Raw genomic sequence first — 115,343 nt, 5'->3', positions numbered from 1 at the left:
GTCGACGACGAGGCCCACGAGCGGGTGGTTGACGGCCCTCATCTCCTCGATCCAGGCCGCGGTGAGCGGGTGGTCGAAGCTCATGCCGGCGTGGACCTCGACGGCCAGGGCGACGTCGAGCTGCTCCGCCAGGGGCAGCATGCGGCGGATGACGCCCGGGTCCGTCTGGGAGACGATGCGCACGAGCGGGAAGCCGAGGCGGTGGGTCAGCCGCAGGTCCGCGGCCAGCAGCTCGCACTGCTCCTCGAGGGTGAGCCAGCGGTTCTTGTACAGCGAGGAGTTGATGAAGATGTCGTTGGCGACGCGCGTCAGGCCCGAGCGGTCGAGCGAGGCGTTGAAGGCGTCGATGGTCTCGTCGGTGGCGCGGGCGGCGCCGCGCACCATCTGGTCGGAGAGGATCTCCACGCCCTGCGTGCCGGTGGAGACGACGGCGTCGAGCACGCCGTCCACCCCGAGGCCTCCGCGGCCGTAGGCGTCCTGGAGCGAGTACAGCGACACGCCCGTCTTGATAGCCATGAACCACTCCCTTCGTCGGAGCTCCCCCGTCCTTGGGGGATCGTGCGGCCGGCAGACCCACGGGCAGGATGGCCCGTGCGCGGTAGCCGCGGCTCCCGGGTGAGCTCCCGGGCTGCGTCGAGGTTATGGCGACGGCGACGGGCCGGACCAGGGTGGGAGGTCCAGCTTTTGCTCACGGAGTGCAGATCTGAGGCGCCGGCCCCCACCCGCTGAGCCCTGAGCACTCACGTCGAGCCCTGACGTCTGCGGTCAGGTCTCAGTGTGAGAGCCCAGGGCTCAGCGGAGGGAGCAAGAGGGCACTCAGACAGTGACCGTCCGGGTCATCTCGCCGCCGATCGGGACCGGGATGTAGGCGACGCGCACGCGGATGTAGAGCGTCACCTCGTGCTCGCCCCTCGGCAGGCCGCCGTCCATGAGCACGCGGACCGTCGCCTCGTTCCTGTACTCCCAGCGCATGGAGGCGACCGTCCACATCTCCTCCAGGGTGAACCAGTGCGCCCCGCCGTCGGCGCTGAAGCGGATGGAGGACGGGTCCACGGCCTCGCCGTCGACGAGGACGCGCACCTCGTCCACCATCGACAGCGGGATGCCCCGGTAGTAGGGGATGCGTGTGTCGACCTCGAAGCCGGCGGTGACGCCGTCCTCGACGTAGGGGCGGAAGGAGTCGGGTGTGAAGATGTAGCCGTCGAACATGGGTCAGCTCACTTTCCGTTGATGAGGGTCTCGAGCATCTTCTGGTGCTGGGTGAGCTGCTCGACGTCGGGGATGGGGTTGCCGGGGACGATGAAGCGCTGGCCCTCGTACTCGCTGCAGAGGTAGCCGTCGTAACCGAGCCTCGTGAGGCGCTCGATGATCGCCGGGTAGTTGATGGAGGCCTCCTCGTAGCCGCCCTTGCCGTCCGGGACCATCTGCCAGAACTTGGCGTGGAAGGACGTGATCCAGGGCAGGTACTCGTCGAGGGTGTCCAGGCTCGTGTTCTCGTAGCCCGAGGCGTTGGCCGCGTAGACCTCGTCCACCGGGGACTTGAAGAGGCGCCTCAGGTCCTCCGGGAACTCGTAGACGTCCCGGTCCTGGACGTGCCTGGCACGGGGGAAGGCCCGGCGTCCGTCGGAGCCGGAGGCGTAGATGTCGGCGATGTAGGCGACGACGTCCTCGCTCAGGCCCTGGGCGCGGAAGTAGTCGGTGGCGATCTCCGGGTAGCGCTGGCAGTAGATGCCGAAGTCGACGACGAGGCCCACGTGGGGGTTGTCGAGCTCCTTCATCTGGTCGATCCAGGCGGCGGTCTCCGGGTGGTCGAAGCTCATGCCGGCGTGGACCTCGACGGCCATGGTGACGCCCAGCTGCTCGGCGAGCGGCAGGGCCAGCGGCACGACGGCGGGGTTGGTGCGGGACACGAGGCGCACGAGCGGGAAGCCGAGGCGGTGGGCCAGGCGCAGGTCCTTCCTCAGGGACTCGGCCTGCTCCTCGATCGTGAGCCAGCGGTTCCGGTAGAGGCAGGAGTTGATGAAGATGTCGTTGGAGACGCGCGTCAGGCCGGAGGCGTCGAACAGGGCGTTCGCCTCGGCGATGGCGTCGTCGGTGGCGTCCTGGGCGTCCTCGAGCATCTGGTCGCTGAGGAGCTCGATGCCCTGGGCGCCCATGTTCTTGACGAGGTCGAGGCAGCCCTCGAGGCCGAGGCCACCGCGGCCGTAGGCGTCCTGGAGGGCGTACAGGGTCACTCCACGCTTGAGAGTCATGGGGATCCGTCCTTTCTTCTGGGTGAAGGAAGGCGGTCGGTCCGGGCCCACGAAGCTGCGAGCGCGGAGGACCGCACAGCTCCGGGGGAATAACCCTTTGAACCCCGGCACCCACCGACCGTCGTCGGGCGGTGAGCGGCCCGGTCCCCGCAGCACTGACGGGTGCTGGCGCCTGCGGCTGGCGGGCCGGTGGGCCTGCTGGTCCCAGTGCCTCCTCAGTGCTGCGACGTCCGGACAAGAAGAACGGTAGGGGCCCGCCGGGGCGGCGGGAAGCGGGCTCCGTCGGACTTGTGCACGATCACCGCCGAAGCCCGCCGTCTCCGGCCCTACAATCGAGCCGGCTCCCACCCGCCGCCTCATCCACCGCACGACTGGCACTGACATGACGCACACGGACCCTGCAACCACCCCGGCCAACCCTCTGGCGGGCGTCTCCCCCGACGTCCTGACGGTCACCAACCTCATCCGCACGGGCCGCGCCGTCACCCGGCAGACCATCGCGGAGGCCACCGGCATGGGCCGCAACACCGTCTCCGCGCTCATCAACGACGCCGTGGACGCGGGCCTGCTCGCCCCCGACGGCTCCGCCCCCTCCACCGGCGGCCGCGCCCCGGCGACCTGGCGCTTCCGGGCGGAGGCCGGCCTGGCCCTGTCCATCGGCGTGCACACCACGACCCTGCGCCTGTCGGTCGCGGACCTGTCGGGCACCACCATCGTCTCCGAGGTCGTGGACTGGCCCATCACGCGCGGCCCCGAGGCCACCCTCGCCGAGGCCGCCACCCGTCTGGCGGCGCTCCTGGCCCGCGCCGAGCAGGCCCGGCCCGGGCACGGCCCGGTGCGGGTCGCCGGCATCTCCCTCACCGGCCCGGTCGACCGCCACTCCGGCCGCCCCATCGCCCCGCCGATCATGCCCGGCTGGGACGGCTTCGACGTCGTCGGGACCGCCCAGGCGCTGCTGGACATGCCCGTCGTCGTCGACAACGACGTCAACGTCATGCTCGTGGGCTTCCTCGCGGGGGCCACCGAGCGCCAGGAGCAGGTCGAGGACCTGCTCTACGTGCAGGTCGGCACCGGCATCGGTGCGGGCCTGCTCGCCTCCGGCCGTGTCCACCACGGGGCCGACGGCGCCGCCGGGGACATCGGGCACGTGCGGGTGACGACGGGCGACCAGGTGATCTGCCGCTGCGGGCGCACGGGCTGTCTGGAGGCGGTCGCGGGCGGCTGGGCGGTGCTGCGCGACGCGCGGCGCGCCGCCACCGAGGGCGTGACCCCCTTCCTGCGCTCCCGCCTCGAGCAGACCGGAGAGCTGAGCATCGAGGACGTCATCGCGGGTGTCGCCGCCGGGGACACGGAGTGCCTCACGCTCACGGTCCGCTCGGCGACGGCGGTGGGTAACGCGCTGGCGATGCTCGTCTCCCTGCTCAACCCGGCCCGGGTGGTGCTGGCCGGGCACATGCCGCAGGCCTGCCCGATCTTCCTCGAGGTCGCGCAGCGGATCGTCGAGGAGCGGGCCCTGGGCCTGGCGACGAGGAACCTCAGGATCTCCGTCACCAGCGAGGGGCTTGAGGACGAGCGCCGCGGGGCGGCCGTCCTGGCCGTCTCGGCGCTCTTCGACGGCGAGCGCCGCTGAGCCGGCTCGCCTCCCGGACCCGTCCGGGCCGGGTCGCCCCGTAACCCTGCCGGACCGACTGCCGGGCCCCTCGCCGTCGGGCCCCGTCTTGCCCGCGACGGGCACAAGTGCGCCCCACCGCCCTGCCCACCGGCACGTGACCCGTGACACCCTGGCGGCGAGCACGTCCACCGCCCGCGACGGGCACGCCCGAGGAGCCACCATGAGCATCAGCCTCCAGCTGTACAGGCTGCGCGACACCTTCTTCACCGACATGGCGGGCACACTCGCCACCGTCCGCGAGATCGGCCTGGAGCAGGTCGAGGCCTTCGCCTTCGACCGGGTGCCCACCGAGTACCGCGCCGCGCTCGACGCCGCGGGCCTGAGCGCCGCCTCGGGCCACGCCGGCCTGGTGGACGCCGAGGACGTCGCCCGCACGCTCGACGCCGCCGCCGAGGTCGGCATCGGCCTGCTCATCGACCCGATGGTGCCGGCGGCCCGCTGGGCCCGGGCCGAGGATGTGGCGCGCACCGCCGAGCGGCTCAACGAGGTCGCCGCCCTGGCCGCCCCGATGGGGATCGAGGTCGGCTACCACAACCACTCCTGGGAGACCTCGACCCTCCTCGACGGCCGTCACGCCCTGGAGGTGCTGGCCGACTCCCTCGCCCCGCAGGTGCGCCTCGAGGTGGATGCGTACTGGGCCAGCGTCGGCGGGGCGGACACGCCCGCGCTGCTGCGGCGTCTGGGCGAGCGGGTCGCGGCCCTGCACATCAAGAACGGCGTGGTCCCGGCCGAGCCGCCGGTCATCCCGGAGGCGATGGAGGAGGTCATGGCGGTCATCGGCCCGATCACGAGGGCGCAGAAGCCGGCCGGCGAGGGCGACATCGACCTCGAGGCCGTCCTGGCGGCAGCCCCGCAGGACACGATCAAGGTCATCGAGCTCGACGACTACGACGGCGACGTCCTCGACGCGGTGAGGGCCTCCTACGCCTGGTTGTCCGAGCGCGGCGCCTGAGGGTGTCCTGAGGGACCGGCGCCCGCCGGCACACTCCCCTCAGGCAGCCCCGCTCAGGCGACGGTGACGATGACGCGGGCGTAGCGCGTGAAGGGTGGGCGCCCCTCGGCGGGCCGGTCGGTGACTTCGGCGATGAGGTGGACCTGGGTGCCCGGCTCCGCGTCCGCGGGCACAGTGAGGGTGCAGGCGCCGTCGCCGTCGTCGGACAGCGCCAGGGGCGTGCCCTCGGGCAGCGGGTGCCGCCCGGCCTCCGGGTAGGCCCACCAGCGCAGGTCGACGCCGTCGCCGTCGGGGTCCGTGGCCGTGGCCCTCAGGGTCAGGCTCTCGCCGGGGGCGGCGCTGCGGGTCAGGCCCCCGGCCACCTCCACGAGGGGCGGGTGGTTGGCGTCCTCGAAGCGCTCGGCGACGGACCAGGCGAGGCGGCCGGCGAGCTCGTTCTGGATGGCGCGCCAGAAGCGGGCCACCATGTACTCGAAGGGCGGCTCGGCGTCGGCCGGGGCTCCGGGGACGCGGTCGCGCTCGCGCACCGCGGGCACGTGGCCGGGCTCGGGGGCCCCGGTGAGCACCATGCCGGTGGAGTAGGTGGCGCGGGCGCCAGGGTCGAGGCTCTGGCGCCCGCCCCAGCCGCCGAAGGTCGCGTCCTCCCAGGAGCGCAGCCCGTTGTCGAAGAGGAGGGCGGCGTTGGAGGAGTCCCCCTCGGAGATCCAGGCGCCGGGCTCCTCGAGGGTGGAGAAGAGCATGTAGCCCTGGGCGCGCAGCTCCTCCTCGCTCACGTCCCTGAGCCCGAAGTAGTCCTCGGCGTCGAACCCGGCGGCCATCTGCTTGCCGTCGCCCCACACGCGGTAGGCGGCTCCCATGGGGCCGACGGCGCTCACGTGCTCGCGCATCCAGCCGGGTGACAGGGTCTCGGCGTCCTCGGGCAGGACGGACAGGCGGGCGGCGTAGCCCCAGATGAGCGTGGCGACCTGGCGGAGCTCGACGTCGGGCCACACGCGCTCGATGTAGGTGCGCCAGGTGGCGTCCTGCTCCCCGAAGGCGGTGATGACCAGGCGCTCGCCCAGGCGGGCGCGCCCGCCCTCGGCCTCTGTGGACGGGAGGGAGGACAGGGCGGCGTCGGTGTCAAGCAGGGCGCGGGCGATGGTGTTGAGGCCGCCCCAGGCGGAGACGAAGAGCGGGCGGGCGGCGTCCTCGCCGTCGGCGGCCGTGGCGCAGTCGAGCAGGGCGTCGGTGATGAGCCGGGAGCCGGGGGTGGTCTCGCGCATGTCCCCGACCTCGTCCACGTTGCCCAGCGCGGTGATGGAGCGCAGGTACGCGGCCGTGGGGTAGCGGGGGTCGTGCAGGCGCAGGGTGTCCTCAACCTGGGCGTAGGCGTTGACGGCCTGGTCGATGTGGAGGATGTCGCCGGGGGCGGGCCAGCGGAAGGGGGCCACGCCCCTGGCGGCGCAGCCGCGGTGGTGGGGGCCGGAGGCGGAGTAGACGAGGCCGATGAGGTCGAGCTCGTTGGCGTGCAGCAGGAGGCGGAGCATCGAGTTGAGGTCGTCGAGCTCGGGGTCGGTGGTGACGATGACTCGGGGCGCGTCGGTGCGCGGGTAGGGCTGTCGCAGCATCCACCCATGCTGCCGGAGGGGGCCCGGCGCGTCCAGGCACGAGGACGCCCCTTCCGTCCTGGCGGACCGGAAGGGGCGCGTGCGGAGGAACCGCGGTGAGCCGGAGGGCCGGGTGTCAGCGCCTCCTGCGGTGCTTACCGTCACACCATCGCGACCGTCGTCGTCGCCGTCCTCGATCTTGTTTGCGAAGGAGCAGTGTCATGCCCAGGAACATCAACCTCTTCACCGGCCAGTGGGTGGACCTGCCCTTTGAGCAGGTGTGCACCCTGGCCCAGGGCTGGGGCTTCGACGGCCTGGAGGTGCCCGTGGCCGGCGACCACCTCGACGTCTACCGCGCCGCCGAGGACGACGCCTACTGCCGCCAGTGGAAGGACAACCTCGCCCGCCACGACCTCGACGTCTACGCCATCTCCAACCACTCCACCGGCCAGGCCGTCTGCGACGACCCCATCGACTTCCGCCACCGCGCCCTGCTGCACCAGCGCGTCTGGGGCCCCGGCGAGTCCGACGCCGAGGGAGTGCGCCAGCGGGCCGCCGACGAGCTCAAGCTCACCGCCAAGGTCGCCGCCAAGCTCGGCGCCAAGGTCGTCACCGGCTTCACCGGATCCAAGATCTGGAAGTACATCGCCATGTACCCACCCGTCGGCTCCGACGTCATCGCCGACGGCTACGAGGACTTCGCCCGCCGCTTCAACCCCATCATGGACGTCTTCGACTCCGAGGGCGTCACCTTCGCCCTCGAGGTCCACCCCAGCGAGATCGCCTACGACTACTGGACCACCAAGACCACCCTCGAGGCCATCGACCACCGCCAGGCCTTCGGCATCAACTGGGACCCCTCCCACATGATCTGGCAGGGCATCGACCCCGCCGTCTTCCTGGCCGACTTCGCCGACCGCATCTACCACGTGCACTGCAAGGACACCAAGACCCACTTCGACGGACGCAACGGACGCCTCTCCAGCCACCTGCCCTGGCACGACGCCCGCCGCGGCTGGACCTTCGTCTCCGCCGGCCTGGGCGACGCCGACCTCGACGGCTACTTCCGCACCCTCAACCAGATCGGCTACACCGGCCCCATCTCCATCGAGTGGGAGGACTCCGGCATGGACCGCCTCACCGGCGCCCCCCTCGCCCTGGCCTACGCCCGCAACCACGTCTACGACCTGCCCGACGCCGCCTTCGACTCCCACTTCGACAACCGCTAAACACACACCCCACAACCAACCGCCACACCCCACACCCCCAGATCCTCGGTTCGCGCTCGAGCACCACCCCAACCCCCAGGAACCCCGAACACAAACCGAGGACCTCGACAGGCGATAGGAGGAACGCCGCGCACCGATCCGCGTCCTCTCGGCTACCCGGTCACGGGCGCAGCGCGTCCAGAGGGAAGGTCAGCGTGCCGTCGGGCAGCGTGGCCGTGAAGCCGGTTCCGGTGATCACCGCTCTGAACGCCGGCGGTGGTGCATCGAGTTGCGCGACCGCTTGCACCAGCCGCGCTGCTCCCGCAGACACCTGGCCTCCGCCGAGTTTGACCTCCACTGCAGCCCATGCGCCATCCGGCATGGTGATCACGGCATCGATCTCGTGCCCGTTCGAGTCGCGGTAGCGGTACACGCGGCCACCCGCCGCCTCTGCGTACACGAGCAGATCGTGGACGACGGCGGACTCGAACAGGAAGCCGAGAGTCTCCAGGTCGCGCTTCAGCCGGGCGGCACCGGCGCCCAGCGCAGCAGCAGCCAGAGCCGGGTCGGCGAGATGGTAGGCGCTGCTGCGGCGCAGCCTCGCCTTGGAGCGTAGCGCGGTTGTCCACGGCGGCACGGCCTCGACTACGAACACACGTTGCAGCAGCTCAAGCAGCTTGGCGACCGTGGCCTCGGACGGCGCAGGCAGCACACGGGCAATATCCCGGCGCAGCGTCGCCTGCGAGACATCGGTCGCCGTGGAGCGGGCCAGCGCCGCCAACATCTGCTCTACGAGGACGGGTTCAGAGCGCAGCATGGCAAGTCTTCCCAAGTCGGTGGTGGCCGTGTCCCGCAGATAGCCGGTCAGGGCGCGCGTGCGCACCGCGGCGGTGGCGTTGCGCAAGGCCGGAAAGCCCGGAATCAGCAGGTTGTCGACAACGTCGGCGAGCGAGCTGGCGTGCATTGACGAGGTCAGGTCCGAGCCGGCGAAGAGGTCGCACAGCCTGACGCCTGGGCTTGTCAACTCACCGGTCTTCTCCGCCCACGTCATGGTGCGCTGGCGTATGCGAACGAATCGGCTCGCCCCGGTGTGCCTGATGGAGTCGGCGGTGGGCACAGCCGAGCCGGTGAGGATGAAGCGCCCGGGCTGGTTCGAGAAGTCGACTGCGCGGCGAGCCAGGTTCCAGACCTGCGGGACGGTTTGCCACTCGTCGAGCAACCGCGGAGCCTCACCTTCAAGCAGCATGCGGGGGTCGACGTCGGCGGCAGCCTGCGCCTCGGGGGTGTCGAGCAAGACATACGAGCCAGCGTGGTGCAGGCCGGTCATGGTCTTACCGCACCCACGAGGCCCCTCCAGCACGACGGCGCCGACCGACTTGAGGGTCTCGGCGACCGTCACGTCGACGGCGCGCGGAAGGTACGCGATGCCCGCCTCCTGTTCTGTTTCCATGCCCACAACATAGACGAAGATGGGGATTTGCAGGGTCTTTAAGTAGGGGTTTGCTGGACTCGAAGGTAGGAGATTGCAAACGGCATTGGACGCGCCGACCGGCATGGCTCACACCAAGGGCTCGGCGGGCAGGGGTGCCGTCGACTGGCCGCCACCGAGCGGACCACACTGCGCCATCAGCACGCACTCCCCCGCCCGAGATCCTCGGTTCGCGCTCGAGCACCACCCCAACCCCCAGGGACCTCGAACGCAAACCGAGGACCTCGACAGGTGAGACAGGGGCGGGGAAGCGCGACAATCACCGCATGACAATCGTTCGCACCCTCGCGCGCAGCGTCCGCGAGTACCGCCGGGCCTCCCTCATGGCTCCCCTGTACATGGTGGGCGAGGTGGTCCTCGAGTGCCTGCTGCCCTTCCTCATGGCGGCGCTCATCGACACGCTCACCGGGCAGAGCATGGGGCCGGTCCTGAGGATCGGCCTCCTCCTCGTCCTCATGGCCATGGCCTCGCTCGCCTGCGGCACGCTCAGCGCCGTGCGCGCCGCCACCGCCTCCGCGGGCCTGGCGCGCAACCTGCGCGAGGACCTGTTCGCCCGAGTCCAGGAGCTGTCCTTCGCGGACATCGACCACTTCTCGACGTCCTCGCTCGTCACCCGCATGACCACGGACATCACCAATGTCCAGATGGCCTACCAGATGATCATCCGGGTCGCCGTGCGCGTGCCCCTCATGGTCCTGTTCTCCGTGGTCATGACCCTGACGATCAACGCGCGCCTGGCCCTCATCTTCCTCATCATGCTGCCCCTGCTCGGCGGGGCGCTCATCGGCCTGGCCGCCTACGTCTTCCCCATCTTCCGCAGGATCTTCAAGAAGTACGACGCCCTCAACAACTCCGTCCAGGAGAACGTCTCCGCGATCCGGGTGGTCAAGTCCTTCGTCACCGAGGAGCACGAGAAGACGCGCTTCCGGGCCGCCTCGCAGGAGGTCCGCGCCGACTTCACCTACGCGGAGAAGGTCCTGGCACTCAACAACCCGGTCATGATCCTGTTCATCTACGTGGCCCTCATGCTGGTGAACTACCTGGGTGCGAGCGTCGTCGTCTCCTCGGGCGCCACCGAGCTCACCACCGGCGAGCTCTCCTCCCTCATGACCTACGGCGTGCAGATCCTCGCCTCCATGATGATGCTGGCCTTCATCTTCGTCATGGTCTCGATGTCGGCGGAGTCCGCCACCCGCATCGCCGAGGTCCTCGACCGCGCCCCGTCACTGACCTCCCCGACCGGCGGGCTCACTCAGGTGGCCGACGGCGAGGTCCGCTTCGAGGGGGTGTCCTTCCGCTACTCCGAGGACGCCGAGTCCGACGCCCTGTCCGGCATCGACCTCACGGTCCCGGCGGGCTCCACCCTCGGAGTCGTCGGCGGCACCGGCAGCGCCAAGACGACGCTCATCCAGCTCATCTCCCGCCTGTACGACGTCACCGAGGGGCGGGTGAGCGTCGGGGGCGTGGACGTGCGCGACTACGACCTCGAGGCCCTGCGCGACCAGGTCGCCGTCGTCCTGCAGAAGAACGTCCTGTTCGCGGGGACGGTCAAGGAGAACCTGCGCTGGGGCGACCCCGGGGCCACCGACGACGAGCTCGTGCGCGCCTGCCGCCTCGCCCAGGCGGACGAGTTCGTCCGACAGCTGCCCGACGGCTACGACACCCGGACCGAGCAGGGCGGCACGAACGTCTCCGGCGGCCAGAAGCAGCGCCTGTGCCTGGCCCGGGCCCTGCTCAAGCGCCCCAAGGTGCTCATCCTGGACGACTCCACCTCCGCCGTCGACACCCGCACGGACGCCCTCATCCGCCGGGCCCTGAGCGAGGAGGCCCCGGAGACGACGACGATCATCATCGCCCAGCGCCTGGCCTCCGTGGAGCACGCGGACCACATCATCGTCCTGGACGACGGGCGGGTCCTCGAGCAGGGCACTCACGACGAGCTCATGGCCCTGGGGGGCGAGTACCAGCAGATCTACGCCTCCCAGAACCGCTCCGACGACGAGGAGGCCGCCTGACCATGGCGCGCACCGATGCCACCGCGCGCCCCGCCCCGGGCGCCGACACCCAGGACGTCTCCCAGACCGGCCGCCGGGCCGGGACCGCCTCGGGCACCGCCACCGCCGGGCGGCTGCTGCGCTACGTGCTGCGCCACTACCGCTGGCGGGTCGCCGTCGTCGTCGTCTGCGTCGTCATCGCCTCGGTGGCCTCGACGGTCGCCGCGGTCTTCATGCAGCGCGTCGTCGACGAGGTCATCACCCCGGGCCTGGCCGCCGGCGGCCTCGCGCCGGTCGCGGGCACGCTCACCTCGATCATCACGATGATGGGCGTCGTCTACGCCCTCGGGATCATCTGCACCTTCGTGTACTCGCGCCTCATGGCCGTGGTGACCCAGGGCACGCTCAAGCACATGCGCGACGACATGTTCAACCGGATGCAGTCCCTGCCGATCCGGTACTTCGACACGCACGCCCACGGCTCGGTGATGTCGACCTACACCAACGACACCGACGCCGTGCGCCAGCTCATCGGCCAGTCGGCGCCCACGCTCATCCAGTCGCTGCTCACGCTCGTGGCGATGCTCGCGATGATGCTCTACTACAGCCTCTGGCTCACGGTCCTCGTGGTGCTCGCGACCGTGGTCATGGTGGTGGCGACCCAGCGGATCGGCGGCGCCTCCTCGCGCTTCATGGTGGCCCAGCAGGAGTCGCTGGCGACCGTCGAGGGCTTCATCGAGGAGATGATGGACGGGCAGAAGGTGGTGCAGGTCTTCAACCACCAGGAGGCCGCCAAGGCGGACTTCCACGTGCTCAACAAGCGGCTCTTCGAGGACTCCTCGCGGGCGAACGCCTACGGCAACGTCCTGGGCCCGGTGATGGGCAACCTGGGCAACCTCCTGTACGTGCTCGTCGCCGTCGTCGGGGGCCTGCTCATCCAGCTCGAGGTCACCAACATCGGCTTCTCCGGCATGGGGACCGTCACCGTGGGCATCATCGTGTCCTACCTCAGCATGGTCCGCCAGCTGTCCCAGACAATCGGCAACGCCGCCCAGCAGGTCGCCTTCATCGCCATGGGCATGGCGGGCGCGGGCCGCGTCTTCGCGCTCATCGACGAGGAGCCGGAGCAGGACGAGGGCTACGTGGGGCTCGTCAACGCGCGGGTGACGGCCGACGGCGAGGTCACGGAGAGCGCCGAGCGCACGGAGGAGTGGGCCTGGCGCCACCCGCACCGGGCCGACGGCACGGTGACGTACACGCGCCTGCGCGGGGAGATCGTCATGGAGCACGTGAGCTTCTCCTACGACGGCGTCACGCAGGTCCTGCACGACGTGAGCCTGTACGCCAGGCCCGGCCAGAAGATCGCCTTCGTCGGCGCCACGGGCGCGGGCAAGACGACGATCACGAACCTCATCAACCGCTTCTACGAGATCGACGACGGCAAGATCCGCTACGACGGCATCAACATCACGAAGATCGCCAAGGGGGACCTGCGCCGCTCGCTGGGCGTCGTCCTGCAGGACGTCAAGCTGTTCACGGGCACCGTCATGGACAACATCCGCTACGGGCGCCTGGACGCCACGGACGAGGAGTGCGTGGCGGCGGCGCGGCTGGCGAACGCGGACGGCTTCATCCGCCGCCTGCCGCACGGCTACCAGACGGTGCTGGCGGCCAACGGCTCGAGCCTGTCCCAGGGGCAGGCCCAGCTGCTGTCGATCGCGCGCGCGGCGGTCGCGGACCCGCCGGTGATGATCCTGGACGAGGCGACGAGCTCGATCGACACGCGCACGGAGGCGCTGGTGCAGGCCGGCATGGACAACCTCATGGCGGGGCGCACGGTCTTCGTCATCGCCCACCGCCTGTCCACGGTGCGCAACTCGGACGCCATCATGGTGCTCGACCACGGGCGCATCATCGAGCGCGGCAGCCACGACGAGCTCATCGCCGCCCGGGGCACGTACTACCGGCTGTACACGGGGGCCTTCGAGCTGGAGTGAGGGTCTCCCTCCCGCCCTCCCGCCACGAGCTCGAGGGCTGCGTCGCGAGCTCGAGGGTTGCGGGCTCGAACTCGCGACCGAACCCTCGAGCTCGCGATAGCGGGCGGGGAGGGAGCAGGCGGGGAGAGGCCGGCTCAGCGCTGCCAGACGGAGGGCGCCCACAGCGCCCGCCGGCGCGGGTCGACGGCGGCCGTCGCGCTCACCCGGAAGAAGGCCTCGGCGCGCACGTCCGCGCTGGAGGAGCCCACGCGCAGGTCGATGTCGCCGGCCTCGACCACCCACCGCATGTCCCCGTCGAGCAGGGCGAGCAGGTCCGGCGTCACGGTGAAGGCGACCTGGCTGCTCTGCCCGGGCTCGAGCTCGACGCGCTGGAAGCCGAGGAGCTCCTGGACGGGGCGGACCGTGGAGGCGTACCGGTCCGAGCCGTAGAGCTGGACGACCTCCGTGCCCGCCCGTGCCCCGGTGTTCGTCACGGTGACGCGGGCGGTGAGAGCGCCGTCGGGCGCGACCTCGGCCGCGCTCAGCTCGAGCGCCCCGTACTCGAAGCTCGTGTAGCCCAGCCCGTGGCCGAAGGGGTAGCGGGGCGTGTGAGGCATGTCGACGTACTCGGGGAAGCCGACGCTGCCCGCCTGGTGCCACTGGGAGCCGTGGGGGTGGTTGTGGTACACGGGGACCTGCCCGGCGCTGCGGGCCACGCTCACAGGCAGGCGTCCCGACGGCGAGATCTCGCCCACGAGCAACTCGGCCACCGCCTGCCCGCCGGCCTCGGCCGGGTTCCAGGCCTCGACGAGGGCGCCCAGCCGGTCGGCTGCGTCGGAGGAGACGGGGCGCCCGTCCATGTGGACGCCGACGGCGGGCACACCGAGCTCGACGACCTGGCGCAGCAGCCCCTCCTGGGTGTGCGGCAGGCCGATGCCGGTGGCGTCCACCCCCTCCCCCATGGTGGCGATGGAGGCGGTGCCGTTCTTGCCGCCGAGCATGAGGACAACGAGGTCGGCGCGCCGCGCCTCGCGCAGGGCCTCAGCCCAGTGCTCCTCGCTGGCGCCGGCAACCTCGTAGCCGCGCACCCACCTCACCTCACTGCGGGGCAGGCGCTCGCGCAGCTCGTCGAGGACGCTGCGCGCACCGGGGTGGAAGGCGGCCAGGACGGCGTCGAACTCGGGGGCGTCGTCGGACTGGACGGGTGTCCCGGGGATGGTCGGGTAGGTGGCCTGCTCGCCGGCGGCGGCCGCCTGGACATCGATGGTGCCGGCCATGGAGCTGCGGGCGGCGAGCAGCCCCTCGGCCATGGACTGGTGGGAGTAGCCGGCGAAGTGGAAGCGCGGCTGGATCGCCTGGGGGCCGACGACGAGGACCCGCCGGGGCGCGTCGGGCCCGGTGGGGATGGGCAGGGTGCCGTCGTTGGTGAGCAGGACGAGGGACTCGCGGGCGCTGCGCAGGGTGACGGCGCGTGCGGCCCGGCGGGCCTCGCCCTCGAAGGCGGCGGCCAGGCGCGTGCCGTCCCAGGCGAAGGGGTCCTCGAACAGGCCCATGCGGAACTTGGCGGTGAGGACGCGGGTGACGGCCCGGTCGAGCAGGGCCGTGTCCGCCTCGCCGCTCTCGAAGCGCTCGACGAGCTCGTCGTTGTAGCACTGGGGCACCGGCCACTCGACGTCGAGGCCGGCCGCCAGGGCCTGGTGCCCGGCGTCGGTGAGGGACTCGGCGGCGCGCTGGTAGGCGTGCATGTTGCCGATGGCCCCGTAGTCGGCGACGACGGTGCCCTCGAAGCCCATCTGCTCGCGCAGGAGCCCGGTGAGCAGGCGCCGTGAGCCGGAGACGACCTCGCCGTTGACGGCGTTGTAGCAGGGCATGACGCCCTTGAGGCCGGCGTTGATGGCGGCCTGGAAGGGCTTGGCGTAGACCTCTCCCAGGAGCCGGTCGGTGACGGGGGCGTGGGCGCCGTGGATGCCGCCCTCGGAGGCGTGGAAGCCGAGGAAGTGCTTGGCGACGGCGTCGGTGCGCCGTCCTGCGCCGTCCTCGGACTGCAGGCCGCGGATGAGGGCGGCGCCCAGGGCGCCGCCGAGGGTGGGGTCCTCGCCGTAGGACTCGCCGTAGCGGCCCATGCGGGGGTCGCGGGTGACGTCGAGGACAGGGGCCAAGGAGTAGGTGATGCCGAGCGCCCGCTCCTGGGAGGCGACGACGCGGCCGATCTCCTCCTCGAGCCCGGGGTCGAAGGAGGCGCCGCGGCCGATGGCGTTGGGGAAGGAGGTGGCGCCGGGCAGGTAGGCGCCGCACAGGGCCTCCATGTGGAAGACCGCTGGCACCCGGTGGGGCTGGAGCGCCATGACCCGCTTCTGGAGGTCGCGCTGGTAGGCGATGGCCTCGGCCATGTCCGTGACCTGGCGCAGGGACAGCGTGGAGACGTGCCCGGTGCCCAGCGGCATGAGGGCGCCCAGGGCGTCGCTGTGGACGTCGTCGCTGGTGCGGGTCATGACGCACTGGAGCTGGGCCATCTTCTCGGCGGTGGACATGCCGGCGAGCAGGGCGGCGGCGCGCTCCTGCGGCGTGAGCCGGGTGTCCATCCAGGGCTGGGTCATGCGAGGGTCCTAGTCTGTCGTGGTCCGGCCCGGGTCGGGCCGTGGCCTGTGGGTGGGCGTGGGTGTCCGTGGCCTGTGGGTGTGTCCGGCTGCGGCTCAGGCGTCCGGGTAGTCGTCGGGCGACCACTCGTCGTGCCAGTCGATGAGGGCCCGCTCTCCGTCGAAGCGCAGGGGCAGCCACACGTAGTCCGCGACGGCGGTGTCGGCGCCGTCGAGCTCGTACAGGGAGGCCCGGACCTCAGGGGTCTGGGGCTGCTGCGTGAGGCGGCGGGCGTCGATGACCTGCCCGCCCATGGGCCTGAAGCGCTGGGCGAAGCCCTCCTGGACCATGGCGGCGTCGCCGTCCCAGGCGGGCAGCCAGCGGTCCGCAAGCGCGATGTAGAGGTCCTTCTTGCCGGGGACCTTGAGGACGCTGGAGACCTGGGAGTGGTAGGAGGTGCGGGTGGGGTCGTCCGGGTGCGGGTCGCCCTGGACGCTCCAGGGGCCGTGGTAGGTGGGGGCGGTGGCGACCATGGAGGCGTTGGGCAGGTAGCCGGTGGTGCCGGAGGTGATGAGGTAGTGCAGCCCGCCGCGCTCGAAGTGGACGGGGGCCTCGCGCACGTAGGGCGGCTGGGCGAGGGGGAAGTGGGTGGAGTAGTAGCCGGTGACGTCCTGGTAGTCGGCGATGAGGTCGGCGCAGATGAGCTCTGAGTGCACGCGCTCGAAGTAGTAGTAGCCCTTGGCGTCGGTGGGGTCGATAACGAGGTCGAAGTCGCCGGCGTTCATGCCCAGAGGCCTGAGGTCGCGGCGCACCATCCGGTAGGGGCCGAGCACGTGCTCGCTCACCAGGACGGTGGAGCGCTGTCCGCGCGCTCTCATGACCTTGACCCAGCAGACGTAGAGCCCGCTCTCCTCGTGGTGGACGATGTGGGGACGGTCGAGGCAGGCGCTGGGGTGCAGCGGGGAGGTGGGGTCCTCGAGGTCGGGCGGGATGATGGTGCCGCAGTCCTGCCAGCTCATGAGGTCGGTGGAGCGGTAGGCGCGCACGCCCCAGTGCCAGACGCGCCCGTCGGGGGTGGTGCGCTCCTTGTTCTCGCCGTACCAGTAGTAGACGCCGTCGACGACGATGACGCAGCCGCCGTGGGCCTGGATGCGCTTGCCCTCGGTGTCGTACCAGGGACGGCCCGGGGTGATGGAGCTGCGGTGGCCGGCCCGTTCGGGGTGGGGCAGGCTGTCGGGGTGGATCGGGGGGAGGTCGGGGGTGCTCATACGGTGGTGCCCCCTTCACGCTCCGTGGCGCGGACGATGACGGCTTCGATGCGCTCACGCAGGCCTTTCGGAGCGAAGCGCGGGTCGGGCGTGAGCTCCCAGGCGATGGCGGAGGCCGGGGAGTCGAGGAGCGGCTTCATGCGGCGCGCGAGCTCGGCCGAGCCGATGGCGAGGTTATCGGCGTCGGCCATGACGGCGACGAGCTCGCCCCAGGTGTCGGCGTCGTCGATGAGGTCGCGGACGGTGAGGACCGGACCGCAGCCGGCGTCGGGCAGCGGAGCGCTCAGCTCGTGGTGGCCGTGGGCGACCTCGACGGCCTCGGCTCCGGGCAGGCGGATGGTCCCCGTCATGCCCACGGGCAGGTCGGCCTCAAGGTGGAGGTCGCCGTCGGACACCTGCCAGGAGACGCTGACCTCACCGTAGGGGCTCAGGTGGCTGGCGGCCGCGGAGGTGATGCCCGCCAGCGGGACGGGGGCGAGGCTGACGCGGCGCCAGCCGGGGGCGGCCGGGGCGAGGCCCGCCAGGCCGCGGTGCAGCCAGTCGGCGACGGCGCCCAGCGCGTAGTGGTTGAAGGAGGTCATCTCACCGGGGTTGACGGAGCCGTCGGGGAGCATCGAGTCCCAGCGCTCCCAGATCGTCGTCGCCCCCATCGTCACCGGGTAGAGCCAGGAGGGGCACTCGGTCTGGGTGAGCAGGCGGCCGGCGACGTCGACGTGACCGGTGGCGACGAGGGCGGGCAGGACGAGGGGCGTGCCCACGAAGCCTGTGGCGATGCGGAAGCCGGACAGGCGTACGAGGTCCGCCAGGCGCTGCCCGGCGAAGTCGCGCTGCGCGGGGGTCTCGAGCAGGTCCCAGACGATGGCCTGGGCGTAGACGGTCTGGGCGTCGGAGTGGATGCGGCCGGCGGGCGTGACGAAGGCGCGGTTGTAGGCGGCGCGCACGTCCTGGGCGAGGCGGGAGCAGCGCTCGGCTGCCGCCTCCTCGCCCAGGAGGGCGGCGGCCCGGGCGACGAGGTGGGCGGAGCGGGCGAGGTAGGCGGTGGCGACGACGTCGGGGTCCGCCTTGGCGTCGGCGGGGCGCTCCGGTGGGGCGGTGGGGTCGAGCCAGTCGCCGAACTGGAAGCCGCCGGACCACACGAGGTCCTCGCCGGCGAGGGCGGCCTCGCGCTCCACCCAGGCGGTCATGGAGGGCAGCTGGGCGCGCAGGACCTCGAGGTCCCCGCTGGCCTCGTACAGGTCCACCGGGACGGTGGTGGCGGCGTCCCCCCAGGCGGCCGCCGACGGCTCCTGCGTGGAGGAGGGCATGAACATGGGCACGACGTGCGGGACGGAGCCGTTCTCGTGCTGCTCGGCGCGCAGGTCGGTGAGCCAGGAGGCGAGGAAGGAGATGGTGTCGAAGAGGAAGGAGGCGGTGGGGGCGAAGGCCTGGATGTCGCCGGTCCAGCCCAGGCGCTCGTCACGCTGGGGGCAGTCGGTGGGGATGGAGACGAAGTTGCCGCGCGTGGACCACACGGTGTTCGCGTGCAGCCGGTTGAGCAGGTCGTCCGAGCAGGTGAAGGAGCCGGTGGGCTGCATGTCGGAGCCGATGACGACGAGGCTGACGTCCTCGGGGGCGAGGTGGGGCACGCCGGTGACCTCGGCGTAGCGCAGGCCGTGAAGGGTGAGGGTGGGCTCGAGGACCCGCTCGGCGGGGCCGTCGAGGACCCAGGTGTCGGTGGCGCGGGCGGCGCGCAGGGGGCGGGTGGCGAGCTCGCCGTCCTCCAGGACCTCCGCGTGGCGCAGGGTCACCTCGGTGCCGGCCTCCAGCCCACGCACGGTCAGGCGCACGACGCCGACGGCGTTCTGGCCGAAGTCGACGAGGGTGCGCCCGCTCGGAGAGGTCCAGACCCTCCGGGCGGGCAGCAGGCCGGTGGGGCGGACGAGGGGGGCGGACTGCGGGACGAGGGCGATGGTGGCGGACTCGTCCTCACGGGTGGCGGCGGGGACCACCTCCACAGGGTGGGTGGAGGCCCCGTCGTCGGCCGGCCCGGTGAGGTCGGGCGCCAGCCGGAGGTCGGTGCTCTGGCCGTCGTAGAGGTCGTCGGCCGTGACCGCGGACTCGTGGGCCGTCCAGGTCCCGTCGTCGGCGGTGGCGATGACGGTGAGGGCGCCGTCGGGCCCGGTGAGCTCGAGCTGGGCGGCGAGCGCCAGGCGGGTGCCGAAGCGCTGCGTCATGCCGAAGTAGCCGACGTGGCCGCGCCACCAGCCGTTGCCCAGCAGCACGTCGAGGGTGTGGGTGCCGGGGGTGAGGAGGTCGGTGACGTCCCAGGTGACGACCTGCAGGCGGTGGGCGTAGGAGGTCCAGCCGGGGTTGAGCACGGAGTCGTCCACGCGCGTGCCGTTGACCCTGGGCTCGATGAGGCCGTGGCCGGTGGCGCGCAGGCGGGCGCGGACGGTGCCGTTGGGGACCTCGAGCGTCCGGGAGATGACGGGGGCTCGGCCGCCGGGCTCACCGATGCCGACGGGGGCGATGAAGTCCGCCTGCCACTCGGAGGGGTCGAGCAGGGCGGCCTCGACCTCGACGGGCCGGGACCAGCCGGTGAGGGCGCCGTCGGTCCCGCGCAGGCGCACGCGCAGGGTGGCGCTCTCGCGGGAGGCGAGCGGCGCCGTCGGCCAGGGGACGAGGACCTGCTCGCAGGAGTCGACGGTGAGGGTCTGGACGGCGGTCGGCTGGGCGGTGCCCGTCCCGGCCGCGCCGCGGCTCACCTCGACCTCGTAGCCGGACTGCTCCCACCCGGCGGGGGCGCCGACGACGCACCAGGACAGGCGGGGCGTGGCGGTCTCGACGGCCAGGAGGCGGTCGGTGGGGCGGTGGTGCTCGAGGCGCAGGTCGGTGACCTGGATGGTGCTCAACTCGGACTCCTGTGCGGGTGGTGCTGGTCGGTGGGTGTGACGGTGCCGGGCTCAGGCGCCGGCCGCGAGCGCGAGGCGGGTCTCACGGCGCTCCCGCTGCCTCACCGGGTCGGCCAGAGGAGCGGCCATCTGCAGGCGGCGGGTGTACTCGTGGGCGGGGCGGGTGGCGACCTGGTGGGCAGGGCCCACCTCGACGACGCGCCCCTGGTAGAGGACGGCGATCCGGTCGCTCACGCGGTTGACGACGCCGAGGTCGTGGCTGATGAAGAGGTAGGCGACGCCCGTCTCCTTCTGGATGTCGTCGAGGAGGGCGAGCACCCGGGCCTGGGTCGTCACGTCGAGGGCGGAGGTGGGCTCGTCGCAGATGATGACGGCCGGCTCCAGGGCGAGGGCGCGGGCGATGGCGATGCGCTGTCGCTGCCCGCCGGAGAACTCGCGGGCGTAGCGGCCCACCGTGTCTCCTGGCATGGACACGGCGTCGAGGAGCTCGAGGACGCGCCGGCGCGCGTGGGACACGCCGGCCGCCTCAAGCGGCTCGGTGAGGATGTCCCCGATGCGCATCGCCGGGTTGAGGGAGGTGTAGGGGTCCTGGAAGACCACCTGGATGTCGGTGGCGATGGCCCGGCGCTCGGCGCGCGAGACGTTCGAGATGCGTCTGCCGCGGAAGCGGATCTCGCCGCCGGAGACGGGGGCCAGGCCGAGGACGGCGCGCCCGATGGTGGTCTTGCCGGAGCCGGACTCGCCGACGACGGACAGGGTCTCGCCGGCGCTCAGGTCGAGGCTGACGCCGTGGATGACGGTGGTGCCCTGCCCTCGGCGGGGGCCGGGGAAGGTGACGACGAGGTCGTCGATCTCGAGCAGCGGGGTGCTCTGGCCGTCGGCGGGTGACGTGGTCATGACTCGGTCTCCATGAGCTCGACGCTGAGGGAGGAGGCCAGCAGCTCGCGGGTGTACTCCTCACGGGGGTGGGCGAAGAGGGACTCGACGTCCTGGGTCTCCACGATGTGGCCGTCCCTCATCACCGAGACGGTGTCGCACAGGTCCGCGACGACACCGAGGTTGTGGGTGACGAAGAGGACGGCGAGGCCGGCCTCGCGGGCGAGGTCGCGCAGGAGGTCCAGGATCTCGGCCTGGACGGTGACGTCGAGGGCCGTGGTGGGCTCGTCCGCGACGATGACCTCGGGGTCGCTGGCCAGGGCGCCGCAGATGAGGACGCGCTGGGCCATCCCGCCGGAGACCTCGTGCGGGTAGAGGCCCATGACCCGCTCGGCGTCGGCGATGCCGACCGAGTGCAGCAGGGTGACGGTCCGCTCCCGGATCTCCTGGCGGGACAGGGTGGTGGCGGCGCGCATGCCGTGCTCGAGCTGCTTGCCGATGGTGAAGGAGGGGTCCAGGTTGCTCATCGGCTCCTGGGGGACGTAGGCGACCTTGCGTCCGCGGGCGGCGCGCATGGCGCGGGCGTCGGCGAGCACGTCGACGCCGTCGATGTGGATGGAGCCGCCGAGCCTCAGGGCCTCCTTGGGCAGGATGCCGAGGACGGAGAAGGCGATCTGGGACTTGCCGGACCCGGACTCGCCCACGAGGCCGTGGATCTCGCCCTGGCGGATGTCGAGGTCAATGCCGTGGACGACCTCGCGGAAGCCGTCGTCGTGGGTGTAGCCGACTCTCAGGCCCCGGATGGAGACCGCGGCCCCGGGGTCCGGGGGCCTGGGCTCGCTGTCGGCGTGCTGGGCGGTGGTGGCTGCCAGGGCGTCCCTGCGCTGGCGGGAGGTGACGGTGCGGGCTCGGGCGGAGGCCTGCAGGACGTCGGACAGGGCGTTGCCCAGGAGGATGAGCGCCAGGATGGTCACGGAGATGACGGCGGCGGGCCAGACGACGGCGACCGGGTTGTTGTAGATGCCGTTGAAGGAGACCTGCAGCATGACGCCCCAGGAGACGCCTGCGGGGTTGCCGAGCCCGAGGAAGGACATGCCGGCCTCGATCCCGATGCCTGAGGCGAGGATGAAGGCGCCCTGGATGACGACGGGGGCACGCACCGCCCACAGGACGTGCCGGCCGATGATACGGGCGTCGGACAGGCCGACGACGCGGGCGGCGTCGACGTAGAGCTCGTTGCGCACGGAGACGACGACGGAGCGCACGAGGCGGTAGTAGGTGGGGGCTGTCAGCAGGCCGAAGACGGCCATCATGACGGGGATGTTCGGTCCGGTCACCGCGTACAGGGCGATGAGCAGGATGATGGAGGGCAGGGACATGAGGACGTCGGTGACGAAGCCGGCGACGGTCTCGAGGCGGCCGCGGTAGAAGCCGGCGAGGAGGCCGGTGCTCACTCCGGCTGTGAGGGAGACGGCCAGCATGATGAGACAGGAGACGACGGTCTGCCGTGAGCCCCAGATGAGCCGGGACAGGATGTCCCTGCCGGAGGAGTCGCCGCCGAGCGGGTGGCCGGGTGTGCCCGGGGGCGCGTTGGTGGCGGCGAGGTCCGTCGTCTGCGGTCCCAGTGGGGCCAGGACCGGGGCGAGGAGGGCGGTGAGGAGGACGGCCAGGACGATCAGCAGGCAGATGACCGCGAGGGGGTTGCGCAGGAGCCGGAGCAGCACGCTCGTCCCCCTCCTCTCACGGCCCGTCCTCGTGCTGGTGGTGGTCTCGGTGGTGGGGGCGCTCATCGCTTCCTCGCCTTCGGGTTGAGCAGGGTGATCGCGAGGTCTCCCAGGAAGTTGACGACCAGGACGATGACGGCGGTGACGAGGACGGTGCCCATGACCATGGGGACGTCGAAGATCTGTGCCGAGGAGTTGGCGAGCTGGCCCAGGCCAGGCAGGGCGAAGACCTGCTCGATGAAGACGGCGCCACCCAGCAGGGAGAAGACGGTGAGCGAGAGGACGGTGAGCCCGGGCGCGGCGGCGTTGCGCAGCACGTGGCGGAAGATGACGGCCCGCTCGGACACGCCGCGGGCGCGCAGCGTGCGCACGTAGTCCTTGCCGAGCTGGTCGAGGGTGGCGGTGCGGAACTGCTGGGCGGCGCTGGAGACGGCGCCGATGAGCAGGGCGGTGACCGGCAGCGTGATGGAGGCGATCCACCCGGTGAGCGACCTGTCGGGTGAGACGTAGCCGGTGGCGGGCAGGACCCGCCAGAGGATCGCGAAGAGGAAGACGAGGGCGATGGAGGTGATGAAGCTGGGCACGGCGGTGCCGAGGATGGAGGACAGCTGCAGCAGCCGGTCGGCCCAGCCACCCCTGACCGCCGCGGTGACCCCCAGCAGGACGCTGAGCAGCGCTGTGAGGACGAGGGCCACCATGACGACGGCAAGGGTGACGGGCACGCGGGTGACAAGCGCCTCGGTGACGCGCTGCCCCGTGTAGAAGGACCTGCCGAGGTCGCCGGTCAGGGCGCCGCGGCCCCAGTCCAGGTACTGGGTGAGCAGGGGGCGGTCGAGGCCGAGCTCGACCATCTTGGCGGTGACGTTGTCCTCGGTGACCTCGGCCTGGAGGCCGAGGACGGCGCGGGCGATACCGGGGCCGTTGCCGTACATGAGGGAGAAGACCACGAAGGTGACGACGACGAGGACCACCCCCGATCTCAGGAGGTTCTTCCACACGGAGGCGAGCATGAGAGGCCTTTCCTCGGTCAGTGGGCGCTCAGGCGCGGGTCACTGGAAGTCGCGGAGCTTGGGGGCCAGGCCCTCGAGGTCCGAGACGTGGGTGATGGTGACGTCGGCCGTGTGGGCGTAGAAGGCGGTCGGGTTGACCATGGGGGCGAACCATGCCTGCTCGATGATGTACTGGTTGATCTCCTTCTGGGCGGCCGCGGACTCCTCCTCGGTGCCGGTGCAGATGACGTCCCACCTGTCGTTGACGAAGTCGTCCGGCTGGTGCTCGAGGTTCCAGTAGCCGGTGTGGCGCACGACGATGTCGATGTCCTGGGCGGAGTTGCCGATGTTGCCGAGCTGCCACAGGACCACCGGGTAGGTGCCTGACAGGAGGTCCCCGATGGCGTTGGCGCCGGTGAGCGGCACCTGGGTCACGGTGATGTTGAGCTCGGCGAGCTGCTGGGTGACGTAGGGCATGAGGACGTCGTGGTTCTGGCCGTCCATGGTGGGCAGCTCGATGGCGAAGCCATCGGCGTAGCCGGCCTCGGCCATGAGGGCCTTGGCCGTCTCGACGTCGAAGGGGTAGGGGTCGGCGAGGTCGTCGATGTAGGCGGCGGAGCCGGGTCGGAAGATCTGGTGGGAGACCTCGCCGTGCCCGGAGTAGAGGGCGTCGACCATGGCCTGCTTGTCGAAGACCATGTTGATGGCCCGGCGCACGCGCACGTCCCCCAGGGCCGGGATGATCTCGCCCTTGTGGTCGGTGAGCAGCAGGCGGGTGGTCTGGCCGTTCATCTCAGCGACCTCGAAGCCGGAGCCGGTCACCTCGTCGTGGGACTGGGCGTTGACGAGGGTGCCGTCGATCTGGCCGGTCTTGAGGGCGTTGAGGGCGGCGGTCTCGGAGTCGAAGACCTTGCACACGAGGGTGGTGTAGGGGTAGCGGTCCGCGTCCCAGTGGTCCGGGTTCTTGGTGAAGGTGTAGACGGAGGAGCGGGTGGTGCCGGCCTCGTCGAGGAGGTAGGGGCCGAAGCCGACGGGCTTGTCGTTGAGGTTGCCCGAGGCGATGAGGGTCGGGGAGGTGAGCTTGACCCTGCCGACGCGGTCGGCCATGAGGGGCTGGGGCTCGGGCCAGGTGATGGTGATGGTGTGGGCGTCGGGGATGTCGAAGGTGATGCCCTGGTACATGCTGGAGGTGGCCTCGTTGGCGGCGGCGAGCTCGAAGTTGGCCTTGACGGCGTCGGCGTCGGCGACGTCGCCGTCGGAGAAGGTGACGCCCCGGCGCAGGTGGGCGGTGAAGGAGTGGTTGCCGTCGCCGACCTCCCAGGACTCGGCCAGGCCGGGCTCCATCTCCCCGACCTCGTTGACGTAGACGAGCGCGCCCCAGATGGCCTCGCCGGGCCAGCCCTGGTAGCCGGGCTGGTTGGTGGGGTCCCAGCCCTCGATGTCCGCGGTCATGCCGAGGGTGAGGGTGTCCTTGGTGGTGCTGCCGGAGCCGCCGGTGCCTGCGCTCGTGCAGGCGGACAGGGTGGCGGCGACGGCGAGGAGGCTGGTGCCTCCGAGAAAGACTCGACGGGAGACAGGGTGCATGGGTGTCCTCCTTTGGACGGCGGCCCCGGGGAGCTCCGGTGCTCCGCGACGGGGCGCGGCAGGGGAACGTTCCTTCAGGACGATGTGAAACGTTCTACACACAAGATAGAGAACGCGGCCACACCCTGTCAAGGCTCTTCTGAAAGCATTCACATGTACTCACGGGGGCCTCACCTACGAAAAGAACCCTTATTTTCTGAGCCATCCGCGCCCACGAGTGCATCCTGGCCGGCGGGCGCGCCACATGGACAGGACCTGGCGAACAGTCAGGTACGGCACCGTTCTTGTAGAACGGTCTCCTACCTTTACCATGTCCCTATGACCACCACCCGAGCCGCCGGCGCCCCCCGGCGCGCGACGATCAAGGACGTCGCCGCGGAGGCCGGCGTCTCCGTCGCCGCCGTCTCGAAGGTCATACGCAACGCCTACGGGGTCTCCGAGCAGATGCGCGAGAGGGTCAACGCCGCCATCGACACCCTCGGCTACCGCCCTCGCACCGGCGCCCGCACCATGCGCGGCTCCTCGCACACGATCGGCGTCCTGCTCACCGACTTCCAGTCTCCCTTCCAGTTCGAGGTCGCGAGCGCCATCGCCGAGCGCCTGGCGGGCACGGGCTACCAGGACCTGCTCTCCGTCGCCGGGGTCACGGCCGAGGCCTACGGCAGGCGGGTGGACGCCATGCTCGACCTCCAGGTCGACGGCCTCGTCCTCATCTCCCCGCGCATGCGCACCGAGCAGCTGCACTGGCTGGCCCGCCAGCTGCCGGTCACCACCATCGCCCTGCACGGGGAGCCCGAGGACTTCGACACGGTGGTCACCGACGAGGCGCTTGGCGCCGAGCTCATGGTGGACCACCTCACCCGCCTCGGGCACGAGCGCATCACGTACAACGAGATCCCCCGCGACCCCATCGAGATCGACCACCCTCTGTCGCAGACCGTGCGCCGCGACGGCTTCGCGGCCGCGATGGAGCGCCGGGGCCTGGTCCCCGACGTCATCGCGGCGGAGTCCTCCGAGGCGGGCGGGCACGAGCTCGCCGAGCGCTCCCTGTCCCGCAGGCACCGGCCGACGGCGGTCTTCGCCAGCACGGACCACACGGCCTTCGGCGTGCTCGAGCACCTGGAGGCCGCCGGCCTGGCCGTGCCCGGGGACGTCTCGGTGGCGGGCTACGACAACGTCCACACCTCCTCGCTCAGCCGCGTCTCGCTCACCACCGTCGACCAGTCCGGCGAGCAGACGGGCTCCGCCGCCATCAGCCTCCTGCTCGAACGGATCGGCGGGCGCGCCGACGCCCGCCATCACGTCGTCGAGCCGACCCTGGTGGTGCGCAGCACCACCGGCCCCGCCGCCGACGCCTGACGGAGCCCCGTCGCCCATCGCGAGCTCGAGGGTTGCGTCGCGACCTCGAGGGTTGCAGGCTCGAACTCGCAACCAACCCCTCGAGCTCGCGATAGCGGGCGGGGAGGGGGCGGGGAGAGGCCGGCTCAGCGGCGTCAGGCCTTGCCGACGGTCGACTCGCGCACGACGAGCTCGGGTGGGAAGACGACGTGCGCCACTGAGCCGCCGTCGGCGAGCAGGAGGTCGGCGGCCGCCCGCCCGATCTCCGCCAGCGGCTGGCGCACGCTGGTCAGCGGGGTGATGAGCTCGGCGGCCACGGAGACGTCGTCGTAGCCGACGATGGCGACGTCCCCCGGGATGCTCAGCCCCCTCTCGCGCAGGACCCGCATGGCCCCGATGGCGATCTGGTCGTTGGCGCAGAAGAGGGCCGACGGCGGCCGCGCGTCCCCCAGCAGCACCCAGGCTCCGGCCGCACCGGCGGCAGCGGTGTACCCGGCGCCGTCGGCGACGGCCTCCACCTCGAGGAGGCAGTCGGCCGGGTCGAGCCCGGCCTCCGTCAGGGCCCGGATGACACCGTCGCGCCGGTCGACCGACTGGCGCACGGTGAGCGGGCCGTTGACGAATCCGATGCGCCGGTGGCCGAGCGAGAGCAGGTGCTCGACGGCGGCCCGGGCCCCCGCGACGTCGTCGCCGGAGACGGTGGACAGCTCGGCGGAGATCGGCGGGTGGTCCATGAGGACGACGCGGATGCCGCGTCCGGCGAGGACGGCGAGGTTGTCAAGGGTGGAGGCCGACGGGGTGACGATGACGCCGCGCACGTCCATGGAGGCGAGCAGGGCCATGAGCTCGCGCTCACGCTCGGGGTCGGAGTCCGTGGAGGCGACCATGGGCAGGCGCCCGTCCTCGCGCAGGCGGTCCTCGATGCCGCGGGCGGCCTCGGTGAAGAAGGGGTTGGAGATGTCGTGGACGAGGACGCCGACGAGGGAGGAGCCGCCGTGGCGCAGGCGTCGGGCGGCCTCGGAGCGGACGAAGCCGAGCTCGGCGATGGCGCTCTCGACGCGCTCGCGGGTGGCGCCGGCGACGCGCTCGGGGTGGTTGAGCACGTGGGAGACCGTGCCGACGGAGACGCCCGCGAGGGCGGCGACGTCCTTGACGGAGGGGCGGGCACCGGCGTGGGGCGCTGACGACGTGGTCACGGGGGTCTCCAGGAACGGGGTGAGGACGCGGCCATGCTACGGCCTTGAACGTTTCATGTCGCCGCCCGCACCCGGCAGCGTCAGTGCGCACCGCCGAGCCCCGAGCCGCCGCCCGCGGGCGGGTGCGACGCGGGATGACCGCCGTCGGGAGCACACGCAACCCGGCCCCGGGGCCGACCAGCACCGGTCGTACCGCACCGTCGAGGTGGACCCCTGGCCACAGCAGACGAGGACCACCTCTTGTGAATCGGTTCATGGGGCGCTACAGTCCATCCTGAAACGGTTCAACGCCGCACCGCCGCCGTCGACAGCCGGCCGCCCTCCCACGAACGGAGCAGCACATGCCCACCCCCACCCTCGCCGACCTCAGTCCCGAGGCCCTCAGCCTCCTGAGGACCCAGTCCATCGAGCTGCCCAGCTGGGCCTTCGGCAACTCCGGCACGCGCTTCCGCGTCTTCACCACCGCGGGTGTGCCCCGCGACCCCTTCGAGAAGATCGACGATGTCGCCGAGGTCCACCGCCTCACCGGCATCACGCCCCGCGTCTCCCTGCACATCCCGTGGGACAAGGTCGACGACTACGACCGGCTGCGCCGCCACGCCGAGGACCAGGGCATCACCATCGGCACGATCAACTCCAACGTCTTCCAGGACGAGGACTACAAGCTCGGCTCTCTCACCAACGCCGACGAGCGGATCCGCGCCAAGGCCGTCGCCCACCACGTCGAGTGCATCGACATCATGCGCGCCACCGGCGCCCCCGCCCTCAAGATCTGGCTCGCCGACGGCACGAACTACCCGGGCCAGGACTCCATCCGCGAGCGCCAGGACCGCCTGGCCGACTCCCTCGCGCAGATCTACGCCCACCTGGGCGAGGACCAGCAGCTGGTCCTGGAGTACAAGTTCTTCGAGCCGGCCTTCTACCACACCGACGTGCCGGACTGGGGCACCTCCCTCGTGCACTGCCTCGCGCTGGGCGAGCGGGCCAAGGTCGTCCTCGACACCGGCCACCACGCCCCGGGCACGAACATCGAGTTCATCGTCGCCCAGCTGCTGCGCCTGGGCCGCCTGGGCGCCTTCGACTTCAACTCCCGCTTCTACGCCGACGACGACCTCATCGTCGGCTCGGCGGACCCGTACCAGCTCTTCCGCATCATGAACGAGATCGTCTCCGCCGGGGCCCTCGCCCCCGACTCGGGCGTCAACTTCATGCTCGACCAGTGCCACAACCTCGAGGAGAAGATCCCCGGAGAGATCCGCTCGGCGACCAACGTCCAGGAGTCCACCGCGAAGGCGCTGCTCGTGGACCGCGAGGCCCTCGCGGCCGCGCAGAGGGCCGGTGACGTCCTGGGCGCCAACGACGTCCTCACCGCGGCCTTCAGCACGGACGTGCGCCCGCTGCTCGCCGAGCTGCGCGAGTCCCAGGGCCTGCCCGTGGACCCGATGAAGACCTTCCTGGCCTCCGGCTACCTCGAGCGGGTACGCGCCGAGCGCGTGGGCGGCGACGCCGCCGGCTGGGGCGCCTGACCCGCCCTCGAGTGACGGGCCGACGGCGGCCGGTGCACCCCGCAGCCGCCGTCGGCCCCACCCGGCCCGCGGACCCCGCCCGGCCCGCGGACCCCGCCCGGCCTCACCGCCCACCCGGCCCCCGCCGTCGGCCCCCCATCACCGCCCCGCCAGCCGCACCCAGCCCCAGAAGGACCACCTCATGACCACCCCCCTCCACGTCGCCGCCGTCGACCTCGGCGCGTCCTCCGGCCGGGTCATGGTCGGCACCCTCGACGCCGGCAGGATCACCCTGACCGAGACGCGCCGCTTCGCCAACGGGGCCGTCCCCCTGCCCACCGGGCAGGGCGAGCGCCTGTACTGGGACGTGCTGCACCTGTGGAACGAGGTCCGCGAGGGCCTGCTCGCCGCCGTGCGCGACGTCGGGCCCCTGTCCGCCATCGGGGTGGACACGTGGGCGGTCGACTACGGCCTCGTGAGGGAGACGGGCGTGCTCGCCGGGCAGGTGGCCGCCTACCGCTCCGAGCGCACCAGGGGCGTGCCCGAGGAGGTCTTCGCACGCATCCCCGCCCCGGAGCTCTACGCCGTCAACGGCCTGCAGGTGCAGGAGTTCAACACGCTCTTCCAGCTGGTCGCCGAGGCTCGCGACGGCGGCCTGCCGGCCGGCGCCACCGACCGCCGCATGCTCCTGCTGCCCGACCTGCTGTGCTCCTGGCTCACCGGGCGCCAGGTCGCCGAGGTCACCAACGCCTCCACCACCGGCCTGGTCGACGCGCGCACCCGCACCTGGTCCCGGAGCCTCATCACCCGCCTGCGTGAGGAGATGGGGGTGGACGTCTCCGGGATCCTGCCCGGGCTCGTCGAGCCGGGCACGCCCATCGGCACGGTCCGCCCGGAGGTCCTGGACCTCTTCGGCCCGGACGGACGGCCGACGCCGGTCATCGCCGTCGGCAGCCACGACACGGCCTCCGCCGTGGCGGCCGTGCCCGCCGAGGGCCGCGACTTCGCCTACGTCTCCTGCGGGACCTGGTCGCTGGTGGGCCTCGAGCTCGACGAGCCGGTGCTCACCGAGGCCTCGCGGGCCGCCAACTTCACCAACGAGCTGGGCGTGGACGGCACGGTCCGCTACCTCAAGAACGTCATGGGCCTGTGGGTCCTCAACGAGGCCGTGCGCACCTGGAGGCAGCAGGGCCTTCAGCTGTCCTGGGCCCAGATCGACGCCGACGCCGCGGCCGCCGAGCCGCTGCGCACGGTGGTGGACATCAACGACGACGCCTTCTACGCGCCCGGGGACATGGCCACCCGCATCGACGCCTGGGCGCGCGCCACCGGCCAGCCGCAGCCGGCCAGCACCGGGCAGTACGTGCGCTGCGTCAACGAGTCCCTGGCCCTGGCCTACCGCCGGGCGGTGCGAGAGGCGGCGGCGCTGTCCGGGCGCGAGGTGCGGGTCCTGCACATGGTCGGCGGGGGCATCGCCAACGCGCTCCTGTGCCAGATGGCGGCCGACGCCACCGGGCTGACGGTCCTGGCCGGCCCGAAGGAGGGCACGGCCCTGGGCAACATGGTCGTCGCCGCCCGTGGCGCGGGGCTCATCGAGGGCGACCTGGCCGACCTGCGCCGCCTCGTGCGCGCCTCCAGCGAGATCACCACCTACACGCCCGACCCGAGCGCGGCCGCCGCCTGGGACGCGGCCGAGCGCCGCCTCTTCGGCTGAGACCGGAAGGAACCCGTCATGACCGCACCCGAGAACCCGCAGCCCGCCGCCACGCGCGACGGCGTCGCCCTGGCGCCCCTGGCCGGCGGCTTCCTGAGCCCCTACCGCGAGCGCCTGCACCTCATCGAGCGCTTCGCGGCCCCCACCGCCGAGGACCTGGCCGCCGCCCAGGCCGCGGACGAGGCCACGGCCCAGGAGGGCAACGGCGCCCCGCGCGCCACGGGCCCCTTCAGCGGTGAGGTGCTGGCCGCCATGGACGCGTGGAGCGCCCCCTTCGGTGAGCCGGAGCAGACCCACGCCGTCACCGAGGACCGTGAGATCGCCGGCCCGCACGGGCCGGTGCCGGTGCGCGTCTACCGCCCCGAGCCCGGTTGGGAGCCCACCGCTCCGGCCGTGCCCGACGGCGAGGGCCGCCTGCCGGGGCTCGTGTGGCTCCACGGCGGGGCCTTCGTCGGCGGGGACCTCGACATGCCGGAGGCCGACCTCGTGGCGCGCGGGATCACCACCCGCACGGGCGTCACGGTCGTCTCGGTCTTCTACCGGCTGTGCCACGGGGGCGTCCACCACCCGGTGCCGCACGACGACGGCTACGCGGTCTTCCGCTGGACCGTGGACAACGCCGCGTCGCTGGGGATCGACCCGGGGCGCGTGGCCGTGGGCGGGGCGAGCGCCGGCGGGAACCTGGCCGCCGGGGTGGCCCTGCACGCGCGCGACGACGCCCGCGCGGGCCTGGTCCCGGCGTGGCAGGCCCTGCTCGCCTACCCGGTGGCGCACGCCGGCCGCTGGCCCGAGGCAAGCGCTGAGCTGGCCGAGCGCCTGGTGCGGATGCCTCAGATCCTGCGCTTCCCGGCGGACGTCATGGCGGGCATGAACTCCAGCTACCTCGGGGGAGCGCTGGACGCGGCGCCGGCCTACGCCTCCGTGGGTGACGCGCAGGGCACGGCCGCCGACCTGGCCGGCTACCCCTCCACCTACATCGAGAACTGCGAGAACGACGACCTGCGCGCCTCGGGCGAGGGCCTCGCCCGCCAGCTGGCGGACGCGGGGGTCGACGTCGAGTGCGTCACCTGCGCGGGCGTGCCGCACGGGCACCTCAACGCCGTCGGCTCACCGCTGACCTCCCTGTCCCTCGACCGCTTCGCGGCCCGACTGCGCCGCAGGGCCTGACCCACGACCTTCACCACCCGATCAAGGAGCCAATCACCCATGAGCACTGCCCTCAGCCTCAATGAGATCCTCAGCCAGATGGGCGCCGCCGGGCGCCGTCTGGACCACATGGGCGCCGTCGAGGCCGGCGCCGGCAACATCTCCGTCTGCGTCGCCAAGGGCGCCGAGGAGCTGGGGCTGGCCGACCGCCTCCCGCAGGTCCACCCGTCCACCGACCTGCCGCTGCCGGCCCCGGCGCTGGCGGGCCGCACCGTGCTGGTGACGGGCTCGGGCTGCCGCCTGCGCGACGTGGCCGAGTCCCCCGAGGCGAACGTGTCCGCCTTCGTGGTGGACGAGGGCGGCCTCACGGGCACCTGGTACACGCACCCGACCAAGGCCTACGCGCGCCCCACGAGCGAGTTCAACTCGCACCTGGCGGTCCACGACGACCAGGTGTCCCAGCGGGGCGTGGGCTTCCAGGCGGTCATCCACGCGCAGCCGCCGTACCTCGTCCAGCTGAGCCACATCAAGGAGATCCGCAACACGCGGGACCTCAACCGGCGGATCCTGCGCTGGGAGCCGGAGACGATCGTCCAGCTGCCCCAGGGCATCGAGGTCCTGGACTTCATGGTCCCCGGCGGCCAGGAGCTCATGGAGAACAACGTGCGTGCCCTGCGCGACCACGTCATCGTCCTGTGGTCGAAGCACGGCATCATGGTGCGCTCGGACGTGTCCCCGCTGGCGGCGGTGGACAAGGTGGAGTACGCGGAGACGGGCGCCATGTACGAGGTGCGCAACATCCAGTCCGGGAACCTGGGCGAGGGCGTGACCGACGACGAGCTGCGGGCGGTCATCGCGGCCTTCAACGTCCCGACCGACCTGTTCTGAGCGGGCTCTCCCTCCCACACCTGTCACTCAGCCCTGGTCAGGGCCTGTCCCGGTCTCCGTGGAGGTCGCGGGAACGGCGGATTTCCGCGGATCCTTCTCCGGGTGGGGATCTCTGACTAGGGCTGAGTGACACCCGCCTCAGCGTCGCACCATTGATTACCTACCGTCCGGTCATTACTCTGGGCGTGCCGGTAGGACCAAGGGCTCAACCTCAACCTGCCGGCGCAGACAGGACACCGCACCACGAGAGGAGGGACACCGCATGATCTTCGACGTCGACCTCATGATCCGCGCCGCCGCCGCGCGCGAGCTCGAGGCTGAGAAGGCCTTCGAGGCCGAGCAGCAGAACTGAGCTCCCGCACACCCGAACCAACCACCTTCGACGCCCCCGCCGAGCTCGCTCTCGCGACAGACAAGGACAGGCGGGCTGACCGGCACCCCGGGAACCACCCCGGACGCTCTCAGGGCGAGGACAAGGATGTCCTCGCCCTTCTTGCTGTCCCACCTCATCGGGCACTGGCGTCCAGAGCGTCGACACGGCAAGCGCGCCTCCGTGCGCGAGCACGGGCTCGTCGACCCAGCCCCCTTGGCCTCGGCCGGCCGCGCCGTCCCGGGAGCCCCGCGATTCCGGACCGCAGGGCTCCCGTACGTCACGCACGGGTGCGCCCCGGCTCCGCGTCAACCTCCTCACGGCGGGCGGCACCCGGGAGCGGGCCGACCGTCCCCTCCGGGAGGTCACACCGGTAGACTCCCCACAGGTCCTGAATCGATTCACGACTGGGCCGACGCACTCGCGACACATGCCGGAGGCTCCCGTGACCGCAGCACCCGCCCACCTCACCGTCGACCACCTCAGCGCGCCCACCGGGGTCGCCGTCGAGCGGCCCGTGCTGGCCTGGCAGCCGGCGCCCGACGACACCTGCGCCCCCACCCACTACGAGCTCGAGGTCCGCCGCCTGTCCCCCGCCGGGCAGCCGCTGGAGCCGCCCGTCTGGGCCACCGGCCGCAGGCCGCAGAGCACCCCGTGGGTGACCTACGACGGCGAGCCCCTGGCCTCCGACGCCGACTACGTCTGGCGGGTGCGCACCTGGGCGGCGGCCCCCAGCGCGTCCGACGGCGGGGCCGGGCGGGACGAGGCCCGGCCGCACGGGGCCACCCCGGGCCCCTGGGTCGAGGCCGCCTTCTCCACCTCCCTGCTCCGCCCGGCCGAGGACGTGCGCACGGCCTGGGTCGAGCCCGAGCAGACGCCGGCGACCCCGGAGCCGCCCATCGACTTCGCCGCCGTCTTCGGCGAGGGCGCGGGCGACGGCGGTCCCGCCTGGGATCCGGGCGGGGCGCGCCTGCACCCCGTCAAGCTCATCCGCCAGGAGCTCGCCCTGCCCGTGCCGGCCGACCCTACCGCCCGTCTCCTGCGCGCCCGGCTCTTCACCAGCGCCCAGGGGGTCCTCGACCTCAGCCTCGACGGCGCGCCGGTGGGCGACAGCGTCCTGGCTCCCGGCTGGACCACCTACTCCCAGTACGCCGAGCTCGACGTCCACGACGTCACCGCCGCCCTGACCGGCCCGGTCCGGCCCGGCGGCACCACCGCCCCTGCCGGAGAGCAGGCCCGGCACGTCCTGGGCATCCGCCTCGCCGACGGCTGGTACGCCGGCCGCACCGGTGCGCTGGGCGAGGCGGTCCAGTACGGCGACACCCTGCGCGCCTGGTGGCAGCTGAGCCTCACCTACTCCGACGGCACCACCGCCGTCCTCGGCCCGGACGCGAGCGCCCGCACCACCGAGGACGGGCCGCTGCGCTACTCCGACATCCTCGTCGGGGAGAGGCGCGACGACCGCCGGGCGGCCGCCGTCGAGGGCTGGGACCGTCCCGGCTTCGACGAGGCCGCGAGCGCCGCCGCCGGCGCGACCTGGCGCGGGGTGCGCCTGCTCGCCCCGGTGGAGCGGCCGGACCTCACGGCCGGCCCAGCCGGCCCAGCCGGCCCGGAGACCCCGGGCACCGGCCCCCTGCCGCACCTGTCCCCCGCCACCCGCCTCGAGCCCTTCCGGGGCGCACCCGCCCGCCGGGTCCTCGAGCTGGAGGTGGCCGAGGTGCTGACGACGCCGGCCGGGGAGACGGTCCTCGACCTCGGCCAGGTCATCGCCGGGCGCGTGCGCCTGGCCGCCGTCGGCCCCGCCGGCACCGAGATCGTCCTGGAGCACTCCGAGCACCTGGCGAAGGACGGCACCTTCTTCTCCAACGTCGTCGGCCCGAACAAGGACCAGCGCGACGTGTGGGTCCTGGCCGGCACCGGCACGCCCGAGCACCCGGAGGTCTTCGAGCCGGCCTTCACCTTCCACGGCTTCCGCTACGTCCGCGTCACCGGCTACCCGGGCGCGCTCGACGCGGGGGCGGCGACCGGCGTCGTCATCGCCTCGGACCTCGAGGCGGCCGGCTCCTTCGCCTGCTCGGACGCGCGCCTGACGCGCCTGCACGAGAACGTCGTGTGGTCCCAGCGGGCGAACTTCCTGTGGATCCCTACGGACTGCCCTCAGCGCGAGCGCACCGGTTGGACGGGTGACGCCCAGGTCTTTGCCCCGGCGGCGACGAACAACGCGGACGTGCTCACCTTCCTGGCCCGGTGGTTGCGCAACGTGCGCGCGGACCAGCGCCCGGACGGCTCGGTGATGAACATGAGCCCGTGGCCACCCCTGACGGATCTCATGGAGGGGATCCCGGGCCCGGGCGGCATCACCGTCTCCGCCGGGTGGGGCGACGCGGTCATCCGCGTCCCGCTGGCCCTGTACGAGCGTTACGGGGACACCACCGTCCTGGCCGAGAACCTGGGGGCGATGCGCGCCTGGGTGGCCAAGCAGTCCCGCGAGGCGGCCTCCGAGCTGCCCGAGCGGCTGCGGGCCGACGGCGAGGGGCCGCTCTCACCCTCGGGCTGGGCGGCGCTGGACCCGGCTGAGCGCGCCCGGCAGCGGCTGCTGTGGAACGCGGGCACGCACTTCGGCGACTGGCTCACCCCCTCGACACTGGTGGTCGAGGTGCCGCTGCCGGTCATGGAGGCGCCCAGGCGCACGGGCGAGCTGGTGGCGAGCGCCTACCACGCCGAGGCGCTGCGGACGCTGGCGCGCGTCGAGCGGGCGCTGGGGCACGAGGCGGAGGCGGCCGCGCTGCGCGAGCGCTGGGAGGCAGTGCGCGAGGCCGTTGCCGCCGAGTACGTGGCGGCGGACGGGAGGGCCGGCTCGGGGCTGCAGGGCGAGCAGGTGCTCGTCCTCGCCTTCGAGCTCGTGGCGGACCCGGTGCTGCGCGGGCGGGTGGCCGACCGGCTGGCGTCGCTCGTGCGCGAGGCGGGCGACCACCTGGACACGGGGTTCCTGTCCACGCCCTTCCTGCTGGACGTGCTGCTGGACACCGGCCACGAGGAGAGCGCCTGGGCGGTGCTCATGCAGGACACGCTGCCGTCGTGGCTCTACGAGGTCGAGGAGGGGGCGACGACCATCTGGGAGTCCTGGGCGGCGGTGCTGCCGGACGGCACGGTGGGGACGATGTCCTTCAACCACTACTCGCTGGGGGCGGTCGATGACGTCCTGTTCCGTCGGGTGGCGGGCCTGGCCCCGGCCGCGCCGGGCTTCTCCCACGTGCGCGTCGCGCCACTGACGCAGGGCCCGCTCAGCTGGGCCGAGGCGACGCGCCGGACCCCGTACGGCGAGGTGCGTGTGCGCTGGGAGCGCGAGGCGGACGGTGCCGTCTCCTACGACGTCACGCTGCCGGCGGGTATCACGGGCGAGGTCGTCCTGGCCGACGGTTCGGTGCACGGGCTCCCCTCCGGCCGGACGCTGCTGACCGTCTGACCGGCTGGGCCTGGCACCGGTGAACCGGGCTGCAGCGGACGGGCGGGGCGGCCGGTTCGGGAGGTGGCACGCTCATAGCGCTCACGTGATCTCAACGACCCGGGTTTTTCGCCGGCATCCCGGGCTTCTGCTCTCACCTCGAGAACAGCCGCCCCGGCTCCCGTGTGCGTGAGTGACACGCACGCACACGGGAGCCGGAGGGTGCCACACCCCCGAGCCGGGAAACCGCGGGATCATGCGGATCGTACGAGCTTCCCCCTCGCACGAGCGTGCAACCCGCAGTGGCGGGCGGAGAGCCAACAGCCTCGGTGCCGGTCGCGGGCCGCCCAGGCCGGGCGGGGCGGGGGCTCCCGAGGCGTGGCGGACCTGGCGGGAGCAGCCCGAGGAACGAGGGCTGCGGATGGTAGCCGAGCGGCGTCCTACCCCGCCCAGCCCACGAGGGCCGGCCCCGCAGCACGACGGCGGCCGGCCACCTCCTCGAGGGAGGCGACCGGCCGTTGCCCGTGCCGTGGGCTGGGGGAGGTCGCCCCCGGTCCCGACCACCACCGCTGTCGGCTCAGGCGAGCACTGCCCCGTTGGTGCGGGCGATCTCGCCGAGCAGGTACGCGGACTCCTTGGGGGTGCGCTCCTGGGTGGCGCGGTCCACGGCGATGATCCCGAACTTGGGGCCGTAGCCGAAGATCCACTCGAAGTTGTCCATGGCGGACCAGCACATGTAGCCGGAGACGGGGATGCCGTCGGCGATGCAGCGGCCGACCTCCGCGATGGCCTTGCGCAGGAAGTCGACGCGCTGGGTGTCGTCCTCGGTGTTGAGGCCGTTCTCGGTGACGATGATCGGCACCTTGACGGTGTCCCAGGCCTGGCGGATGACCGCGCCGATGGCCCAGGGCCAGATCTCCTCGCCCTGGGGGTTGAGGACGGAGCCCTCGGGGGCGGGGGCGGGCCCGTCGGCGCCGAGGAGGGTGCGGTTGTAGGTCTGGATGCCGACGAAGTCGTCGCCCTCGCTCACCCGCAGGTAGCGCAGGTTGTTCTCCTCGATCATCCTCGCCACGCGCTCCTCGCCGCCGGGGGCGGCGTGGAAGTCGGAGTTGGCCAGGGTCCAGCCGACCCTCATCGAGGGCTTGACGGCCTTGATGGCGGCGACGGCGGCCTTGTGGGCCGCGCACTTGACCTCGAAGGACTTCTCGGTGGCGGTGAGCTGGAAGCCGGCGACCTGCTCGGCGGGGATGCCGAGCGCGCGGCCGGCGCCAACCCACGTGGGGTTCTTGACGCGGTCGGCGGGGTCCTTCTCGGCCAGACCGAGCTCGCCCAGGAGGATGGCGAGGTTGGGCTCGTTCATCGTGCAGGCGGTCTCGAAGAGGTCGCCGAGCTCCTGGGTGACCTTGGTGGCGAAGCGGGCGAAGAGGGCGGGGGTCTCGTCGGACTCCCAGCCGCCCTTGGCGATGAGCCACTGGGGCGAGGTGAAGTGGTGGTAGGTGACCACCGGGGTCAGGCCGTGCTCGTGGCAGGCGCGCAGCATGTCGCGGTAGTGCTCGATGGCGACGTCGGAGAACTCGCCCTCGGCGGGCTCGATGCGGCTCCACTCCAGGGAGAAGCGGTAGGCGTTAAGACCCAGCGAGGAGAGCAGGGCGATGTCCTCGCGGTAGCGGTTGTAGTGGTCGCAGGCGTCCGCGGAGGACTCCTTGTACATGGTGGGCGTCACGTGCTCGTAGAGCCAGACGTCGTTGCCCACGTTGCCGCCCTCGACCTGGTGGGAGGCGGTGGCCGTGCCCCAGAGGAAGCCCTCGGGGAAGGTGACGGGGACGTCGGCGGTGCCCAGGGGGTCGGTGACCTCGGTGTTGGACAGGACCTGTGCTGTGGTCATGGGGTGGTTCCTTACTTGACGCCGCGCACGAGCGGCATGAGGAGGGCGCCGACGAAGACGAGGGCGGCGGCGGTGCCCCACAAGAGCGGGTAGTTGTTGGAGGCCGGGCCGAGCAGGGTCGGGGCGATGGCGGGCACGAGGACGTTGCCGAGGTTGAGGGCGAGTCCGAAGACGGCCATGTCCTTGCCGGCGTCCGCCTCGTTGGGCAGGACCTTGGCGCACAGGGCGAGGTCGACGGTGAGGTACATGGGCTGGCCGACGGCGAAGACCAGCCAGGCGATGGTGAAGCCGGTGATGGTGGTGGAGGTGGCGGCGATGATGAGGCCGGCGGCCATGATGATGGCGGCGAGGGCGACGAGGGGACGGAGCATGCCGAGCTTGTCGGAGACCCAGCCGGAGCCGATGAAGACGATGATGGAGACGGGGGCGCTCATGAGGGACAGACGCCCGGCCATGGCGCCAGCCTCGGCGGGGCTCATGTGCAGGCCGATGATGAGGTAGAGGACGAAGAAGCCGAGAAAGGCGGCCATGCCGGCGCCGGCGAGGAAGCGGGAGAGCCAGACGATGCCGAAGTTGGGGTGCTTGACCGGGTTGACGAACATGTGGGCGAACATGTCGAGGGTGCCGCCCTGGGGGATCTCCTCGCGGCCGTGGCGGGGGTCCTTGTAGAGGACGAGCAGCGGCAGGGCGCAGATGATGGCGAGGACCGGGGGCACGGTCATGAGCAGGACGGTGGAGATGTCGACGAGGGCTCCGGCGATGTAGGCGCCGGCGCTCATGGCCAGCGCGCCGCACAGGCCCATGAAGCCCATGATGCGCCCACGCATGTTGCCGGGCACGCCCTCGACGGGGATGACGGAGTAGGCGTTGAAGCCGGCCTGGGCGGAGGTGATGCCGATGATGTAGGCGGCGATGATGACGACGGAGCTCGTCGAGGTGCCGATGATGAAGAAGCTCGTGAGGGCGACGAGGTAGCCGCCGATGATCCAGGGGCGGCGGCGGCCGAAGCGCGAGAGGGTGCGGTCGCTCAGGGCGCCGACGATGGGGACGACGGCGAGCATGAGGAGGGCGGACAGGGAGGTGGCACGGGAGTAGACGAGGGTGGCGAGCTCCTCGTCGATGACGCTCAGGCGCAGCTGGAGGGCCGTGCCCATGCCCATCATCATGATGTAGCCGCCGATGGCGGCGATGAGGACGAGCCAGATAGTTGTGCGGGGGTTGCCGAACTTGCGGGTGACGGCCTCGAGCTCGGCGGCGTCGAGGGCGGCCTGATCGGGCTCGGTCCCGGTGGTGGTCTCAGTGGGGTTGCTCATCGTTCGTCCTTGAGATGAGGGGCCGACGGCGGCGTCGGCGTGGGCGGGGCACGGTGAGGTCCGTGCGTGGTGGTGCCACCATAAACTGAAGTTGCACCACATTGTATGAGATCTACATCTCACCCATAGTGGGGCACTTTGCCAGCGCTAGGCTGCCCCCGAAGGAGGGGCCATGACCACCACCCCCGTCCCCCCGCCGGACGGCCGCACCCGCTACGCCAACGGGGAGCGCCGTCGCGCCGAGATCGTCGAGGCCGCCTCCACCGTCTTCGCCGAGCAGGGCTTCCAGAACCTCTCACTGCGCCAGATCGCCGACGCCATCGGTGTCAGCCACACGCTCCTGCGCCACCACTTCGGGCGCAAGGAGGCGATCCTCGAGGCCGTCCTCGCCCGCCGCGAGGAGAGGGACAAGGGCTGGCGCACCGCGCTGTTCGAGGAGCACGGCGTGCTCGACGCCATCCCCCTCACCATGGCGCGCAACGCCACGACCCCCGGCCTCATCCAGCTCGACACCCTCATGCACGCCGAGGCCGTCAACCCCGAGCACCCGGCCCACGAGTACGTCGTCGGACTCGCCCACCGCTTCCGCGCCCAGCTGACCGCGGACCTGCGCGCCGAGCAGGAGGCCGGGCGCGTGCGCGCCGACGTCAACATCGAGATGGCAGCCCTGTGCCTGGCCTCCCTCATCGAGGGGGTCCAGGTCGAGTGGCTGCTCGACCGATCGGTGGACATGGCGGCCGTCGTCGGGTCCTTCGTCGAGCAGCTGCGGGCCTGAGCCCGGGCGCGACGCCGGGGCCCAGTCCCGGCCCCTGAGCCCTCGCGCTGAGACCTGACGAGAAGCATCAGGCCCCAGCGCGAGGGCTCAGGGCCGACGGGAGGCGCATGAGGGCACCGCCCACCGACGGAGCCTCAGGGCATTCTCAGGCGCACCGTTGACGTGAGCCCGCCCATGGCCGTAGCGTCACCCGCACACCGCCACTGAATCGGTTCAACGACGACCCGGAGACCCCATGACCAGCCAGCCCACCACCCTGCTCACCGAGCCCGCACCCCAGCCGCACGACGCCGTCGGCCCCCTGGCCGCCCCCGTGCGCCTGCGCGCCGACCACCACCGTGCCGGCTCCACCGTCCTCGGCGGCACCGGCGCCACCCCCGCCCTGTCCTGGGAGGTGCCCACGGCGCCCGCCGGCTGGGCGCAGACCTGCGCCGAGGTCGAGGTGACCCGCGGACCCGTCGGCGGCCCCACCACCACCGAGACCGTCACCCTCGACGGACCCTCCGCCCTCTTCCGCCCCTGGCCGCTGGCCCCCCTCAGCTCCCGCGAGCGCGCCGTCTGGCGGGTGCGCGTCACCGGGACCTCCACCAGCTCCACCACAACCACCTCCGGCTGGTCCGAGCCCGCCGTCGTCGAGACCGGCCTGCTCGAGCGCTCCGACTGGAGCGCGCGCCCCGTCACCGCCCCCGGCAACACCCGCACCGACGCCGCCCCCGTCCTCGTGCGCCGCCTCACGGTCCCCGAGGGCACCACCACCGCCCGCCTGCACCTGACGGCCGGCGGCACCTACGAGGTCTTCATCGACGGCGTCAAGGTCGGCACCGACGAGCTCGCCCCCGGCTGGACCGAGTACCGCGACCGCTTCCTCGTCCAGACCCACGACGTCACCGCCCCCCTGTCCCCGGGCGAGCACGAGGTCGCCGTCGTCCTCGGCAACGGCTGGTACCGCGGCCACCTCACCTGGGCCAAGCGCGAGGCCGTCTACGGCGACCGCCTCTGGCTCCTCGCCCAGCTCGAGCTCACCGGACCCGACGGCACCACCACCGTCGGCACCGACGACCAGTGGGCCTGGCGCCCCTCGAACGTCACCGCCAACGACCTCTACGACGGCCAGGACGTGGACCTGCGCCTGCCCACGCTCGGCTCCCGCACCGACGAGGCACCCGTGGAGGTCCTGCCCCTGCCCGAGCAAGCGCTCGAGCCCACCACCCTCGAGATGCCGACCGTCATCGGCGAGGTCGCCCCGGTCGAGGTCATCACCACCCCCTCGGGCCGCAAGGTCCTCGACCTGGGCCAGAACCTCACCGGCCACGTGCGCCTGACGGTCACCGGTGAGGCCGGCAGCGTCCTCACGCTGCGCCACGCCGAGGTCCTCGAGCACGGCGAGATGGGCATGCGCCCGCTGCGCGGGGCCGCCTGCACGGACCGGGTGACGCTCTCGGGCGGTCACGACGTCGTCGCCCTCACCCTCACCCAGCACGGCTTCCGCTACGTCGAGGTGGACGGCTTCGACGGCGACGACGAGGCCCTGGAAGCGGCCGTCACCGCCCGGGTCGTCTCCTCCGGCATGGAGCGCTCGGCCTGGTTCGACTCCTCCCACGAGCTCGTCAACAGGCTCGTGGAGAACACGCGCTGGTCCACGATCGACAACTTCATCACGGTGCCCACGGACTGCCCGCAGCGCGACGAGCGCCTGGGGTGGACCGGCGACATCGGCGCCTTCGCGCCCACGGCCCTGTCCCTGTACGACGCCGCCGGCTTCCTCGCCTCCTGGACGAAGGACCTCGCCTGGGCGCAGACGCCCGACGGCGCCATGCCCGTCGTCTCCCCGGACATCCTGGACGGCACCAAGCTCACCTGCGCCTGGGGCGACGCCATCACGCTGGTGCCGTGGGCCGCCTACGAGGCCACCGGCGACCCGGCGCTGCTCGAGGCGACGGTCGAGGCCATGGCCCGCTTCGTCGACGGGGTGGCCGAGGTGGCCGGCAGCTCGCGCCTGTGGCGCGGCGGCTTCCAGTTCGGCGACTGGCTCGACCCGGACGCCGCGCCCGACAACCCGGCCGACGCCAAGGCGGACCCGGACGTCGTCGCCACCGCCTACTTCGCACGCAGCGCGGCGATCACCGCCCGGGCCTACGCGGTCCTGGGTGACGAGGAGCGCTCGGCCCACTACGAGGCGCTGGCCGCCGAGGTGCGCCGGGCCTACCTGGACGCCTACGTCACGGCGGACGGGCTCATGCTCTCCGACTGCGCGACCGTGTACGCCCAGGCCCTGGCCTGGGACCTGCTCGACACGCCGCGGCGCGTGGCCGGGGCGGGTCTGCGCCTGGCGGACCTCGTGCGCCTGCGCTCCTTCCGCATCTCGACGGGATTCGTCGGCACGCCCCTGGTGCCGGCCGCCCTCGTCAAGGGCGGCCAGGCGGCGACGGCCGTGCGCCTCGTGCTCGAGAGGCAGTGCCCGAGCTGGCTGTACCCGGTGACGATGGGGGCGACGACGATCTGGGAGCGCTGGGACTCCATGCTGCCCAACGGGGACATCAACCCCGGTGAGATGACCTCCTTCAACCACTACGCGCTCGGCGCCGTCACCCAGTGGCTCATCACGGACCTGGCGGGCCTGGACGTGAGCGCGCCGGGCGGGACGGCGCTGCGCATCGCACCCGTCGTCGGGCACGGCCTCACCCGCGCCTCGGTGGTGAGACGGCTGCCGGTGGGCACCGCCCGCCTCGCCTGGGAGCTCGACGGCGAGAGGCTGAGAGTGAGCGCCGAGGTGCCGGTGGGCGCCAGCGCCGAGCTGGCCCTGCCGGGGGCCGAGCCCGAGACGGTGGGCCACGGCCGCCACGAGCGCACGGTGACGGTCCCGGCGGAGGTCCTGGGCCGCGCCGGCGCCCCGGTCCTCACGGTGCGCGACCTCATCGACGACGAGTCGGCCTGGGCCCGGGTGGTGGAGGCGGTGGCCGGCACGCACGGCGCCTACATGGCGGACCCGTCGTCGACGCTCACGCACTTCCTGGCCAAGGAGCTGAGCACGACGGCGAGGATCGTGCCCGGGGCGGCGACGATGTACGGCTTCATCCCGGGGATGGAGGAGGTGGCGGCCGCGCTGACCACCACCATCGACGAGGTGGCCCCGCAGGCCGCCGAGGTCCCGGCCACCCAGCGCGGCTGAGCCGACTGAGCCGCCCTCCCCCACGCGAGCTCGAGGGTTGTGTCACGAGTTCGTACCCGCAGGTGTCGAGCTCGCAGCACAACCCTCGAGCTCGCGATGAAGAACAGGGGAGTGGGGCCGACGGCGGGTGCGCCTCACTCGCAGCGCACGCGCACGGCCATCCAGGCCCGGCCCGGCAGCGCCACCTCCACGCGCCCGCCGGCCCCGGTCGCCACCTCGTCCACCGTCATGGCCCAGGTGTCGATGATGTCAACCGCGGCGCTGCGGCCCTCGGGCACCGTCACCGTCATCGTGCGGGGCTGGCGGGCCCCGAGGTAGGCGAGCTGGTAGGCGCCCGGGTCGCCGGCGTCCACCCCCGTCGTCGGCCCCCATCCCCCGCGGCCGACCAGCCGTCCCGACGGCGCCGCCTCGACCAGGGTACGAAGGAAGGCGATCCGCTCCCAGGAGGCGCCCTCGAGGTCGCCGCCGTTGGCCCACCAGATCCACTCCTCGTGGAAGTAGGTCTCGCCGTGGGTCATGCCGGCACCGGCGAGCACGCCCTCCCAGAAGCGGCGCAGCCCCTCCTGGGCGGTGAGGTTGCCCCAGTCGTGCTCGAGGTCGCCCTCATAGCCGTACTCGTCAACCACCACCGGCTTGCCGAACCGGGCCGCGAGCTCGCGGACCTTGGACGCCATCTCGAAGCCGCCGCCCTGGAAGGACACGTGGCTCACCCACTCGGCGGAGGCGTCGAAGGGCCCCGCGATGTTGTGCACGCTCACGGGGTGGCCGACCGGGTCCTCCTCGACGACGACCCTCCCCAGGCGCTCCCAGTCCTCGGGCCGCTTGGCGGGCAGGAGCTCGTACTCGTTGGCCATGGACCAGAAGACGTTGGGGAAGGCGGACAGGCGCCGCACGACGTGACGCAGGTAGGACTCATCCATGTCCGGGCTCATCTCGCTGAATCCCCAGCGGTCGTAGGGGTGGAGGAGGATGAGGTCGGCCACCACCCCGCGGCGCCCGAGCTCGCGCACGGCCTGCTCGAGCAGGTCGAAGAAGCCGGGGTCGAAGGTGTCCCAGTCCCACTTCCTCTCGCCCGCACCGGCGCTGGCGAAGGGCACGCGCTGCGGCACGGAGCGGTTGAAGTCGTAGTGCTTGGGGAAGACGCACATGCGGATCTTGTTGAAGCCGGACCGGGCCAGCGCGGCCAGCGTGCGCTCGCGCAGGTCCTCGCTGGAGTAGATCCAGGCGTAGGCGGTGGTTCCGAAGGGCGTGTAGGCGGCGCCGTCGGCGTGCTCGAAGTGCCCGTCGACGACGCGCACGGGCCCGTGCTGGGCGCACAGCCCCGCCCCCTCTCGGGCCGGTCCGACGGCGATGACCGCCTCGAGCGGGTCGGCCGCCTCGATCCCCTCCACCCGGACGGACCACTGGCCGGCCGCCTCCGGCAGGAAGCGGCCGATGAGGGTGTCGTCGCGGTCGTGGAAGACCCGCGAGCGCACGGTGACGCCGTCCGGTCCGGTGGCGACGACGGAGACCTCCCCGGCGGCCTCGACGTCGGCCAGCAGCCGGCCCGCCCCGGGCACGACGAGCGCGACGTCGACGGGCTCGTACAGGCGGGCCTCGGCCGTGACCATGATCCGGGCGCCCGCCTGCTGCTCGGCGCTCAGGCGGGCGAGGGGGCGGGCCGGGCGGCGCTGCGGGTAGACGGTGGGGTCCTCGACGGCGGCGAGGTCGGCGAGGACGGCCGCGCGCAGGGGGCTGTCCTCCCCGAGCGCCAGGCCGAGCAGCACGCCGACCGGGAACTCGGGGTGCTCCTGGGCAAGGCCGAAGTCCCCGACCCAGGGCAGGTGCCGGGTGAGGACCGCCCTGGCCTCCTGGCTGTCCATGAGGGCGCCGATGGAGGTCGCGGCGCTCACCATGCGCCGCCCCTCCGGCTCCGGGGCTCCGACGGCGGTCGTGAGGTCGCCAGTCATGGCGCTCTCCTTGGGACTCATGGTGCTCTCCTTGTGCGACGTCGACGTCGACGTTGTGGTGGGTGTGGTGGGTGCGGGTGAGGGGACGCGGCCTCAGACGGCGGCCAGGCGCAGGTGGGCGAGGTTCTCCAGGCGCGTGAGGTCGTCGGCGCCGCCTCGGGAGGAGGCCACCCTCACGACCACCATGGGCTCGGTGCCGGTCTTCAGGAGGCTGCCGGGGACGGTGAGCGGGATCCGGACGCGCTCCCCCGGCTCGACGGCGAGCGGGTGCCACCCCTGCTCCCCCGCGAGCCGCCAGGCGGCCTCGACCACCCGGCCCACCCCGGCGGGCACAGTGGCAGCCGTGGCGACGGCGACCAGCTCGGCGTCGGCGTCTGCGGGCACCTCGACGCGGGCCACCTGGCCGGGCCGCAGACCGTCCGCCCTCCCGGCCGCCGCCCCTGCCACCGGATCGCTCCCGGCCGGAGCGAGGCTGACGAGCGGCTGCTGACCGTGGCGGTCGCCGCCGTCGGAGAGGATGACCTGGCCGCCCTCGACGCGGTAGCCGGTGGAGGCGGGCGGCTCGACGCCCTCCTCGACCCAGGCGGCGAGGTCCCTCAGGGCCTGCTCGACGGCGACGTCGTACCAGACGAGCCAGTCGTCCTTGCCGGGGGCGACGGGCATGTCGTGGTGGTCGGCGTGCTCGGTGACGTAGACGCGCAGGCTCCTGCCGGCGGCCTCGGCCCCGAGGGCCGCCTCGACGCGGCGGCGGTACCAGTCGGCGTGCCAGGTGTAGGCGTCGGCGTCCTCGTGGGAGGAGACGAGCATGACCCTGCCGTCGGGGTGCCCGGAGTAGACGGTGCCGCCGGTGACGCCGATGGCCATCATCCAGGGCACCCGCAGGGCGCGCTGGGGGCGCAGGGGCTCGCCGTCGTCACCGCGCAGGCAGTCGTAGGCGTCGTAGCCCTCCTCGGCCGGCGGCACGACGTGGCGGTGGTGCAGGCGCACGGCGAGGTCGAGGCGGTTGTCGAGGTGGACGGTGGTCCCGGTGGTGAGCGCGGCGAGCCCGGAGGACGCCGCCGGCGCCGTCCCGGGGGCCGGAGCGGCGGGCACGAGGACGACCTCGCCATCGGCGAGCCCGCCGGCGGCCTCAGCGGCCTCGGTCACGGCGGTCTCAGCCGGTCGCGGGGTGTGGACGGGCAGGACCTCCCCGTCGGGCATGCGCAGGTCGAGGTTGTCGGCCAGGGTAGCCTGGGCGGGAAGCCCGCCGACGACGAGTCCCAGCGGGCGGCCCGGCTCACCGCCGTCCTCTCCGCCGTCCCGGAGCACGCGCACCACGGTGGCGTCGTGGTCGACGAGCCGCGAGCGCAGGAGCGCGCCCATCGGCGACTCCTCGCAGCCCTCGTAGCCGGGGCGGGTCCAGAAGTCCTCGGCGTAGCCGGGGTCCATGGAGGCCACGGCCCCCTGGAAGTCGGTGAGCGACTGGCTGGTGGGCCTGCCGTCACGGTCCGTGTGCCCGAGGACGTAGTCGGGCCGGGCCCAGGCGGGCAGGGGCAGGCCGAGGGCGGTGACCTCGGCCAGGACCTCGGCCTGGAGGGGGTTGAGCCCGTCGGCGGGGTCGCGGCCGTCGAGGACGTTGCCGCGGATGGTGGCGGCGACCTCGTCCAGGACGAGGCGGGCCAGGCCCCGGATGAGGAAGTTGCTCGGCAGGGACACGGGAGTGCCCATGACGGTGGGGACGAAGCCCTGCCAGACCCCCCGGGTGGACTCCACGCCGCCCATCGTCTGGTAGGAGCCGCCGGAGGGCCCGTAGAGGTAGCCGGGGATCATGGCGGCACCGGTCGTCGCCTCCTCGACGTCGAGGCCGTAGAGCTCGGCGGCGATGCGGCGTCCGGCGCGTGCGGCGGTGGCGGCGTGGCGGTAGCCGCCGAGGCCGGAGGCCTGGACGGTGTAGCCGCCGGCGTCGATGCCGAAGGCGAGCTTGCGCTCGGAGACGTTCTCGTCGTCCATCGGGTAGGTGTACTGGAAGAAGCGCCCCTGCCAGGCCCGGGCGGGCGGCAGGTAGACGTTGAAGCGCGACGGCGTGCCCTCGATGCGGGCCCGCACGAGGTGCAGTGGCTGGGTGATGAGGCCGGCAGCGTCGAAGCGGGCCGGCAGGTCCTCCTCGGACTCGATGACGACCGTGTCGTACTCGGCGTCCCGGTTGTGGGGGGTGACGAGGACGGCCCCGGTGGGCAGGACCTCGGCGTCGGGGGCTCCGTCGGGGGCGACGGAGAGGCGGCGCAGCCCGGGCTGGGCGGTGGTGGTCACGGGATCAGGCCTCCGTCCCGGGGTAGGGGTCGCCTCCGGCCTCGGTCACCGGTTCGGCGACAGTAGGGGCGGTCTCGGTCTCCTCAGCCTCCTCGTCCGTCTGGCCGCGGCGCTCGGCGAGGTCCGCGTTGATCTGCGGCAGGCGGGCGTCGAGGTCGAGGAACCAGTACAGGCCCGCGGCGATGAGGGCCCCGACAGCGGGGAAGACGGCGAAGAGGATGGTGATGGCGGAGCTCGCGGAGGCGGACTGCGTCTCGAGGGTGCCGTCGTAGCCGGCGCCGGCGAGGATCTGGCCGGCGAGCCAGAGGCTGATGCCCGCGCCGATCTTCGCGGCGAAGGAGGTGAAAGCGCCCATGATCGACTCGAGGCGGCGGTGGCCCTTCCACTCGTTGTAGGTGGAGCAGTCGATGACGAGGATGCCCTGCATGTAGGTGCCGGGCAGGGTGCCGAGACCGCTGATGAGGGTGGCGATGACGAGCAGGACGAGGTTGCCGTTGGCGATGTAGTTGACGATGCCGGCGGCGACGACGAGGAGCTGGCCGACGACGATGATGCGGGTGAGGCGGAACCTCTTCATGAGCCAGGGCACGAGCATGATCGTCGGGACGATGACGATGGCGACGCCCGCGGTGACGGACTGCATGCCGAGGTTGCCGACGATGTAGGTGAAGTAGTAGGCGCTGGCCCCGGTGTTACCCGCGATGGCCGCGACGACGCCGATGATGAGGATCATCCAGATGTAGCGGTTGTCCTTGAGCATGGCGATGATCTCGCGGACGGTGACCTTCTCGGTCGTGTCGGCGGCCTGGGTGACGGTCTCCTTGACGAAGATGAAGCGGCTCAGGCCCATGAGGAGGAAGACGGCGCCGAAGGCGAGGGCGAAGAGCGACCAGCGGCCGCCGTCCTTGCCGGCCCAGGCCAGCGCGATCGGCACGACGATGGCGATGACGATGGCGCCGAAGGAGATGAGGACGCCTCCGAAGGCGGCGACCTTGCCCATGGCGACACGGCTGGGGAAGGCGAGGGCGGTGTAGAGCGTCTGGTTGATGTTGGCGAAGGTCGCGAAGACCGAGTTGATGAGCGAGTAGCAGACGAAGACCCAGGCGGCCTTGCCGGTCATGGACATCTCCGGTGTGGAGAACAGGGCCCAGGTGGTGACCCACAGGCCGATGAGCATGAGCTCGTAGGGGCGGGCGCGTCCGAAGCGGGTGTGGGTGCGGTCGATGAGCCAGCCGGCGATGAGGTCGGTGAAGCCGTCGAAGACCTTGGAGGCGAGCATGAGCGAGCCGAGCAGGGCGGGGCTCATGCCGAGGGCGTCGGTGGCGTAGATGCTGAAGTAGCCCAGGAGGAGGACGTTGGCGGCCATGGACAGCCCGCGCACGTTCCAGGCGAGGTTGGTGCCGAAGGGGACGTGCTCGGGGTCGGCGGCCTTGAGGGCCTTCTTCTCGGCTCGGGTGAGTGGGGCGGTGGTGGCCGCTGCGGCGGTCAGGGCGTCGTCCGCGGCACCGGGGATCGGGGTGGCGGTCATGGGTGTTTCCTCGTGCTTCTGTCGGCGTTGACGAAGGATCGGTGTTGAAAGCGTAGTCAACTACGTATTGAAACGATCGTCAAGAGTTGACAACAAGAGTCTTTCGGATGAAAACTGTCTTTAAACTACGTTTTGGAGGCGCCCCATGGCTACAGCACCCCACGCCGGCAGGAACGGCACCCGCGGCCCCTACGCGAAGACCGCCGCGAAGAGGGCCGCTATCGGCAAGGCCGCCTTCGAGGTCGTCGAGGAGGTCGGACATGACGGGCTCACGACGGCCGCCGTCGCCGAGCGCGCCGACCTCAGCGAGCGCACCCTCACCTACCACTTCCCCACCCGCGACCACCTGCTCGTCGCCGCCCTCACCCACTTCAACGACTCGATCCAGGAGCGCACCGCCCTGCCCGGCAGCGCTGCGTGGCCCACCGACGGCGACCTCGCCACCACCGAGCAGGTCGAGACCATCGTCCACAACCTCCTGCGGGGCACGGCCTCGGACCGCGGCTACCTGCGCCTGTACGTCTACCTCGTCGGCCGGTCCCAGCAGCCGGGCTCGGCCGCCCACGCCTACTTCCGCGAGCACTACGCCATCGCCCGTGAGGGCATGGCCCTCATCATGCGGCTGCTCCAGGAGGCCGGCCTGGCCCGCACGGACCGCGACCCCGAGGACCAGGCCCGCCAGTTCCTCGCCACCTGGGAGGGGCTGCAGCAGCAGTGGGTCGTCATGGAGGACTTCGACCTCGAGGCCGCCACGCTCCGCGCCTTCCTCGACGTCACCGGGCACGACGTCCTGCGCACCCGCACCGCGGTCGAGGAGCTCCTGCAGCAGCTGTGAGGACCTGAGACCCTCCCCGCCTTACCGACCGGCATGTAGGTTGAGGGTGCGCGTCAACGAGGACGCGCCCCTTCCCCACGGCGCTACTGGACAAATGAGTTCAGCATGTCAGCACCCGCCACGCCCATCACCGGCGGCGACCCGAACATCGAGGAGCCCTCACGCCCCGGCACCTCGATGAAGTACCTCGGCGGCCGCCCCTACCGCCAGTACCTTGTCGCCTGCATCATCGCCGGCGCCTTCCTCTTCATGAACTACTCGGCGCTGCCCTCGATCCTCCTGCCGAACCAGATCCAGACCATCGAGCTCCAGCACTTCTTCGCCGCCTACCCGCAGGTCACGGCCGACGTGCTCCAACAACTGTCCGGCGGCACCTACGCGGGCGCCGACGCCGCCGAGCTCACCGAGGTCTACAACCAGTACAACGCGGCCCGCGCGGCCTCGATGTCCTTCGTCGCCTCCATCGGCACCTTCTTCACGATGTTCGCCCAGCCCATCGTCGGCGTCATCTCCGACCGCTGGCGCTCGCGCTGGGGCCGGCGCTCCTTCTGGATCGCCTTCGGCGGCTTCGCCGGAGCCCTCATGATGATCGCGATGCGCTTCTCGACGACGGTCGGCATGATCGCCGTCACCTGGGTCATCGCCCAGGTCCTGCTCAACTTCATGCAGGCCCCGCTGACCACCACCGTCGCGGACCGCATCAAGGAGGACAAGCTCGCCACCGTCTCCGCCATCTCCGGCATGGGCACGATGGGCGGCGCCATGCTCGGCTCGATCATCGCCGGCAACGCCTTCAACGCGCTGGGCCTCAACGCCTACTACATCTTCGTCGTCCTCACGGCCTTCGGCGCCGCGCTCTTCGTCCTCATGGCCAAGGACCGCTCCTCCCTCGACCTGCATCTGCCCCCCTTCAGCTGGAAGGACTTCGCCCTCGGCTTCACCATCGCGCTGCGCGACGCCGACTACCGCTGGGTGTGGCTGGCCCGCTTCGTCTCCATGCTCGGCGCCACGCTGACCACCACCTTCTCCCTCTTCGTCCTGCAGTCCTACGTCCAGCCCGCGCTCACGCAGGCCGAGGCCAACACCTACGCCACGCTGCTGAGCATGTGCTCCCTGCCCGGCATGCTCATCTCGATGATCGTCTCGGGCAAGCTGTCCGACCGCATCGGCAGGCGCAAGGTCTTCGTCATCGGCTCCACCGTCGCCACGATGGCCCTCCTCATGCTGCCGATCCTCTGGCCCACGCTGCCCTCGCTGTTCATCCAGACCACCCTCAACGGCTTCGCCCTCGGCGCCTTCATGACGGTGGACCAGGCCCTGTTCATCGACGTCCTGCCGGACAAGGAGGCCGCCGGGCGCGACCTCGGCGTCGCCAACGTCGCCACCAACATCGGCCAGACCCTCGCCCCGGTGCTCGCCGGCGTCATCGTCGCCCAGATCGTCGGCCCCGCCGGCTACCGCGCCATCTACATCGCCGCCTTCATCTGCATGGTCGTCGCGGCCCTGGCCATCGTCCCGGTGAAGAAGGTCAAGTGAGCACCCCGCAGCACGTCGCCTCCACCCCCGTCGCCGTCCCCACCGGCGAGGAGGGGCCCGTCGTCGCCGCCCCGGCCGGGGCCGTGCGCGGCCTCTGGCGCGAGGTCCCCTCCGCCGCCGGCAGGGCGGGGGCCCACCCCCGCTCGGCCGCCTTCTACGGCATCCCCTACGCCGAGGACCCGGTCGGGGACCTGCGTCTGCTCGCCCCCGTGCGCCGGGCCGCGTGGGAGGGGGTGCGCGACGCCGTCGTCCCCGGCCCCACCCCGCAGCGGCGCCCCTTCGGTGAGACGACGGCGGTCCCCGAGCCGAGCGTGCCCGGTCAGGGGGTCCTCAACCTCAACGTCTTCACCCCCGCGCCCGGGGACCCGGGCACCCCCGAGGGGCCGCAGGCGCCCCTGCCGGTGCTCGTGTGGGTCCACGGAGGCGGTTTCTGCGCCGGCAGCCAGAACAGCCCCTACTACGACGGCGCACCCTTCAACCGCGGCACCCTCGACCAGGTGACGGCCCTGGAGTGGGTGCGCGACAACATCGCCGCCTTCGGTGGGGACCCGGGCCGGGTGACGGTGACGGGCCAGAGCGCCGGCGGAGCCTCGGTCATGGCGCTCCTGGCGTGCCCACGGGCGGCGGGGCTCGTCCACGGCCTCATCTGCGAGTCGGGCGGGACGACGGCGGCCACGGTCGCCGACGCCCGCGCCATCGCCGAGCGCGGCGCCGAGATCGCCGGCATCGCCCCGACGCTGGCGGGCTGGCGCTCGCTCACCGAGGAGCAGGTGCTCGACACCGCGGCGGCCCTCGGCCGCGAGCTCCCGCTCTTCGACATCTCGCTCGACCTGTCCCGCTTCACCCGCCCGCCCGAGACGATGTCGCGGACCTTCGTGCCGGTGGTGGACGGCGAGGTCATCACCGCGCCGACCTTCGAGGCCGTGCGCCGCGGGCACGGCGCGGACCTGCCCCTGCTGGCCGGCGGGGTGCGTCACGAGATGACGGGGCTCGGCACCCTCCTGGCCGACGAGATCGGTGGGCGCAGCGCCCGCGACCTGCTCACTGAGGCGGGTCTGGCACCGGGGCTCATCGACCGCTTCCACGCCGAGCACCCCGAGCTGGCGCACAGCGAGCCGCTCCTTCCCCCACGGCTCGACCCGCGACGCGGGCCTCGCCACCCTCACGCTCGACGTCTGGAGGGCCGCGCTGGGGGACGAGGCCGTGGGCGCCGGGTCCACGGCCTGGGTCCACGACCCCCGGGACCCGGTGCCCACGGACGGCGGGCAGGTGCTCATGGGCCCGCCCGAGGCCGCCGGCCCGCACGACCAGCGCGCCGTCGAGGCCCGCGAGGAGGTCGTGTCCTTCACGAGCCCGGTGCTCACCGAGCCGGTGACGATCCTCGGCCCGGTGCGCCTGCGCGCCTGGGTGGCGGCGCGGGCCACCGACGCGCACCTGCACGCGAGCCTCACCGAGGTCATGGAGGACGGCACGAGCACCCTGCTGACCGACGGCGTGCTGCGGCTGTCGGGCCGCCACGGCCTCGACCGCCGCGACCCGCTCACCCCCGGCGAGCCGGTCGAGGTCGACATGTGGGCCACGGGCTTGCACGTGAGCGCGGGCCACCGCCTGCGCCTCAACCTGGCGGTCTCCTCCTGGCCGCGCTACGCCGTCTGCGACCCCGACGGCGGCCGGGGCGTCGAGATGCGCGTCCTGCACGACGCCGAGCACCCCAGCACCCTGCTGCTGCCGCTCGTCGACCTCGAGGCTCACCCCTCGGTGCTCTGAGACGTGTCTGGCCCTCCTAAGTGGGAGGACCAGACACCGCTCAGGCGGGCCAGGCGCAGGTGAGGGTGTGCTCGCCGCCCCCGGTCGTGGTGGCACTCCCGTCCGGCAGGCGCACCGTCGTCGGTGTCCCCGGCGGCGTGCGCACCGTGAGCCGGAAGGCGCCGTCCTCGATGACCCAGGAGGAGGAGACCGTCCCGCGGGCCGTGTCCAGGCTCGCGCGGGCGCTCGTGAGCCCGCCGCCGGGCACCGGGGCGATCTCGACGGCGGCGTAGCCGGGCTCGGCCGGACGGATGCCGGCCGTGTACTCGTGGAGGAAGGCGACGACGGCGCCCTTGGAGTAGTGGTTCTGCGAGCCGGTGGGCACGCCGTCGGCGCTCAGGCCGTTCCAGTCCTCCCAGATGGCGGTGGCGCCGCGGTCGAGCATGACCATCCAGCCGGGCTCCTCGCGCTGGAGGAGAACCTCGTAGGCGAGGTCCGTGTAACCGGCCTCGACCAGCACCGGCAGGAGCATGCCGGTGGACAGGAAGCCCGTGGACAGCCGGTTGCCGTTGGCGCGCAGCAGCCGGGCGAGCTCGGCGGCAGCGGCCGGGCGCTGGCTCGGCAGCACCAGGTCGAAGGCGAGTGCGCGCACGTAGCTCGCCTGGGTCGGCACGGTGAGCCGGAGCCGGGGGGCGGCGTCCCCCTCAGCGGTGGGCTCCTCAGCAATATCCTCGATGAACTCGGTGCGCCAGGCCTCGGCGGCCCTGTCCGCGAGCGCGCCGAAGCGGGCGGCGTCGTCCTCGCGGCCGAGGACGACGGCGGCCTCGGCGACGATGCGTGCCGAGCGGGCCAGGTACGCGGTGGCGACGATGCCGAAGTCGCCGCGCGGGTCCCACTCGACGTCGGGCTCGGTCCACTCGCCCCAGTGGAAGCCGGTGTCCCACAGGTAGCGGTCGTGCGCGCGGGGCTCGGGGTGGGCCTCGGCGCGGGCCGGGTAGCGGGCGCCGGCGGCGGCGGCCTCGATGTGCTCGACCCAGCGCACCATCATCGGGTAGGCCTCGGCCAGGGCGTCGGCCTCGCCGTAGGCGCGCCACATCTCCCAGGGGACGATGGTGGCGGCGTCGCCCCAGCCGGCGGAGCCGGACAGGTCCGGCATGGGCCCGTCGTCCACCCCGTAGCTGGGGGCGACGTTGGTGATCGTGCCGTCCTCGTACTGCTCGTCGGCCAGGGAGCGCAGCCACTTGCGGGTGAAGCCGCGCACGTCGTCGAGGTGGGCGGCGGTGCGGGCGAAGATCTGGTAGTCGCCGGTGTAGCCCCAGCGCTCGCGCTGCGGGCAGTCGGTGGGCAGCTCGCAGGAGTTGGAGTGCCAGGCGCGCACGGTGTTGGCGTGCAGGCGGTTGAGGTCCTCGTGGGAGCAGGAGAAGTCCCCGGTGGGGGTCAGGTCGCTGCGCACCTCGACGGCGGTGAGGGCGGTGGGGTCGAGGTCCCAGTCGGCGCCGTCGACGGCGACGTAACGGAAGCCGTGGGTCGTGTGGTGGGGCTCCACCACGTCCCCGGCGACGCCGCGGGAGATGATCGTGTTCACCTGGCCGAGGGGGTAGGGCTCGGGCAGCCAGGGCACGGCGTGCTGGATGTGGCGGGTGGTGAGGTCGCCGTCGGGCCCGGTGACCTCGAAGTGGGTGAGGATCAGGCGCGTGCCGGCGGGACCGAGCTCGGCGACGCGCACCCATCCCGACAGCATCCGTCCGAAGTCGACGACCTGCCGGCCGGAGGCGAGTCGGGTGACGCTGACGGCGGGGACCTCAAGGCCGCGGCGCACGGCCGGGGAGGGTGAGGCGGCGAGCCGGCTGCGGTCGCGGGTGAGCGGCTCGTCGGAGAGCTCGGCGGGAGCCCACTGCTCGTGGCCGAGGCGGGTGAGGTCGGTGGTCTGGCCGTCCATGAGGTCGGCGGCGGTGATGGCGCCGACGGCGACCTCCCACCCCTGCCCCGTGGTGAGCGTGCGGGCGGCCTCGGTTCCGGCCCCGATGACGAGGGCCGCGAGGGCACCGGTGCGCTCGCCGTAGGCGTCGGGGACGCGGGTGGCGCCGCAGCGTCCGCGGAACCATCCGTCGGAGACGGTCAGGCGCAGCTCGTTGTCGCCCTCGCGCAGCATGCCGGTGACGTCGTAGGACTGGACCTGGAGGGTCGCGCGGTAGGTGGTGGCGCCCGGGGTGAGCTCGCAGTCGCCCACGCGCTCGCCGTTGATCCAGGCCTCGTAGATGCCGTGGGCGGTGGCGGTCAGGCGCGCGGGGGCGGCGGCCTCTGCCGCCGTGAGGCTCACGTGCGTGCGCAGCTCGTAGGCGGGGCGCCGGCCGGCAGGCGGGACCTCGGCGGGGGTGGCGAGCCAGGCCGCGTCGTCGAGGTCGGCCAGGACCGGGGCCTGAAGGAGGGTGCCCGTCATGGCGTGACCTCCACCTGGGCGGTGAAGGGTGCTGCGGAGGAGCCGCCGACGGCGATGTCCACGACGGTGGGCTCCTGCACCCAGGTGCGGCTGACCGAGGACCAGTAGCGCAGCTGCTCGGGCCCCAGCGGCAGCTCAACCGTCACCGTCCGCCCGGCGGGCACGTGCACGCGCGCGAAGCCCTTGAGCTCGCGCACGGGGCGGGTGGTCTCGCCGTAGCGCTGGTGGGTGTAGAGCTGGACCACCTCGTCGGCGTCGACGGCGGAGGTGTTGGTGACCTCGACGGCGACCGTCCCGGTCTCCCCCACGGCCAGCCGCTGCGGCACCTGGACGGGCGAGTAGTCGAAGGCGGCGTAGCTCAGGCCGTGGCCGAAGACGTAGCGCGGGGCGTGGGAGGCCTCGTTCCAGTAACGGGTGGTCGCCCCCTGCGGGTCGAAGGTGGTGCGGTGGGCGTAGTGGACGGGAACCTGCCCCACGTGCTGCGGCCAGGTGAAGGGCAGTCGGCCGGCCGGGCTGACGTCGCCGAAGACGGCGGCGGCGACGGCCTCACCGCCCCGGGTGCCCGGGTACCACACCTGCAGGACGGCGGCGGCGCCGTCGGCGGGACGCAGGTCGAGCGGTCGGCCGCTCATGACGAGGACGACGGTCGGCGTGCCCGTGGCGATGGTGCGCCGGAGCAGCTCGGCCTGGCGCCCGGGCAGGTCGAGGGTGGAGGCGGAGGACTTCTCCCCGATCTGGTTCTGGTTCTGGCCGACGACGACGAGGGCGACGTCGCTGGTGGCGGCCAGCCCGATGGCGCGGTCGAGCTCGGCGTCGGCGTCGAAGCCCTCGGGGGTGGTGGGCAGCAGTCCCTCGTCCATCCGGTCGAACATCGAGGGCTGGACGCGCTCGGCGGTGGCCAGGGCGCGGGCGTGCTCGAGGGTGACGCCGGCCTGCTCGGCGCGGGCCCTCAGGCCCTCCAGGAGGCTGACGGACTCGGCGACGTCCTCGGCGAAGACCCAGGGGCCGAGCACGTCGCGCTGGGAGGCGGCGAGGTCGCCGAGCACGGCGACGCGGCGCACGGCCCTCGCCCCACTCGCGGCCAGCGGCAGGGTGCCGTCGTTCTCGAGCAGGACGAGGCTCTTCTCGGCGGCGCGGCGGGCGGCCTCGCGGTGGGAGGGCTCGGCGAGGACCTCGGCGGCGCGGGGGACGTCGGCGTAGGGGTTCTCGAAGAGACCGAGGGAGACCTTGGCGGCCAGGACGCGGCGCACGGCGGTGTCCAGGGCCGCCTCGTCCACGAGGCCGGCCTCGAGGGCGGCGGCCAGGTGCTCGTAGGCGGCGGGGCCGTTGGCCATCTCCATGTCGAGCCCGGCAGCCAGCGCCCGGGCGCCGGCGTGCTCGTCGTCGGCGACGAGGTGCTGGGTTACGAGGTTGTTGACGCCGTTGGCGTCGGAGACGACGAAGCCCTCGAAGCCGAGCTCGTCGCGCAGGATGCCGGTGAGCAGGTGGCGGTTGGCGGCGGCGGGCACGCCGTTGAGGTCCATGTAGGCGGCCATGACGTTGCCGGCTCCGGCCTCGATGGCGGCGGTGAAGGGCGGGTAGTAGACGTTGTGGAGGAGGTCGTCGGACAGGTCGACGTCCTCGTAGTCGCGTCCGCCCTCGGCGGCGCCGTAGCCGGCGAAGTGCTTGGGGCCGGCGAGCAGGGCGTCGGCGGGGAAGGCCTCGCCGGTGCGGGCCCCGGCCTGGAAGCCGCGCACCTGGGCGGCGGCCATGGCGCCGCCCAGGCAGGCGTCCTCGCCGGCGCCCTCGATGATGCGGCCCCAGCGCGGGTCGCGGGCGATGTCGACCATGGGGGCGAAGGTCCAGCGGATGCCGACCGCCGAGGCCTCCGTGGCGGCGACGCGCTGGCCCTCCTCGGCGACCTGCGGGTCCCAGGAGGCGGCGGTGGCGACGGGCACGGGGAAGATGGTGCGCAGGCCGTGGATGACGTCGTAGCCGAAGAGGAGCGGGATGCCCCAGCGCGAGCCAGCGACGGCGCGCTCCTGCAGGCCGCGGATGAACTCGGGGTCGGTGACGAAGAGGAGGGAGCCGACCTCGCCGCGGTCGATGGCCTCGCGGATGCGCCCGGGCTGGCGGGCGTACTCCTGGTGCTCGGCCGGGAGATGGGCGATGTGCTCCTCGGGGATGTCGTCCATGTGGGGGGCGACGTAGAAGTACTGGCGCAGCTGGCCGATCTTCTCGGCGGTGGACAGGCGGGAGAGCAGGTCCTCGACACGCTCGGTGACGCTGAGGCTCGGGTCCTGGTAGGGGTAGGTGCGCTGGGTGGTCATGGTGGCTCCTGTCGTGCGAAGGGGCGGGAGAGGGGAGGGCCCGGTCAGGCCGGGTCGGCGGCGCCGGCGGTCTCGGCGGCAGCGCGCCGGGCGGCCAGCTCCTCGTTGATCTGCGGCAGGTGGTCCTCGAGCTTGTAGAGGTGCAGGCCGAGCGCCATGAGCAGGGCGATGATGGCGGGGACCCAGGTGAACAGGCCACGGATGGCGAAGACCGCGGTGTCGGGCTGCGCGTCGAGGGTGCCGTCGTAGGCGAAGGCGGCGAGGAAGGCCCCGGCGGCCGCGAGGCCCACGCCCTGGCCGATCTTGGCAGCGGCGGACTGGACGGCGCCCATGATCGACTCGAGGCGGCGGTGGCCCTTCCACTCGTTGTAGGTGGCGCAGTCGATGATGAGGATGCCGATCATGTAGGACAGCGGCAGGACGCCGACGGCGTTGACGAGGCTGCCGAGGACGAGCAGGGGGATGTTGGCCCCGGCGACGTAGAAGATCATGCTGGCCGCGGCGCAGAGGAGCTGGCCGGCGACCATGATGGTGGTGAGCTTGAACCGCTTCATGAGCGGCGGGATGAGCAGGACGGCGGGGACGGCGACGAGGCCGACGACGGCGGTGAGGGACTGCAGGCCGAGGTTGCCGACGATGTAGCGGAAGTAGTAGGCGCCGGCGCCGACGTTGAGGAGCAGGTTCTGCAGGATCGTGATGACGAAGATGACCCAGATCCAGGGGTTGTCCCTCAGGGTCGCGAAGATCTCGGGGAAGGTGACCTTCTCGGCCTCGTCGTCGGGGGTGGTGTTGACCTCCTTGACGAAGAGGAAGCGCATCATGCCGAGGACGGCCATGGGCACGGCGAGGAAGAGGATGAAGGTGGACCAGCGGCCGGGGTCCTTGCCGGCCCACTCGAGTCCCACCGGGATGATGACCGAGATGATGATGGCGCCCAGGGAGATGACGAGGCCCGCGAAGGCGCTCACCTTGCCGATGGCGACGCGGCTGGGGAAGGCCAGGGCGGTGTAGAGCGTCTGGTTGGTGTTCGCCAGGGTGGCGAACACGGAGTTGACCATGGTGTAGAGGAGGAGGACGAGGGCGGCCTTGAGGCCGGTGGAGGCGCCGGCGGGGATGGAGAAGAGCGCCCAGATGCTCACCCACATCCCGAGCATGGCGAGCTCGTAGGGGCGGGCGCGTCCGAAGCGGGTGCGGGTGCGGTCGATGAGCCAGCCGGCGATGAGGTCGGTGAAGCCGTCGACAACCTTGGAGGCGAGCAGGAGCGTGCCCAGGAGGGCGGGGCTCAGGCCCAGGGTGTCCGTCACGTAGAGGCTGAAGTAGCCCAGGACCATGACGTTGGCGGCCATGGACAGGGCGCGGGCGGACCACGCCATCTTGGTGCCGAAGCTGACGTAGTCGGGGTCGGAGCGCGTGAGCGCCTTCTTCCGGGCGCGGGTGGGTGCGGGGGAGAGGGCGGGTGAGTCCATGTGTCCGGGGCTCCTCAGTGCTTCGGTCGTCGTTGACGAAGGGAAGGGGATGGCGAAACTGAAGTGAACTACCAAGTTCGTCCGAGGTCAAGGGGTTGACATTGTCAATGTGTCGATTCAAACTGGCGTCTATCATCAGTTTTTGAGTGATGGTCACCACCAAGGAAGGTCTCGTGAGCACCGCAGCACACACCTCGTCCACCGGGCCGGGCCACACCCGCGGTCCCTACGCGAAGACCACCGCCAAGCGAGCCGCCATCGCCCGGGCCGCCTACGAGGTCGTCCAGGAGGTCGGCCACGAGGGGCTCACCACCGCCGCCGTCGCCGCACGCGCGGGCATGGCCGAGCGCACGATGCTCTACCACTTCCCCACCCGCGACCACCTGCTCACAGCCGCCCTCGACCACTTCGACAACGTCATCCAGGGCGGGGGCAACCTCGAGGCCTTCCGCCGGGACCACGGCGTCACCGCCGACCGGGAGCCGAGCCTGGAGGAGTCCGAGGAGACCATCCGTCGCCTCATCGCCGCCACCGCCTCCGACGACGCCCGCCTGCGCCTGTACTCCTACCTCGCCGGCCAGGCCCAGGTCGAGGGCAGCGCCGCCCACGAGCACTTCACCACCCACTACGCCGAGGCCATCGACGGCATCGGCGCACTCATCCGCGCCTTCCAGAAGGCCGGCCTGGCCCGCACCGACCGCGACGCCTCCTCCATGGCGCGCCGCTTCCTCGCCTCCTGGGACGGCTTGCAGCAGCAGTGGGTCGTCAGTGGGGACTTCGACCTTGAGGAGGAGATCCTCCTCGCCTTCGCGGACGTCACCGGCCGCGACCTCATCCTCGCCCGCCAGGCCGTCACCGACGCCCTGCAGGCCCTGAGCGCCTGAGGCGCACCCCCGTCAGCACGCAGCAGAGAGGCTCAACGATGAGCACCCCGAGCACCGGCCACCCGGCCGGCCACAGCATCGACCGCCGCGCCCTCGTCTCGCGCCACGCGGTGCGCCTGGACGCCGACTCCCCCGAGCTCGTCCTCACCCTCGGAAACGGCGACTTCGCCTTCTCCGCCGACGTCACCGGTCTGCAGACCCTCGCCACCCACGACCCCTCGGGTCTCGACATGCGCTCGGCCATGGCCACGCGCGTCGTCGACACCGGCACCCAGTCCACCTGGGGCTGGCACGAGCAGCCCAACCCCGAGGGCTTCACCCTCGCCGACACGATGCACCCCTACGCCACCGCCCGCGGCGAGGTCCTCTACCCGGACTCGCCGTCGATGGAGCGGATGATGGCCGTCATGACCGGCCAGGCCGCGCCGGAGGCCGCCGACCTCGCCGGCATGTGGCTGGGCGCCAACCCGCACCGCCTGGACCTGGGCCGCCTCGGCCTCCTCCTGCCCGACGGCCCCACGGCCGGCACCCCGCAGGTCGACGACGTCGACGCCCGCCTCGACCTGTGGGCAGGCCGCCTCGACTCCACCTTCACCAGCGGCGGCGAGCGCGTCGAGGTCACCACTGCCGTCGCCGGTGAGGGCGCCGTCCTCGCCACCCGGGTCACCTCCACGCTGCTCGCCCAGGGCCGCGCCGCCCTGCGTCTCGCCCTCCCCGACCCCAGCCCCGAGATGTTCCCCGGGATCCGCTGGGGCGAGCAGGTCGAGGGCACGGTCGAGCTCGAGGTCCGGGCCTCCGACGCCCAGGGCGGGAGCGCCGTCGTCACCCGCCGCCTCGACTCCACCACCTACACCATCACCCTCACCTGGACGGGCGCCGCCACCGCCTCCCACGACGGCGGGCGCACCGTCCTGCTCACCCCCGCCGCCGGCACCGACACTCTCGAGGTTGTCGCTGCCTTCGCCCCCGTCGCGGGCCCCGGCAGCCAGTGGTACGAGGCCCCCGCCGAGGGCGCCCTCACCAGCGTGGACGCCGTCCTCGCCTCCGCCGCCGCCTTCTGGGAGGGCTACTGGGCCTCCGGCGCCGCCGTCGAGCTCGCCGGCAGCCAGCACCCGCGCGCCGCAGAGCTCGAGCGCCGCCTCGTCCTGTCCCAGTACCTGCTACGCGCCAACGGCGGCGGGCTCATGCCGCCGCAGGAGACCGGCCTCATCAGCAACACGTGGCGCGGCAAGTTCCACCTCGAGATGCACTGGTGGCACGCCGCCCAGTTCGCCGCCTGGGGCCGCCCCGAGGTGCTCGAGCGCTCCTTCGGCTGGTACCGCAGCATCCTGCCGTCCGCGCAGGCGACCGCCGCCGCCCAGGGCTGCCGCGGTGCCCGCTGGCCCAAGGAGGTCGGCCCTGACGGGCACGAGGCGCCCGGCAGCATCGGTCCCTTCCTCGTCTGGCAGCAGCCCCACCTGCTCTACCTCGCCGAGCTGTGCTGGGCCGCCTACGGCACCCGCGGCGAGGCCGAGGCCGCCGCCGGCCGCGAGCGGCTGCTCGCCACCGTCGGGGACCTGCTCGACGAGACCGCGGAGCTCATGGCCTCCTTCCCCCAGATGGAGCGGACTGCGCAGGGCTCCGTCGTCGCCCACCTGGGCGCCCCGGTCATGCCGGCGCAGGAGTTCTACGACGCGGCCGTCACCCGCGACCCCACCTACGAGCTCGCCTACTGGTGGTTCGGTCTCGAGCTGGCCCAGCGCTTCCGCGAGCGCCGGGGCCTGGGACGCGTGGCCGAGTGGGAGGCGGTGCAGGCGGCGCTGCCGGTGCCCGAGCAGGTCGAGGGCCGCTACACGGCGGTGGCGGGCTCACCCTCGGTGCGCACCGACGACCACCCCTCCTTCCTGCAGGGCCTGGGCTTCCTGCCGCCGACGCCGCTCATCGACCCGGCCGCCATGGGCGCCACCCTGGACTGGGTGCGCGAGGTGTGGGACTGGGACTCGACCTGGGGCTGGGACTACCCGGTGATGGCGATGACGGCGACCCGTCTGGGCCGCCGCGCCGAGGCCGTGGACCTGCTCATGCAGGAGGGCGCGAAGAACCGCTACGACGCCGTCGGCCACAACCCCGCCATGGGGGCCTTCATCCCGCTGTACCTGCCCGGCAACGGGGGCCTGCTGGCCGCCGTCGCCCTCATGGCCGCCGGCTGGGAGGGCTCCGAGGAGCACCCGGGCTTCGGCGAGGGCTGGGACGTGCGGGCCGAGGGACTGACCCCCTGGCCGCTCTGAGGCGCCCGCGCACCACACGCTTTCAACGACGAGAGGACACCGACCATGACCATCCTGCGCGACGACTTCCTGTGGGGAGCCTCCACCTCCGGCTACCAGACCGAGGGGGACAGCGTGAACGCCGACTTCTGGGACACCGAGCAGGTGACCGGGGGCCATGTCCAGGAGCGCTCCGGCTCCGCCTGCGACTCCTGGCACCGCTACCGTGAGGACATCCGCCTGGCCGCCGAGGGGGGTCTGAGGGCCTACCGCTTCAGCATCGAGTGGTCGCGCATCGAGCCCGTCCGCGGGGAGCTCTCCCGCGCCGCCCTCCTGCACTACCGGGACATGATCGACGCCTGCCACGAGCACGGCCTCGAGCCCGTCGTCACCCTGCACCACTTCGCCTCGCCACGCTGGTTCGCGGCCCTGGGCGGCATCATGAGCCCCGAGGCGCCCGAGCTCTTCGCCGCCTACGTGCGCTACGTGTCCCAGGTCCTCGGGGACGTGCGCTGGATCGTCGACATCAACGAGCCGAACATCCTCGCCCTCATGGGCCTGGCGAGCCTGACCGCGGGCAAGACCCCGGAGGAGCTGGCCGAGATGGCCGGGGCCCTCGGCGCCCGCACCGGGACCGGCGGCGAGGCAGGGTCCGACGGCGAGCAGCTGGCCGTCACCGAGCGGATGGCCGCCCTGCCCGCCCCGCCGCTCGAGATGGCCGCCCCGATCATCGCCATGCACAGGGCCGCCACCGCCGTCCTGCGCGAGACGGTGCCGCAGGCGCGCATCGGCTGGGCCATCGCCGCCCAGGCCTTCACCCCCACGCCGGGCAACGAGGAGGTCTTCGAGCGGGTCTTCCACCAGTGGGAGGGCGTCTACCTCGAGGCCTGCGCCGACGACGACTTCATCGGCGTGCAGGCCTACACCTCCCAGCCGGTGGATGAGCACGGCCCTGTCCCGCACCCGGGCTCGCCGGACAACTCCCTGTCCGGCTGGGCCTGGCACCCCGAGGCCCTCGGCCTCAACCTGCGCCGCTACCACGAGAGGTACGGCAAGCCGATGCTCGTCACCGAGAACGGCATCTCCACCGCCGACGACGCCCGCCGCATCGAGTACACGACCGGCGCCCTCAAGGGGATGATCGAGGCCGTGCGCGACGGCGCGGACGTGCGCGGCTACTGCCACTGGTCGCTGCTCGACAACTACGAGTGGGGCCGCTGGGAGCCGACCTTCGGTCTCATCGCCGTGGACCGTGAGACCTTCACCCGCACCCCCAAGCCCTCCCTCGCCTGGCTCGGCCGCGTCGCGGCCGAGAACGCCGTCACCCTGGAGCCGCAGCCATGACCTCACGCACCACCCTCCTCGACGCCGGCTGGCAGGTCCGCCGCGAGGACACCGCCACCCCGACACCCTGGACCGACGTCGACCTGCCGCACGACGCGATGATCCACGAGCCCCGCAGCGCCGGTGCCGCCACCGGCTCGCACTCCGCCTTCTTCCCCGGCGGCCTCTACCGCTACCGCAGGAGCCTGGCGGTGCCCGAGGACCTGGGCGAGGACCGCCTCTCCCTCGTCTTCGAGGGCGTCTACAAGAACGCGACCGTCCACGTCGACGGCACCGAGCGGGGCGGCTGCGCCGGCGGGTACACGGAGTTCGAGGTCGACCTCGGCCCGCTCACCCCGGGCGCCCAGGCCCTCATCGAGGTGCGCGTGGACAACACCGTCCAGCCGGCCTCGCGCTGGTACTCCGGCTCCGGCATCTACCGCCACGTCCACCTGCGCCGCAGCGGCCCCGTGCGCCTGACCCGCGGCGGCGCCCAGCTGCTCACCCGCGACCTCGGTGAGGACCGGGGCGGTGCCGCGCGCACCACCGCCCGCGTCGAGATCGACAACCCGCAGGGCCGGCTCGTCACCGTCGTCGTCGCCCTGCGCGAGCCCGGCGAGGCCGGTCCTGTGGCCGAGTCCCGCGTCGCCACCACCGGGGGCGTGGTCGAGCTCGACCTCACCGTCCCCGCGGCCCACCCCTGGAGCGACACCGACCCGTACCTCTACGCGCTCACCGTCACCCTGCTCGACGGCGCCCCCGACAGCGCCGACGACGTCGATGACGTCGATGACGTCGCCGGGGCCACCGTCCTCGATGAGCTCACCACCCGCACCGGGCTGCGCACCCTCGCCCTGGACGCGACGCGGGGCCTGCTCGTCAACGGCGTCGAGACGCTGCTGCGGGGCGCCTGCGTCCACCACGACTCCGGGGTCCTGGGCGCCGCCACCTTCCGCGACGCCGAGCACCGCCGCGCCCGCATCCTCAAGGAGCAGGGCTTCAACGCGGTGCGCAGCGCCCACAACCCCATGAGCCGGGACCTGCTCGACGCCTGCGACGAGGTTGGCCTCTACGTCATGGACGAGCTGACGGACATGTGGTTCCGGCACAAGACGCCCGGCGACGACGCCTCCCACTTCGAGCAGACCCTCACCGCCGACGTCGAGGCTATGGTCCGCAAGGACTACCTGCACCCGAGCGTCATCCTGTACTCCATCGGCAACGAGGTCGGCGAGTCCGGCACCGCCGCCGGCATCGAGGCGGGGCGGCGCGTCGCCGCCGCCGTGCGCGCCCTCGACGCCTCGCGCCCCCTGACGGCCGGCATCAACCTCATGATCAACGCCTCCTCCGCCTCCGGCAAGGACACCATCGGTGAGGCCATGGCCGAGTCGACTCAGAAGGCCGCTGCCCAGGCCGACGAGAAGCCCAGGAAGGACCCGATGGACTCCACGGCCTTCAACCTGCTGGCCTCGCGCATGGGCACGCTCATGAGCCTGGCGGCGCGCTCGGCGAAGGCGGACCGGGCCAGCGACGGTGTCTTCTCCTACCTCGACGTCGCCGGCTACAACTACGCCGGCTCGCGCTACCGCCGCGACGGCAGCCTGCACCCGGGCCGTCTCATCGTCGGCTCCGAGACGATGCCGTACCAGATCGTCAGCAACTGGCAGCAGGTCGAGGAGCTGCCCTACCTCATCGGGGACTTCATGTGGACCGGGTGGGACCACCTGGGGGAGGTCGGCATCGGCCTGTGGACCTACGGCGACGCCCCGGGCGGCTTCCACAAGCCCTTCCCCTTCATCCGCTCCGGCGCCGGCGCCATCGACCTCACCGGGCACGGTGACGGCTCCATGGCCCTGGCCCGCACCGTGTGGACCCGCTCGCGCACCCCGGAGATCGCGGTGCGCCCGCTCGACCGCGCCGGGCAGAAGGCGCACCAGGCGATGTGGCGGGGCACGGACGCCGTGCCCTCCTGGTCCTGGCCGCACGCCGCCCCGGGCACGAGGGCGAGGGTCGAGGTCTACTCCTACGCGCCCGAGGTCGAGCTCCTCGTCGGCGGCCGCTCACTGGGCACGAAGGCGGCCGGTGTGAGGCACGGCTGCGTCGCCACCTTCACCGTCCCCTACGGCGAGGGCGACCTCACGGCCGTCAACAAGATCGGCGGCCGCGAGGTCGGGCGGGCCACCCTGAGGTCCACGAGCGGGCCGCTGCGCCTGCGCGTGACGAGCGACCGCGAGGCGCTGGCGGCGGGCGGTCAGGACCTCGCCCACCTCGAGATCGAGGTCGTCGACGCCGCCGGGACCCTCGCCTCGGTCTCCGGGGAGGAGGTGGGCGTCCGGCTTGAGGGCGCCGACGGCGCTGTCCTGCCGGGCGCGGTCGCCACCCTGGCGGCCCTGGGCTCGGCCGACCCGGCTCCCGCCGACCGCCCCCTCGGCGAGGAGGGACCGCACGTGCAGGCCGCAGGGCCCTACGACGGGGACCGCACCCGCCTCTTCCAGGGCCGGGCCCTGGCCGTCGTGCGCGCCGGGCGAGAGGCGGGCGCCGTCGTCGCGGTCGTCACGAGCCCCTACGGCGAGGCGCGAGTGCCCCTCGCCGTCGGCTGAGCCGGCTGAGCCGCCCGAACCAGAACCGCCCTCCACGCGAGTTCGAGGGTTGTGTCATGAGTTCGTACCCACAGGTGTCGAACTCGCAGCACAACCCTCGAACTCGCATCCGGCTCGACGCCGCAGGTCCTTCACGAGCCCACCCACCTCAAGGACAATGAACCATGCGCAACACCCTGCCCATCCTGCCCGGCTACTACCCCGACCCCTCGATCTGCCGGGTCGGGGACACCTTCTGGCTCGTGAGCTCGAGCTTCGAGTCCTTCCCGGCGCTGCCGGTCCACCGCTCCACGGACCTCATCCACTGGGAGCAGGTCGGGCACGTCTACGAGCGGCCCTCCACCCTGCCGCTGCCTCTGGGCGACGCGCCCTCCATGGGCACCTTCGCGCCCTGCATCCGCTACCACGACGGCGTCTTCCACGTCGTCGTCACCAACATGGGCGCCCAGCCCCTCGGCCAGGTCATCGTCTCGACCACGGACCCGGCCGCCGGCTGGGGCGAGCCGGTCATGGTCCCGGACACCCCGGGCATCGACCCGGACCTCTTCTGGGACGAGGAGGGCACCTGCCACCTCACCTGGCGGGACCTCGGCATGAGGGACGGCCAGTTCGCCGGGGCGATCAGCCACGTGACCATCGACCCGTCCACCGGCGAGCGCACCGGTGAGCAGAGCGCGCTGTGGGGCGGCTCCGGCGGCCGTGACGCCGAGGGGCCGCACCTGTACCGCCGTCGGGGCTGGTGGTACCTCCTGCTGGCCGAGGGCGGCACGGGCCTGGGGCACATGGTGACGATGGCGCGCGCCCGCAGCCTCGAGGGCCCCTGGGAGGAGTGCCCCACGAACCCCGTGCTCACGCACCGCTCCACCGACCACCCGGTCCAGGCGACCGGGCACGCCGACCTCGTCCCGCTCGACGGCGAGGGCGACGGCGACTGGGACGGCGAGCGCTTCGCCATGGTCCACCTGGGCATCCGTCAGCGCGACCCCTTCCCCGGGGTGCACGTCAACGGCCGTGAGACCTTCCTCCAGGGCGTCGACTGGTCCGGCGACTGGCCGGTCGTCGTCGAGGAGACCTACGCCGAGGCGGTCGCCGAGCGCGAGGCCGCGGCCCCGCGCTCCTTCACCGACGCGCTCACGGGCGAGCCGGGGCCGGTGGCCGAGGGCGACGCCCCCTGGTCGCTGGGCGACGCCTGGGTCTCGCCGGGCGGCCTGGCGCGCCCGGGCCTGAGCCGTGACGCGCAGGGGCGCCTGCACCTGACCGCCCCCGAGGACCCGGACGCGTCCCGCCCGCTCATCGGGGTGCGCGCCCGCGACGAGGCCTGGCGCGCCGAGGTCACGCTCACGCCCGGCGAGGGCGGGGCGGGCGAGCTCCTCGTCTACCTCGACCCCGCGCACTGGGCGGCGGTGCGCACCGACGGCACCGCGGTGAGCGCCGTCGTCCGCATCGGCCCGCTGTGCCAGGAGCTCGGGGCGCCGGTGCCCGCGGCGGGCCCGGTGCGCCTGGTCCTCACCTGTGAGCGGCCGGACCCGACGTCCATGTTCAACCGGAAGGTGGACGAGATCGTCCTGGGGCTGCGTGAGGAGGAGGCCGAGGGCGGCGTGCGCGAGATCGCCCGCCTCGACGGGCGCCACCTGTCCACCGAGGTCGCCGGGGGCTTCACGGGCCGCCTCGTGGGCGTGCGCGCCCTCGCGGGCTCGACGCGTGTGGAGGACTTCTCCTACGCCGCCGGGTGACGGGCCCGGCGCAGCCCGTCGCCCGCCGTCGGGATGCGCCGGGTTGCGCCGTCGGCGATGAGGCGCTGGCACCGGACGGGGCTCATAGGTAAGGATGCCCTTATGAGCGCTGCCCCCGTCACCGGCACCTTCGACCGCACCTCCGTCGCCCGCGTCGCCACGGACAGGCCCGCCCGCTACGGCCACCAGCTCGTCAGCCACATGGGCCGCAAGATCGAGGGGGCCTGGGACCGGGAGTCCTCGACCGGCTGGATGTCCTTCACCCGCGAGGGCCCGAGCACCGGCCTCGTCGCCCTGTCCTGCGACGAGGGCGTGCTCGAGCTGCGCCTGTCCACCACCGAGGAGAACCTCGAGCGCCTCGAGCAGGTGACCGGCATCCACCTGGCCCGTTTCGGCCAGCGCGACGGCCTGGCGGTCTCCTGGACCCGTGAGGGCGGTACCGCCGGCACCACGCAGGGCCCGCTCACGACCGAGGACATGGAGCGCATGCGCCGCGAGCGCGAGGCCCGCCAGCGCGGCGACCGGGACTGAGACCGCCCCGGGAGAGCCGGGCGGTCGCGGGCCTGCGCGGGGCGCTCAGAGCTGCTCGTCGCCCAGGCTCGTGATGTGCCCCTTGGGGTCCGAGACCCGCAGCATGAGCAGCAGCCCGATGGCGAGGACGACGACGATGCCGAGCACGCCCCAGTAGGCGGCGCTGCCGCCGACGACCCGGTGGCCGATAGCGATGAAGGCGCCGTACATGGCCGGGGCCATGAAGGACACGGCGCGGCCGGTGGTGGCGTAGAGGCCGAAGATCTCGCCCTCGCGCCCCTCGGGGATGAGACGGGCGAGGAAGGAGCGCGCCGCGGACTGGGCCGGGCCCACGCAGCCGGAGAGCACGAGGCCCAGGACCCAGAAGACGGTGGAGCCGCCGTCGTGCAGGAGGAAGACCCCCAGGCCCGCGAGGACGAGCAGGCCGAGCGCGCCGAGGATGACCTTGCGCGGGCCGAACAGGTCGTCGAGGCGGCCGCTGAGGATCGTGGCGATGCCGGCGACGACGTTCGCCACGATGGCGAAGATGATGACGTCGCCGCTGGAGAAGCCGAAGGTGTTCTGGGCGATGATGCCGCCGTAGGTGAAGACGCCGGCGAGGCCGTCGCGGAAGACGGCGGCGGCGAGCAGGAACCACAGGACCTCGGGGTGGGTGCGGTACAGGCCGACGAGTGTGTGCCACAGGCGCTTGTAGGACACCCACAGGGGCTCGCGGCGCACCCGCACCGGCTCGGTGCTCCGGCCGGGCTCGGACTCCATGCCGGTGGCGGCGCGCTCGGTGCCGCGCCGCTCGGCCTCGGCCAGGGCCATGCGGCGCCGGCGCGCGCCCGCACCGGACTGGGTGATGAGCACGGGGACGGCGCTCAGGCCGAACCAGGCGGCGGCGATGAGCATGCAGACGCGGACGTTGAGGCCGTTCTCGCTCGTGACGCCGAACCAGCCGACCTCCGGGCTGATGAAGCCGACGTAGAGGATGAGCAGCAGGACGATCCCGCCGATGTAGCCCATGCCCCAGCCCAGGCCGGAGACGGCGCCCACGCGGTCCTTGGGGGCCAGGTGGGACAGGATGCCGTTGTAGTTGACGCTCGCGAGCTCGAAGAAGACGTTGCCGACGCCGAGCAGCGTGATGCCGAGCCACAGGTACCCGGGCTCCGGCAGGACGAGGAACAGGGCGGCGCTGACGGCGACGACGACGGCGGTGTAGGCGCCCAGCCAGAAGACGGTGCGGCCGGCGCGGTCCGAGCGCTGGCCGGTGACGGGTGCGAGCAGGGCGATGAAGGCACCGGCGATGGTCAGGCCCAGGGACAGGGCGGCCTCGTTCTCGGCCGGGTCGCCGAAGGAGGAGCTGGTGAGGTAGACGGTGAAGACGAAGGTCGTGATGACCGCGTTGAAGGCCGCCGAGCCCCAGTCCCACAGGCCCCAGGAGATGACGGGCCAGGTGAGCAGGCGGCTGCTGGGGGCGGCGGGGGGATCGACGACGGCGCCGGCGGGCTCGGCGGCGCGCGGGGAGGTGGGGGTCATGGTCGTGAGCCTACGACCCGGTGGCGAACGTCAGGCAACGTCCGCGTGACGACGGCGTCGCACACGGGTGCGGCCCGTCACACCACGGGGGCGGACGGGCCGGTGGGTGCGCGCGCAGCGCCGTCGTCGGCGCGCAGGCGGGCTCAGCCGGGCTCAGGCGGCGGTGCCGGAGGCCAGGACCTCGTCGAGCTTGGTCTCGGCGGCGTCCTCCTCCGTCTTCTCCGCCAGGGCCAGCTCGGAGACGAGGATCTGGCGGGCCTTGGAGAGCATGCGCTTCTCGCCGGCGGACAGGCCGCGGTCCGTGTCCCGGCGGGAGAGGTCGCGCACGACCTCGGCGACCTTGATGACGTCACCGGAGGCGATCTTCTCCTGGTTCGCCTTGAAGCGGCGCGACCAGTTGGTGGGCTCCTCGGTCAGGGGGGCGCGCAGCACGTCGAAGACGCGCTCCAGGCCGGCCTGGTCGACGACGTCGCGCACACCGATGAGCTCGACGCTCTCAGCGGGGACGAGGATCGTCAGGTCGCCCTGGGCGACCTCGAGCTGCAGGTAGGTCTTCTCCTCGCCGCGCACCTTGCGCTGGCGGATGTCGATGATCCTGGCCGCGCCGTGGTGGGGGTAGACGACGGTCTCGCCGACTTCGAAGGTCATGGGTGACGTCACTCCAGTCAGTGTTGAGAGATCTCATTTTAGCAGGATCCTGCGGAAAAGTCGGGAGGACCTACCTCACAGGCCAGACCGTCGCGCGCACGCCAGCCAGCCCACGACCCACACACGGAAACGCCGAGCCCTCAAGGGCCCCCGACGTCAGGCACCGAGTCCGCCTCACGAGCATCTTCACCGGTGCCACCGAGCCCCGGGGTGTCTCATGTCAATGTGCCCGCGAAATATCTTCGGTGCCTTATGTAGGAGTGCCCGCGTAGTCCGGTTGTGCTCAGGAGGCTTTCTTGATGCGGATGCCTTTGTGGACGTCGGGCAGGATGCTGGGGGTCTGGGCGAGGTAGAGTTGGTCGGTCTTGTCCTCGGCCAGGCGGATGAGGACGTCCTGGAGCTCGATGATGCGACGGGTGATGGCGACGGGGTTGAGCTGGTAGCGGTAGGTGATCAGGTCCGTCTTCTGGGTCTTGGTCAAGGCGTCGGTGTCCAGCAGCCGGCCTGGCGGGGTGCGGGGAGCGTCGTAGAGGCACCCCAGCCTGCCGGCCTTGTCAGTGCCCCACCCGACGGGCTTACGGGGGGGTGCCCCTATGTGGTGTGTCAAGTGGCTGCGGGTAGCTCGCGTGCTGGTTGGGGGGGGTCGTAGAGGGTGCCGTTTTTGATCATGGCGTGCAGGGTCAGGATGCGGCGGTGCGCCAGGGCGAGGACGGCCTGGTTGTGGCGTTTGCCTTGGTCTCGTTTGCGCTGGTAGCAGGCCCGTGAGACGGGGTCGCAGCGCAGTGAGGCGAAGGCGGACAGGAACATGGCGCGCTTGAGGCGCTTGTTGCCGGCGTAGGAGACGTGCTCACCGCGGATCGATGAGCCCGATCTGCTGGTCACTGGTGCCAGGCCGGCGTAGGAGGCCAGGTGGGCTCCGGTGGTGAAGGTCTTGCCCAGGGTCTCGGCCAGGAAGACGGCAGCGGCCGGGACCCCGGTCCCGGGCATGGAGGTCAGGACCTGGTAAAGAGGGTGGGCCTGCACCAGGGTCTCGACCTGGGCGGCGATGTCGGCGCGCTGGGTGTGCAGGGCGATGAGCTGCCTGGCCAGGTGGGGCAGCACCACTGCGGCGGCGTCGGTGCCGGCGACGGTGACGCGCTGGCGCTCCAGGGCCGAGATGATCTGGCGGCCCAGGTGGCGTGGCGCCTGCACCCGTGTTTCTTGAGCCTGGCGTCAATCCTTGCCTTGCCCGCTCTCTTCAGGTCGACTGGGGTGGGCCAGGCGGCGATGACCTCCAGGACGGCGTCGTGCTCCAGCCAGGGCCCCAACACGGCCTCCAAAGATAGGTGGATCTGGGTGTACAGTCCCCGGATCCGGTTGGCGGTCTGGTTGACCTGGCGGGCCAGGTCCAGGTCGAAACCGGTCAGCATCGACAAGGCGGCCGCGTCCTCGTCCGAGGCGCTGATGGCGCTGAGGGTGTGAGGCATGGTCCTGGCGGCCTGGGCGATGACGGCCGCGTCCTTGGCGTCGGTCTTGGCGCTGCCCGGCGTCAGGTCGGCGATGCGTCTCATGGACAGTCCGGGCAGGTAGCCCACGGTGACGCCCATGTCCTGGACCACCGCCACCGCCAGGGCCCCGATGGTGGCGGGCTGGTCGACCACAACCAGCACCTGCCCCTTGGCCTGCAGGCGCTGGTAGACCTCACGCAGCCGGCCCTCGTCATTGGGCAGCGCCCTGTCGAGGACCTTGCGCCCGTCCCGGCCCAAGGCCGTGGCCCAGTGCTCGCTCTTGCCGACGCCCGGTGCCGATGAAGACCTCGATGTCCTCGATATCCATCCCTTGTGCCGCCTCTCGGTCAAGTCGATGCGGGGCCAGCCGGTGGACGACTGGCCCCGCACCCACGTGTGCGTTAGACCTCACACACAGCGGGGCGTTCCCCTTATCAGCGCTCCCCAGCGCCCGGCTGCCGCGGGTGACAACCCCCCCCCGGATCATTGAGTAGACAGGGGCAAGACAACATGCCCGCAGCAGCTGGCCCAGCCCCGGACCACCCAGGACCACCAACAAGGTAACGGGCAGGAAGTTGAGCTTGACGTTGACCTGCTCCCAAAGGCGGCCCAGGACCTCGCGCTCCTCGCTGGTGTCATAGCGGTAGTAGAAGGCGTAGCGGCGCACCAGGTGGTTGTTCCACAGGCTCGATGGTGGCCTGGTCGTTCTTCGGGTAGGGGCGCGAACGGGCGGGAGTAGATGTCCAGGTCCGCCGCCCACTTGACCACCCCGTGGTTGATGAGCTCCGAGCCGCCTACGAAGTCCATGCCCAGGACGGGTAACGGCAGGCAGCCCACAGCAGCGTCCAGGGCGGAGATGATGTGCTTGTCGGCGTTGTTGCGGATCGAGCGGGTGAAGGTCCACCCTGTGAGAACATCGGTCATGTTCACGCCCCCGGGCGAACTCTCCCTTGAGGGTCGGCCCGCAGTGGGCGACGGCGACAGGCCTCGAAGAACCCGGGCTCGGCCTCGTCGCCGGCCTTGCGGACCTTGATGGAGCTGCGCGGCAGTGGGCCAGCCTTGGTCGTCGACCTGCCCCGCAGCTGGTCGGTGGACCGTGCCGGGGCGAGGTAGCGGTCGATGGCCGGGCGCGCTCATAGCCACCCGGCTCGCTTCTGACAGCCGGGCTGTAGCACGGCTCGTCGTCGAGCTCACCACTCACCTCCAGCGGGCCTGGCAGCATCGGCATGGACTCCTTGAGGTACTTGCCGCACTGTCCGCCGATGGCGGCCCACACCAGCTGAAGTACCTTCAAGGCGTCGTATGAGTACCTGCGGGCCCTAGCCCTGGGCTCCGGTTTCCTGTGACCGGGTGTGCGCCTGGCCGCGGCCACCAGGCGCCGGCGCGCGTTGTCCCGGCTCCAGCCCGTGACCACGCAGACCTCGTCAAGGATCCGCCCCTTGTCCTTCTTTGAGGCCTTCGCGTACGCCCCTGCGTACCTGCTGTGATCTCGGCCCTGACCTGCACCGACAACCCACTTCCCATGCCCACCACGGTCCACGGACTTCGCGGGCAGCTCTACGTGAGGCACCGAGCCCCCTTCGCGGGCATTCCTGATGAGTCTCGTCGAGCCCTTGTTGCCCTCTCAACCAACCGCTACACTCGTGAGGCGCGTCACACCATGTTGTTGTCCTCGAGGAGGAACCATGAAGCGCCGTCAAGCACTACTCACTGGAATCTGGACATCGATGGCAGGAGCGCTGTTCGCCCTGGTACCCGAAGCGCGAGCATTGACGGGTTCACCCGGTCCGACATCACCAAACTGGTGGGACGCGCCAGTACCAGCCGACAGCATGAGGGACACCACACACGAGTTGACCCTCGACGAGGCGAGCAACATCGTCGGTATGCCTGTCTCCGTCTTCATGTCCGCTACGGGACAACTTCCTGACGGACGGATCGTGAGACGTACCGCCGCACAAGATGACAGCGGGCACTATGCCCTCGCAGTAGATCTGTTCTCCGCCGATGGAGCACAGAAACTGGACACTCGTCTGCTTCGGTGGGAGGACAGCGCAGACGGGCAATACCTAGAGCTCGTCGCAGCCGAGGCCACCAGCGAGGTGCCCGGAGACGCCACCCACTTCAGCACCGATTCTTACACCTCCACGACTAGCTCACCGTGTCCGATTGGCACCATCCCGAAAGGTACCTGCGTGAAGGTAAGCAAGGACTTCCTCACGTGTTGCGCCGCCTGCATATGGGCCGGGCCGACAGCCATCCTCTGCGGGCTCACTTGGTGCCCTATTTGCCTCGCCGCCCACTGCGAGAAGACCGGCGTCATCTGCGTCAACTACGTCTGAGCTCGACACCCAGATCATCACGAGGAAGTGAGATCCTATGGACACTCTCGCACTCATCCTCGCCGGCGCCCGTCTCCTGGCGGGGCTGCTCCTCTTCGTCAGCGCCACCGGCAAGTTGCGCCAGGACTACCGCCAAGGCGTGAGCGACATCCTCGGCTACCGGATCCTCGGCGCCAGGACGGCGGAGGCCACGGCCTTCGCTCTGCCCGTCGTCGAGATGACGCTGAGCATGTGCCTGATCCTGGGCATGTTCGCACCCCTGATCTCCGTCCTCACCTCGGTACTCTTCGTTCTGCTGACGGCTGCGGCCGCCAGCGTCCTGGCGCGGGGGATCGCCACGGACTGCGGATGCTGGGGCAGCATCGCCCGTCGACGTGTCGGCCCTGCAGTCGTCATTCGCAACGTCGTCCTTGCCGCCCTGCTCGCAGTCGACGGGCTCGTCGTCGTGCCCCAGCGCCTCGTCCTTGCCGGGCCGGTCAGCTCGGTCTACCTCGGGCTCGCGGTCGTGGTGGCCCTCCTAGTGCTCCAGCGCTGGTTCCAGTACCGCGGTAGCCAGCCTCAGCCCATCGCCCACGCAGCGCCGCAGCCCCTGCCACCCGCGTCCTCACAACAACCATCTGCTGAGCCCTGCGCTTGTAGCCCGGGCCGCACACCATCTTGAGCATGCGCGACACCCCGGGGTCAGGCTCGATCTTCGGGCTGCCCCACTACCGCAAGTAGCAGTGAGCGAACACGCTCATGGCGACTCAGTCGCACCCCTTTCTAGATAAGTTCTATACTTAGATTCATAGTGGATGTAGATGAGTCGAGTCGCGCTGATCACGCCCCTGTGCTTCCGGGGACGTGGGTGCGGGCACTGTTGCCGACCGCGGTGCTGGCGTGCGTGGATGGTCGCCCGCTGCACGGATACGCGATCGCTCAGGCGCTGGGAGCGCTGGGACTCGGTGTGCCGAAGGGAGGGTCGCTCTATCCAGCGCTGGCCCGGTTGGAGGAGGACGGTGCGCTCAACGCCGTGTGGGTGCCGGGACCATCAGGGCCGGCGCGTCGTGAGTACACACTGACCACTCACGGGCGGCAGCGGCTCGAACGGGAACGGGCATTGCTTGCGATGTTCACGAATCGCCTGGGCACATCTGCTCACCGGCACAGCGACGCCACTCAGATCAGCACGGTCGTCGCGCACGGCACCACACAGGAAGGGGGAAGCGATATCCGTTGAGAGTGTGGATGCTTCGAGGAAGGATCGTCCTGCGGGGCCAGAACTGGCTCGGGTGCACGAGGTGTTCTTCTAGGCGCGCGGCCGCGAGTCCGACGTGGACTGGGCGGAATCGGCATGCGTCCGGCTGGTGATGGACGAGGTGCGTCGATGTCGTCGAGCAGGCGCTCGTCGACGCAGTCGCCACGGTCCGTGACGCGCAGGTTGATCCCGGGGAAGCATATGGAGCGCCGCAGCAGTGGGCTCGTGAACGGCTCACCGAGCTCCGCGAGGCGGGGCCGGACGTGTTCGACGATGCGCTGATGCTCGATGCGCGGGAGAGCGTCGTGTCGGCGCCCGGGGTCGCGGCAGGTGTCAGTCTGCTCCTGTTCGGCAGCCAACTGCTCTCGCTCCTGCCGTTCGCGGACCGTGTCACCGATCTCACTGTGGGGATGGCTCTCATGCCACTGCTGGTGGGCGCGATGATCATGGCCCTCATCACGGTCTACAAGCGCGCGAACGCACGGTACTCGTTCGGATTCACCGTAGCTGTCTCTGGGCTGACGGTCGTCGTCGGAAGCGTGGCGATCGCGGGACTGATCGTGCCGCTCGGGCAGGTTGGCCCACGTGTCAGCGGGTTCTGGTCCCTGGTCCTCGTGCCGGTGTACGGCGTCGCCGCGTGGGCGGTAGCACGGTCGTGGCGTCCACACCATGCTCATCCGCCCGTGTTGACCGCCGAGTCGATCCTGAAGAGCGCGACGCTGGACGACGACGCCTGGCGTGATCGCGCACGCTCCGCACTGCGGCGATGTGGAGATCTGACCGAGGACCGGATCGAGGCGGTGCTGCGGGAGGCTGCCTCACACGCCCACGACACCGGGCTCGGAGTTGCGCGGGAGCTCGGGCCACCAGAAGGCTACGTCCAAGCACTGCCGACAGACCTGCGCACAGTTCCTCGCCGCTTGACGATCCTGTACTGCCTATTGTCCGCGACCTGGGTAGGCCTCAGCCTCACGCGCGCGGTCAGCACCGGCGACTGGTTCGCGTGGACAGTCCTCGTGTACGCGGCGCTGACGGCCCTCTGCGCCGGTACAGCGATCCGGTACACCCGCCGCTGGTACAGAGCCACTCGCCCGTGACCGGCCCCACACGCTGAGCCCTGACCGGAGAGGTCAGGGGCCGACGTGAGAGCTCAGGCCTCAGCGGGGGTGGGCGACGAGCTTGTAGCCCAGGCCGCGCACCGTCATGAGCATGCGCGGCGCCCCGGGGTCGGGCTCGATCTTCGCCCGGATGCGCTTGACGTGGACGTCGAGGGTCTTGGTGTCCCCCACGTAGTCCGCACCCCACACCCGGTCGATGATCTGCCCGCGGGTGAGCACCCGGTCCGGGTTGCGCAGGAACAGCTCGAGCAGCTCGAACTCGCGCAGCGGCATCGCCACCGGCTCGCCCGCCACGCTCACCTCGTGGCGCTCGACGTCCATGCGCACGCGCCCGGCCTCCAGCACCAGGTCCGCCGGCTCCTCCTCGCGGCTGCGGCGCAGGACGGCGTGCACGCGGGCGATGAGCTCGCGGTAGGAGTAGGGCTTGGTCACGTAGTCGTCCGCGCCGATCTCCAGGCCGACGACGGTGTCCACCTCGGAGTCCTTCGCGGTGAGCATGATGACCGGCACCGAGGACACGCGCCGGATCCGGCGGCAGACCTCCGTGCCGCTCAGGCGCGGGAGCATGAGGTCGAGCAGCACGAGGTCGATGGCGACGGCGGGGCCCGCGGCCTCGAAGGCCTCGATGGCGGCCACACCGTCCTCGGCCTCCACGACGTCGAAACCGTCACGGCGCAGGCTGAAGGCCAGGGGCTCGCGGTAGCTCTCCTCGTCCTCGACGAGCAGGATCCGGGTCATGGTGGCTTCCTTCTTCTCGGTCTCTTCTCGGTGCCGCTCGTCGCGGCGGGTCAGCCGGCCTGCGCCCGCACCAGGGCGGGGACCAGGCGCGGCAGGACGAGGGTGAAGGTCGAGCCGCGGCCGGGGGCCGACCACAGCTCGATGGTGCCGCCGTGGTTGGCGGCGACGTGCTTGACGATGGCCAGGCCCAGGCCGGTGCCGCCGGTGGCGCGCGAGCGGGCCCGGTCGACGCGGTAGAAGCGCTCGAAGACGCGCCCCTGGTCCTCGGGCGCGATCCCGATGCCCTGGTCGACGACGGCGACGCGCACGAGCCCGGGGTCCGCGGGGTCGAGCGAGACGCCCACGCTCACGCGGGTGCGCGGCTCGGAGTAGCGCACGGCGTTGTCGAGCAGGTTGCGCACGGCGGTGACGATGAGGGAGGCGTCGCCGCGGACCATGAGGCCCGAGGTGCCGCCGGAGACGACGTCGATGGAGCGGGCCTCGGCCTCGACCCGGACCCGGTCGACGGACTCGGCGACGACGGCGTCGACGTCGACGTCCTCGGGGCTGACGAGGGCGTCACCGTCCTGGACGCGGGAGAGCTCGATGATGTCCTGCACGAGCACGCCCAGCCGGGTGGCCTCGGTGCGCATGCGGGCGGCGAAGCCGGCGACGAGCCCGGCGTCCTCGGCGCTGTCCTCGATCGTCTCGGCCAGCAGGGCGATGGCGCCGACGGGGGTCTTGAGCTCGTGGGAGATGTTGGCGACGAGGTCGCGGCGCATGTCCTCCAGGCGCTTGGCGGCGCTGCGGTCCTCGACGAGGACGAGCAGGCGCCCCTCGCCGATGGAGGCCACGCGCACGTGCAGGAAGAAGTGGCCCGACCCGGGCACCCGGCCGCGCGGGACGGTGATCTCCTGCTCGCGCGGCTCGCCGTCCTCGCGCACGCGCGCCACTATCTCGGCGACGTCGGGGACGCAGACGGCGTCGTCGCGCACGAGGTTGTAGGTGTAGGCGGAGGCGGAGGCCCGCAGGACCTCGTCGTCGTCATCGAGGACGACGACGGTCGAGCGCAGGGCGGCCAGGACGGGGATGACGGCGGTGTCGCTCAGCAGGCCGCCCATCGCGCCGGGGCGCTCACCAGGACGACCGGAGGCGCGGGCGGCGGCCCAGCCCAGCGCGGCGCCGGCGGCCAGGGCCACGACCGCGGTGATGATGAGCCAGGGGACGTCCACGCCCCTCAGGGTAGGCGGCGCCCGGGAGGGTGGCGAGCACGTCGGGGGCCGACGGCGAGGAGTTCACCGACTGTGTTCGGCCCCGTCGCCGGTTGTTCACCTTGGGCGCCCATGCTGGTGACGTCCGCGGGCCCCTGCCCGCGCGCCCCTCGACACCAGGAGACGTCACCGTGCGCGACATCTTCAACCAGGAGCTCAGGCAGCTCGGTTACGACCTCGAGTCCATGGCCGATCAGGTCGCCACCGCCATCGAGCGGGCCAGCGCGGCGCTGCGTGACGGCGACCTCATCGTGGCGGAGCAGGTGATCGACGCCGACGAGCGCATCAACGACCTGCAGCGGGACATCGACGACCTGTGCATCATGCTGCTGGTCCGTCAGCAGCCGGTCGCCTCCGACCTGCGTCACGTCATCTCGGCGCTGCGCATGGCTCAGACGCTCGAGCGCCAGGGCGACCTGGCCCGTCATGTGGCGGCCATCGCCCGCGGCCGCTACCCCGAGCCGCCGGTGCCGGAGCCCGTCATGGGCCACCTGCTGACCATGGCGGACCACGCGGTGCGCGCCGGGCGGGACGTGGCGCGCCTGGTCGCCTCCCAGGACCTCGACCTGGCCCGGCGCATCCAGGCCGACGACGCCGAGATGGACCGGCTGCACCGCGAGTGCTTCCAGATGGTCCTGGACCCGGCCCACGAGCTCAGCCGCCAGCAGGTGGTCGACGCCGTCCTCATGGGACGCTTCCTCGAGCGCTTCGGGGACCACTCGACATCGGTGGCCCGTCGCGTGACCTACCTCGTCTCGGGCCACCACCTGGGCGCGCACGACGGCCAGGCCGAGGAGGCCGGCGACCAGCGGTGACGGCACCCCGACCGGCGCCCACCGGCGCTGCCGGGCACTGACAACGGCCCCGCAGCGCCGGTGCGCTGCGGGGCCGTGGGGTCAGGCCGCCCGGAGGCTCACTTGCCCTGGTTGGCGACGGCCGCGATCTTGGCCTCGGCCTCGGGGTCGAGGTAGGTGCCGCCCTTCTTCAGGGGCTTGAGGGTCTCCTCGTCGAGCTCGTAGACGAGCGGGATGCCGGTGGGGATGTTGACGCCGGCGATGTCCTCGTCGGAGATGCCGTCGAGGTGCTTGACGATGGCGCGCAGCGAGTTGCCGTGGGCGGCGACCATGACGGTCTTGCCGGTGCGCAGCTCGGGGACGATGCGCTCCTCCCAGTAGGGCAGGAGTCGGGCGATGACGTCCTTGAGGCACTCGGAGGCCGGGACCGGCTCGCCGGCGTAGCGGGGGTCCTGGTCCTGGGAGAACTCGGAGCCCGCCTCGATGGCCGGCGGGGCGACGTCGAAGGAGCGGCGCCAGAGCATGAACTGGTCCTCGCCGTACTCGTCGCGGATCTCCTTCTTGTTCTTGCCCTGGAGGGCGCCGTAGTGGCGCTCGTTGAGACGCCAGTGACGCTCGACGGGGATCCAGTGGCGGTCCGCCGAGTCGAGGGCGAGGTTGGCCGTCATGATGGCGCGGCGCAGCATCGAGGTGAACAGGATGTCGGGCAGGACGTCCGCCTCCTTGAGGAGCTCACCACCGCGGGCGGCCTCGGCGCGGCCCTTCTCCGACAGCGGGACGTCGACCCAGCCGGTGAAGAGGTTCTTTGCGTTCCATTCGCTCTCGCCGTGGCGGAGCAGCACAAGGGTGTAAGCCATGGGGCCATCTTGCCAGGCCGGCAGGGGGTACGACCAGGCCGGAGGGCCCGTCACGGGCGGGGGCGGGCCCCTGAGGACCTTGAGGGCACCGGAGCCCCTGGGGGCGCGGGGGACTCGGAGCACAGTCGCGGCCGCTCCCTGGCGGGGACGGCCGCGACGCGGGTGGCGCAGCAGGGCCTCAGGCGTTGGCCTTCTCGTAGGCGGCGCGGATGTCGGAGGAGATCCGGCCGCGGGTGGAGACCTCCATGCCCTGCTCGCGGGCCCACTCGCGGATGCGCTGGGTCTCGCCGGAGGCTGCGGCGGCGCGGCGGCGGGTGCCGGGGCTGCGGCGCCCGGCGGTGCGGCGCGCCTTGGAGGCCCACTCCTCGATGGACTCGCGCAGGGCGGCGGCGTGCTCGTCGTTGAGGTCGATCTCGTAGCTGACGCCGTCGAGCGCGAAGGTGATGGTCTGGGTGGCCTCGGAGCCGTCGACGTCGTCTACGAGAATGACCTGGGTCTTCTGGGCCATAAGTGCTCTCCTTGATGGACTTCCCGGCCCTTCCACAAGAATGCGCGGGGACCGATGTCAAGAAAACAATAAACGCGATCTGCATTCCAGGCAACATTATCGGGCGGGAAACTCGATTCCATTCTCCGATTCACCGACGACGCCGGCCCGGAGAGCCCGGATAAATCCTCGCCGAGCGGCAACGGCGCTTATGGGACGGGGAACGGCAAAGGCCCCGGACCATCCGGTCCGGGGCCTTGCTGGAGCCACCTGTGGGAATCGAACCCACGACCTATTCATTACGAGTGAATCGCTCTGCCGACTGAGCTAAGGTGGCGCGCTGGGCAGCGCAGCACACGCTACCGGCAGCGCCGCGCGGGGCGCAAACGCCGCCGCGCCCACCACCGCGTGGTCCTGGACACAGGTGCCCGGGCGGAACCCCTACCCTGGGCCCATGCGCCTGCACGTGACCTACACCGGCGGCACCATCGGCATGGTCGGCTCCCCCCAGGGCCTCGTCCCCGGTGCGGACCTCGAGGGCTGGCTCACCCGCCTGCTCGAGGGCCCCGAGGGCGCGGACCTCGCCGACGGCCTCACCTTCTCCTCACTCGCCCCCCTCATCGACTCCTCCAACGCCACACCGGAGTCCTGGCAGCAGGTCGTGGACGACCTGCGCGCCCACGCCGTCGGGCCGCGGGCCGCCGACGGCCTCGTCGTCCTGCACGGCACGGACACGATGGCCTACACCAGCGCGGCCCTGTCCTACGCCCTCACCGGCCTGGGACGGCCCGTCGTCGTCACCGGCTCGCAGCTGCCCGCGCTCAGCCCCGGCTCCGACGCCGCCGCCAACGTCACCGGCGCCCTGCGGGCCGCCCGCCACCCGCGCGCCGCGGGCGTGAGCCTCTTCTTCGGCCACCGCCTGCTCGCCGGGAACCGGGCGACCAAGACGAGCGCCTGGTCCTTCGAGGGCTTCGACTCGCCCTCCCACCCGCCGCTGGCCCGCGCCGGTGCCCCGTGGCAGTGGTCCGCCACCCCCGGGACGGGTGAGGGATGGCCGCGGCCACGGCCCTACCGCCGTCACGACGTCGCCGTCGTCGACCTCGTGCCCGGCCTCACGACCGCCCGGCTGGAGGCCATGCTCACGCCCCTGCCTGAGGCCGTCATCCTGCGGGCCTTCGGCGTCGGCAACGTGCCCAGCGGTGAGCCCGGGCTCACCGGCCTCATCGCCTCGGTCACCGCGGCGGGCACGGCCGTCGTCGTCGCCTCCCAGTGCCACGAGGCCCGCGTGCGCCTCGGACGCTACGAGACGGGCGACGCGATGGCCCGGGCGGGGGCGGTCGGCAGCGCGGACATGACCCTGGAGGCCGTCTACGCCAAGGTGCAGTTCCTCCTGAGCCAGGGGCTGCGCGGCGCCGGGCTGGCCGGCTGGGTGGGCCGCTCGATCGCCGGGGAGCTCACCCGGGACTGAGGCTCCGGCGCCTCTCAGCCCCGGGCGCTCAGCGTCCCGTCACTCCTGGCCGGCGCAGGTCAGGCCGTCCTCGGGCAGCTGTCCCGTCAGCAGGTAGGTGTCGACGGCGCTGCCCACGCAGTCGCCGGCGCGCCCGTAGGCGGTGTGCCCGTTGCCCTCCCAGGTGAGCAGCGCCGCGGAGTCGAGCTGCTCGCTCAGGGAGACCGACCACTGGTAGGGGGTGGCGGGGTCGCCCGTCGTGCCGACGACGAGGATCGGGGCGGCGCCCGTGGCGCGGATCGCCGTGCGCTCACGGTCGGAGGCGTGCCCCCACCCCTGGCAGTACAGGTCCGAGTAGCCCATCACGTCGCCGAAGGTCGGGGACAGCTCCTCGGCCTTGTCGGCCTCGGCCGCCCAGGAGGCCGGGTCTCCCTGGACCGGGTAGTCGAGGCAGTTGATCGCCGTGATGGCCTCGTCGCCGTTGCCGGAGTAGGAGCCGTCGTCGTTGCGCGAGGCGAGCAGGTCCGCGATGTAGAGCATGGTGGAGCCGTCGTCCTGGAGCATCGCCTGGTTCAGGGCCTCGGCGAGCACCGACCAGGACTCGTCGGCGTAGAGGACGCCGATGATGGCGTCGAGGGCGAGGGAGCGGGTGAGCGGGCGCTTGGGGTCGTAGGTCTCGATGGGGCTCGTGGCCACGAGGTCGAGGAAGTCCTGGACCTGGCGCACACCGGAGTCGACGTCGCCGGTCAGCGGGCAGGAGCTGCCGGACTGGCAGTCCTTGACGAAGGCCCGCAGGGCGTTCTCGAAGCCCTCGGCCTGGCCCAGGCTCAGCTCGCCGGCGCTCAGCATCGGGTCGACGGCGCCGTCGAGCACGAGGCGGCCGACGTTGGCGGGGAAGAGGTCCGCGTAGGTGGCGCCCAGGTAGGTGCCGTAGGAGTAGCCCAGGTAGGTGAGCACCGGGTCCCCGGCCAGGGCGCGCAGGATGTCGAGGTCGCGGGCGGCGGAGACGGTGTCGATGTGGTCGAGCAGGCCCTTGACCTCGGTGTGGGCCTCGCAGGCGGCGGCGTCCTCCTTCGCGGAGGCCAGGACGGCGGCCTGGGTGTCCTCCTCGCTCTCCTCGGCGGCGAGCTCCTCGGCGGTGTAGACCCGGCCGGAGCGCTGCTCGTCGAGCTCGGCGTCGCTCACGCAGTCCACGGCCGTGGAGGAGCCGACGCCGCGCGGGTCGAAGCCGATGACGTCGTAGACCTTGAGGACGTCCTCACCGATGAGGCCGTCGGCGGAGCCCACGAGCTCGACGCCGGAGCCGCCGGGGCCGCCCGGGTTGACGAAGAGCGTGCCCTGGGCGTCGCCGTCGGCCTCGCGCTTCTTGAGCGCGAGGGTGATCCTCTGGCCGTCCGGGTCCTCGTAGTCGAGCGGGACCTCGGCGGTGGCGCACAGGAGCTCGCCCTTGGCGTACTCGGCGATCGTGGAGCCGTCGCCGCAGGGGTACCAGTCGAGCTCCTGGGAGTAGAAGGACTCCAGGCCCTGTGGGACGGCGGCGGTCGAGCCGGGCGCGGGGGTGGCGTTCCTGACGGGAACCGTCTGTCCGCCGCAGGCGGCGGCGCCCAGGGCGAGAGCGGTGGCCGCGAGGGCCGCGAGCGCGCGCTGGGAGCGGGTGTGTCGGGGGGTGCGGGTCATGGGGGTCACGAGCGGCAGCCTACGGGCGCCCGCCTGCGGGCCGCACTCCTCCTCAAGGGGGAGCGCTCCCCGGCCCGGGAGCCTGCGCCGCTGCGGGCCGGAGGGAGGGCCTGGCAGGATGCCGCCATGACCTCCCTCGCAGACCACGTCCGTGTGGGCCTCGAGCCCCTGGCCTTCACCCACAGACTCAGCACCAGGATCAGCGCGCTGGTCCTCGGTCTCCTCCTCGCCCCCGGGATGGTCTGGCTCAGCACGCAGCTCATCCTCCATCCGGACGCCCGGACCGGCACGTCGCGTCGCGCCCGGCTCATTGAGGGCCACGGCCTGCTCACCCAGGCCTGGGGCGTGTTCTGCATCGGGCTGGCGATCTGGATGGTCTACAACCTCATCTCCACCTTCCGCTCGCGCGTCGTCCTCACGCGCGAGGGCATCCGCGTCACCACGGCCACCGGGACGAGGCTCCTGCCGTGGCCGCCGTCGCGCTCCGCCATCGCCGTCATGAGCAAGAAGGAGGGCTCCTACGCCAGCGCGGTGTGGGTCATCGCCGCCGACGGCTCGGCCTCCCTCGTGCCCGGCACCCTGCGCACCGTGGGGGCTCCGAGGCGGGCGCTGGCCCGCGAGCACCTGAGGCGGTCGCTGGTGGACGCGGACACGATCTGGGCGTGGGCCCTGTCACGGGGGCTGGTGCGTGAGAGCGGGCAGTACGTCGACACCACCAACCGGGAGGTCAAGCAGTACCGTCTGAGCCCCCGGCAGGAGCAGGCCCTGCGCGAGGGCTGAGGCGCGCGCGCTCGACGTCGAGGTGGGCCCGGGAGAGCCGGCGCCGCGCCTCCCAAGTCCGGTCGGCGCAGGGCCGGTAGGCGCCGTCATCCCGGGCGAGGCCGTGCGACACGCCCCACGCCCAGATGCGCTCGGAGGTCTCCCAGGCGCGCAGCGCCCCGCCCGCTCCCCTGCCGCCGCCCGTCCCCGGCAGCATGAGGGGGCGTCCGTCGGGCAGGAGCAGGACGCAGGTGCCGGTGCTGCCCGAGCGCCCGCTCGTCGCCACGTGGACGTAGAGGTCGGAGCGCGAGCGGGGCCAGGGGGCGTCTACCCGCCCGAGGCGGCCGAGGCGGCGGACGTGGAAGCCCTCGGCGTCGATCGTCGTCGTGCCGGAGGCGAGGACGAGGACGAGCGCGGTGAGGGGCCCGAAGAACAGGAGCGCGACGCCGGCACCGACAGCCTCCGCCGCGCTGCCCGGGCTCAGGAGGGTGGCGATGACGGCGGTCAGGATGAGCCCGAGCACGGTCAGGAGGACGGTGAGGGCGCCGCGGGCGCTGTCCCAGGCGCGCAGGTGCAGGGCCTGGGCCTGGTGCAGCGCCGGGTCCAGCGGGGAGCCGACGGCGCCCGGCCCGGCGGTGCTCAGCCCCAGGTGGTCCGACGGCGCGAGCGCGGTCCCAGCGGTGGCTGTCCCGGCGGCGCGGGGCGCCTCGGCGGCACCCCGGGGCTCCTCGGCCGGGTTGACGTAGCCGCGGCTCACGCCCCACTGCCACAGGTCGGTGGCCTCCTGGACGGCGTCCGGGTCCTCGAGGACCGTCACCGTCGGCCGGGCGAGGGCGTGGATCGTCACCGCCCGGGAGCCGTCCGCGGGACGGTACTGGACGGCCATGGTCCTCGTGCGGCGGAGCCCGAGGACGGGGACGGTGACGAGCTCGCCGCGGCTGGCCGGCCACGGCAGGTCCCGTCGGGTGAGGATGCCGCGCACGTGCAGCCCGGAGGCGTCCGCCACGAGGCGCGGCCGTTAGGCGACGACCCCGGGCACGGCGAGCAGGAGGATGAGCAGCACTGTGGGCAGCACCAGGCCGGGCCCGACAGAGCCAGCCGGGTGGCGGCCGGTGACGGCCCCCGCCAGCAGCGGGACCAGGCCCGCGAGGGCCGTGCCCGCCAGGGCGATGAAGGGCACGGCCATGACGCGCTCGATGAGGGGACGGCGCCGGACGTAGACCTCGGGGCCAGACCGGGCCCGGTGGGCGGAGGGGGTGCTCACGGGGCGATCCTCGCAGGGGCGCGCCGCCCGCACGATGGGGAGCGCGCACCCGGCGCCACCGCCACCGTCGGCGCTATCGGTGCTACGCGCGCCGGCCCTGCGCGTAGGCGGCCCGGAGCTCGTGCTCCCGGCCCGGGGACAGGCGGTTGCGCTCGAGGAGCCTGCTCGTGCTCCTCACGTACTGGCCCGACTCGCGCACGAGCCCGCGGACCTCGGCCCAGGCCCACAGGGTGTCCGCGACCCGGAGGGTCTCGGTGGCGGCCCTGGTCTCCTTGCGCATGGAGCCGGTGAGGCCCTGGGCGGGCAGGAGGACGGGCCTGCCGTCCGAGGCGATGAGGTAGAGGTTGCTGGCGGCCACGCCCTTGGACACCGTGACCTCGATGAGCAGGGCCGAGCGCGACGACGGGGAGTACTGCCCGGCCCACACCTGCCGCCCGGCTCAGGCCTGGGGGCGCAGCTGGACCATGAGGGCCTCGACGGCCAGCAGCGCGGAGGCGTTCGTGCGCAGGCGGGCGCGGCACTCCTCGATGGCGGCGATGCGGGCGAGGGACTGCTCCGGCCCGGTGGTGCGGGCGACCTGGTCCACGGCCTCGGCGAGGTCGATGTTGACGCGCTCGACGTCGGAGCCCAGCTGGGTGGCCAGGACGTCGCGGTAGAAGGACAGCAGGTCGGTCATGGCGCGGTCGAGCACGTCCGTGCGGGCGCGCTTGGCGCGGCGCTTCTGGTCCTCCTCGAGCTGGCGGACCTGGGCACGCAGGGCGGGCGGCACCTTGGTGTCCCCCTCCATGCCCAGGGCCCGCAGGAGCTCGGCCCGCTCGCGCGCGTCGCGCTCGGTGGTGGCCTCCTTGGCCTCGGTCTCCGCGTTCTCGACGAGCTCGGCGGCGGCCAGGACGGCGTCGCCGACGCTGCGCAGGGAGACGGGGGCGAGCAGGAGCCGGCGGCGGCGCTCCCAGGCGCCCGGGTCCACGGCGAGGTGGCGGGCAAGGCCGATGTGGGACTGGCTGGCGCGGGCCGCGCGCTCGGCGAGCCCCGGGTCGGCGCCGTCGCGGCGCACGAGCAGCTCCGCGACGGCCTGCGGCGGCGGCACGCGCAGGGTGACGAGGCGGCAGCGCGAGCGGATGGTCGGCAGGACGTCGTCGGCGCTGGGGGTGCACAGGACCCAGACGGTCTGCGGCGGCGGCTCCTCGATGGACTTGAGCAGGACGTTGGTGGTGCGCTCGGCCATGCGGTCGGCGTCCTCGACGAGGATGACGCGCCAGCGCCCGGTCCAGGGGCGGCGCTGGGCCTCGCCGATGAGGTCCTTGACCTCCTCCATCGTGATGATGAGCCGCTCGGTGGACAGCCGCACGACGTCGGGGTGGGTGCCGCTCATGACGTCGCGGCAGGGCTTGCACTCGCCGCAGCCGGGCACGGCGCCGGTGCACTGCAGGGCGGCGGCGAAGGCGCGGGCGGCGTTGGAGCGGCCGGAGCCGGGCGGGCCGGTGACGAGCCAGGCGTGGGTCATGGCCGCGGTGCCGGCGGAGCCCGTGGCGTCGGTGGCGCCTGCGGTGTCCGCACGCCCCTCTCGCTGCTCGGCCAGGGCGCGGGCGGAGCGCGCCGCGGCCTCGAGGTCCGCGACGACCTTGTCCTGGCCGACGACGTCGTCCCACACGCTCATGCTCACGCGCCCAGGCTAGCGGCAGCCGGTGACGGCTTGAGAGGCCCCAGCGCCCCCGGTGGCGCCGCGGCTCCTGAGCAGGGCGAGGACGGCGGCCCGGACGTCGTCGGCGACCGGCTCGACCGGCCGGTCGGCGTCGATGACGGTGAAGCGCTCGGGCTCGGCCTCCGCCAGGGCGAGGAACTGCTCGCGCAGGGCGGCGCGGAAGGAGCCGGGCTCGCGCTCGAGGCGGTCCTTGCCCCCTCTGCCGGCGGTGCGCCGCTCCGCCAGGCCGGGGTCGGCGTCGAGCAGGACGGTGAGGTCCGGCAGCAGGCCCTCGGTGGCCCACAGGGACAGGTCGCGGACCTCCTCGGGCCCGAGCGCGCGGGCGGCGCCCTGGTAGGCGACGGAGGAGTCGAGGTAGCGGTCGGTGAGGACGACGGCGCCGCGCTCCAGGGCGGGTCGGACCCGCGTCGCGACGTGGTGGGCGCGGTCGGCGGCGTACAGCAGGGCCTCGGCGCGGGGGGCGACGTGGCCGCCGTGCAGGAGCAGCCGGCGGATCTCGGAGCCGAGCCCGGTGCCTCCGGGCTCTCGGGTGACAAGGACCTCGTGGCCGTCGCGCTCGAGCGAGCGGGCCAGGTGCTCGATCTGGGTGGTCTTGCCGACGCCGTCGCCGCCCTCGAAGGAGATGAGCAGGCCGGGGCGGGTGGCGCGGGAGGGGTCGGTCACGGCCTCAGCGTAGCGGCGGGGCGCGCAGCGGCGCCCGTCCCGGCGACGCACCGTGCCGGTGGGCGCCTCACCCTCCACAGCATTGCTGTTTCCTACAACTCTCAGGTGCTCCCCGCCCCATCGGCGTCGCTTCTGAGATGAGGAGGGGCTGCCCATATCCCCGATATGACCGGACTTTGACGACGCCACGTCTCACGATGCGTTCTCTATTTGGCACAAATGTACCGAATCCGCTTCGACGCCCCTTGTGACTTACGCAATGTCTAGTACGCTTGTACCACTCAGGAAGCGGGCGCCAGCCCCACACCCCACGACTGCACAGCGCGACACCGCACCACGTGCTGGAGACGAGAACGATGAAGTTTTCCGTTGACTCAGAGATCGGTGAGCTCGAGACCGTCATCCTCCACCGCCCCGGCAAGGAGATGAACCGGCTCACCCCGGACAACAAGGACGAGCTGCTCTTCGACGACGTCCTGTGGCTCGAGAGGGCCCAGCAGGAGCACGACCAGTTCGCCGCCGTCCTCAAGCAGAGAGGCGTCAACGTCCTCTACCTCAAGGACCTGCTGACGGACACCGTCAAGATCCCGCAGGCGCGCCAGTACCTCCTCGAGGGCGCCCTCACCCCCCACCACACCGGCCACACCGCCGCCCCCACCGTCCGGCGCTGGGCCGAGGAGGCCGAGGCCGACGTCCTCGCCGAGGTCCTCATCGCCGGCATCACCAAGGCCGAGCTGCTCGAGCAGCTGCCCGGCGTCAGCTCCATGGTCATGTCCTCCATCGACGACGAGGACCTCCTGCTCAACCCCCTGCCCAACCACCTCTTCACCCGCGACTCCTCCAGCTGGATCTACGGAGGCGTCTCGGTCAACACGATGCGCCGCACCGCACGACGGCGCGAGACCCTCAACTACCGCGCCATCTACCGCTGGCACCCGCTGTTCGCCGAGGCCGACTTCCCCCTGTGGAACGACGGCACCCTCGGGCGCGAGATGAGCATCGAGGGCGGCGACATCCAGATCATCGGCAACGGCGCCGTCATGATCGGCATCTCCGAGCGCACCTGCCCCCAGGGCGTCGAGCACCTCACCGCCAGCCTCTTCGAGGGCGGCGTCCGCGAGGTCATCGCCGTGAGGATGCACAAGTCGCGCGCCCAGATGCACCTCGACACCGTCATGACGATGGTCGACCGCGGTACCTTCACCAAGTACGCCGGCGTCGGCATGCTGCCCACCGTGACTCTGCGCCCCGGCGACGCCCCCGGGCAGATCCTCGTCACCGAGAACGCGCCCGAGCGCATGCACGACGTCATCGCCGAGGCCCTGGGCCTGGACGAGATCCGCGTGCTCACCACCCCGCAGGACTCGCGCTCCGCGGCCCGCGAGCAGTGGGACGACGGCGCCAACTCCCTCGCCATCGCCCCCGGCACCATCATCACCTACGAGCGCAACATCAACACCAACCGCTTCCTCACCAGCCAGGGCATCGAGGTCCTCACCATCCCCGGCTCCGAGCTCGGCCGCGGCCGCGGCGGCCCGCACTGCATGAGCTGCCCGATCCTGCGCAAGCCCCTCGACTGACCCCCGGCCCCCGCCACCACCCACGTCACAGATGTCAAAGGAGATACCTATGACCTACCCCCTGTCCGGCCGCTCCTTCCTCAAGGAGATCGACTTCACCGCCGGAGAGTGGAGCATCCTGCTCAACCTCGCTGCCCAGCTCAAGGCCGACAAGAAGGCCGGCCGCGAGGTCAGGCGCCTGGAGGGCAAGAACATCGCCCTGCTGTTCGAGAAGACCTCCACGCGCACCCGCTGCTCCTTCGAGGTCGGCGCCCACGACCAGGGCGCCCACGTCACCTACCTCGACCCCTCCGGCTCCCAGATGGGCCACAAGGAGTCCGTCGCCGACACCGCCCGCGTCCTGGGCCGCATGTTCGACGGCATCGAGTACCGCGGTGACGAGCAGGCCAAGGTCGAGCAGCTCGCGGCCCTGTCCGGCGTGCCCGTGTGGAACGGCCTCACCGACGACTGGCACCCCACCCAGGCCCTGGCGGACCAGCTCACCATGCTCGAGCACGCCGGCAAGCCCCTCAAGGAGATCTCCTTCGCCTACCTGGGGGACTCGCGCAACAACGTCGCCAACTCCCTGCTCGTCTCCGGTGCCCTCATGGGCATGGACGTGCGCCTCGTCGGCCCCGCCGAGCTCGCCCCCGCCCCCGAGGTCGTCGCCCACGCCGAGCGCCTGGCCGCCGAGACCGGTGCCCGCATCACGATCACCAGCGACGTCGACGAGGGCGTGTCCGGCGTCGACTTCCTCTACACCGACGTGTGGGTCTCCATGGGCGAGCCCAAGGAGGTGTGGGACGAGCGCATCGCCCTCCTGCACCCCTACCAGGTCAACGCCGAGCTCGTCGCCCGCACCGGCAACGACGACGTCAAGTTCCTCCACTGCCTGCCCGCCTTCCACGACCGCAACACGACCGTCGGCGAGGACATCTACGCCAAGACCGGCCTCGACGGCCTGGAGGTCACCGACGACGTCTTCGAGACCGAGCGCAACGTCTCCTTCGACCAGGCCGAGAACCGCATGCACACCATCAAGGCCGTCATGGTCGCCACCCTCGGGACCTGGGAGGACTGACGTGCGCATCGTCGTCGCCCTGGGAGGCAACGCCCTCATGCGGCGCGGGGAGAAGCCCGACGCCCGCTCCCAGATCAGGAACGTCGAGCTCGCCGCCCGCCAGCTCGCCAAGCTCGCCGAGAAGCACGAGCTCATCATCACCCACGGCAACGGGCCCCAGGTGGGCACCCTCGCCCTGGAGTCCGCCAACGACGAGAGGCTGAGCGAGCCCTACCCCTTCGACACCCTCGGTGCCGAGACCCAGGGCATGATCGGCTACTGGCTCCTGCAGGCCATGCAGAACGCGCTGCCCGGACGCCACGTCGTCTCCCTCATCAGCCAGACCCTCGTCCTGTCCGGCGACCCGGCCTTCTCCAACCCGACCAAGTTCGTCGGCGAGGTCTACGACGAGGCCACCGCCAAGGCCCTCGCCGCGGAGAAGGGCTGGACCGTCAAGCCCGACGGCCCCTACTGGCGCCGCGTCGTCGGCTCCCCCAAGCCCCAGCGCGTCATCGAGACCCGCATGGCCCGCATCATGCTCCAGGCCGGCGCCGTCGTCGTGTGCGCCGGAGGCGGGGGCGTGCCCGTCATCCGCAACGCCAAGGGCAAGCTTGAGGGCATCGAGGCCGTCATCGACAAGGACCTCACCGCCGCCGTCCTCGCCGAGGACCTGGAGGCCGACGCCCTGCTCATCCTCACCGACGTCGACGGCGTGTGCACCGGCTTCGGCACCCCCGAGCAGAAGACCGTCTCCCGCGCCACCCCCGCCTCCCTGCGGGCGATGGACCTGCCGGCGGGCTCCATGGGACCCAAGGTCGAGGCCGTCTGCCGCTTCGTCGAGCTCACCGGGGACATGGCCGCCATCGGCCGCCTGGAGGACGCGCTGGAGATCATCGAGGGCCGTGCCGGCACGGTCGTCACCGCGGGCGGCAACTACGGCGGCCCGGACGACATCCGCCCCGAGGTGCCCGAGCCGCACGACGCCCGCCTGCGCAGGGGCTGAGCCCCGCCCACCGGCTGGTCGGTGGGGCCGGCGCGCCTTCCGGCGGCCCCACTGACCTATCCACCCACCACCCCGTACCACCGCTGACCCCAGGAGCCGCCCGACCACACACCAGCCCCGTCCGGGCACCTACCACCCGTCGGCCACCGGCCGGCACCGAACCACCACGAACACACCATCACAAAGGAGTGAGAGAACATGACGAAGATCGTCAACTCGTGGAACGACTTCGACCCGCTCAAGCACGTCATCGTCGGCCGCGCGGAGAACTCGGTCATCCCGCCCGAGGAGCCCGCCACCTCGGAGAAGGTGCCCGTCGACTCCGAGATGCGCGGCATGTGGGGCCCCCGCCCCCAGGAGACCGTGGAGAAGGCCGCCGCCCAGCTCGACTTCCTCGCCAAGACCCTCGAGGAGCACGGCGTCAAGGTCGACCGCCCCACGCCCCTGCAGTGGAACCAGCACATCCAGACGCCGGACTTCCGCAACGACTCGATGATGACCTGCATGCCGCCCCGCGACATCCTGCTCACCATCGGCAACGAGATCATGGCCTCGGCCAACTCCTTCCGCTGCCGCTACTTCGAGTACCTCGCCTACTGGCCGCTCATGAAGCAGTACTTCGACGAGGACCCCGAGTTCAAGTGGACCCAGGCCCCGCGCCCGCGCCTGACCGACAAGTCCTACAAGCACAACTACTACGACGAGAAGATCTCCCTGGAGGAGCGCCTGGAGCGCACCGCCAACAAGGACTTCGTCACCACTGAGGTGGAGCCCATGTGGGACGCCGCCGACGTGCTGCGCCTGGGCAAGGACCTGTTCATCCAGCACGGCCTGACCACCAACCGCACGGCCATGGAGTGGTTCAAGCGCTACTACCCGGACCTGCGCGTCCACGCCGTCAACTTCCCGGGCGACCCCTACCCGATCCACATCGACGCGACCTTCGTGCCGCTGCGCCCGGGCCTCATCATCAACAACCCGCAGCGCCGCCTGCCTGAGGAGCAGCGCAAGATCTTCGAGGCCAACGACTGGCAGATCGTCGACGCCGCCCAGCCGGCTCACACGACCCCGCCGCCGCTGTGCTACTCCTCGGTCTGGCTGTCGATGAACTGCCTGGTCCTGGACCACAAGACGGTCATCTGCGAGGCCTCCGAGGTCCACCAGATGGAGCAGATGGACAAGCTGGGCATGAACGTCATCCCGGTGCCCTTCCGCGACGCCTACCCCTTCGGCGGTGCCCTGCACTGCGCCACCGCGGACGTCTACCGCGAGGGCGGCTGCGAGGACTACTTCCCGAACCAGGTCGAGGACCCGACGCGGGTCTGAGACCCACCCGCCGGGGCCCGGGGCGCCGCTGGTCCAGCAGCGGCGCCCCGGGCCCCGGCCCCCATCCCGAGCCCCCGCTCACCACCCGCCCCGGTCCCCCTGTCCCGAACCCACCGCCACCACCCCGTACCCTTTCGACCCCTGAGCCCGCCCACCGCCTGAGGAACCCCCATGAAGACATCCCCTGCCGCGACAACGACGTCCGGCGAGTACGTGATGAACAAGAAGCTCGGCGCCATCGCCATGATCCTGTCCGCCACGGGAATGGGCCTGGTCGGCACCCTCTCGCGGGGCACCACCGCCGACCTCGCCGACGCCGACAAGTCCGTCATCGGCTCCTTCCTCGCCTTCGGGCGCATGAGCCTGGGCCTCATCGGCTTCACGCTCATGCTCCTCGCGCTGAGGAAGACCTCCCTGTTCCGCTCCACCCGGCTCAGCCCCGCGATCGTCATGGGAGGGGTGAGCATCGGCCTGTCCCTGGGCTTCTACATCTCCTCGACCCTCATGACCTCGATCGCCAACGCGGTCTTCCTCATCTACACCGGGCCGCTGTTCTGCACGATCCTGGCGCGCATCTTCCGCAAGGAGAAGGTGAGCCTGCTCAACGGCGTCTTCCTGCTGCTCGTCTTCGTCGGCATGCTCATGACCATCCAGATCATCGACTTCGACGGCGGCCGCCTCCACTTCGGCCTCGACCTGTCCACCTCCTCCGCCGAGTACCCCCAGAAGCCCCTGGGCGACCTCTTCGGCCTCCTGTCCGGGGTCTTCTACGGCATGGCCCTGTTCTTCAACGGCTACCGCAAGGACGTCGACTCCATCGTGCGCGGGACCTGGAACTTCCTCTGGGCGGCCGTGGCGACCCTGTGCATGTCCCTGGTCCTGCGCCCCTGGCACGGCGTGTCCACCTTCTCCCCGACGAACTGGGCGTGGGCCTTCGGGCTGTTCTTCTTCAGCGGCCTGTTCGCCCTCGGCTTCCTCGTCGTCGCCGGGCGCAACCTCCCCGCCGTCGAGATGTCGACCATCTCCTACTGGGAGTGCGTCGTCGCCATCATCTGCGGGTTCCTCGTCTTCCACGAGACCATGACCCCCACCGGCGCCGTGGGCGGCCTGCTCATCATCGGCGGCGGCTTCGCACCCATCGTCGTCGACGCCCTCTCGCGCAACGGTGCCCGGCGCGGCGACGCCGCCGAGGTCGCTGAGCCCGCTGAGCACGAGGGAGTCCCCCATGTCGAGCGCTGACTCCGCCACCACCGCGGCCAGCGGGACGGGAGACCACGGCCACGCCGTGCGCCGCGCCGCCAAGGCCTCCTTCATCGGCAACTTCATCGAGTGGTTCGACTACGCCTCCTACGGCTACCTCGCCTCCGTCATCGGCCTGGTCTTCTTCCCCGAGTCCTCCCCGACCGGCCGGCTGCTGTACGCCTTCGCCGTCTTCGCCACCTCCTTCATCCTGCGTCCCGTCGGCGCCGTCGTGTGGGGCATCCTCGGGGACCGGCTCGGGCGGCGCTGGGCGCTGTCCTGGTCCATACTCATCATGTCGGGGGCGACCTTCGTCGTCGGGATCCTGCCCGGTTACAACCAGATCGGCCTGTGGGCGGCCGTCGCGCTCGTCGCCATGCGCATGTGCCAGGGCTTCTCCGCCTCCGGCGAGTACGCGGGCGCCGGGACCTTCCTGGCAGAGTACGCCCCGCCCTCCAAGCGCGGCATCTACGTCTCCCTCGTGCCCGCCTCCACCGCCTGCGGCCTGCTCATGGGCTCCCTGTTCGTCTCCGGCCTGTACGCCTTCCTCGACGACACCTCCATGGTCACGTGGGGCTGGCGTGTGCCCTTCCTGCTCGCCGGCCCCCTGGGCCTCGTCGGCCGCTACATCCGCGTCCACCTCGAGGACTCCCCCGCCTACCAGGCGCTCGTGGCGAAGGCGGCCAGCAGCCAGACCCAGCAGGCACCCTCACGCTCACGCTGGGCCGAGCCCCTGCGCCTGCTGCTCACCTCCCACCGCCGGGCGCTCCTGGCCTGCTTCGGCGTCAGCTGCCTCAACGCGGTCGCCTTCTACATGCTGCTGAGCTACATGCCCAACTACGTCGAGCACGAGCTGGGGCACTCCGAGACGGCGGCCACCCTGGCGACCTCCGTCACCCTCGTCGTCTACATCGCCTTCATCTTCCTCATGGGGCACGTCTCCGACGTCGTCGGACGGCGCAAGGTGCTCGTCCTGGCCTGTGTCGCCTTCGTCGTCGCCTCGATCCCTCTGTTCCACCTCATGTCGGTGGGCTCCCTGTGGGTGGTGGTGCTGTGCGAGATCCTCTTCGCCCTCATCCTCACCACCAACGACGGGACCCTGGCCTCCTTCCTCGCGGAGAGCTTCCCGACCTCGGTGCGCTACTCGGGCTTCGCCCTGTCCTTCAACCTGGCCAACACCCTGCTGGGCGGCACCTGCCCCTTCGTCGCGACCTGGCTCATCCTCGTCTCGGGTTCGCAGGCCGCCCCCGCCTACTACCTCACAGCCGTGGCGGGCCTGGCCCTGGTGTCCCTCCTGGTCTCCCACTGGGCCCCGCCACTGGACCTGTCCGTCGTCAAGCGCTCCACGCGCTGACCGGTCCGCCCAGGTACCGGACCACCGGCCCAGAACCCGCCGCCGCACCTAAAATCCTGCCATGGACACTTCCCCACCCGTCCGTCCCGCAGCCGCCACGGTGAAGGGTGAGGTGCGCAGGCAGGCCATCATCGAGGCCGCCGCCGCCCTCATCCGGGAGTCCGGTCCCACCGCCATCAGCCACCGCGCCGTCGCCCAGCGCGCCGGCTGCTCCCTGTCCGCCACCACCTACTACTTCAACGGGCTGGACGACCTGCTCTACCACGCCGGCCAGCTCAACATCAGCCAGTGGGCCGAGCGCGCCGAGCGCACCGCCCAGAAGGTCGAGGCCCTCGAGTCCCTGCCCGAGCTCGAAGGGCGCATCGAGCTCCTGCTGGAGGCGACGCTGCCCGCCGAGGGGCCCTACCTGGGCCACTACATGCAGCTGATCTCCGCCAACACCTCCCAGCCCGTCGGGCGCGCCTACCGCGAGGGGCGGAGCCGCCTCAACGCGGCCGTCGCCCGGGTGCTCGACCGGCTGGAGGTGCCCGCCACCCCGGAGATGATCATCGCGATCGTCGACGGCGCCGCCGTCACGGCCCTGAGCGAGATGCGCGACGTGCGGCAGACGGCCGCCTCCCTGCTCAAGCGCCTGAGCCGTCAGCTGACGGCGCTCTCCTGCTCGGAGGACGCGGAGCGCAGGATGCTGGACGTCGTCCAGGAGATCCGCCGTGCCGTCCCACTGCCGGCCTCGCAGCGCTCCTGCGAGGACACTGGCGCGGGGGGCACCTGAGCGGGGCCGGTCTGGGCGGGCCCGCCCAGACCCTCGTCCTCAGGCCTTCCTCGCGGAGCGGGAGGCCGTCCTCCCGGCGGCCGGCTTCTTCGCCGTCGTCCTGCGCGTCGTGCGCTTCTTGACGGGCCCCTTGGCGCGCTTCTCCGCCAGCAGCTCGTAGGCGCGCTCGGGGGTCACGGTCGCCGGGTCGTCGTCACGGCGCAGGGTCACGTTCGTCTCGCCGTCGGTGAAGTACGGGCCGAAGCGCCCGTCCTTGATGACCACGGGCCGCCCGGAGACCGGGTCCGTGCCCAGCTCGCGCAGCGGGCCGCGTGCCGCGGCCTGGCCGCGGCGGCGCTTGGGCTGGGCGAAGAGCTCGTTGGCCTGCTCGAGCGTGACCGTGAACAGCTGCTCCTCCGTCTCCAGGGAGCGCGAGTCCGTGCCCTTCTTGAGGTAGGGGCCGTAGCGGCCGTTCTGCGCGGTGATGTCCACGCCCTCGGCGTCCTGGCCGACGACGCGCGGCAGGCTCAGCAGGTCGAGGGCCTGCTCGAGGGTCACCGTCGCCAGGCTCATGCTCTTGAACAGGGAGGCCGTGCGCGGCTTGGCGGCCTTCCGCGCGGCCCGCTTGCGGGGCTTGGCGTCCCCGGCATCGGCTCCGTCCTCGGCCTCCTCGGGAAGGACCTCGGTGACGTAGGGGCCGTAGCGGCCGTCCTTGGCGATGATCGTGTGCCCGGTGGCGGGGTCGGTGCCGAGCTCGCGGCCGTCGTCGGCGGCCCGCTCGAACAGCTCGCGGGCCCTGTCCACGGTGAGCTCGTCCGGGGCGATGTCGGAGGGCACGTTGGCGCGCGCGCCCTCCGCGTCCTCCAGGTAGGGCCCGTAGCGGCCCACGCGCAGGGTCACGCCCTGGCCGATGTCGATGGAGTTGACGGCCCGGGCGTCGATCTCGCCGAGGTTGTCGAGCATCTGTCTCAGGCTGCGCTCCCCCGTCGGCCCGGCCTCGCCGTCGGCCCCCTCCTGGGCGCGGGCGCCGTTGTAGAAGCGGTCCAGCCAGGAGACCCGCTCCTCCTCACCGGCGGCGATGCGGTCCAGGTCGCGCTCCATGGAGGCGGTGAAGTCGTAGTCGACGAGCTCGGCGAAGTTCTCCTCGAGCAGGCGCGTGACCGCGAAGGCCAGCCAGGTGGGCACGAGGGCCTGACCCCGGTGGTCGACGTAGCCGCGGTCCGCGATGACGCTCATCGTCGCCGCGTAGGTCGAGGGGCGCCCGATCTCGCGCTCCTCCAGGGCCTTGACCAGTGAGGCCTCCGTGTAGCGGGGCGGGGGCGTCGTCTCGTGGCCGGCGGCCTCGGCGCCCAGCGCGCGCAGCGGGTCCCCTGCCCTCATGGCGGGCAGGCGCACGTCCTTGTCCGAGCCGGACTCGTAGCGGTCCGCGTCGCGCCCCTCCTCGTAGGCGGCGAGGAACCCCCGGAAGGTGATGACCGTGCCCGAGGCGGTCAGGCCCGCGGTGCGGAAGGTCAGGCCCGCGTCGCGCGCCCCGCCGTCGGCGCCCGTCAGCGGCACCTGCACGCGCACGGTGGCGGTGGAGCCGACGGCGTCGGCCATCTGGGAGGCGACCGTCCTCTTCCAGATGAGCTCGTAGAGGCGGAACTGGGAGCCGGAGAGCTCGTCCGCGACCTGGGCGGGGGTGCGGAAGTGGTCCCCGGCGGGGCGGATCGCCTCGTGGGCCTCCTGGGCGCCCTTGGTCCGGGTGGCGTACAGGCGCGGCTTGGCGGGCACGTACTCGGGGCCGTAGAGCTCGGCGACCTGGGCGCGGGCGGCGCTGACCGCCTGGCTGGACAGGACCGTCGAGTCGGTGCGCATGTAGGTGATGAAGCCGTTCTCGTACAGGCCCTGGGCCACGCGCATCGTCTCGCGCGGGTTCATGCGCAGCTTGCGCGAGGCCTCCTGCTGGAGGGTGGAGGTGGTGAAGGGGGCCGCCGGGCGGCGCTTGTAGGGCTTCTCCTCGACCTCGGCGACCTGCGGGGCCGAGCGCAGCACGGCGTCGGCCACGGCGCGGGCCCCGCCCTCGTGCAGGTGGACCGTGCCCGCCTTGACGGCGGCGGGGCGCAGCTGGCCGGAGTCGTTGAAGTCGCGGCCGGTGGCGACGCGGCGCCCGTCGAGGGTGGCGAGGCGGGCCGTGAAGGACTGGGCTTCCTCCCCCACGCCGCCGCCGGCGGCCAGCTCGGCCTCGACACCCCAGTAGCCGGCGGCCGTGAAGGCCATGCGCTCGCGCTCGCGCTCGACGACGAGGCGGGTGGCGACGGACTGCACGCGCCCGGCGGACAGGCCCGCGCGCACCTTGCGCCACAGGACCGGGGAGACCTCGTAGCCGACGAGGCGGTCGAGGATGCGGCGCGTCTCCTGGGCGTCCACGCGGTCGGTGTCGAGCTCGCGGGTGTTCTCCAGGGCGCGGCCCACCGCCTCCCGGGTGATCTCCGTGAAGGTCATGCGCTTGACGGGGACCTTGGGCTTGAGGACCTCGAGCAGGTGCCAGGCGATGGCCTCGCCCTCGCGGTCGTCGTCCGTGGCGAGGTAGAGCTCGTCGGCCTCCTTGAGGGCCTTGCGCAGCTGGGTGACCGTCTTCCTCTTGTCGGGGTTGATGACGTAATAGGGCTTGAAGCCGTCCTCGACGTCGACGGCGAACTTGCCGTAGGGGCCCTTCTTCTCCTCGGCGGGCAGCTCCGAGGGCTGGGCGAGGTCGCGGATGTGCCCGACGGAGGCCTCGACGTCGAAGTCGGAGCCCAGGTACCCCGCGATGGAGCGGACCTTGTTCGGCGACTCGACGATGACGAGCTTCTTGGACACGTGGAACCTTCTTCGCTGAGGTGGGGCGACGACGGGGACCCCGGCGTGCGCACGCCGACAGGGCGTCGCCTCGCGGGCGAGCGTAACGCATCCCCTGGACCGGGCCGCCTCCCGGCCGCCGCAGGGGGCTCAGAGCTGGCCGACCGCCTGGCGCAGCACCGCCAGCCGCTGGTTGACGGCGTCCTCGTGGTAGGGCAGGTGGAGCCCGCGGCACTCGGCGGCCAGGGCCGCCAGGTCCTTGACCTCCGGGGTCCCGTGCTCGACGAGGTCGGCGGCCTCCGCGGTCACCGTGCTGCGACCGCCGCGGCGGTCGACCCACCTGCTCAGGCGCCGGACCATGCGGTCCAGCAGCGGGGTGACCTGGCGGATCTCGCCGTCGAGCGCGACCACGCCCTCCTCCACCTCACGGCACACCGGGCCCAGCCGGGCGAAGCCGGACTCCAGCGCCTCGCACAGGGCGGCGATGGAGTCGGCCGGGGACTCCTCGCTGCCGTCGAGCACGGAGCGGGCGAAGCGCCCCACCATGAGGGTGTGCAGGCGGATGAGGGCGACGGAGTAGCGCAGCTCCAGGACGGCGGTGCGCAGCGCGTCCATGCCCTCGGGCAGGCTGCGCAGGCGGGGCGCGACCGTCTGCGACAGCTCGATGACCTGTGAGGCCAGGGCGTCGGCGCGGTCGGCGATGTTGAGACGGCGGCCTCCGACGACGCGGCCGAAGGCGTCGGCGCGGTCGGCGACGTCGAGCAGGCCGCTGCGCGTGCCCGACATCGAGGTCAGCAGCCGCAGGTACTCCTCCAGCTCGAAGACGAGGAGGTTGGTCTCGCGCTCGAGGTGCCCGGCGGCCTCGAGGATGCGGGTGACGGGCCCGTCCACGCCCATGGGCCCGGGCACGCGCACACCCGCGGACACGAGGGCGGAGACCTCCCGGGGCAGCTGCTGGAGCGTCATGGCGTACAGCGAGTCGAAGCCCAGGCCGTTGAGCTCGGCGGTCAGCGCGGCGGCGCCGACCTCTCCGACCCGGCGGCGCGAGGCGCCCTGGGCGGCCTCCGCGCGCTCCTTGGCGCGCACGGTGCGGTAGACGGTGCTCACCGTCTCGAGGGTGGTGGTGTCCAGGGGCTTGGTCCGCACGGACAGGTAGCCGTTGCTCACGGGCACGATCGTGGCGAAGACGCAGTAGTCCAGCCCGTCGGCGGCCCGGTTGCGCACGTAGGCGCAGGCCGGGCGGCCGGCCTCGAGGTCGTCCCACATGAGGCGGAAGACGCCTGCGGGCATGTCGAGGTGGCGGATGATGTTGTGCGGTGCGCCGATGAGGCGGTCGCGGTGGTAGCGCGACAGGGTGTCGAAGGTGCGGTTCGACCTCGTGATGACGCCGCGCCTGTCGGTCGTCGAGAAGAAGATGTCCTCGGGGTCGAAGAAGCGCTCGTAGCCGACCTGTGTCTCCACGCTCAGTCCAGTCTCTGTGAGTCGTTCAGGTACGTGCCAAAGACTGCCTGAGATCGGCGCGTCGCGCACGCCGAACGGGGCGGCGATGGCGTAATGGCGCGCAGATGACCCAGGCTCCTGAGAGCCCGCCCGCGCCCCGTCACCGGCGCGACTTCACCAAAACACTGGAACGACGCAGAAAGAGTCCACAGGCTGCGCACAGCCACCTCATCTTGAATGAGACCATGACTACTCCCACCGAGACCCTCACCCGCCCCGACGGGTCGCCCGTGCGCGTCCTCGTCGTCGACGACGAGCAGATGCTGGCAGACCTCCTCGCCTCCGCCCTGCGCTACGAGGGCTGGGAGGTCACCACCGCCGGCACCGGCGTGGCCGCCGTGCGCGCCGCCCAGGAGATCCAGCCCGACGTCGTCGTCCTCGACATCATGCTGCCCGACTTCGACGGTCTGGAGGTCATGCGCCGCATCCACGGACACCAGCCGACCGTCCCCGTCCTCTTCCTCACCGCGAGGGACGCCGTCGAGGACCGCGTCGCGGGACTCACCGCCGGCGGCGACGACTACGTCACCAAGCCCTTCAGCCTCGAGGAGGTCGTCGCCCGTCTGCGCGCCCTCCTGCGGCGCTCGGGGGCCTCGGCGCAGGAGCAGGACAACGTCCTCGAGGTGGGCGACCTGCGCATGGACGAGGACTCCCACGAGGTGTGGCGGGCCGGCGACGAGATCCGCCTGACGGCCACGGAGTTCGAGCTGCTGCGCTACCTCATGCGCAACCCGCGACGGGTCCTGTCCAAGGCGCAGATCCTCGACCGCGTGTGGAACTACGACTTCGGCGGGCAGGCCAACATCGTCGAGCTGTACATCTCCTACCTGCGCCGCAAGATCGACAAGGGCCGCGCCCCCATGATCCACACGATGCGCGGCGTCGGCTACGTCCTCAAGCCTGCCGACAGTGCGCGCTGAGCCCGCCCGGCGCCGGAGCCTGAGGACCCGCCTGGCGGCCGGGGTCCTCGCCCTCGTCCTGCTCATGGCCGCCCTCATGGGCGCCTTCTCGACGCTCAGCCTGCGTCACACGCTCATGGACCGGCTCGACGAGCAGCTCGTCGCCGCCTCCGAGCGCGCCGCCGCCCGCCGGCACGGCCTCACCGTGCAGGCCGGCCTCGGTGACGGCGGGAAGGACGGCCAGAAGGGGCAGCGGTGCGCGACGGCGGGTGCCGGCGACGCAGCGACCGGCGCGGTGGCCGGCACAGTGCCTGACGCGGTGCCCAGCACCGTGCCCTCCCCGGTGCCCGGTGCCGTCGACACCGGGGAGGAGGCCGACGACGACCACCACCCGCCCGTGCCCGAGGGCCTGGACGCCACCGGGCAGTCCACCGGGACCCTCTCCGTCATCTCCCCCGGTGCCGGCAAGGACGGCGCGACCGGCGCCGCCACCACCGTCCGCGCCGGGTACATCGACGACGACGGCACCTACCAGGCGCTGTCCGCACGGGAGACCGCGGCCCTGCTCTCCCTCGAGCCCACCGGCGAGCCCGTCACCGTGTCCATCGACTCGCTCGGCGACTACCGGGTCCTCGTCGCCCGCGACGAGACCACCGGAGACGTCGTCGTCACCGGCCTGTCGATGAGGGGCGACAACACCCTCGTGCGCACGCAGCTGGTCATCGAGCTCGCCATCGCCGTCGTCGGCGCCGTCGTCGCCGCGCTCGTCGGCAGGTCCATGGTCCGCTCCGCCACCGCACCGCTCGAGAGGGTCGCCACGACGGCCCAGCGCGTCGCCTCCCAACCCCTGGCGAGCGGCGAGGTGAGCATCGACGAGCGCGTGAGCGAGGAGGACCTGGCCTCCTCGCAGGAGGTCGGGCAGGTGGGCACGGCCCTCAACACGCTCCTGGACCACGTCGACGCCGCGCTCGCCGCCCGCCAGAGGTCGGAGACGCAGGTGCGCCAGTTCGTCGCCGACGCCTCCCACGAGCTGCGCACCCCGCTGGCCTCGATCCGCGGCTACACCGAGCTCATCCAGCGCGAGGGGGCCGACGCCGCCCTGCCGGAGGAGGCCCTGCACGCCCTGCAGCGCGTCCGCTCCGAGTCCGTGCGCATGACCGCCCTGGTGGAGGACCTGCTGCTGCTGGCCAGGCTCGACGCCGGGCGCGAGCTGCGCCACGAGGAGGTGGACCTGCTCGCCCTGCTGCTCGACACGGTCAGTGACGCGCGCGCCGCGGGGCCCGGGCAGGAGTGGGTGCTCGACCTGTCCGCCCTCGGGGACGGGGACGAGTCCGAGGAGGAGCCCGAGGACCCTGAGGACACCGGGCCGCCCGTCGTCACCGGGGACGAGGCGCGCCTGCAGCAGGTGGTCGTCAACCTGCTCGCCAACGCGCGCGTGCACACCCCCGCCGGGTCCCGGGTCGTCACCCGCATCCGCCGTGAGCCGCCGGGCCCCGGGCCGACGGCGGCCCCGGCGCCCGGCGCGCCAGGCAGGGCGGGCAGCTGGGTCATCTCGGTCTCCGACGACGGCCCGGGCATCGACCCGGCCGTGCGCGAGCGGCTGTTCGAGCGCTTCGCCCGCGCCGACGCCTCGCGCGAGCGCCGCACCGGCTCCACCGGCCTGGGCATGTCGATCGCCCTGGCCATCGTGAGGTCGCACGGCGGCACCCTCACGGTGGACTCCGTGCGCCAGGGCGACGCGCCCTCAGCCGGGGCGGCGCTGCGCCGTGGCGCCGTGGACGGCTGGGCGCGCGAGCACGGCACGACCTTCACCGTGCGCCTGCCCGCGGCCGGGTGACGCCGCCCGCCGCCGGCCGTCCATCGTGCGCGAGCTCGAGGGTGACGTGCCGACTTCGAGGTCTCAGGGCTCGGTCTCGCGCCCTCACCCTCGAGCTCGCGGTGGAGCGCGGCCTCAGCCGAGGGCGAGCTCGACGGTCGTGTCACCCTGTCCCGTCACGCGCTGCGCCCCGGCCTCGAGCGTCCACGCGCCACGCGCGCCCGAGGCCGTCGCCCTCAGCACCCCGCCGTCGCGCACGAGGCGGAAGACGGCGGCCTCGAGCCCGTCGTGGGCCGGGACGGCGACAACCCTCTCCTCGCCGTCGGCCAGCTCGTAGGCCCGCAGCGCGAGCCCGGGGACCCAGTCGTCCTCCGGGCGGCTCAGGCCCTGGGCCAGGGGAAGGACCGCGCCCCCGCGCACGTACAGCGGCAGCGTGGCGGCCGTGTGGGTCTCGTGGACCCAGCGCGGGCCCTGGAGGCTCTCACCGGTCCAGTAGGAGGTCCAGGTGCCCGGGGGCAGGTAGACGTCCACCTCGCCGTCGGGGTCCATGACGGGGGCGACGAGCAGGTCGGGGCCGAGCATGTACTGGGTGTCGACGTCCCAGGAGCCGCGGTCCTCGGGGAGCTCGAGGAACATGGAGCGCATCATCGGCGTGCCGGTGGCGTGCGCCTCCTCGGCGGCCGCGTACAGGTAGGGCATGAGGGACAGGCGCAGACGGATGAAGGCGCGGGTGACGTCCACCGCCTCCTCGCCGAAGGACCACGGCACGCGCACCGAGCCCGAGCCGTGCAGCCGCGCGTGGGAGGACAGGAGCCCGAAGGCGACCCAGCGCTTGAAGACCTCCGGGTCCGGGGTGCCCTCGAAGCCCCCGATGTCGTGGCTCCAGTACGCGAAGCCGGAGCTCGTGAGCGACAGCCCACCGCGCAGGGTCTCCCCCATGGAGGCGTAGGTGGACTCGTTGTCTCCGCCCCAGTGGACGGGCAGCCGCTGGCCCCCGGCCGTGGCGGAGCGGGCGAAGAGGACGGCCTCGCCCTCACCGCGCACCTGCCTGAGCAGGTCGAAGACGGCCGTGTTGTACAGGTGGGCGTAGTAGTTGTGCATCTTCTCCGGGTCGGAGCCGTCGTGCCAGGCGATGCCGGCCACCGGCACCCGCTCACCGAAGTCCGTCTTGAAGCAGTCGACGCCGATGTCGAGCAGGCCCCTCAGGTGCTCGCGGTACCAGGCCACCGCCTCCGGGTTGGTGAAGTCCACCAGCCCCATGCCCGCCTGCCACAGGTCCGTCTGCCAGACGTCGCCGTCGGTGGTGCGCACGAGGTAGCCGCGCTCGGCACCCTCGTCGAAGAGCCGCGAGCGCTGGGCGATGTAGGGGTTGATCCAGGCGCAGACCCGCAGTCCCCGGGCCTTCATGCGCGCGATCATCCCGGCGGGGTCCGGGAAGGTCTCGGGGTCCCACACGAAGTCGCACCAGTGGAAGCCGCGCATCCAGAAGCAGTCGAAGTGGAAGACGCTCAGGGGCAGGTCCCGCTCCTCCATCCCGTCCACGAAGGAGGTGACCGTCTCCTCGTCGTAGGAGGTGGTGAAGGAGGTCGTCAGCCACAGGCCGAAGGACCAGGTGGGCACCATCGGCGCTCGCCCGGTCAGGGCCGTGTACCGGCGCAGGACGTCCTTGGGGGTGGGGCCGTCGATGAGGTAGTAGGTCAGGCGCTCACCCTCGACGGAGAACTGGGTGCGGGTGTTGACCTCGGAGCCGACCTCGAAGGAGACGCCGCCCGGGTGGTCGACGAGGACGCCGTAGCCGGCGCTCGTGAGGTAGAAGGGGACGTTCTTGTAGGCCTGCTCGGAGGCGGTGCCGCCGTCCTCGTTCCAGATGTCGACGCTCTGGCCGTTCTTGGTGAGGGCGCCGAAGCGCTCCCCCAGCCCGTAGACGCGCTCGCCCGGGCGCAGGCTCAGCTGCTCACGCATCCAGGTGCGCCCGTCCGGGCCGGTGACGTGGGCGACGGCGCGCGGCAGGGAGGCGGTCAGGGGCCGGCCGGCGTGGGTGAAGGCCGCCGTCCAGTCCGCTCCCTCGGCCAGGCCGACGGCGAGGTCGCCCGCGCGCAGGACGAGGCCGTCGCCCTCCTGCTCGACGACGCCCCTGTAGCCGGGGTCGGTGGTGACCTCGAAGCGCGGACCGCGCTCACGGCGACCCTTGTGGTGGACGAGCTCGACCTTGATGACGCCGTCGGCGACGGCGGTGAAGGTGGCGCTCAGCAGGGCCGTGTTGAGGGTGTCACCGCGGGTGAGGACCGGCCGGACGGGGGCGTGGGCGTGCACGGCTCCGTCGTCGGCGCTGAGGTCGAGCAGCCCGCGGGCCCTGCTCACCTGGTAGCCGTCCCGGTCGAGCCAGTAGCCGTTGGAGAACTTCATCGGTGGTTCCTCTGGGGTGGGTGGGGGTCCCTGCTCACTTGACGGCGCCGGCGGTGACGCCGCGGGTCAGGGTGCGCTGGAAGACCAGGAAGAACAGGAAGGTCGGGACGAGGGAGACCAGTGCTCCCGCGTTGAGGGTGGGCACGTCGAGCATGCGGTCGCCCTGGAGGCTGGACAGCGCGATGGGGACGGTCTGGGTGTCGCCGGAGGTGAGCATGACCAGCGGGATGAAGAACTCGTTCCACGTCCAGATGAAGAAGAAGATCATGAGCACGCTCATGGTGGGTCTCACGATCGGGTAGACGACCCTCCACAGGATCTGCCAGCGCGAGGCGCCGTCGAGCTCGGCCGCCTCCAGCAGGGCCCGGGGGAAGGTGCCCAGGACGGAGGACAGCAGGTAGGTGCCGAAGGCGGACTGGATGACGGTGAAGATGACGACGATCGACCAGGGGCTGTCCGTGAGCCCGACCTTGCGGGCCATCATGAACAGCGGGTAGATGAGCCCCTCCTGGGGCAGCATGTTCGCGATCATGAACAGGGCGATGATCCAGGCCCGTCCCTTCACCCGGCCCACGCCGATGGCGTAGGCGTTGAACAGGGACAGGAAGGTCCCCAGGACGGCGACGAGGGCGCTGGTCCAGATGGAGTTCCACAGCTTGACCGGGAAGTCGACCCGGTGCCAGAAGTAGACGAGGCCGTCGGTGTAGATCTCGGTCGGCAGGGCCAGGGGTGAGCCGGAGGAGTAGTCCGACGGCGACTTGAAGGCGTTCATCACCATGAGCACGAAGGGCAGCACCATGACGACGGCGAGGAGTCCCACCGCGGCGAGCAAGATCCAGCGGGCGGCGCCGCGGTGGAAGCGGTCCTGGTGCCTGGTCGGTCGGGTGGCGGGGGCGGCGGTGGCGCTCATGTCAGCGTCCTTCCTCCTCACGGCGGGCGCTGCGGTTCTGCAGGATCTGGATGACGCCGGCGACGACGATGATGACGAGCGTGAGGACGGTGGAGACCGCGGCCCCGTAGCCGACCTTCGACTTGTCGAAGAAGTTGAGGTACGAGTAGTAGCTGGGCACGAGGGTGGAGGACTCGGGCCCGCCCCGGGTGAGGACGTAGACCGGGGCGAAGACCTTGAGGGCCGCGATGGTGCAGGTGAGCACGATGACGAAGGTCTCCGGCTTGATCTGGGGGATCGTGATGGCCCGGAAGCGGGCGAACCAGCCGGCGCCGTCGAGCTCGGCGGCCTCGTAGAGCTCGGGGTCCACCCGCTGGAGGGCAGACATGAAGATGACGGTCGGGTAGCCGATCTGGATCCAGATGAGCACGAGCATGACCGAGGGCAGCGCGAGCGAGGTCGAGCCCAGCCAGTTCGGTGGCGTGTCCACGCCCAGGCCCCGCAGGATGCTGTTGAGGGCCCCGGTCTGGGAGTTGAGGATCCAGTTCCACACGATGCCGGCCACGGCGACGGGGAGGATCTGCGGCAGGTAGTACATGGCCCGCAGGGTCGTCGCCACCCCGGAGCTGAAGTGCTTGCCGACGTAGTCGAAGAGGACCGAGGCGAGCAGCAGCCCGATGAGGGTCGGGATGAGGACCATCGCGACGATCATGAACATCGAGTTCTGGAAGGAGGACCAGAACCTCTCATCGGCCAGCAGCTCGGCGTAGTTGCCCAGCCCGATGAAGCGCATCGGGGCCATGCCTCCCTTCCACTTGTGCAGGGAGTACCAGATGTTCATCGCCAGCGGGTAGAGGATGATGACCGTGAAGGCCAGGGCGCCGGGGACGAGGTAGAGCAGGTAGGGCAGGGAGCGCCGCCGGGACTGGCGGGCCCGGGCTGCGGCCGTCCGCGGCCGTGTGCTGGTGGGTGCGGGCATGCGTCGTCTTCTTCGTCGAGGGTCGTCAGGAGCCGTCGGCCCGGCGGGCAGCCGGGCCGTCCTGAGGGCGGGGCGAGCCCGCCCTCAGGACCGCAGCGGCTCAGGCGTCGAGGATGTCGGCCTTGCCCTCCTCGTAGGCGGCCGCGAGGTCGGCCATCGCCTCGGCACCCGTCTTGGAGCCGTTGATGAGGGACTGCATGGCGGAGACGATCTGGTCGTAGAAGCCGGCGACGGGCCAGTCGGGGTAGAAGGCCAGGCCGTCGCCGTCGAGGATCTCCTGGAAGTTCTCGGTCATCACACGGGTCTTGTCGTCCTCGATGGAGGAGGTCTCGCCCAGGACGGGCAGCCCGCCGTGCTGGGCGAAGACGGCCTGGACCTCCTCGGACAGGGTGATGTCGATGAACTCCGCGGCCAGGTCCGGGTTCTTGGCGTTGGTGGGCACGACCCAGAGGTTGCCGGAGGAGCCGAGGTAGAGCGTGGTGCCCGGGAAGAGGAACTGGTCCCACTCGAAGCCGGTGATGTCGGCGACCATGCGGCCGAACCACCAGGAGCCGGAGACGAACATCGGGTAGGTGCCCGCGATGAAGGAGGCGCCGGCGTCCTCGGCGGTCAGGCCGGCGGAGTCGGCGGCGACGTAGCCCTTGCCGATCCAGCTCACCAGCCGGTCGGTGCCGGCCTTGATCGGGTCGGCGCTCCAGTCGGCGTCGCCCTGGAAGAGCTCGTAGGCGTTGACGAAGTCACGGTCCGCCTGCGTGAGGACGAGCTGGTACCACAGCTGTCCCATCGGGTACTCGGAGCCAGCCTCGGCGAAGGGGGTGATGCCCTGGGCGACGAAGGCGTCGCAGACGGCCTCGAGCTCCTCGAGCGTGGTGGGGACCGTGAGCCCCGCCTGCTCGAACATGTCCTTGTTGTAGTAGACGAAGACGTACTCGCCGTAGTTGGGCACGCCGTACCAGTCGCCGTCGCCCATGAGGCCGGCCTCGGTGTAGCGGGCGGTGGTCTGGATCGAGGCCGGGAGGGTGGAGTCCCAGCCGTACTGGGCGGCGTAGTCGGTGAGCGGGGCGATGAGCCCCTGGGAGGCGAGCTGCCCGGAGGTGGAGTTGCCCTTGTTGAACTCCATGACGTCCGGGACGTCGTCGCCGGTGAGGACGATCTTGGCGTTCTTCTGCAGCTGCTCGAAGGTCTGCTCGACCATCGTGACCTCGACCTCGGGGTGCCTCTCCTTGAAGATCTCGACCGCACGGTTCCAGGCGATGGCCTGTGCGGAGGAGTCCCCCTCGTAGTCCCAGATGACGAAGGTGGTGGCGCCGCCGTCGGAGGATCCCGAGCCCGAGCCGCAGGCGGCGAGGCCGAGTCCGAGGAGGGCGGTGCCCATGAGGCCGGTGAAGGCCCTGCGGTTGATCTTCATTGGTGTGAACCTCTCCGTTGAGATGATGTGGGGGACGGGGGCGTGGTCGGCACGGGGCCCATGGAGCGGCCGGGTACCGGGGTGCACTGGACGAGCTGGTGGCAGTCGGTGGGCTCGATCTCGCCGTCGAGGAGGCGCACGAGCGCGCGGGCGGCGTAGGCGCCCATCTGCTCCCCGGGGGCGTGCGAGGTGCTCAGGGGCGGGTTCGTCATGGCGCCGAGGGTCCGTGAGGAGACGGCGCCGACGACGGAGATGTCCTCGGGGACGCTCAGGCCCATCTCGTCCAGGCCCGCGACGAGCCCCATGACGGCCAGGTCGTTGAGGACGACGACGGCGGTGGGGCGCCGCTCCTGCTGCCACAGCGGGGCGGCCAGCAGGCGGCCGGCGACCGGGCTGGCGTCGCAGGCGACCGTGGCGGGGTGCAGGCCGAGGGACTGCATCACCTGGACGTAACCGGCGCGGGCGCGCAGGGCCGGGCCGTAGCCGGAGGCCACCTGGGACTCCGGCCTGCCGACGAAGGCGATGCGCTCGTGGCCGAGGTCGTGCAGGGAGTGGACGGCGTCGGCGACGGCCTGCTCGAAGTCGATGTCGACGTAGGCGTGGCGCTCCGGGTCGGCGGTGCGGCCGACGAGGACGAAGGGGACCTTGGCCCTCTCCAGGGCCTCGACTCGGGGGTCCTCGACGGCCACCTCGACGAGGAGGACCCCGTCGGCCTTGCCCTGGCGGACGATGGCGGCGAGCTCCTGGCCGCCGCCCTCCTGGCTCACGGGCCAGACCGCGAGGTGGTAGCCGCACTCGGCGGCGGCGGCCTGGGCCCCGCGCACGATCTCGAAGACCGTCTCGCCCATGGCCGTGTCGAAGGCGGGGAAGCTCATGGCGAGGGTGTGGGCGCGGCGGCGAGCCAGTCCCTGGGCCATGGCGTTGGGCTGGTAGTCGAGCTCCTCCATGGCCTGGCGGATGCGCTCGGCGGTGGCGCGGGCGACGGGGCGTGCGCCGGACAGCGCGTAGGAGACGGTGGAGACGGCGACGTTGGCCCGTCGGGCGACGTCCTGCATGGTGGTCATGCGCACCTCCTTGTGGCTCCCGTGCTCGAAGCGCTTTGTCGAAGCGCTTCGATCTAGGGTGTTCCGCCACTCGCAGGAGGGTCAAACGAATGGGAGCAACATCGAATTTATTCGACTGGGCGCTGACCCCGGGTGGTCGCCGCCCGTCGCGCGCGAGCTCGAGGTTGAGGGCGCGAGCTCGAGGTCTCAGCACTCGAACTCGGCACGTAACCCTCGAAGTCGCGCGGGTGCGTGGGCGCTGCGTCCCCTCCCCGCGCGCCTCAGCCCGGTCACAGGCGCCGCCACCGGTCGCCACAGCCCGCGCGCGTGCACTGCTCCTATGACGCGCACGACGCCCGCCCCTGCCGAGCCCACGCCCCAGGCGGCCCCCGCCGAGCCCTCAGTGGCCCACTGCCCCACCGCGGCCCCGGCTCCCGGCCGGGTGAGGCACCCCCTGGGCGCCGTGGCGGCGGACTGCCTCACGGGGGCGGGCGCGGGGCTGCTGGCGGTCTCGCTGCTGTGGACGCTGGCGCCGACGGCACCGGCCTCACTGGCCGTCTGCGTCCTCCTCGTCACCGCGCCGGGCTGCGCCGCCGGGACCGGGGCGGCACGGCGCTGGTGGTGCGGGTCCACCGGCCACGGGCTCACCGGCCACGGGCCCGCGTGCCCCGGAGACCGCCGGGCAGGTGCCCTTCAGCGCACGCGCGCGGGGGCGAGCCCGGCCAGCAGCGCCAGGCAGGCGCAGGAGACGGCCACCGTGCCGGCGGAGCCGGCCGCGTAGGCGATGAAGGTACCGGTGCGGCCCAGTACCCCGCTGCCGGTCACGACCGCCCACCAGGTCGCCGCCTCGAGCAGCAGGCCGACCGCCCCGGCGAGGGCACCGAGCCCGCCCAGGAGCACGAGGTCCGGGCCCCGGCCCGCCGGCCCCACCGCCCGGGCACCACCGGGCTCCTCGTCCTGCCAGATGCCGCAGGCGACGGCCAGCGACCCCCAGGCCGTGGCGAGCAGGACCGCGCTGATGACGTCCGCCGGACGGTGCCACTGGCACACGAGCGTCGAGTAGCCCATCGCGGCGGTGAGCAGGGCCCCGCCCCAGGCCGCCACCCCCCTGAGGGAGGGGCCGACGACGAGCACGAGCGCCACGGCCGCGGAGGCGGCCACCGCGGTGTGCCCCGAGGGCAGCGTGTTGGCGCCGTCCCAGCGCGGGGACAGGCCGTAGTCGGGGCGGGAGAGCACCTGGTGCTTGAGCAGCTGGGTGGAGGCGTTGATGGCCACCACCGCGACGGCGGCCCCCACGGCCCGGCGCCGGCTGCCGCGCCAGAGCCCCAGCAGGAGGATGAGGAGCACGAGGGCGACGGCGGCGGGCATGGACACGGTGGACAGCAGCGCCCGCGCGTGGGTGTCGATGAAGCGCTCACCGATGCGCGAGCCGGTCAGGGCCGCGTCCTCCATGAGCTGGCCCGTGCGCGTGTAGATGAGGGCGTACCACAGGACGAGGACGCCCACCGCGCAGGCGGCGGCCAGCAGCCCGGCCAGGACGCGCTCGGGGCGCCGGGCGCCTCCGCGCTCAGGGGTCGGGCCGCTCGTCGTCACGTCGTTGATCGTAGGGGGTTGGCCGGAGCCTCCCGGCCGCGTGCCGCCGGGAGGCTCGTCACCCCGGGGCGCCGCGGGCCGCTCAGAGCTCGAGGAAGCCGTCCGCGGCCAGCGCCCGGGTGGCGGCGACCATCTCCGCCCGCAGGTCCCGGGCATCGGCCCCGGTGAGGGCGGCGACGGCGGAGGCGATCTGGGCGACGCTCAGCTCGCCGTCGGCGACGGAGACGAGGGCCGCGAGCGCGGTGCCCGCCCTGACGGCCCGTCCGAAGCCGCCGCCCTGGCGGATGAGGATGACGCTGGGCTCGCTCTGGCCCGGGGTGAGGTGGCGCTCCTCGGTGATGTCGGCGGCGACGACGGGGTGGAGGCCCGCGACGGCGTCGTCGTCCATGGCGGCCAGGCCGGAGCGCACGACGATGCTGCGGGCCAGGTGGGCCCCGAGGGGGCCGGCGGGCCGGGTGCCGACCTCCTCCAGGACCCGCCAGGGCTCGCGGCGGGCGCCGTCGGAGTCGGGGTCGGGCCGGTGCAGGAGGAGGTAGCCGAAGCCGACGGCCTCGACGCCGCGCTCGGCGAAGTCGTCGATCCAGGCGGACAGGGCGGCATCGAAGCCGGCCGGGTCCCGCTCGGGGGTGGTGCCGCCGTCGCGCAGCCACATGGTGGCGTACTCGACGGGGTCCTGGGTCTCGCGCTCGATGACCCAGGCGTCGGTGGCCGAGGGCAGCCAGCCGCTCACGCGCTCGCGCCAGTCCTGCCACTCGTGGTGCTCCCAGTTGCCGAGCATGACGGCGCTGGCGCCGACCTCGAGGTGGTCGCCGAGGGCGGGGACGAGCTCGGGCAGGACGGGGCGTCCGGCGTCGCGGTACTCCATGAGCGGCAGGCCGGCCTCGCGCACGGCGGGCGGGGTGAGGACGAAGGGCGGGTTGGACACGATGAGGTCGAATCGTCTCCCGGCGACGGGCTCGAGGAGGGAGCCCTGGCGCAGCTCGAGGCGGTCGGGCCCGGTGCCGGCGAGGACGGTGTTGAAGGCCGTGTAGGCCAGGGCGCGCGCGGAGATGTCGGTGGCGACGACGCGGTCGGCGTGGCGCAGCAGGTGGAGGGTCTGGATGCCGCAGCCGCAGCCGAGGTCGAGGGCGGTGCCCACGGGGGTGCGCGGGGTGAGGGAGGCCAGGGTGAGGCCGGCGCCGCCGATGCCCAGGACGTGGTCGCCCTCCAGGGCTCGGCCGGTCTCGAGCTCGCCGAGGTCGGAGGCGACCCACCAGCGCACGTCCGGCTCGCCGTCGGCCAGGCCGGTGGCCTCGTGGGGGCGCAGGTCGCACCGGGCGCGCACGCGCGGTGAGCCGTCGCTTCCGGCGGGGGCCGGCTCGACCAGGCCGGTCTCGAGGGCGCCGCGGGTGCGGGTGCGGCGCAGGGCGGCGTCGAGCTCGGCGGTGGTGACGCTCTGGCCGAGCATGAACAGGGCGGTGAGGACGGCCGTGGGGGTGGGGGTGGCGCCGACGGCGCGGTCCTCGTCGAGGACGCGGGCGATGGCGCGCACGGCGGGCAGGCGGATCTCGCGGCGCAGGGCGGCGTCGGCGACGTCGCCGATGAGGTGGTGGACGGAGTTGACGCCCCAGCCGGTGGCCTCGAGGTCCTTGCGCAGGGTGGTGGCCTGCTCGGGGGTGACGGTGGGTACGGGGCGCGAGGTCATCGGAGTGCGCGGGCCTGTCAGTCGGTGGGGTCGGCGTCGATGGCGCCCTGGATGTCGTGGAAGAGGAGGTTGGAGATCTCGACCTGGACGATCTCGGCCTGGGGGACGTCGGTGAGGACCAGCGGGTCGTCGGAGCTGGTCTGCAGGCGCAGGGTCCCGGCGCCGAAGATGCGGTCGGTGAGGGTGCGCTCCTGCTGGACGTCGCTGATGCGCGACAGCGGCAGGTCGTGGCCGACCTTGTTGATGATGCCCGAGCGGGTGATGACGCGCTTGGAGGTGACGGTGTAGGTGGTCGTCGTCCAGCGCAGCCACGGGATGAGGAACAGCGGGACCGTGACCGCGGTGAAGAGCGTCCAGATGACGATCCACCCCCAGGGCTGCCAGCTGTCCGGGGCGAGGACGGAGCCGACGACGGCGGCGGAGAGCAGGAGGATCTGGAGGAGGATGCGCCACAGGAGGACCTTGACGTGGGTGCGCATGTGGCGGACGACGACCTCGTCGCGGCTGAGCAGCTTCTTGGACAGTGCCATACAGGAATGGTGCCACGGCCCGCCCCCCGGCGGCTGCTCACGCACGTGGCGGGGCTGCCGGCTCAACCGGCCAGGAGGTCGCTGCCGACGCTGAGGACCACCGGGACGATGGCGAGCAGGAGGAAGGCGGGCAGGTGGCACAGGCCCAGTGGCACGACGAGCCGCACGGCCAGCCGCTCGGCCGCCTCGCGCTCGGCGGCCTGGCGTCCGGCCCGCAGCGCCGCCGCCCGGGCCGTCAGCAGGGGCGCGGGGCTGGCCCCGTCCTCCCAGCCGGGGCGCAGGCTCAGCTCCAGGCC

Annotated in this window: 82 protein-coding genes, 1 tRNA gene and 3 pseudogenes (1 of these 86 running past the window's edge); 39 read left to right on the top strand and 47 right to left on the bottom strand. The window is 72.1% G+C overall.

Annotated elements, in window-relative coordinates:
- From H6X67_RS04715 to H6X67_RS04705, 3 genes are all read right to left on the bottom strand, one after another.
- A protein-coding gene (locus tag H6X67_RS04715) for a sugar phosphate isomerase/epimerase family protein (protein ID WP_249368506.1) crosses the window boundary here: on the bottom strand, positions 1 to 516 show its 5' portion. The gene continues 510 nt to the left of window position 1, outside the view; the window shows 516 of its 1,026 coding nt (coding positions 1–516); its start codon is at positions 514 to 516; the stop codon falls past the left edge of the window.
- A 300-nt stretch (positions 517 to 816) separates the two neighbouring features.
- On the bottom strand, positions 817 to 1,209 hold the full coding sequence (locus H6X67_RS04710) for a C-glycoside deglycosidase beta subunit domain-containing protein (RefSeq protein WP_249368505.1): 393 nt from the start codon (positions 1,207 to 1,209) through the stop codon (positions 817 to 819).
- A gap of 8 nt (positions 1,210 to 1,217) precedes the next feature.
- Positions 1,218 to 2,252, bottom strand: coding sequence for a sugar phosphate isomerase/epimerase family protein (locus H6X67_RS04705; RefSeq protein ID WP_249368504.1), 1,035 nt, complete (start codon positions 2,250 to 2,252; stop codon positions 1,218 to 1,220).
- A 382-nt stretch (positions 2,253 to 2,634) separates the two neighbouring features.
- Between H6X67_RS04705 and H6X67_RS04700 the strand changes: the two genes are divergently transcribed.
- Both H6X67_RS04700 and H6X67_RS04695 read left to right on the top strand, forming a co-directional pair.
- Positions 2,635 to 3,882, top strand: a complete 1,248-nt coding sequence (locus H6X67_RS04700; protein WP_249368503.1) for an ROK family transcriptional regulator — start codon at positions 2,635 to 2,637, stop codon at positions 3,880 to 3,882.
- Between the two features lie 202 nt (positions 3,883 to 4,084).
- Complete coding sequence (locus H6X67_RS04695) at positions 4,085 to 4,876, top strand: sugar phosphate isomerase/epimerase family protein (protein WP_249368502.1); 792 nt, start codon at positions 4,085 to 4,087, stop codon at positions 4,874 to 4,876.
- A 53-nt stretch (positions 4,877 to 4,929) separates the two neighbouring features.
- On the opposite strand, the gene H6X67_RS04690 is transcribed toward H6X67_RS04695, so the two are convergent.
- Positions 4,930 to 6,483, bottom strand: a complete 1,554-nt coding sequence (locus H6X67_RS04690) for a nucleoside hydrolase-like domain-containing protein (RefSeq protein ID WP_249368501.1) — start codon at positions 6,481 to 6,483, stop codon at positions 4,930 to 4,932.
- A gap of 200 nt (positions 6,484 to 6,683) precedes the next feature.
- Here H6X67_RS04690 and H6X67_RS04685 point away from each other — a divergent pair, with 200 nt between their 5' ends.
- The gene (locus H6X67_RS04685; RefSeq protein WP_249368500.1) at positions 6,684 to 7,691 is read left to right on the top strand and encodes a sugar phosphate isomerase/epimerase family protein; all 1,008 of its coding nucleotides are present in this window, start codon (positions 6,684 to 6,686) and stop codon (positions 7,689 to 7,691) included.
- A gap of 160 nt (positions 7,692 to 7,851) precedes the next feature.
- Here H6X67_RS04685 and H6X67_RS04680 read toward each other — a convergent pair whose 3' ends face one another.
- A complete protein-coding gene (locus H6X67_RS04680) occupies positions 7,852 to 9,120 on the bottom strand; it encodes an ATP-binding protein (RefSeq protein WP_249368499.1) in 1,269 nt (422 codons plus the stop codon).
- Positions 9,121 to 9,425: 305 nt separating this feature from the next.
- Here H6X67_RS04680 and H6X67_RS04675 point away from each other — a divergent pair, with 305 nt between their 5' ends.
- A complete protein-coding gene (locus tag H6X67_RS04675) occupies positions 9,426 to 11,174 on the top strand; it encodes an ABC transporter ATP-binding protein (RefSeq protein WP_249368498.1) in 1,749 nt (582 codons plus the stop codon).
- A gap of 2 nt (positions 11,175 to 11,176) precedes the next feature.
- Positions 11,177 to 13,150 carry an ABC transporter ATP-binding protein gene (locus H6X67_RS04670; RefSeq protein ID WP_249368497.1) on the top strand — a complete coding sequence of 658 codons (1,974 nt, stop codon included), beginning with the start codon at positions 11,177 to 11,179 and terminating at the stop codon, positions 13,148 to 13,150.
- Between the two features lie 134 nt (positions 13,151 to 13,284).
- Here the strand turns inward: H6X67_RS04670 and H6X67_RS04665 are convergent, their stop codons facing one another.
- From H6X67_RS04665 to H6X67_RS04635, 7 genes are all read right to left on the bottom strand, one after another.
- Entirely contained in the window at positions 13,285 to 15,726 is a 2,442-nt protein-coding gene (locus H6X67_RS04665; protein WP_249369857.1) for a glycoside hydrolase family 3 N-terminal domain-containing protein, read from the bottom strand.
- 96 nt (positions 15,727 to 15,822) lie between these two features.
- Complete coding sequence (locus H6X67_RS04660) at positions 15,823 to 16,974, bottom strand: family 43 glycosylhydrolase (protein WP_249377059.1); 1,152 nt, start codon at positions 16,972 to 16,974, stop codon at positions 15,823 to 15,825.
- The gene (locus H6X67_RS04655) at positions 16,971 to 19,865 is read right to left on the bottom strand and encodes an alpha-L-rhamnosidase (protein WP_249368481.1); all 2,895 of its coding nucleotides are present in this window, start codon (positions 19,863 to 19,865) and stop codon (positions 16,971 to 16,973) included. Before H6X67_RS04655 ends, H6X67_RS04660 begins: the two co-directional genes overlap by 4 nt.
- Before the next feature lie 51 nt (positions 19,866 to 19,916).
- Positions 19,917 to 20,762 carry an ATP-binding cassette domain-containing protein gene (locus H6X67_RS04650; RefSeq protein ID WP_249375518.1) on the bottom strand — a complete coding sequence of 282 codons (846 nt, stop codon included), beginning with the start codon at positions 20,760 to 20,762 and terminating at the stop codon, positions 19,917 to 19,919.
- On the bottom strand, positions 20,759 to 22,531 hold the full coding sequence (locus H6X67_RS04645; RefSeq protein ID WP_249368483.1) for a dipeptide/oligopeptide/nickel ABC transporter permease/ATP-binding protein: 1,773 nt from the start codon (positions 22,529 to 22,531) through the stop codon (positions 20,759 to 20,761). Before H6X67_RS04645 ends, H6X67_RS04650 begins: the two co-directional genes overlap by 4 nt.
- The gene (locus H6X67_RS04640; protein WP_249368484.1) at positions 22,528 to 23,475 is read right to left on the bottom strand and encodes an ABC transporter permease; all 948 of its coding nucleotides are present in this window, start codon (positions 23,473 to 23,475) and stop codon (positions 22,528 to 22,530) included. Before H6X67_RS04640 ends, H6X67_RS04645 begins: the two co-directional genes overlap by 4 nt.
- A 39-nt stretch (positions 23,476 to 23,514) precedes the next feature.
- A complete protein-coding gene (locus tag H6X67_RS04635) occupies positions 23,515 to 25,038 on the bottom strand; it encodes an ABC transporter substrate-binding protein (protein ID WP_249368485.1) in 1,524 nt (507 codons plus the stop codon).
- Between the two features lie 318 nt (positions 25,039 to 25,356).
- Here H6X67_RS04635 and H6X67_RS04630 point away from each other — a divergent pair, with 318 nt between their 5' ends.
- Positions 25,357 to 26,397, top strand: coding sequence for a LacI family DNA-binding transcriptional regulator (locus tag H6X67_RS04630; RefSeq protein WP_249368486.1), 1,041 nt, complete (start codon positions 25,357 to 25,359; stop codon positions 26,395 to 26,397).
- A gap of 134 nt (positions 26,398 to 26,531) precedes the next feature.
- Here H6X67_RS04630 and H6X67_RS04625 read toward each other — a convergent pair whose 3' ends face one another.
- The gene (locus H6X67_RS04625) at positions 26,532 to 27,572 is read right to left on the bottom strand and encodes a LacI family DNA-binding transcriptional regulator (RefSeq protein ID WP_249375516.1); all 1,041 of its coding nucleotides are present in this window, start codon (positions 27,570 to 27,572) and stop codon (positions 26,532 to 26,534) included.
- Between the two features lie 341 nt (positions 27,573 to 27,913).
- Between H6X67_RS04625 and rhaI the strand changes: the two genes are divergently transcribed.
- The 5 genes from rhaI (at position 27,914) to H6X67_RS04600 (ending at position 36,661) form a co-directional block, all read left to right on the top strand.
- On the top strand, positions 27,914 to 29,098 hold the full coding sequence (gene rhaI / locus H6X67_RS04620; RefSeq protein ID WP_249368488.1) for an L-rhamnose isomerase: 1,185 nt from the start codon (positions 27,914 to 27,916) through the stop codon (positions 29,096 to 29,098).
- Between the two features lie 181 nt (positions 29,099 to 29,279).
- Entirely contained in the window at positions 29,280 to 30,791 is a 1,512-nt protein-coding gene (locus H6X67_RS04615) for a rhamnulokinase (protein ID WP_249375615.1), read from the top strand.
- Between the two features lie 18 nt (positions 30,792 to 30,809).
- On the top strand, positions 30,810 to 31,958 hold the full coding sequence (locus tag H6X67_RS04610) for an alpha/beta hydrolase fold domain-containing protein (RefSeq protein ID WP_249368489.1): 1,149 nt from the start codon (positions 30,810 to 30,812) through the stop codon (positions 31,956 to 31,958).
- A 39-nt stretch (positions 31,959 to 31,997) separates the two neighbouring features.
- Positions 31,998 to 32,825 (top strand): class II aldolase/adducin family protein, encoded by an 828-nt coding sequence (locus tag H6X67_RS04605; RefSeq protein ID WP_249368490.1) that lies wholly within the window; start codon positions 31,998 to 32,000, stop codon positions 32,823 to 32,825.
- Between the two features lie 815 nt (positions 32,826 to 33,640).
- Positions 33,641 to 36,661, top strand: a complete 3,021-nt coding sequence (locus tag H6X67_RS04600; protein WP_349305311.1) for a family 78 glycoside hydrolase catalytic domain — start codon at positions 33,641 to 33,643, stop codon at positions 36,659 to 36,661.
- 556 nt (positions 36,662 to 37,217) lie between these two features.
- Here H6X67_RS04600 and H6X67_RS04595 read toward each other — a convergent pair.
- Together H6X67_RS04595 and H6X67_RS04590 are read right to left on the bottom strand one after the other, a co-directional pair.
- Positions 37,218 to 38,525: a glycoside hydrolase family 1 protein gene (locus tag H6X67_RS04595; RefSeq protein WP_249368491.1), complete on the bottom strand. Its 1,308-nt coding sequence runs from the start codon at positions 38,523 to 38,525 to the stop codon at positions 37,218 to 37,220.
- A gap of 11 nt (positions 38,526 to 38,536) precedes the next feature.
- The gene (locus H6X67_RS04590) at positions 38,537 to 39,838 is read right to left on the bottom strand and encodes an MFS transporter (RefSeq protein WP_249368492.1); all 1,302 of its coding nucleotides are present in this window, start codon (positions 39,836 to 39,838) and stop codon (positions 38,537 to 38,539) included.
- Between the two features lie 172 nt (positions 39,839 to 40,010).
- Between H6X67_RS04590 and H6X67_RS04585 the strand changes: the two genes are divergently transcribed.
- Positions 40,011 to 40,613: a TetR/AcrR family transcriptional regulator gene (locus H6X67_RS04585; protein WP_249368493.1), complete on the top strand. Its 603-nt coding sequence runs from the start codon at positions 40,011 to 40,013 to the stop codon at positions 40,611 to 40,613.
- 235 nt (positions 40,614 to 40,848) lie between these two features.
- Positions 40,849 to 43,782, top strand: a complete 2,934-nt coding sequence (locus H6X67_RS04580) for a family 78 glycoside hydrolase catalytic domain (RefSeq protein ID WP_283251314.1) — start codon at positions 40,849 to 40,851, stop codon at positions 43,780 to 43,782.
- Positions 43,783 to 43,916: 134 nt separating this feature from the next.
- On the opposite strand, the gene H6X67_RS04575 is transcribed toward H6X67_RS04580, so the two are convergent.
- The 3 genes from H6X67_RS04575 to H6X67_RS04565 all read right to left on the bottom strand — a co-directional run bounded on the left by H6X67_RS04575 (position 43,917) and on the right by H6X67_RS04565 (position 49,548).
- The gene (locus H6X67_RS04575; protein WP_249369209.1) at positions 43,917 to 45,752 is read right to left on the bottom strand and encodes a DUF5605 domain-containing protein; all 1,836 of its coding nucleotides are present in this window, start codon (positions 45,750 to 45,752) and stop codon (positions 43,917 to 43,919) included.
- A 72-nt stretch (positions 45,753 to 45,824) separates the two neighbouring features.
- On the bottom strand, positions 45,825 to 48,020 hold the full coding sequence (locus H6X67_RS04570; RefSeq protein ID WP_249369207.1) for a hypothetical protein: 2,196 nt from the start codon (positions 48,018 to 48,020) through the stop codon (positions 45,825 to 45,827).
- A gap of 4 nt (positions 48,021 to 48,024) precedes the next feature.
- Complete coding sequence (locus tag H6X67_RS04565; protein WP_249369205.1) at positions 48,025 to 49,548, bottom strand: MFS transporter; 1,524 nt, start codon at positions 49,546 to 49,548, stop codon at positions 48,025 to 48,027.
- 145 nt (positions 49,549 to 49,693) lie between these two features.
- Between H6X67_RS04565 and H6X67_RS04560 the strand changes: the two genes are divergently transcribed.
- The 4 genes and pseudogenes from H6X67_RS04560 to H6X67_RS04545 all read left to right on the top strand — a co-directional run bounded on the left by H6X67_RS04560 (position 49,694) and on the right by H6X67_RS04545 (position 53,686).
- On the top strand, positions 49,694 to 50,383 hold the full coding sequence (locus H6X67_RS04560; protein ID WP_249369204.1) for a TetR/AcrR family transcriptional regulator: 690 nt from the start codon (positions 49,694 to 49,696) through the stop codon (positions 50,381 to 50,383).
- Positions 50,384 to 50,488: 105 nt separating this feature from the next.
- Entirely contained in the window at positions 50,489 to 51,919 is a 1,431-nt protein-coding gene (locus H6X67_RS04555; RefSeq protein WP_249369202.1) for an MFS transporter, read from the top strand.
- A pseudogene (locus tag H6X67_RS12050) lies at positions 51,916 to 52,872 on the top strand (carboxylesterase family protein); the annotation flags it as partial. The gene H6X67_RS04555 and the pseudogene H6X67_RS12050, both read left to right, overlap by 4 nt.
- A 64-nt stretch (positions 52,873 to 52,936) precedes the next feature.
- The gene (locus H6X67_RS04545) at positions 52,937 to 53,686 is read left to right on the top strand and encodes a CocE/NonD family hydrolase (protein WP_249367780.1); all 750 of its coding nucleotides are present in this window, start codon (positions 52,937 to 52,939) and stop codon (positions 53,684 to 53,686) included.
- A gap of 40 nt (positions 53,687 to 53,726) precedes the next feature.
- Here the strand turns inward: H6X67_RS04545 and H6X67_RS04540 are convergent, their stop codons facing one another.
- From H6X67_RS04540 to H6X67_RS04530, 3 genes are read right to left on the bottom strand one after another with little or no spacing between them, the layout of a single operon-like run.
- The gene (locus H6X67_RS04540) at positions 53,727 to 56,105 is read right to left on the bottom strand and encodes a family 78 glycoside hydrolase catalytic domain (protein WP_249367781.1); all 2,379 of its coding nucleotides are present in this window, start codon (positions 56,103 to 56,105) and stop codon (positions 53,727 to 53,729) included.
- Positions 56,102 to 58,414 (bottom strand): glycoside hydrolase family 3 N-terminal domain-containing protein, encoded by a 2,313-nt coding sequence (locus H6X67_RS04535; protein ID WP_249367782.1) that lies wholly within the window; start codon positions 58,412 to 58,414, stop codon positions 56,102 to 56,104. The genes H6X67_RS04540 and H6X67_RS04535 overlap by 4 nt, the downstream gene beginning before the upstream one ends.
- Before the next feature lie 44 nt (positions 58,415 to 58,458).
- Entirely contained in the window at positions 58,459 to 59,880 is a 1,422-nt protein-coding gene (locus tag H6X67_RS04530; protein WP_249367783.1) for an MFS transporter, read from the bottom strand.
- A gap of 173 nt (positions 59,881 to 60,053) precedes the next feature.
- Here H6X67_RS04530 and H6X67_RS04525 point away from each other — a divergent pair, with 173 nt between their 5' ends.
- The 6 genes from H6X67_RS04525 to H6X67_RS04500 all read left to right on the top strand — a co-directional run bounded on the left by H6X67_RS04525 (position 60,054) and on the right by H6X67_RS04500 (position 69,197).
- The gene (locus tag H6X67_RS04525) at positions 60,054 to 60,764 is read left to right on the top strand and encodes a TetR family transcriptional regulator (RefSeq protein WP_249367784.1); all 711 of its coding nucleotides are present in this window, start codon (positions 60,054 to 60,056) and stop codon (positions 60,762 to 60,764) included.
- A gap of 38 nt (positions 60,765 to 60,802) precedes the next feature.
- Positions 60,803 to 63,031: a hypothetical protein gene (locus tag H6X67_RS04520; protein ID WP_249367785.1), complete on the top strand. Its 2,229-nt coding sequence runs from the start codon at positions 60,803 to 60,805 to the stop codon at positions 63,029 to 63,031.
- A 45-nt stretch (positions 63,032 to 63,076) separates the two neighbouring features.
- A complete protein-coding gene (locus H6X67_RS04515) occupies positions 63,077 to 64,354 on the top strand; it encodes a glycoside hydrolase family 1 protein (protein ID WP_249367786.1) in 1,278 nt (425 codons plus the stop codon).
- On the top strand, positions 64,351 to 66,933 hold the full coding sequence (locus H6X67_RS04510; RefSeq protein ID WP_249367787.1) for a glycoside hydrolase family 2 TIM barrel-domain containing protein: 2,583 nt from the start codon (positions 64,351 to 64,353) through the stop codon (positions 66,931 to 66,933). The genes H6X67_RS04515 and H6X67_RS04510 overlap by 4 nt, the downstream gene beginning before the upstream one ends.
- A 164-nt stretch (positions 66,934 to 67,097) precedes the next feature.
- Positions 67,098 to 68,666 (top strand): glycoside hydrolase family 43 protein, encoded by a 1,569-nt coding sequence (locus H6X67_RS04505; RefSeq protein ID WP_249367788.1) that lies wholly within the window; start codon positions 67,098 to 67,100, stop codon positions 68,664 to 68,666.
- Between the two features lie 102 nt (positions 68,667 to 68,768).
- Entirely contained in the window at positions 68,769 to 69,197 is a 429-nt protein-coding gene (locus H6X67_RS04500) for a DUF2218 domain-containing protein (RefSeq protein WP_249367789.1), read from the top strand.
- Positions 69,198 to 69,242: 45 nt separating this feature from the next.
- Here H6X67_RS04500 and H6X67_RS04495 read toward each other — a convergent pair whose 3' ends face one another.
- The 4 genes and pseudogenes from H6X67_RS04495 to H6X67_RS04480 all read right to left on the bottom strand — a co-directional run bounded on the left by H6X67_RS04495 (position 69,243) and on the right by H6X67_RS04480 (position 73,181).
- Positions 69,243 to 70,718, bottom strand: coding sequence for an MFS transporter (locus tag H6X67_RS04495; protein WP_249367790.1), 1,476 nt, complete (start codon positions 70,716 to 70,718; stop codon positions 69,243 to 69,245).
- A 153-nt stretch (positions 70,719 to 70,871) separates the two neighbouring features.
- The gene (locus H6X67_RS04490; RefSeq protein WP_166858358.1) at positions 70,872 to 71,366 is read right to left on the bottom strand and encodes a CarD family transcriptional regulator; all 495 of its coding nucleotides are present in this window, start codon (positions 71,364 to 71,366) and stop codon (positions 70,872 to 70,874) included.
- A 283-nt stretch (positions 71,367 to 71,649) separates the two neighbouring features.
- Complete coding sequence (locus H6X67_RS04485; RefSeq protein ID WP_249367791.1) at positions 71,650 to 71,847, bottom strand: hypothetical protein; 198 nt, start codon at positions 71,845 to 71,847, stop codon at positions 71,650 to 71,652.
- A 122-nt stretch (positions 71,848 to 71,969) separates the two neighbouring features.
- Positions 71,970 to 73,181 (bottom strand): annotated as a pseudogene (locus tag H6X67_RS04480) (IS110 family RNA-guided transposase).
- Between the two features lie 1,504 nt (positions 73,182 to 74,685).
- Between H6X67_RS04480 and H6X67_RS04475 the strand changes: the two are divergent.
- From H6X67_RS04475 to H6X67_RS04465, 4 genes are all read left to right on the top strand, one after another.
- The gene (locus H6X67_RS04475; RefSeq protein ID WP_249367793.1) at positions 74,686 to 75,195 is read left to right on the top strand and encodes a hypothetical protein; all 510 of its coding nucleotides are present in this window, start codon (positions 74,686 to 74,688) and stop codon (positions 75,193 to 75,195) included.
- 37 nt (positions 75,196 to 75,232) lie between these two features.
- Positions 75,233 to 75,856, top strand: a complete 624-nt coding sequence (locus H6X67_RS04470) for a MauE/DoxX family redox-associated membrane protein (protein ID WP_249367794.1) — start codon at positions 75,233 to 75,235, stop codon at positions 75,854 to 75,856.
- 129 nt (positions 75,857 to 75,985) lie between these two features.
- Complete coding sequence (locus H6X67_RS11995; protein ID WP_349305310.1) at positions 75,986 to 76,414, top strand: PadR family transcriptional regulator; 429 nt, start codon at positions 75,986 to 75,988, stop codon at positions 76,412 to 76,414.
- Between the two features lie 281 nt (positions 76,415 to 76,695).
- Entirely contained in the window at positions 76,696 to 77,529 is an 834-nt protein-coding gene (locus H6X67_RS04465) for a hypothetical protein (RefSeq protein ID WP_249367795.1), read from the top strand.
- Positions 77,530 to 77,589: 60 nt separating this feature from the next.
- Here the strand turns inward: H6X67_RS04465 and H6X67_RS04460 are convergent, their stop codons facing one another.
- The gene (locus H6X67_RS04460) at positions 77,590 to 78,288 is read right to left on the bottom strand and encodes a response regulator (protein ID WP_249367796.1); all 699 of its coding nucleotides are present in this window, start codon (positions 78,286 to 78,288) and stop codon (positions 77,590 to 77,592) included.
- Between the two features lie 50 nt (positions 78,289 to 78,338).
- On the bottom strand, positions 78,339 to 79,499 hold the full coding sequence (locus H6X67_RS04455; protein WP_249367797.1) for a sensor histidine kinase: 1,161 nt from the start codon (positions 79,497 to 79,499) through the stop codon (positions 78,339 to 78,341).
- A 170-nt stretch (positions 79,500 to 79,669) separates the two neighbouring features.
- On the opposite strand from H6X67_RS04455, the gene phoU reads away from it, so the two are divergent.
- Positions 79,670 to 80,353 carry a phosphate signaling complex protein PhoU gene (phoU, locus tag H6X67_RS04450; protein ID WP_249367798.1) on the top strand — a complete coding sequence of 228 codons (684 nt, stop codon included), beginning with the start codon at positions 79,670 to 79,672 and terminating at the stop codon, positions 80,351 to 80,353.
- 98 nt (positions 80,354 to 80,451) lie between these two features.
- On the opposite strand, the gene H6X67_RS04445 is transcribed toward phoU, so the two are convergent.
- The 3 genes from H6X67_RS04445 to H6X67_RS04435 all read right to left on the bottom strand — a co-directional run bounded on the left by H6X67_RS04445 (position 80,452) and on the right by H6X67_RS04435 (position 82,013).
- Complete coding sequence (locus tag H6X67_RS04445) at positions 80,452 to 81,189, bottom strand: phosphoglyceromutase (protein WP_249367799.1); 738 nt, start codon at positions 81,187 to 81,189, stop codon at positions 80,452 to 80,454.
- A gap of 178 nt (positions 81,190 to 81,367) precedes the next feature.
- On the bottom strand, positions 81,368 to 81,697 hold the full coding sequence (locus H6X67_RS04440; protein WP_249367800.1) for a histone-like nucleoid-structuring protein Lsr2: 330 nt from the start codon (positions 81,695 to 81,697) through the stop codon (positions 81,368 to 81,370).
- Between the two features lie 240 nt (positions 81,698 to 81,937).
- Positions 81,938 to 82,013 (bottom strand) — tRNA-Thr (locus H6X67_RS04435).
- A gap of 117 nt (positions 82,014 to 82,130) precedes the next feature.
- Between H6X67_RS04435 and H6X67_RS04430 the strand changes: the two genes are divergently transcribed.
- Positions 82,131 to 83,144 (top strand): asparaginase, encoded by a 1,014-nt coding sequence (locus H6X67_RS04430; protein ID WP_249367801.1) that lies wholly within the window; start codon positions 82,131 to 82,133, stop codon positions 83,142 to 83,144.
- A gap of 39 nt (positions 83,145 to 83,183) precedes the next feature.
- On the opposite strand, the gene H6X67_RS04425 is transcribed toward H6X67_RS04430, so the two are convergent.
- Positions 83,184 to 84,800, bottom strand: a complete 1,617-nt coding sequence (locus H6X67_RS04425) for an alpha/beta hydrolase (RefSeq protein ID WP_249367811.1) — start codon at positions 84,798 to 84,800, stop codon at positions 83,184 to 83,186.
- 126 nt (positions 84,801 to 84,926) lie between these two features.
- Between H6X67_RS04425 and H6X67_RS04420 the strand changes: the two genes are divergently transcribed.
- Positions 84,927 to 85,580 (top strand): hypothetical protein, encoded by a 654-nt coding sequence (locus H6X67_RS04420; protein ID WP_249367802.1) that lies wholly within the window; start codon positions 84,927 to 84,929, stop codon positions 85,578 to 85,580.
- Here H6X67_RS04420 and H6X67_RS04415 read toward each other — a convergent pair.
- The 5 genes from H6X67_RS04415 to tmk form a co-directional block, all read right to left on the bottom strand.
- Complete coding sequence (locus H6X67_RS04415) at positions 85,528 to 86,565, bottom strand: hypothetical protein (RefSeq protein ID WP_249367803.1); 1,038 nt, start codon at positions 86,563 to 86,565, stop codon at positions 85,528 to 85,530. The genes H6X67_RS04420 and H6X67_RS04415 overlap by 53 nt on opposite strands.
- Before the next feature lie 12 nt (positions 86,566 to 86,577).
- The gene (locus tag H6X67_RS04410) at positions 86,578 to 86,823 is read right to left on the bottom strand and encodes a hypothetical protein (RefSeq protein ID WP_249367804.1); all 246 of its coding nucleotides are present in this window, start codon (positions 86,821 to 86,823) and stop codon (positions 86,578 to 86,580) included.
- 82 nt (positions 86,824 to 86,905) lie between these two features.
- Complete coding sequence (locus H6X67_RS04405) at positions 86,906 to 87,250, bottom strand: hypothetical protein (protein ID WP_249367805.1); 345 nt, start codon at positions 87,248 to 87,250, stop codon at positions 86,906 to 86,908.
- Between the two features lie 12 nt (positions 87,251 to 87,262).
- Complete coding sequence (locus H6X67_RS04400) at positions 87,263 to 88,480, bottom strand: DNA polymerase III subunit delta' (RefSeq protein WP_249367812.1); 1,218 nt, start codon at positions 88,478 to 88,480, stop codon at positions 87,263 to 87,265.
- A 15-nt stretch (positions 88,481 to 88,495) separates the two neighbouring features.
- Positions 88,496 to 89,188, bottom strand: a complete 693-nt coding sequence (gene tmk / locus H6X67_RS04395; protein WP_249367806.1) for a dTMP kinase — start codon at positions 89,186 to 89,188, stop codon at positions 88,496 to 88,498.
- A gap of 356 nt (positions 89,189 to 89,544) precedes the next feature.
- On the opposite strand from tmk, the gene H6X67_RS04390 reads away from it, so the two are divergent.
- From H6X67_RS04390 to H6X67_RS04360, 7 genes are all read left to right on the top strand, one after another.
- Positions 89,545 to 90,768, top strand: coding sequence for an arginine deiminase (locus H6X67_RS04390; protein ID WP_249367807.1), 1,224 nt, complete (start codon positions 89,545 to 89,547; stop codon positions 90,766 to 90,768).
- A 49-nt stretch (positions 90,769 to 90,817) separates the two neighbouring features.
- Positions 90,818 to 91,828, top strand: coding sequence for an ornithine carbamoyltransferase (gene argF / locus H6X67_RS04385; RefSeq protein WP_249367808.1), 1,011 nt, complete (start codon positions 90,818 to 90,820; stop codon positions 91,826 to 91,828).
- 1 nt (position 91,829) lies between these two features.
- Positions 91,830 to 92,810 carry a carbamate kinase gene (arcC, locus tag H6X67_RS04380; RefSeq protein ID WP_249367809.1) on the top strand — a complete coding sequence of 327 codons (981 nt, stop codon included), beginning with the start codon at positions 91,830 to 91,832 and terminating at the stop codon, positions 92,808 to 92,810.
- Positions 92,811 to 93,008: 198 nt separating this feature from the next.
- A complete protein-coding gene (locus H6X67_RS04375; RefSeq protein WP_249367810.1) occupies positions 93,009 to 94,136 on the top strand; it encodes a serine/threonine protein kinase in 1,128 nt (375 codons plus the stop codon).
- Between the two features lie 171 nt (positions 94,137 to 94,307).
- Positions 94,308 to 95,375, top strand: a complete 1,068-nt coding sequence (locus H6X67_RS04370) for a DMT family transporter (RefSeq protein ID WP_249368906.1) — start codon at positions 94,308 to 94,310, stop codon at positions 95,373 to 95,375.
- Positions 95,362 to 96,729 carry an MFS transporter gene (locus H6X67_RS04365; protein WP_249368907.1) on the top strand — a complete coding sequence of 456 codons (1,368 nt, stop codon included), beginning with the start codon at positions 95,362 to 95,364 and terminating at the stop codon, positions 96,727 to 96,729. Before H6X67_RS04370 ends, H6X67_RS04365 begins: the two co-directional genes overlap by 14 nt.
- 61 nt (positions 96,730 to 96,790) lie before the next feature.
- Entirely contained in the window at positions 96,791 to 97,501 is a 711-nt protein-coding gene (locus H6X67_RS04360) for a TetR/AcrR family transcriptional regulator (protein WP_249368908.1), read from the top strand.
- A gap of 39 nt (positions 97,502 to 97,540) precedes the next feature.
- Here H6X67_RS04360 and topA read toward each other — a convergent pair whose 3' ends face one another.
- On the bottom strand, positions 97,541 to 100,321 hold the full coding sequence (topA, locus tag H6X67_RS04355; protein WP_249368909.1) for a type I DNA topoisomerase: 2,781 nt from the start codon (positions 100,319 to 100,321) through the stop codon (positions 97,541 to 97,543).
- A gap of 129 nt (positions 100,322 to 100,450) precedes the next feature.
- Positions 100,451 to 101,761 carry a PAS domain-containing protein gene (locus H6X67_RS04350; RefSeq protein ID WP_249368910.1) on the bottom strand — a complete coding sequence of 437 codons (1,311 nt, stop codon included), beginning with the start codon at positions 101,759 to 101,761 and terminating at the stop codon, positions 100,451 to 100,453.
- Between the two features lie 224 nt (positions 101,762 to 101,985).
- On the opposite strand from H6X67_RS04350, the gene H6X67_RS04345 reads away from it, so the two are divergent.
- Positions 101,986 to 102,720, top strand: coding sequence for a response regulator transcription factor (locus tag H6X67_RS04345; protein WP_249368911.1), 735 nt, complete (start codon positions 101,986 to 101,988; stop codon positions 102,718 to 102,720).
- A 76-nt stretch (positions 102,721 to 102,796) separates the two neighbouring features.
- On the top strand, positions 102,797 to 104,536 hold the full coding sequence (locus H6X67_RS04340; protein WP_502797302.1) for a sensor histidine kinase: 1,740 nt from the start codon (positions 102,797 to 102,799) through the stop codon (positions 104,534 to 104,536).
- 114 nt (positions 104,537 to 104,650) lie between these two features.
- Here the strand turns inward: H6X67_RS04340 and yicI are convergent, their stop codons facing one another.
- The 9 genes and pseudogenes from yicI to H6X67_RS04295 all read right to left on the bottom strand — a co-directional run.
- Positions 104,651 to 106,921, bottom strand: coding sequence for an alpha-xylosidase (gene yicI / locus H6X67_RS04335; RefSeq protein WP_249368912.1), 2,271 nt, complete (start codon positions 106,919 to 106,921; stop codon positions 104,651 to 104,653).
- A gap of 34 nt (positions 106,922 to 106,955) precedes the next feature.
- Positions 106,956 to 107,831 (bottom strand): carbohydrate ABC transporter permease, encoded by an 876-nt coding sequence (locus H6X67_RS04330; RefSeq protein WP_249368913.1) that lies wholly within the window; start codon positions 107,829 to 107,831, stop codon positions 106,956 to 106,958.
- Between the two features lies 1 nt (position 107,832).
- Positions 107,833 to 108,789, bottom strand: coding sequence for a carbohydrate ABC transporter permease (locus H6X67_RS04325; RefSeq protein ID WP_249368914.1), 957 nt, complete (start codon positions 108,787 to 108,789; stop codon positions 107,833 to 107,835).
- A gap of 100 nt (positions 108,790 to 108,889) precedes the next feature.
- Positions 108,890 to 110,197 (bottom strand): ABC transporter substrate-binding protein, encoded by a 1,308-nt coding sequence (locus H6X67_RS04320; protein WP_249368915.1) that lies wholly within the window; start codon positions 110,195 to 110,197, stop codon positions 108,890 to 108,892.
- The gene (locus tag H6X67_RS04315) at positions 110,194 to 111,261 is read right to left on the bottom strand and encodes a LacI family DNA-binding transcriptional regulator (RefSeq protein ID WP_249368916.1); all 1,068 of its coding nucleotides are present in this window, start codon (positions 111,259 to 111,261) and stop codon (positions 110,194 to 110,196) included. The genes H6X67_RS04320 and H6X67_RS04315 overlap by 4 nt, the downstream gene beginning before the upstream one ends.
- 672 nt (positions 111,262 to 111,933) lie before the next feature.
- Entirely contained in the window at positions 111,934 to 112,833 is a 900-nt protein-coding gene (locus H6X67_RS04310; RefSeq protein WP_249368440.1) for a phosphatase PAP2 family protein, read from the bottom strand.
- An 82-nt stretch (positions 112,834 to 112,915) separates the two neighbouring features.
- Positions 112,916 to 114,517, bottom strand: coding sequence for a DUF7059 domain-containing protein (locus H6X67_RS04305; RefSeq protein ID WP_249368441.1), 1,602 nt, complete (start codon positions 114,515 to 114,517; stop codon positions 112,916 to 112,918).
- Between the two features lie 17 nt (positions 114,518 to 114,534).
- Complete coding sequence (locus H6X67_RS04300; RefSeq protein ID WP_249368442.1) at positions 114,535 to 115,047, bottom strand: PH domain-containing protein; 513 nt, start codon at positions 115,045 to 115,047, stop codon at positions 114,535 to 114,537.
- 62 nt (positions 115,048 to 115,109) lie between these two features.
- Positions 115,110 to 115,343, bottom strand: a pseudogene (locus H6X67_RS04295) (hypothetical protein); the annotation flags it as partial.

The sequence above is a fragment of the Actinomyces sp. AC-20-1 genome (genome assembly GCF_023369555.1).
Taxonomy (GTDB): domain Bacteria; phylum Actinomycetota; class Actinomycetes; order Actinomycetales; family Actinomycetaceae; genus Actinomyces.
Note: the sequence above shows the minus strand (reverse complement) of the source record. Positions and strands in the feature narration are given on the sequence as shown.

Bases quoted from the DNA above. Each gene is read 5' to 3' on its own strand.
- H6X67_RS04695 (WP_249368502.1), top strand. From the start codon at position 4,085: ATGAGCATCAGCCTCCAGCTGTACAGGCTGCGCGACACCTTCTTCACC.
- H6X67_RS04375 (WP_249367810.1), top strand. From the start codon at position 93,009: ATGACGAAGATCGTCAACTCGTGGAACGACTTCGACCCGCTCAAGCAC.
- H6X67_RS04530 (WP_249367783.1), bottom strand. From the start codon at position 59,880: ATGGACTCACCCGCCCTCTCCCCCGCACCCACCCGCGCCCGGAAGAAG.
- yicI (WP_249368912.1), bottom strand. From the start codon at position 106,921: ATGAAGTTCTCCAACGGCTACTGGCTCGACCGGGACGGCTACCAGGTG.
- H6X67_RS04460 (WP_249367796.1), bottom strand. From the start codon at position 78,288: ATGACCCGGATCCTGCTCGTCGAGGACGAGGAGAGCTACCGCGAGCCC.
- H6X67_RS04360 (WP_249368908.1), top strand. From the start codon at position 96,791: ATGGACACTTCCCCACCCGTCCGTCCCGCAGCCGCCACGGTGAAGGGT.
- H6X67_RS04370 (WP_249368906.1), top strand. From the start codon at position 94,308: ATGAAGACATCCCCTGCCGCGACAACGACGTCCGGCGAGTACGTGATG.
- H6X67_RS04585 (WP_249368493.1), top strand. From the start codon at position 40,011: ATGACCACCACCCCCGTCCCCCCGCCGGACGGCCGCACCCGCTACGCC.
- H6X67_RS04685 (WP_249368500.1), top strand. From the start codon at position 6,684: ATGCCCAGGAACATCAACCTCTTCACCGGCCAGTGGGTGGACCTGCCC.
- H6X67_RS04390 (WP_249367807.1), top strand. From the start codon at position 89,545: ATGAAGTTTTCCGTTGACTCAGAGATCGGTGAGCTCGAGACCGTCATC.
- H6X67_RS04540 (WP_249367781.1), bottom strand. From the start codon at position 56,105: ATGACGGGCACCCTCCTTCAGGCCCCGGTCCTGGCCGACCTCGACGAC.
- H6X67_RS04510 (WP_249367787.1), top strand. From the start codon at position 64,351: ATGACCTCACGCACCACCCTCCTCGACGCCGGCTGGCAGGTCCGCCGC.
- H6X67_RS04615 (WP_249375615.1), top strand. From the start codon at position 29,280: ATGACCACCCCCCTCCACGTCGCCGCCGTCGACCTCGGCGCGTCCTCC.
- H6X67_RS04425 (WP_249367811.1), bottom strand. From the start codon at position 84,800: ATGACCCGCACCCCCCGACACACCCGCTCCCAGCGCGCGCTCGCGGCC.
- H6X67_RS04675 (WP_249368498.1), top strand. From the start codon at position 9,426: ATGACAATCGTTCGCACCCTCGCGCGCAGCGTCCGCGAGTACCGCCGG.
- H6X67_RS04300 (WP_249368442.1), bottom strand. From the start codon at position 115,047: ATGGCACTGTCCAAGAAGCTGCTCAGCCGCGACGAGGTCGTCGTCCGC.
- H6X67_RS04575 (WP_249369209.1), bottom strand. From the start codon at position 45,752: ATGAGTCCCAAGGAGAGCGCCATGACTGGCGACCTCACGACCGCCGTC.
- H6X67_RS04515 (WP_249367786.1), top strand. From the start codon at position 63,077: ATGACCATCCTGCGCGACGACTTCCTGTGGGGAGCCTCCACCTCCGGC.
- H6X67_RS04340 (WP_502797302.1), top strand. From the start codon at position 102,797: ATGGGCGCCTTCTCGACGCTCAGCCTGCGTCACACGCTCATGGACCGG.
- H6X67_RS04365 (WP_249368907.1), top strand. From the start codon at position 95,362: ATGTCGAGCGCTGACTCCGCCACCACCGCGGCCAGCGGGACGGGAGAC.
- H6X67_RS04595 (WP_249368491.1), bottom strand. From the start codon at position 38,525: ATGACCACAGCACAGGTCCTGTCCAACACCGAGGTCACCGACCCCCTG.
- H6X67_RS04430 (WP_249367801.1), top strand. From the start codon at position 82,131: ATGCGCCTGCACGTGACCTACACCGGCGGCACCATCGGCATGGTCGGC.
- H6X67_RS04445 (WP_249367799.1), bottom strand. From the start codon at position 81,189: ATGGCTTACACCCTTGTGCTGCTCCGCCACGGCGAGAGCGAATGGAAC.
- H6X67_RS04565 (WP_249369205.1), bottom strand. From the start codon at position 49,548: ATGACCGCCACCCCGATCCCCGGTGCCGCGGACGACGCCCTGACCGCC.
- H6X67_RS04640 (WP_249368484.1), bottom strand. From the start codon at position 23,475: ATGCTCGCCTCCGTGTGGAAGAACCTCCTGAGATCGGGGGTGGTCCTC.
- H6X67_RS04605 (WP_249368490.1), top strand. From the start codon at position 31,998: ATGAGCACTGCCCTCAGCCTCAATGAGATCCTCAGCCAGATGGGCGCC.
- H6X67_RS04520 (WP_249367785.1), top strand. From the start codon at position 60,803: ATGAGCACCCCGAGCACCGGCCACCCGGCCGGCCACAGCATCGACCGC.
- H6X67_RS04500 (WP_249367789.1), top strand. From the start codon at position 68,769: ATGAGCGCTGCCCCCGTCACCGGCACCTTCGACCGCACCTCCGTCGCC.
- H6X67_RS04535 (WP_249367782.1), bottom strand. From the start codon at position 58,414: ATGACCACCCAGCGCACCTACCCCTACCAGGACCCGAGCCTCAGCGTC.
- H6X67_RS04630 (WP_249368486.1), top strand. From the start codon at position 25,357: ATGACCACCACCCGAGCCGCCGGCGCCCCCCGGCGCGCGACGATCAAG.
- H6X67_RS04710 (WP_249368505.1), bottom strand. From the start codon at position 1,209: ATGTTCGACGGCTACATCTTCACACCCGACTCCTTCCGCCCCTACGTC.
- H6X67_RS04440 (WP_249367800.1), bottom strand. From the start codon at position 81,697: ATGGCCCAGAAGACCCAGGTCATTCTCGTAGACGACGTCGACGGCTCC.
- H6X67_RS04670 (WP_249368497.1), top strand. From the start codon at position 11,177: ATGGCGCGCACCGATGCCACCGCGCGCCCCGCCCCGGGCGCCGACACC.
- H6X67_RS04610 (WP_249368489.1), top strand. From the start codon at position 30,810: ATGACCGCACCCGAGAACCCGCAGCCCGCCGCCACGCGCGACGGCGTC.
- H6X67_RS04505 (WP_249367788.1), top strand. From the start codon at position 67,098: ATGCGCAACACCCTGCCCATCCTGCCCGGCTACTACCCCGACCCCTCG.
- H6X67_RS04650 (WP_249375518.1), bottom strand. From the start codon at position 20,762: ATGACCACGTCACCCGCCGACGGCCAGAGCACCCCGCTGCTCGAGATC.
- H6X67_RS04495 (WP_249367790.1), bottom strand. From the start codon at position 70,718: ATGACCCCCACCTCCCCGCGCGCCGCCGAGCCCGCCGGCGCCGTCGTC.
- H6X67_RS04690 (WP_249368501.1), bottom strand. From the start codon at position 6,483: ATGCTGCGACAGCCCTACCCGCGCACCGACGCGCCCCGAGTCATCGTC.
- H6X67_RS04645 (WP_249368483.1), bottom strand. From the start codon at position 22,531: ATGAGCGCCCCCACCACCGAGACCACCACCAGCACGAGGACGGGCCGT.
- H6X67_RS04700 (WP_249368503.1), top strand. From the start codon at position 2,635: ATGACGCACACGGACCCTGCAACCACCCCGGCCAACCCTCTGGCGGGC.
- H6X67_RS04590 (WP_249368492.1), bottom strand. From the start codon at position 39,838: ATGAGCAACCCCACTGAGACCACCACCGGGACCGAGCCCGATCAGGCC.
- H6X67_RS04490 (WP_166858358.1), bottom strand. From the start codon at position 71,366: ATGACCTTCGAAGTCGGCGAGACCGTCGTCTACCCCCACCACGGCGCG.
- H6X67_RS04665 (WP_249369857.1), bottom strand. From the start codon at position 15,726: ATGACCCAGCCCTGGATGGACACCCGGCTCACGCCGCAGGAGCGCGCC.
- H6X67_RS04560 (WP_249369204.1), top strand. From the start codon at position 49,694: ATGGCTACAGCACCCCACGCCGGCAGGAACGGCACCCGCGGCCCCTAC.
- H6X67_RS04555 (WP_249369202.1), top strand. From the start codon at position 50,489: ATGTCAGCACCCGCCACGCCCATCACCGGCGGCGACCCGAACATCGAG.
- H6X67_RS04470 (WP_249367794.1), top strand. From the start codon at position 75,233: ATGGACACTCTCGCACTCATCCTCGCCGGCGCCCGTCTCCTGGCGGGG.
- H6X67_RS04315 (WP_249368916.1), bottom strand. From the start codon at position 111,261: ATGACCACCATGCAGGACGTCGCCCGACGGGCCAACGTCGCCGTCTCC.
- H6X67_RS04420 (WP_249367802.1), top strand. From the start codon at position 84,927: ATGACCTCCCTCGCAGACCACGTCCGTGTGGGCCTCGAGCCCCTGGCC.
- H6X67_RS04400 (WP_249367812.1), bottom strand. From the start codon at position 88,480: ATGAGCGTGTGGGACGACGTCGTCGGCCAGGACAAGGTCGTCGCGGAC.
- H6X67_RS04330 (WP_249368913.1), bottom strand. From the start codon at position 107,831: ATGAGCGCCACCGCCGCCCCCGCCACCCGACCGACCAGGCACCAGGAC.
- H6X67_RS04305 (WP_249368441.1), bottom strand. From the start codon at position 114,517: ATGACCTCGCGCCCCGTACCCACCGTCACCCCCGAGCAGGCCACCACC.
- H6X67_RS04635 (WP_249368485.1), bottom strand. From the start codon at position 25,038: ATGCACCCTGTCTCCCGTCGAGTCTTTCTCGGAGGCACCAGCCTCCTC.
- argF (WP_249367808.1), top strand. From the start codon at position 90,818: ATGACCTACCCCCTGTCCGGCCGCTCCTTCCTCAAGGAGATCGACTTC.
- H6X67_RS04705 (WP_249368504.1), bottom strand. From the start codon at position 2,252: ATGACTCTCAAGCGTGGAGTGACCCTGTACGCCCTCCAGGACGCCTAC.
- rhaI (WP_249368488.1), top strand. From the start codon at position 27,914: ATGCCCACCCCCACCCTCGCCGACCTCAGTCCCGAGGCCCTCAGCCTC.
- H6X67_RS04660 (WP_249377059.1), bottom strand. From the start codon at position 16,974: ATGAGCACCCCCGACCTCCCCCCGATCCACCCCGACAGCCTGCCCCAC.
- H6X67_RS04580 (WP_283251314.1), top strand. From the start codon at position 40,849: ATGACCAGCCAGCCCACCACCCTGCTCACCGAGCCCGCACCCCAGCCG.
- H6X67_RS04325 (WP_249368914.1), bottom strand. From the start codon at position 108,789: ATGCCCGCACCCACCAGCACACGGCCGCGGACGGCCGCAGCCCGGGCC.
- H6X67_RS04680 (WP_249368499.1), bottom strand. From the start codon at position 9,120: ATGGAAACAGAACAGGAGGCGGGCATCGCGTACCTTCCGCGCGCCGTC.
- H6X67_RS04475 (WP_249367793.1), top strand. From the start codon at position 74,686: ATGAGGGACACCACACACGAGTTGACCCTCGACGAGGCGAGCAACATC.
- H6X67_RS04345 (WP_249368911.1), top strand. From the start codon at position 101,986: ATGACTACTCCCACCGAGACCCTCACCCGCCCCGACGGGTCGCCCGTG.
- H6X67_RS04320 (WP_249368915.1), bottom strand. From the start codon at position 110,197: ATGAAGATCAACCGCAGGGCCTTCACCGGCCTCATGGGCACCGCCCTC.